Annotated in this window: 103 protein-coding genes, 1 pseudogene and 2 riboswitches (2 of these 106 running past the window's edge); of the genes and pseudogenes, 51 read left to right on the forward strand and 53 right to left on the reverse strand. The window is 70.3% G+C overall.

The window, feature by feature from the left end:
• Positions 1 to 673, reverse strand: partial view of a hypothetical protein gene (locus ACPCHZ_RS19400; protein WP_423486218.1) — the 5' portion only. It extends 35 nt beyond the left edge of the window; only the first 673 of its 708 coding nucleotides appear in the window; its start codon is at positions 671 to 673; its stop codon lies off the left edge, out of view.
• An 81-nt stretch (positions 674 to 754) separates the two neighbouring features.
• Between ACPCHZ_RS19400 and ACPCHZ_RS19405 the strand changes: the two genes are divergently transcribed.
• Positions 755 to 2,755: an FUSC family protein gene (locus ACPCHZ_RS19405; protein ID WP_423486219.1), complete on the forward strand. Its 2,001-nt coding sequence runs from the start codon at positions 755 to 757 to the stop codon at positions 2,753 to 2,755.
• Between the two features lie 3 nt (positions 2,756 to 2,758).
• On the opposite strand, the gene ACPCHZ_RS19410 is transcribed toward ACPCHZ_RS19405, so the two are convergent.
• The gene (locus ACPCHZ_RS19410) at positions 2,759 to 3,388 is read right to left on the reverse strand and encodes a PaaI family thioesterase (RefSeq protein ID WP_423486220.1); all 630 of its coding nucleotides are present in this window, start codon (positions 3,386 to 3,388) and stop codon (positions 2,759 to 2,761) included.
• Positions 3,389 to 3,521: 133 nt separating this feature from the next.
• Between ACPCHZ_RS19410 and ACPCHZ_RS19415 the strand changes: the two genes are divergently transcribed.
• A complete protein-coding gene (locus tag ACPCHZ_RS19415; protein ID WP_423486221.1) occupies positions 3,522 to 5,036 on the forward strand; it encodes an FAD-dependent oxidoreductase in 1,515 nt (504 codons plus the stop codon).
• A gap of 10 nt (positions 5,037 to 5,046) precedes the next feature.
• On the opposite strand, the gene ACPCHZ_RS19420 is transcribed toward ACPCHZ_RS19415, so the two are convergent.
• Entirely contained in the window at positions 5,047 to 5,688 is a 642-nt protein-coding gene (locus ACPCHZ_RS19420; RefSeq protein WP_423486222.1) for a DUF5701 family protein, read from the reverse strand.
• Between the two features lie 49 nt (positions 5,689 to 5,737).
• On the opposite strand from ACPCHZ_RS19420, the gene ACPCHZ_RS19425 reads away from it, so the two are divergent.
• Genes ACPCHZ_RS19425 through ACPCHZ_RS19440 form a run of 4 tightly spaced genes read left to right on the forward strand, consistent with a single transcriptional unit; the run spans position 5,738 to position 10,175 of the window.
• On the forward strand, positions 5,738 to 6,418 hold the full coding sequence (locus ACPCHZ_RS19425; protein ID WP_423486223.1) for a GntR family transcriptional regulator: 681 nt from the start codon (positions 5,738 to 5,740) through the stop codon (positions 6,416 to 6,418).
• Positions 6,419 to 6,475: 57 nt separating this feature from the next.
• On the forward strand, positions 6,476 to 7,882 hold the full coding sequence (locus ACPCHZ_RS19430) for an allophanate hydrolase (protein WP_423486224.1): 1,407 nt from the start codon (positions 6,476 to 6,478) through the stop codon (positions 7,880 to 7,882).
• Positions 7,879 to 8,586 (forward strand): cysteine hydrolase family protein, encoded by a 708-nt coding sequence (locus ACPCHZ_RS19435; RefSeq protein WP_423486225.1) that lies wholly within the window; start codon positions 7,879 to 7,881, stop codon positions 8,584 to 8,586. Before ACPCHZ_RS19430 ends, ACPCHZ_RS19435 begins: the two co-directional genes overlap by 4 nt.
• A complete protein-coding gene (locus ACPCHZ_RS19440) occupies positions 8,583 to 10,175 on the forward strand; it encodes a regulator (RefSeq protein ID WP_423486226.1) in 1,593 nt (530 codons plus the stop codon). The genes ACPCHZ_RS19435 and ACPCHZ_RS19440 overlap by 4 nt, the downstream gene beginning before the upstream one ends.
• Before the next feature lie 10 nt (positions 10,176 to 10,185).
• Here ACPCHZ_RS19440 and ACPCHZ_RS19445 read toward each other — a convergent pair whose 3' ends face one another.
• Positions 10,186 to 10,569, reverse strand: coding sequence for a cupin domain-containing protein (locus ACPCHZ_RS19445; protein ID WP_423486227.1), 384 nt, complete (start codon positions 10,567 to 10,569; stop codon positions 10,186 to 10,188).
• Between the two features lie 85 nt (positions 10,570 to 10,654).
• Between ACPCHZ_RS19445 and ACPCHZ_RS19450 the strand changes: the two genes are divergently transcribed.
• Together ACPCHZ_RS19450 and ACPCHZ_RS19455 are read left to right on the forward strand one after the other, a co-directional pair.
• The gene (locus tag ACPCHZ_RS19450; protein WP_423486228.1) at positions 10,655 to 11,149 is read left to right on the forward strand and encodes a nucleoside deaminase; all 495 of its coding nucleotides are present in this window, start codon (positions 10,655 to 10,657) and stop codon (positions 11,147 to 11,149) included.
• The gene (locus tag ACPCHZ_RS19455) at positions 11,146 to 12,459 is read left to right on the forward strand and encodes an alpha-amylase family protein (RefSeq protein WP_423486229.1); all 1,314 of its coding nucleotides are present in this window, start codon (positions 11,146 to 11,148) and stop codon (positions 12,457 to 12,459) included. The genes ACPCHZ_RS19450 and ACPCHZ_RS19455 overlap by 4 nt, the downstream gene beginning before the upstream one ends.
• A gap of 17 nt (positions 12,460 to 12,476) precedes the next feature.
• On the opposite strand, the gene ACPCHZ_RS19460 is transcribed toward ACPCHZ_RS19455, so the two are convergent.
• Positions 12,477 to 12,905, reverse strand: coding sequence for a DUF1810 domain-containing protein (locus ACPCHZ_RS19460; RefSeq protein ID WP_423486230.1), 429 nt, complete (start codon positions 12,903 to 12,905; stop codon positions 12,477 to 12,479).
• A 95-nt stretch (positions 12,906 to 13,000) separates the two neighbouring features.
• On the opposite strand from ACPCHZ_RS19460, the gene ACPCHZ_RS19465 reads away from it, so the two are divergent.
• From ACPCHZ_RS19465 to ACPCHZ_RS19520, 12 genes are all read left to right on the forward strand, one after another.
• Complete coding sequence (locus ACPCHZ_RS19465) at positions 13,001 to 15,175, forward strand: adenylate/guanylate cyclase domain-containing protein (protein ID WP_423486231.1); 2,175 nt, start codon at positions 13,001 to 13,003, stop codon at positions 15,173 to 15,175.
• A complete protein-coding gene (locus ACPCHZ_RS19470; RefSeq protein ID WP_423486232.1) occupies positions 15,172 to 16,572 on the forward strand; it encodes a mechanosensitive ion channel domain-containing protein in 1,401 nt (466 codons plus the stop codon). Before ACPCHZ_RS19465 ends, ACPCHZ_RS19470 begins: the two co-directional genes overlap by 4 nt.
• A 7-nt stretch (positions 16,573 to 16,579) precedes the next feature.
• Complete coding sequence (locus tag ACPCHZ_RS19475) at positions 16,580 to 17,839, forward strand: alpha-hydroxy acid oxidase (protein WP_423486233.1); 1,260 nt, start codon at positions 16,580 to 16,582, stop codon at positions 17,837 to 17,839.
• A 132-nt stretch (positions 17,840 to 17,971) separates the two neighbouring features.
• On the forward strand, positions 17,972 to 18,973 hold the full coding sequence (locus tag ACPCHZ_RS19480; protein WP_423486234.1) for an esterase family protein: 1,002 nt from the start codon (positions 17,972 to 17,974) through the stop codon (positions 18,971 to 18,973).
• A 176-nt stretch (positions 18,974 to 19,149) separates the two neighbouring features.
• On the forward strand, positions 19,150 to 21,480 hold the full coding sequence (gene lon, locus ACPCHZ_RS19485) for an endopeptidase La (protein WP_423486235.1): 2,331 nt from the start codon (positions 19,150 to 19,152) through the stop codon (positions 21,478 to 21,480).
• Between the two features lie 93 nt (positions 21,481 to 21,573).
• Positions 21,574 to 22,614: an LLM class flavin-dependent oxidoreductase gene (locus ACPCHZ_RS19490; protein WP_423486236.1), complete on the forward strand. Its 1,041-nt coding sequence runs from the start codon at positions 21,574 to 21,576 to the stop codon at positions 22,612 to 22,614.
• Positions 22,615 to 22,636: 22 nt separating this feature from the next.
• Positions 22,637 to 22,969, forward strand: a complete 333-nt coding sequence (locus ACPCHZ_RS19495) for a TfoX/Sxy family protein (protein WP_364983735.1) — start codon at positions 22,637 to 22,639, stop codon at positions 22,967 to 22,969.
• 39 nt (positions 22,970 to 23,008) lie between these two features.
• Positions 23,009 to 23,641 (forward strand): endonuclease, encoded by a 633-nt coding sequence (locus ACPCHZ_RS19500; protein WP_423486237.1) that lies wholly within the window; start codon positions 23,009 to 23,011, stop codon positions 23,639 to 23,641.
• Complete coding sequence (locus ACPCHZ_RS19505) at positions 23,642 to 24,406, forward strand: DUF72 domain-containing protein (RefSeq protein WP_423486238.1); 765 nt, start codon at positions 23,642 to 23,644, stop codon at positions 24,404 to 24,406.
• A 9-nt stretch (positions 24,407 to 24,415) separates the two neighbouring features.
• Positions 24,416 to 25,009, forward strand: coding sequence for a hypothetical protein (locus ACPCHZ_RS19510; protein WP_423486239.1), 594 nt, complete (start codon positions 24,416 to 24,418; stop codon positions 25,007 to 25,009).
• A 135-nt stretch (positions 25,010 to 25,144) separates the two neighbouring features.
• The gene (locus tag ACPCHZ_RS19515; protein ID WP_423486240.1) at positions 25,145 to 25,759 is read left to right on the forward strand and encodes a hypothetical protein; all 615 of its coding nucleotides are present in this window, start codon (positions 25,145 to 25,147) and stop codon (positions 25,757 to 25,759) included.
• Positions 25,759 to 28,911 carry a helicase HerA domain-containing protein gene (locus tag ACPCHZ_RS19520; RefSeq protein WP_423486241.1) on the forward strand — a complete coding sequence of 1,051 codons (3,153 nt, stop codon included), beginning with the start codon at positions 25,759 to 25,761 and terminating at the stop codon, positions 28,909 to 28,911. The genes ACPCHZ_RS19515 and ACPCHZ_RS19520 overlap by 1 nt, the downstream gene beginning before the upstream one ends.
• On the opposite strand, the gene dctA is transcribed toward ACPCHZ_RS19520, so the two are convergent.
• The 4 genes from dctA to ACPCHZ_RS19540 all read right to left on the reverse strand — a co-directional run bounded on the left by dctA (position 28,898) and on the right by ACPCHZ_RS19540 (position 34,056).
• On the reverse strand, positions 28,898 to 30,259 hold the full coding sequence (dctA, locus tag ACPCHZ_RS19525) for a C4-dicarboxylate transporter DctA (protein ID WP_423486242.1): 1,362 nt from the start codon (positions 30,257 to 30,259) through the stop codon (positions 28,898 to 28,900). The genes ACPCHZ_RS19520 and dctA overlap by 14 nt on opposite strands.
• A 109-nt stretch (positions 30,260 to 30,368) precedes the next feature.
• Positions 30,369 to 31,418, reverse strand: a complete 1,050-nt coding sequence (locus ACPCHZ_RS19530) for a substrate-binding domain-containing protein (protein ID WP_423486243.1) — start codon at positions 31,416 to 31,418, stop codon at positions 30,369 to 30,371.
• A gap of 59 nt (positions 31,419 to 31,477) precedes the next feature.
• Positions 31,478 to 32,515: an ABC transporter permease gene (locus ACPCHZ_RS19535; protein ID WP_423486244.1), complete on the reverse strand. Its 1,038-nt coding sequence runs from the start codon at positions 32,513 to 32,515 to the stop codon at positions 31,478 to 31,480.
• Complete coding sequence (locus tag ACPCHZ_RS19540) at positions 32,512 to 34,056, reverse strand: sugar ABC transporter ATP-binding protein (protein WP_423486245.1); 1,545 nt, start codon at positions 34,054 to 34,056, stop codon at positions 32,512 to 32,514. Before ACPCHZ_RS19540 ends, ACPCHZ_RS19535 begins: the two co-directional genes overlap by 4 nt.
• 234 nt (positions 34,057 to 34,290) lie before the next feature.
• On the opposite strand from ACPCHZ_RS19540, the gene ACPCHZ_RS19545 reads away from it, so the two are divergent.
• Positions 34,291 to 35,211, forward strand: coding sequence for a sugar-binding transcriptional regulator (locus ACPCHZ_RS19545; protein ID WP_423486246.1), 921 nt, complete (start codon positions 34,291 to 34,293; stop codon positions 35,209 to 35,211).
• A 28-nt stretch (positions 35,212 to 35,239) separates the two neighbouring features.
• Positions 35,240 to 36,004, forward strand: coding sequence for an SDR family oxidoreductase (locus ACPCHZ_RS19550; protein WP_423486247.1), 765 nt, complete (start codon positions 35,240 to 35,242; stop codon positions 36,002 to 36,004).
• Between the two features lie 3 nt (positions 36,005 to 36,007).
• Here the strand turns inward: ACPCHZ_RS19550 and ACPCHZ_RS19555 are convergent, their stop codons facing one another.
• Positions 36,008 to 37,480, reverse strand: a complete 1,473-nt coding sequence (locus tag ACPCHZ_RS19555; RefSeq protein WP_423486248.1) for an acetyl-CoA acetyltransferase — start codon at positions 37,478 to 37,480, stop codon at positions 36,008 to 36,010.
• A 36-nt stretch (positions 37,481 to 37,516) separates the two neighbouring features.
• The gene (locus ACPCHZ_RS19560; protein ID WP_423486249.1) at positions 37,517 to 39,826 is read right to left on the reverse strand and encodes a CoA transferase; all 2,310 of its coding nucleotides are present in this window, start codon (positions 39,824 to 39,826) and stop codon (positions 37,517 to 37,519) included.
• A gap of 110 nt (positions 39,827 to 39,936) precedes the next feature.
• On the opposite strand from ACPCHZ_RS19560, the gene ACPCHZ_RS19565 reads away from it, so the two are divergent.
• On the forward strand, positions 39,937 to 42,327 hold the full coding sequence (locus ACPCHZ_RS19565) for a phosphoketolase family protein (protein ID WP_423486409.1): 2,391 nt from the start codon (positions 39,937 to 39,939) through the stop codon (positions 42,325 to 42,327).
• Between the two features lie 33 nt (positions 42,328 to 42,360).
• Positions 42,361 to 43,110: a lysostaphin resistance A-like protein gene (locus ACPCHZ_RS19570; protein WP_423486250.1), complete on the forward strand. Its 750-nt coding sequence runs from the start codon at positions 42,361 to 42,363 to the stop codon at positions 43,108 to 43,110.
• 169 nt (positions 43,111 to 43,279) lie between these two features.
• Here the strand turns inward: ACPCHZ_RS19570 and ACPCHZ_RS19575 are convergent, their stop codons facing one another.
• On the reverse strand, positions 43,280 to 44,320 hold the full coding sequence (locus ACPCHZ_RS19575; RefSeq protein WP_423486251.1) for an APA family fibronectin-binding glycoprotein: 1,041 nt from the start codon (positions 44,318 to 44,320) through the stop codon (positions 43,280 to 43,282).
• Between the two features lie 339 nt (positions 44,321 to 44,659).
• Here ACPCHZ_RS19575 and ACPCHZ_RS19580 point away from each other — a divergent pair, with 339 nt between their 5' ends.
• The 3 genes from ACPCHZ_RS19580 to ACPCHZ_RS19590 all read left to right on the forward strand — a co-directional run bounded on the left by ACPCHZ_RS19580 (position 44,660) and on the right by ACPCHZ_RS19590 (position 47,764).
• Positions 44,660 to 45,331, forward strand: a complete 672-nt coding sequence (locus ACPCHZ_RS19580) for an SDR family oxidoreductase (RefSeq protein WP_423486252.1) — start codon at positions 44,660 to 44,662, stop codon at positions 45,329 to 45,331.
• An 18-nt stretch (positions 45,332 to 45,349) separates the two neighbouring features.
• Positions 45,350 to 46,279, forward strand: coding sequence for an LLM class F420-dependent oxidoreductase (locus ACPCHZ_RS19585; RefSeq protein WP_423486253.1), 930 nt, complete (start codon positions 45,350 to 45,352; stop codon positions 46,277 to 46,279).
• 99 nt (positions 46,280 to 46,378) lie between these two features.
• Positions 46,379 to 47,764 (forward strand): NAD(P)/FAD-dependent oxidoreductase, encoded by a 1,386-nt coding sequence (locus ACPCHZ_RS19590; protein WP_364984161.1) that lies wholly within the window; start codon positions 46,379 to 46,381, stop codon positions 47,762 to 47,764.
• On the opposite strand, the gene ACPCHZ_RS19595 is transcribed toward ACPCHZ_RS19590, so the two are convergent.
• The 8 genes from ACPCHZ_RS19595 to ACPCHZ_RS19630 form a co-directional block, all read right to left on the reverse strand.
• Positions 47,757 to 48,389: an urease accessory protein UreD gene (locus ACPCHZ_RS19595; RefSeq protein ID WP_423486254.1), complete on the reverse strand. Its 633-nt coding sequence runs from the start codon at positions 48,387 to 48,389 to the stop codon at positions 47,757 to 47,759. The genes ACPCHZ_RS19590 and ACPCHZ_RS19595 overlap by 8 nt on opposite strands.
• Positions 48,386 to 49,087, reverse strand: a complete 702-nt coding sequence (gene ureG, locus ACPCHZ_RS19600; RefSeq protein ID WP_423486255.1) for an urease accessory protein UreG — start codon at positions 49,085 to 49,087, stop codon at positions 48,386 to 48,388. The genes ACPCHZ_RS19595 and ureG overlap by 4 nt, the downstream gene beginning before the upstream one ends.
• A 22-nt stretch (positions 49,088 to 49,109) precedes the next feature.
• On the reverse strand, positions 49,110 to 49,745 hold the full coding sequence (locus ACPCHZ_RS19605) for an urease accessory protein UreF (RefSeq protein ID WP_423486256.1): 636 nt from the start codon (positions 49,743 to 49,745) through the stop codon (positions 49,110 to 49,112).
• Positions 49,746 to 49,748: 3 nt separating this feature from the next.
• A complete protein-coding gene (locus ACPCHZ_RS19610) occupies positions 49,749 to 51,470 on the reverse strand; it encodes an urease subunit alpha (protein WP_423486257.1) in 1,722 nt (573 codons plus the stop codon).
• Complete coding sequence (locus tag ACPCHZ_RS19615; RefSeq protein WP_364984157.1) at positions 51,467 to 51,781, reverse strand: urease subunit beta; 315 nt, start codon at positions 51,779 to 51,781, stop codon at positions 51,467 to 51,469. The genes ACPCHZ_RS19610 and ACPCHZ_RS19615 overlap by 4 nt, the downstream gene beginning before the upstream one ends.
• A 2-nt stretch (positions 51,782 to 51,783) precedes the next feature.
• Positions 51,784 to 52,086, reverse strand: coding sequence for an urease subunit gamma (locus ACPCHZ_RS19620; protein ID WP_264011829.1), 303 nt, complete (start codon positions 52,084 to 52,086; stop codon positions 51,784 to 51,786).
• Between the two features lie 54 nt (positions 52,087 to 52,140).
• Positions 52,141 to 52,545 (reverse strand): PaaI family thioesterase, encoded by a 405-nt coding sequence (locus tag ACPCHZ_RS19625; protein WP_423486258.1) that lies wholly within the window; start codon positions 52,543 to 52,545, stop codon positions 52,141 to 52,143.
• 154 nt (positions 52,546 to 52,699) lie between these two features.
• Positions 52,700 to 53,476, reverse strand: coding sequence for an iron reductase (locus tag ACPCHZ_RS19630; protein ID WP_423486259.1), 777 nt, complete (start codon positions 53,474 to 53,476; stop codon positions 52,700 to 52,702).
• A 225-nt stretch (positions 53,477 to 53,701) separates the two neighbouring features.
• Here ACPCHZ_RS19630 and ACPCHZ_RS19635 point away from each other — a divergent pair, with 225 nt between their 5' ends.
• The 4 genes from ACPCHZ_RS19635 to ACPCHZ_RS19650 all read left to right on the forward strand — a co-directional run bounded on the left by ACPCHZ_RS19635 (position 53,702) and on the right by ACPCHZ_RS19650 (position 58,066).
• The gene (locus ACPCHZ_RS19635; RefSeq protein WP_364983662.1) at positions 53,702 to 54,118 is read left to right on the forward strand and encodes a BlaI/MecI/CopY family transcriptional regulator; all 417 of its coding nucleotides are present in this window, start codon (positions 53,702 to 53,704) and stop codon (positions 54,116 to 54,118) included.
• 14 nt (positions 54,119 to 54,132) lie between these two features.
• The gene (locus ACPCHZ_RS19640; protein WP_423486260.1) at positions 54,133 to 55,080 is read left to right on the forward strand and encodes a M56 family metallopeptidase; all 948 of its coding nucleotides are present in this window, start codon (positions 54,133 to 54,135) and stop codon (positions 55,078 to 55,080) included.
• Between the two features lie 70 nt (positions 55,081 to 55,150).
• On the forward strand, positions 55,151 to 56,605 hold the full coding sequence (gene gndA / locus ACPCHZ_RS19645) for an NADP-dependent phosphogluconate dehydrogenase (protein ID WP_423486261.1): 1,455 nt from the start codon (positions 55,151 to 55,153) through the stop codon (positions 56,603 to 56,605).
• A gap of 24 nt (positions 56,606 to 56,629) precedes the next feature.
• On the forward strand, positions 56,630 to 58,066 hold the full coding sequence (locus tag ACPCHZ_RS19650) for a GuaB1 family IMP dehydrogenase-related protein (RefSeq protein ID WP_423486262.1): 1,437 nt from the start codon (positions 56,630 to 56,632) through the stop codon (positions 58,064 to 58,066).
• Here the strand turns inward: ACPCHZ_RS19650 and ACPCHZ_RS19655 are convergent.
• Genes ACPCHZ_RS19655 through ACPCHZ_RS19665 form a run of 3 tightly spaced genes read right to left on the reverse strand, consistent with a single transcriptional unit; the run spans position 58,019 to position 61,640 of the window.
• Positions 58,019 to 59,113, reverse strand: coding sequence for an ABC transporter ATP-binding protein (locus tag ACPCHZ_RS19655; RefSeq protein ID WP_423486263.1), 1,095 nt, complete (start codon positions 59,111 to 59,113; stop codon positions 58,019 to 58,021). The two genes, ACPCHZ_RS19650 and ACPCHZ_RS19655, sit on opposite strands and share 48 nt — an antisense overlap.
• Complete coding sequence (locus ACPCHZ_RS19660) at positions 59,110 to 60,642, reverse strand: ABC transporter permease (RefSeq protein ID WP_423486264.1); 1,533 nt, start codon at positions 60,640 to 60,642, stop codon at positions 59,110 to 59,112. The genes ACPCHZ_RS19655 and ACPCHZ_RS19660 overlap by 4 nt, the downstream gene beginning before the upstream one ends.
• 17 nt (positions 60,643 to 60,659) lie before the next feature.
• Entirely contained in the window at positions 60,660 to 61,640 is a 981-nt protein-coding gene (locus ACPCHZ_RS19665; RefSeq protein ID WP_423486265.1) for an iron ABC transporter substrate-binding protein, read from the reverse strand.
• A gap of 376 nt (positions 61,641 to 62,016) precedes the next feature.
• On the opposite strand from ACPCHZ_RS19665, the gene ACPCHZ_RS19670 reads away from it, so the two are divergent.
• From ACPCHZ_RS19670 to ACPCHZ_RS19695, 6 genes are all read left to right on the forward strand, one after another.
• A complete protein-coding gene (locus ACPCHZ_RS19670) occupies positions 62,017 to 63,387 on the forward strand; it encodes a hemolysin family protein (RefSeq protein WP_423486266.1) in 1,371 nt (456 codons plus the stop codon).
• On the forward strand, positions 63,387 to 64,439 hold the full coding sequence (locus tag ACPCHZ_RS19675) for a hemolysin family protein (RefSeq protein ID WP_423486267.1): 1,053 nt from the start codon (positions 63,387 to 63,389) through the stop codon (positions 64,437 to 64,439). Before ACPCHZ_RS19670 ends, ACPCHZ_RS19675 begins: the two co-directional genes overlap by 1 nt.
• A complete protein-coding gene (locus ACPCHZ_RS19680; RefSeq protein ID WP_423486268.1) occupies positions 64,432 to 65,376 on the forward strand; it encodes a 3-methyladenine DNA glycosylase in 945 nt (314 codons plus the stop codon). Before ACPCHZ_RS19675 ends, ACPCHZ_RS19680 begins: the two co-directional genes overlap by 8 nt.
• A gap of 54 nt (positions 65,377 to 65,430) precedes the next feature.
• A complete protein-coding gene (locus ACPCHZ_RS19685; RefSeq protein ID WP_423486269.1) occupies positions 65,431 to 67,629 on the forward strand; it encodes a malate synthase G in 2,199 nt (732 codons plus the stop codon).
• A 101-nt stretch (positions 67,630 to 67,730) separates the two neighbouring features.
• Positions 67,731 to 69,890 carry a substrate-binding domain-containing protein gene (locus tag ACPCHZ_RS19690; protein ID WP_423486270.1) on the forward strand — a complete coding sequence of 720 codons (2,160 nt, stop codon included), beginning with the start codon at positions 67,731 to 67,733 and terminating at the stop codon, positions 69,888 to 69,890.
• 89 nt (positions 69,891 to 69,979) lie between these two features.
• Complete coding sequence (locus ACPCHZ_RS19695; protein WP_423486271.1) at positions 69,980 to 70,633, forward strand: LysM peptidoglycan-binding domain-containing protein; 654 nt, start codon at positions 69,980 to 69,982, stop codon at positions 70,631 to 70,633.
• Between the two features lies 1 nt (position 70,634).
• Here the strand turns inward: ACPCHZ_RS19695 and gcvP are convergent, their stop codons facing one another.
• From gcvP to ACPCHZ_RS19755, 12 genes are all read right to left on the reverse strand, one after another.
• Positions 70,635 to 73,481 (reverse strand): aminomethyl-transferring glycine dehydrogenase, encoded by a 2,847-nt coding sequence (gcvP, locus tag ACPCHZ_RS19700; protein ID WP_423486272.1) that lies wholly within the window; start codon positions 73,479 to 73,481, stop codon positions 70,635 to 70,637.
• Between the two features lie 52 nt (positions 73,482 to 73,533).
• Positions 73,534 to 73,642: riboswitch (glycine riboswitch) on the reverse strand.
• A riboswitch (glycine riboswitch) is annotated at positions 73,643 to 73,742 on the reverse strand.
• 27 nt (positions 73,743 to 73,769) lie between these two features.
• Positions 73,770 to 74,393 (reverse strand): MerR family transcriptional regulator, encoded by a 624-nt coding sequence (locus tag ACPCHZ_RS19705; protein ID WP_364983622.1) that lies wholly within the window; start codon positions 74,391 to 74,393, stop codon positions 73,770 to 73,772.
• A gap of 238 nt (positions 74,394 to 74,631) precedes the next feature.
• A complete protein-coding gene (locus ACPCHZ_RS19710) occupies positions 74,632 to 75,126 on the reverse strand; it encodes a bifunctional nuclease family protein (protein ID WP_423486273.1) in 495 nt (164 codons plus the stop codon).
• Positions 75,127 to 75,220: 94 nt separating this feature from the next.
• On the reverse strand, positions 75,221 to 75,955 hold the full coding sequence (locus ACPCHZ_RS19715; RefSeq protein ID WP_423486274.1) for a MerR family transcriptional regulator: 735 nt from the start codon (positions 75,953 to 75,955) through the stop codon (positions 75,221 to 75,223).
• 2 nt (positions 75,956 to 75,957) lie between these two features.
• Positions 75,958 to 76,440 (reverse strand): glycogen accumulation regulator GarA, encoded by a 483-nt coding sequence (gene garA / locus ACPCHZ_RS19720; RefSeq protein ID WP_264010837.1) that lies wholly within the window; start codon positions 76,438 to 76,440, stop codon positions 75,958 to 75,960.
• A 176-nt stretch (positions 76,441 to 76,616) separates the two neighbouring features.
• Entirely contained in the window at positions 76,617 to 77,012 is a 396-nt protein-coding gene (gene gcvH, locus ACPCHZ_RS19725; protein WP_423486275.1) for a glycine cleavage system protein GcvH, read from the reverse strand.
• 31 nt (positions 77,013 to 77,043) lie between these two features.
• Complete coding sequence (locus ACPCHZ_RS19730) at positions 77,044 to 77,892, reverse strand: DUF881 domain-containing protein (protein WP_423486276.1); 849 nt, start codon at positions 77,890 to 77,892, stop codon at positions 77,044 to 77,046.
• A gap of 2 nt (positions 77,893 to 77,894) precedes the next feature.
• The gene (locus ACPCHZ_RS19735; RefSeq protein ID WP_364983605.1) at positions 77,895 to 78,227 is read right to left on the reverse strand and encodes a small basic family protein; all 333 of its coding nucleotides are present in this window, start codon (positions 78,225 to 78,227) and stop codon (positions 77,895 to 77,897) included.
• Positions 78,228 to 78,251: 24 nt separating this feature from the next.
• Complete coding sequence (locus tag ACPCHZ_RS19740; RefSeq protein WP_423486277.1) at positions 78,252 to 79,187, reverse strand: DUF881 domain-containing protein; 936 nt, start codon at positions 79,185 to 79,187, stop codon at positions 78,252 to 78,254.
• Complete coding sequence (locus ACPCHZ_RS19745; RefSeq protein WP_423486278.1) at positions 79,180 to 79,812, reverse strand: CDP-alcohol phosphatidyltransferase family protein; 633 nt, start codon at positions 79,810 to 79,812, stop codon at positions 79,180 to 79,182. The genes ACPCHZ_RS19740 and ACPCHZ_RS19745 overlap by 8 nt, the downstream gene beginning before the upstream one ends.
• A gap of 9 nt (positions 79,813 to 79,821) precedes the next feature.
• Positions 79,822 to 82,158, reverse strand: coding sequence for an accessory Sec system translocase SecA2 (secA2, locus tag ACPCHZ_RS19750; RefSeq protein ID WP_423486279.1), 2,337 nt, complete (start codon positions 82,156 to 82,158; stop codon positions 79,822 to 79,824).
• Between the two features lie 97 nt (positions 82,159 to 82,255).
• Positions 82,256 to 83,899 carry an acetolactate synthase gene (locus tag ACPCHZ_RS19755; RefSeq protein WP_423486280.1) on the reverse strand — a complete coding sequence of 548 codons (1,644 nt, stop codon included), beginning with the start codon at positions 83,897 to 83,899 and terminating at the stop codon, positions 82,256 to 82,258.
• A gap of 42 nt (positions 83,900 to 83,941) precedes the next feature.
• Between ACPCHZ_RS19755 and ACPCHZ_RS19760 the strand changes: the two genes are divergently transcribed.
• The 3 genes from ACPCHZ_RS19760 (at position 83,942) to ACPCHZ_RS19770 (ending at position 89,493) form a co-directional block, all read left to right on the forward strand.
• A complete protein-coding gene (locus ACPCHZ_RS19760; RefSeq protein ID WP_423486410.1) occupies positions 83,942 to 85,552 on the forward strand; it encodes an FAD-dependent monooxygenase in 1,611 nt (536 codons plus the stop codon).
• An 82-nt stretch (positions 85,553 to 85,634) separates the two neighbouring features.
• Entirely contained in the window at positions 85,635 to 87,524 is a 1,890-nt protein-coding gene (locus ACPCHZ_RS19765) for an ABC transporter ATP-binding protein/permease (protein ID WP_423486281.1), read from the forward strand.
• 55 nt (positions 87,525 to 87,579) lie between these two features.
• The gene (locus tag ACPCHZ_RS19770; RefSeq protein WP_423486411.1) at positions 87,580 to 89,493 is read left to right on the forward strand and encodes an ABC transporter ATP-binding protein/permease; all 1,914 of its coding nucleotides are present in this window, start codon (positions 87,580 to 87,582) and stop codon (positions 89,491 to 89,493) included.
• Here ACPCHZ_RS19770 and ACPCHZ_RS19775 read toward each other — a convergent pair.
• Genes ACPCHZ_RS19775 through ACPCHZ_RS19785 form a run of 3 tightly spaced genes read right to left on the reverse strand, consistent with a single transcriptional unit; the run spans position 89,490 to position 92,208 of the window.
• A complete protein-coding gene (locus ACPCHZ_RS19775) occupies positions 89,490 to 90,968 on the reverse strand; it encodes an FAD-binding protein (RefSeq protein ID WP_423486282.1) in 1,479 nt (492 codons plus the stop codon). The two genes, ACPCHZ_RS19770 and ACPCHZ_RS19775, sit on opposite strands and share 4 nt — an antisense overlap.
• 13 nt (positions 90,969 to 90,981) lie before the next feature.
• Positions 90,982 to 91,476 carry a VOC family protein gene (locus ACPCHZ_RS19780; protein ID WP_423486283.1) on the reverse strand — a complete coding sequence of 165 codons (495 nt, stop codon included), beginning with the start codon at positions 91,474 to 91,476 and terminating at the stop codon, positions 90,982 to 90,984.
• A 45-nt stretch (positions 91,477 to 91,521) separates the two neighbouring features.
• A complete protein-coding gene (locus ACPCHZ_RS19785) occupies positions 91,522 to 92,208 on the reverse strand; it encodes a TetR/AcrR family transcriptional regulator (RefSeq protein WP_423486284.1) in 687 nt (228 codons plus the stop codon).
• Positions 92,209 to 92,320: 112 nt separating this feature from the next.
• On the opposite strand from ACPCHZ_RS19785, the gene ACPCHZ_RS19790 reads away from it, so the two are divergent.
• The gene (locus tag ACPCHZ_RS19790) at positions 92,321 to 92,749 is read left to right on the forward strand and encodes a nitroreductase/quinone reductase family protein (RefSeq protein WP_423486285.1); all 429 of its coding nucleotides are present in this window, start codon (positions 92,321 to 92,323) and stop codon (positions 92,747 to 92,749) included.
• On the opposite strand, the gene ACPCHZ_RS19795 is transcribed toward ACPCHZ_RS19790, so the two are convergent.
• The 5 genes from ACPCHZ_RS19795 to ACPCHZ_RS19815 all read right to left on the reverse strand — a co-directional run bounded on the left by ACPCHZ_RS19795 (position 92,746) and on the right by ACPCHZ_RS19815 (position 98,235).
• A complete protein-coding gene (locus ACPCHZ_RS19795) occupies positions 92,746 to 93,426 on the reverse strand; it encodes a hypothetical protein (protein ID WP_423486286.1) in 681 nt (226 codons plus the stop codon). The two genes, ACPCHZ_RS19790 and ACPCHZ_RS19795, sit on opposite strands and share 4 nt — an antisense overlap.
• Before the next feature lie 125 nt (positions 93,427 to 93,551).
• Positions 93,552 to 94,196, reverse strand: coding sequence for a LysM peptidoglycan-binding domain-containing protein (locus tag ACPCHZ_RS19800; protein WP_423486287.1), 645 nt, complete (start codon positions 94,194 to 94,196; stop codon positions 93,552 to 93,554).
• 69 nt (positions 94,197 to 94,265) lie between these two features.
• Positions 94,266 to 95,672, reverse strand: a complete 1,407-nt coding sequence (locus ACPCHZ_RS19805; protein ID WP_423486288.1) for an NAD(P)/FAD-dependent oxidoreductase — start codon at positions 95,670 to 95,672, stop codon at positions 94,266 to 94,268.
• 29 nt (positions 95,673 to 95,701) lie between these two features.
• Positions 95,702 to 96,640, reverse strand: coding sequence for a sterol desaturase family protein (locus ACPCHZ_RS19810; protein ID WP_423486289.1), 939 nt, complete (start codon positions 96,638 to 96,640; stop codon positions 95,702 to 95,704).
• Positions 96,641 to 96,666: 26 nt separating this feature from the next.
• A complete protein-coding gene (locus ACPCHZ_RS19815) occupies positions 96,667 to 98,235 on the reverse strand; it encodes a carboxylesterase/lipase family protein (protein ID WP_423486290.1) in 1,569 nt (522 codons plus the stop codon).
• Positions 98,236 to 98,327: 92 nt separating this feature from the next.
• On the opposite strand from ACPCHZ_RS19815, the gene ACPCHZ_RS19820 reads away from it, so the two are divergent.
• On the forward strand, positions 98,328 to 98,669 hold the full coding sequence (locus tag ACPCHZ_RS19820; RefSeq protein WP_423486291.1) for a DMT family transporter: 342 nt from the start codon (positions 98,328 to 98,330) through the stop codon (positions 98,667 to 98,669).
• Entirely contained in the window at positions 98,669 to 98,992 is a 324-nt protein-coding gene (locus tag ACPCHZ_RS19825; protein WP_423486412.1) for a DMT family transporter, read from the forward strand. Before ACPCHZ_RS19820 ends, ACPCHZ_RS19825 begins: the two co-directional genes overlap by 1 nt.
• On the opposite strand, the gene ACPCHZ_RS19830 is transcribed toward ACPCHZ_RS19825, so the two are convergent.
• From ACPCHZ_RS19830 to ACPCHZ_RS19840, 3 genes are read right to left on the reverse strand one after another with little or no spacing between them, the layout of a single operon-like run.
• Positions 98,961 to 100,160: an MFS transporter gene (locus tag ACPCHZ_RS19830; protein ID WP_423486292.1), complete on the reverse strand. Its 1,200-nt coding sequence runs from the start codon at positions 100,158 to 100,160 to the stop codon at positions 98,961 to 98,963. The two genes, ACPCHZ_RS19825 and ACPCHZ_RS19830, sit on opposite strands and share 32 nt — an antisense overlap.
• Positions 100,161 to 100,181: 21 nt before the next feature.
• Positions 100,182 to 101,093, reverse strand: coding sequence for an SDR family NAD(P)-dependent oxidoreductase (locus ACPCHZ_RS19835; RefSeq protein WP_423486293.1), 912 nt, complete (start codon positions 101,091 to 101,093; stop codon positions 100,182 to 100,184).
• Positions 101,090 to 101,710: a TetR/AcrR family transcriptional regulator gene (locus ACPCHZ_RS19840; RefSeq protein ID WP_423486294.1), complete on the reverse strand. Its 621-nt coding sequence runs from the start codon at positions 101,708 to 101,710 to the stop codon at positions 101,090 to 101,092. Before ACPCHZ_RS19840 ends, ACPCHZ_RS19835 begins: the two co-directional genes overlap by 4 nt.
• Positions 101,711 to 101,875: 165 nt before the next feature.
• Here ACPCHZ_RS19840 and malQ point away from each other — a divergent pair, with 165 nt between their 5' ends.
• Together malQ and ACPCHZ_RS19850 are read left to right on the forward strand one after the other, a co-directional pair.
• Positions 101,876 to 104,023, forward strand: coding sequence for a 4-alpha-glucanotransferase (gene malQ, locus ACPCHZ_RS19845; protein ID WP_423486295.1), 2,148 nt, complete (start codon positions 101,876 to 101,878; stop codon positions 104,021 to 104,023).
• Positions 104,024 to 104,102: 79 nt separating this feature from the next.
• Positions 104,103 to 104,522, forward strand: coding sequence for a hypothetical protein (locus tag ACPCHZ_RS19850; protein ID WP_364983543.1), 420 nt, complete (start codon positions 104,103 to 104,105; stop codon positions 104,520 to 104,522).
• A 21-nt stretch (positions 104,523 to 104,543) separates the two neighbouring features.
• On the opposite strand, the gene ACPCHZ_RS19855 is transcribed toward ACPCHZ_RS19850, so the two are convergent.
• Both ACPCHZ_RS19855 and ACPCHZ_RS19860 read right to left on the reverse strand, forming a co-directional pair.
• The gene (locus tag ACPCHZ_RS19855; protein ID WP_423486296.1) at positions 104,544 to 104,978 is read right to left on the reverse strand and encodes an SRPBCC family protein; all 435 of its coding nucleotides are present in this window, start codon (positions 104,976 to 104,978) and stop codon (positions 104,544 to 104,546) included.
• Between the two features lie 63 nt (positions 104,979 to 105,041).
• Entirely contained in the window at positions 105,042 to 105,887 is an 846-nt protein-coding gene (locus tag ACPCHZ_RS19860) for a lysophospholipid acyltransferase family protein (protein ID WP_423486297.1), read from the reverse strand.
• A 99-nt stretch (positions 105,888 to 105,986) separates the two neighbouring features.
• Here ACPCHZ_RS19860 and ACPCHZ_RS19865 point away from each other — a divergent pair, with 99 nt between their 5' ends.
• Together ACPCHZ_RS19865 and ACPCHZ_RS19870 are read left to right on the forward strand one after the other, a co-directional pair.
• Entirely contained in the window at positions 105,987 to 106,895 is a 909-nt protein-coding gene (locus ACPCHZ_RS19865) for a metal-dependent hydrolase (RefSeq protein ID WP_423486298.1), read from the forward strand.
• Positions 106,895 to 108,001 carry a PDR/VanB family oxidoreductase gene (locus ACPCHZ_RS19870; RefSeq protein WP_423486299.1) on the forward strand — a complete coding sequence of 369 codons (1,107 nt, stop codon included), beginning with the start codon at positions 106,895 to 106,897 and terminating at the stop codon, positions 107,999 to 108,001. Before ACPCHZ_RS19865 ends, ACPCHZ_RS19870 begins: the two co-directional genes overlap by 1 nt.
• A 4-nt stretch (positions 108,002 to 108,005) precedes the next feature.
• Here the strand turns inward: ACPCHZ_RS19870 and ACPCHZ_RS19875 are convergent, their stop codons facing one another.
• Positions 108,006 to 108,293, reverse strand: a complete 288-nt coding sequence (locus tag ACPCHZ_RS19875; RefSeq protein WP_423486300.1) for a hypothetical protein — start codon at positions 108,291 to 108,293, stop codon at positions 108,006 to 108,008.
• Between the two features lie 141 nt (positions 108,294 to 108,434).
• On the opposite strand from ACPCHZ_RS19875, the gene ACPCHZ_RS19880 reads away from it, so the two are divergent.
• The 3 genes and pseudogenes from ACPCHZ_RS19880 to ACPCHZ_RS19890 all read left to right on the forward strand — a co-directional run.
• A complete protein-coding gene (locus ACPCHZ_RS19880; RefSeq protein WP_423486301.1) occupies positions 108,435 to 109,865 on the forward strand; it encodes a serine/threonine-protein kinase in 1,431 nt (476 codons plus the stop codon).
• Positions 109,862 to 110,737 (forward strand): LLM class F420-dependent oxidoreductase, encoded by an 876-nt coding sequence (locus ACPCHZ_RS19885; protein ID WP_423486302.1) that lies wholly within the window; start codon positions 109,862 to 109,864, stop codon positions 110,735 to 110,737. Before ACPCHZ_RS19880 ends, ACPCHZ_RS19885 begins: the two co-directional genes overlap by 4 nt.
• Before the next feature lie 8 nt (positions 110,738 to 110,745).
• Positions 110,746 to 111,126: pseudogene (locus tag ACPCHZ_RS19890) on the forward strand (nuclear transport factor 2 family protein); the annotation flags it as partial.
• 22 nt (positions 111,127 to 111,148) lie between these two features.
• On the opposite strand, the gene ACPCHZ_RS19895 reads toward ACPCHZ_RS19890, so the two are convergent.
• From ACPCHZ_RS19895 to ACPCHZ_RS19905, 3 genes are read right to left on the reverse strand one after another with little or no spacing between them, the layout of a single operon-like run.
• A complete protein-coding gene (locus ACPCHZ_RS19895; RefSeq protein WP_423486303.1) occupies positions 111,149 to 111,670 on the reverse strand; it encodes an NUDIX domain-containing protein in 522 nt (173 codons plus the stop codon).
• A 33-nt stretch (positions 111,671 to 111,703) separates the two neighbouring features.
• Positions 111,704 to 111,895, reverse strand: coding sequence for a hypothetical protein (locus ACPCHZ_RS19900; protein WP_264014502.1), 192 nt, complete (start codon positions 111,893 to 111,895; stop codon positions 111,704 to 111,706).
• 32 nt (positions 111,896 to 111,927) lie between these two features.
• A complete protein-coding gene (locus ACPCHZ_RS19905) occupies positions 111,928 to 113,262 on the reverse strand; it encodes an NAD(P)/FAD-dependent oxidoreductase (RefSeq protein WP_423486304.1) in 1,335 nt (444 codons plus the stop codon).
• 51 nt (positions 113,263 to 113,313) lie between these two features.
• On the opposite strand from ACPCHZ_RS19905, the gene ACPCHZ_RS19910 reads away from it, so the two are divergent.
• Complete coding sequence (locus ACPCHZ_RS19910; RefSeq protein ID WP_423486305.1) at positions 113,314 to 114,117, forward strand: hypothetical protein; 804 nt, start codon at positions 113,314 to 113,316, stop codon at positions 114,115 to 114,117.
• Positions 114,118 to 114,121: 4 nt separating this feature from the next.
• Here ACPCHZ_RS19910 and ACPCHZ_RS19915 read toward each other — a convergent pair whose 3' ends face one another.
• A protein-coding gene (locus ACPCHZ_RS19915) for a type 1 glutamine amidotransferase domain-containing protein (protein WP_423486306.1) crosses the window boundary here: on the reverse strand, positions 114,122 to 114,489 show its 3' portion. It continues 190 nt past the right edge of the window; 368 of the gene's 558 nt are visible here — the last part of the coding sequence; its start codon lies beyond the right edge, outside the window; the stop codon is at positions 114,122 to 114,124.

The following is a 114,489-nucleotide window of genomic DNA, read 5'->3' on the forward strand; positions in this document are numbered from 1 at the left end:
AGCGACTGGTGGGCACGGTGTCGACCGCGCGATCGGCGCCGAATCTCCCGGTGCTGGTGAGCATCCGCCGCATCCGGTCACCGAGATCGGCGTCGTCCGCGGCGCCGAAGAAGGCGTGCAGGTCGGACACCGCCTCCAGCGGGAAGGTCTCCTCGACCAGCGCGGCGATCTCCGGCGCGTCCGGCGTCAGGGCCCGCACCACCGTGTTCTGCACGTAACCGGACGTGGCCTGGGTGGCCAGCGCGACGGGCGTGTGGTCGACGTGCCAGCGGGTCAGCCAGGTCGCCTGGTCGAGATCGGCCGGACGGCGCAGCAGTGCCACGTTGACCAGTCCGGCCGCCCGCTCACCCGGCGCGGGCGTCGGCGGCGCCAGCGGCACGGACTCGGTGACCAGATACGCCGCCGCCTCGGCGCACTCGTGCGACAGGCGCTCGAGGACCGCGCCCAGCTGGCCGCCGTAATACTGCTGCGTCCAGACACTGACCACGGCCATCACCGGAGGATCCATGGTGGTCAACGTCATCAGCGAATCCCGGACCACCGCGTCGCGCACCTGCACCGCCAGCCCGGGCACGCCCGTGTCCAGGAGCTCCGCTGAGACCTCGCCGCGCAGCCGCTCACACCACGTCTCGTCGACCTGATCGGACCGCAGCGTGATCATGACCTTCTCCACGAGGGTGAAACCTACATTTCGTTGCCGAACCGAGGTCGCGCCCTGCCGCGCGACGCGCCGCCCACGGGTGAGAATGGGCGGGTGCATCTTCGGTCGCTGACGCTCGAGCGGGCGGCGCCCACTTGGCCGCTCGACCTCGGTGCGGTGCTGCGAAGCCTGGCCGGTGTGCTGCTGGTGGCCGCTGTCGCGCTGCGGTTCGGCGCGCTCGGGGCGGCCACCGCGGCGGCCGGAGCGGCCGCGATCGCCGGCGGCACCGCACTTCAGGACGAGCCGCGCGGTCCCGGAGCGCGGGTCGTACTCGTCTCGCTCGCGATGGGCGTCGCGGTCGGCCTCGGCGGCCTGACGTCCGGGATACCGGTCGTGTTCGTCGCCCTCGTCGCCGTGTGGTGCTGGCTCGCCGGGCTGATGTGGACGTTCAGCGCGAACACCGGCCTGCTCGCCACGGCGACGGCGGTGCTGCTGGTCGTCGCGCCGCCCAGCCTCCCGGTGGACGCGGCGGTGGCGGCCGGCCTGGCCGTGGCGGGCGGCCTGGTGCAGGCGGTGTTGATCGCCGTCCGGCCGCGACGGCGGTGGCGGACGCAGCGGGCGGCGTCGCAGCGGGCGTACCGCTCTCTCGGTGAGAACTGCCGCGCGCTGTCCGAGGACGCAGGCGCACGCGTCGACCCGGCGCCGTTGCGGCATCTGCGCGACGCCTTCACGCTGTCGGACTATCAGGCGCGGCGCCGCCCGCTGGCGTATCGGCAGTGGTACGGGTTGCCCGAGCGCATCGCGGCGGCGGTCACGGCGGCGGCGAAGGCCGCCGACCCCGCCGTCCGGAGCCGCCTGCTGGCTGCGGCCGCCGACACCCTGCAGGCGATCGCCGTGCGCGACCGTGACGACGCCGTGCACGCCGTGGCGGCCGTTCTCGCCGCCGCCGACATGGCCGTCGGACCCGAACGGGCGGTGGCGCAACGCCTCGTGTCGTCACTGCGCGAGGCCGTCGCCGTGCAGTTCAGCGAGATCGCCTCCACGCCGTCGGACCTGCGCCGGCTGACCCGCGCCGACGTCGAGGCGGCGGCGCGCACCCGGATCAGGGCGGTGCGCGGCCAGCTCGACCGGACCTCGTCGATCCTGCGGCACGCGATCCGGCTGGGCGCCGCCGCGGCGGCCGGGACGGCATTCGCGCGCTGGGCCGAGTTCCCGCACGGGCACTGGGTCGCACTCACGGTGCTGCTGGTGCTGCGTCCGGAGACGGCGCACACGTACACGCGGTGCGGGGGCCGCATCGCCGGGGTCCTCGCCGGCGTCGGCGTCGCGTCGGTGGTCACGGTGATGTGGCACCCGACGGGTCTGGTGGCGGCGGCGCTGGCCGTGCTCTGCCTCGGTCTCACCTACGTGATGTCGACGTACGGATACATCGCCGTGAGCGCGGGGCTGGCGGCCTCGATCGTGTTCCTGGTGGACGTCTCGGCCGTCGCGGGCGCCGCAGCGCTCACCGACCGGTTGGCCGCGGTACTGGTCGGCGGCGCGTTCGCCGTGCTGGGTCACGTGCTGCTGCCCGACGACGGCCTGGTCCGGCTGCGGCAACGGGCCGGCGAGCTGTTGCGGGCCGAGGTCGACTACGCGGCCGCGGTGATCCGGGCCTTCGTGCACGACGTCGACCGGCCCGCGGATGCGGTGTCGGCCGCGTGGCAGCGGGCCTTCCGGTCGCGCGCGGCGTTCGAGGCGGCATGTGGGACCACCCGTGTCGCGGCACGCGAACTGCGGTTGTGGCTGCGCACGTACCGGTCGGCGCTCAACGCCGTCACCGCGTCGTGTACCGCGCTGGAGAACAACCTTCCCGGTCAGCTGCCCGCTGCGATGACCATCGAATTCGTCACCGTCGTCGACGATTACGTCGACGTGCTGCGCGGCGGGTTCCCGGATCCGACGGCGGCGTGGACGGTCGACGGCGAGGCGCTCGCCGCTGCCTACGCGAAGGTCCGCGAGGTGGCCGCGACGTTGCCGTCCGATCTCGCGGCGGCCCGGGTCCTGGTCGCCGAGATCGGCGTGATCACCGCGCAACTCGCCCGGTTGTCCGAGGGCGACAAGGCGCTGCCCTGAGGCTCAGCCGCGCGCCCACCGCGGCAGGATGAACACGCCTTCGGCCTCCGCGGTGACACCGTCCGCGTCGGCGATGTGGCCGACGGCGTAGGCCTTGATGCCGTCGATCCGTGACACCCTGCCCTCGGCGCGCAGCGGCCCGAGCGGGGTGGCGCGCCGGTACCGGACGCTGATGGTGCCGGTGAAGCGCGGGCTCTCCGGATCGTTGGCGGCAACCTCGCCGAGCACGTGGTCGAGCACCATCGCCACGACGCCGCCGTGCACGTGTCCGGGCGGCCCTTCGTAGGCCGCGCCCAGGTGGAAGTCGGTCCGGACCGCACCGGTGTCGTCCCTGTCGATCACCAACGGCGGTGCGACGGGGTTGCGGACGCCGATCACCGGGTTTCCCCACGGCATCCGGTCACCGTGCGAGGTGATCCGGACGCCGAACGCGCCGTCGACCTGGTTCGATCGCAGCAGCGCGGTGGCGGCGTCGATCTGGGCGCGCGCCGTGGCCACCGCATCCGCGTCCACCTCGGTGCGGATGGTGGCGTCGACGAGTTCGCGCACCGAGTCGGCGAGCGCGCCGTAGGTGGCCCGCATCTGCGCCACGTCGTCGGGGGTGAGGTGCTCGACGTGGGTGAAGCGCGGCATCCCAGCACTAGAACACGTTCTCGTCGTCGGTGTCGAGTCGCGGGCCGAGCGGGCAAGTCATCGACTGTTGACTTGATCACCCACTGCGGCCTACGGTTGAAGTCATCGCCTGTTGACATGAGGAGTGGTGGACATGAACGATCCGACAGTGCTGATCGTCGGCGCCGGCCCGACCGGGCTCGCCGCCGCCATGGAATTGTCCCGGCTCGGGGTCGACGTGCGGATCGTCGACAGGGCCGTCGTGCCGTCGGCCACGTCGCGGGCACTGGGCATCCAGGCCAGAACCGTCGAACTGCTGCGCTCCCGCGGGGTGGGCGACGAACTGCTGCGACTCGGGAACCGGGCGAGGGCCACCGCGCTGTACGCGAGAGGCGGCAAGCTCGCGGAGATCGAATTGCACCGGATGGCAAGCGATTTCAACTACGTCCTGCTGCTCGACCAGTCCGAGACCGAACGCGTGATGACCGAACAGCTCGGCCGGCAGGGCTGCAAGGTCGAGCGAGGCGTCGAGGTGACGGCGCTGCACCAGCACGACGACTCCGTCGCCGTGCACCTGCGGACAGGCGAGGGGCGGGCCGAGATCGTGCGGCCCGGCTACGTCATCGCCGCGGACGGCGCCCACAGCGTCATCCGCAAGGCGACCGGAGTGGCCTTCGAGGGCAGGCAGCTGTCCCACTCCTACGTGCTCGGGGACCTGTCGCTCACCGGCGAGGTGCCCGAGGACCAACTGTCGATCTTCCTGGGTCGACGCGGATTCCTCGCCGTGTTCCCGATGGGCGCCGGCCGCTTCCGGTTCATGGCCACCGACCCCGACGGGCTCACCGGCGACGCCGCGGATCCGACCCTGGCCGGCATCCAGCAGCTCTACGACCGCACGGCGGCCATCCCGGCGCGGCTGGTGGGGCTGCGGTGGAGTTCCCGCTTCCGGATCAACAGCAGGCACGCCGCCCATCTGCGCGCGGGGCGGGTGTTCCTCGGCGGCGACGCCGCCCACGTGCACAGCCCGGCGGGCGGCCAGGGGATGAACGCAGGCATCCAGGACATGGTCAACCTGTCCTGGAAACTGGCACTCGTGCTGGCCGGCCGGGCGCGGCCCGAACTCCTCGACACCTACGAGTCCGACCGGTTACCCGTCATCCGTGACCTCGTCACCATGACCGAACGCGCCACTGCCGCGTTCAACTCCACCAGTCCGCTGGCACACGCGGCGCTCACCCGGTTGGCGCCGCTGGTGCTCGGACGAACTCAGGTGCAGCGCAAGGCTGCCGACCGGCTCGGCCAGCTGAGCGCCGGCTACCGAGGGGCGCCGCTCAGTGCCGACGGCGGCCGCATCGGCGACCTGCGCGCCGGCGACCGGATCCCCGACGCCGCCGTGGTGACCGCCGGCGGTGAGCACCGGCGCCTGCACGACCTGATCGACCTGGCGGGCCCGACGCTGTTCGTCTTCGCCGACGACGAACACCTGCACGCCGGCCGGTCGGCCGCCGTGACCTTGCGGCGGCTCGCCTCGGCCCCCACCATCACCGGCGATCCCGCCGCCTGGCTACTGGTCCGCCCGGACGGCTACCTCGCCGCGGCGGGCACAGCGACCGATGCCGACCGGCTGCACCGCTGGGTGAAACGCTGGTTGACTCCCGGCCCGCACTGACCGAACCCGATCAGAGCGCCGATCGCCCTGTCGCAGAAGCGAATCCGAGCCAGGTGTGCCGGTTGCCCGCCCAGCACCAGCCGACCTTGGGGGCTTCGCGACGCCCCGGTCCGTCACGTCCGGTGCCATTGCTGATCCACAGCGCCGGGGTGCGCGCGTCGAGCTTTCCGTCCGGCTTGCGCCGCCGGGAGCCGACGGTCATGAAGCAGCGGCCACGCTGCAGAGCGTCGGGCTGCTGGATCAGCCAGTGCAGTCCCTCGGCCAGGGTCAGCGGTGTGCGGCCGGCCGCCTCGATCGCCGGGAGCGCCTCGTCCGGACTCCAGTTCGCCATCTCGTCACCGCGGTCGACATCACGCACCACGTACAGCGGTCCGTCGGGCGGAGTCGCCGTGGGCAGCGGCACGAACTCGTCGACGTCGGCCATGTCGGTGACCACGAAACCGGCCTTGTCGTGCCTGCGGAGCAGCGGGGCCAGCGCCGAGGGCGGCAGTCTCACCGGGTCGACCGCGAGCAGGACGCCGTCGCCGCCTGCGCGTTCGGCCGCCTCGCGCAGTGCGTCCGCGGGCAGGCCGGCCAGCTCGTGCACCCCGACGGCAATGAGTCGTTCGGCCTGGACGCGGGGATGCGGAAGGGTCGCGGTGAGAGTCGGCATGGGCGCACAACGAAGCGGACCCGGCGGCGAGTTCCTACCATTGACCGCCATGGCCGCACCCCGGGTCGACGCGTCGCGCCACGCGCTGCCGCCGACACTCGTCGACGTCGCGGGTGAGCGGCTGCGCGACGCCATCCTCAGCGGCGCGCTGCGGCCGGGAGAGAAGCTCGTCGAGGAGCGGCTCTGCACGGAGTTCGGGATCAGCCGGGCGCCGCTGCGCGAGGCGCTGCGCCTGCTCGCCCAGCAGGGTCTCGTCGAGCAGATGCCGCGGCGCGGATCCCGGGTCGTCGACTGCTCCGCCGCCGACATCAGGGCCCTGTTCGCGCTGCGTCATGTGCTGGAATGCCACGCGATCGACACCGCACTGCCCCGGCCGGACCTCGAGTCGGCCCTGGCTCCCGTCCGGGCGGCACTCGACGACATGCAGTCGGCCGCCGACGAGTTGACCCGTGACGACGCCCATCGCCGGTTCCACGCCACCGTGACGGGGCTGGCCGGGAACCGTCAGCTGGACCTGACGATGGCGCCGATCCTGCTCAAGCTGCAGCTGCCGATGGCGCGGAACCTGCGCACCGAGGCGCGGCACACCGCCGGCGACGGCATCGCGCGCCACCGGGCGATCCTGACCGCGCTGCAGACCAACGATCCGGCGGTCGTCGTCGCCGCCCTGGCCGACCACGGACATCTCAGGTTCATCGACCTTCCCGACGACCTCCCCGACGAGCGCTAACACGATCGACACACCAGCGACCCGTATCCGCCATCATTCTGTCGACAATCGACGGTTATGCCAGTGGAAATGCGCGGCCCGACTGCCGGTCCGTCGGTGGCCGAGATCCTGTCCTCGCACGCCGGCGGGACCGGTTCCCCCAGCAGGACCGCCGCGCGGGTGGCCGACGCCATCGCAGCACAGGGCGACGACGGGACGTGGTTGTCGACGGTGCCGCGCGAGGAGTTGCTCGCCGCCGCCGCCGAGATCGAGACCCGCACGGGGGCACGGACGTTGCCGCTCTACGGCGTGCCGTTCGGGGTCAAGGACAGCATCGACGTCGCAGGCGTGCCGACCACGCTGTCGTGCCCGGACTACGCCTACGTCCCGGACCGGACCGCACCCGCCGTGCAGCGGCTGCTCGACGCAGGCGCCCTGTACGTCGGCAAGACCAACCTGGACCAGTTCGCCACCGGCCTGAACGGCACCCGCACCCCGTACACCGTGCCGCGCAGCGTCTACGGAGACGAGATGATCTGCGGCGGATCGAGCTCGGGGTCCGCACGGGCGGTGGCGCTGGGCCAGGTCCCGTTCGCGGTCGCCACCGACACCGCGGGCTCCGGGCGGGTGCCCGCCGCGCTCAACGGCGTCGTGGGCTTCAAGCCGTCGCGCGGGCTGATCAGCACCGTGGGTCTGGTGCCCGCCTGCAGGTCGCTCGACTGCCTGAGCGTCATGGCGGGCTGCGTCGACGACGTCGACCGCGTCATCGCGGTGATGGCCGCGCGCGACGACGACGACCCGTGGTCGCGCGACCCCGGCCCGCGGTACGCCGGCGCCGAGATCCGCGTCGGACTGCCCGGCGCGGACGAACTCGAGTTCTTCGGCGACACCGCCATGGCCGACGCGCACATGGCGTTCCGTGATCAGCTGTCCCGCCGTCACCACGTGGTGGACGTCCCGCTCGCGCCGTTCCTGGCCGCAGGCGCCCTGCTCTACCAGGGCCCGTGGGTGGCGGAGCGGCTGGTCGAGTTCGGCGAATTCCTCGCCACCGCAGCCGAATCGATCCACCCGGTGGTGCGGGACATCCTGCGCGGCGGACAAGCCTACACCGCCGTCGACGCGTTCTCCGCACTGCAGCGGCTGCAGGAACTCAAGGCGACGGCAGGCCGCGTCTGGGAGCGGATCGACGTGCTGGTGGTGCCCACGGTCGGAACGACGTTCACCGTGGCGCAGGTGCTCGACCGCCCGATCGACACCAACACGATGCTCGGCCACTACACGCACTTCGGCAACCTGCTCGACCTGCTCGGCGTGGCGGTACCGCTCGGCGTCACCGCCGACGGCAGGCCGCACAGCGCGATGCTGCTCGGCGGCACTCTCACCGACGACACCGTCCTGCAGTTCGCCGCGCAGATCCTCGACGAGCCGCGCGCCGCCGTCACCGCCCACGCCAGAGCCGTTGTGACCACCGAGGAGCACGTGTGATTCAGTCAGCCGAGATCGCCGCCGCGCCAGGCCCGTTCACCGCGGTGGCCGGGAAGATCGCGCTGATCGTCATCGACATGCAGCGGGACTTCCTGTTGCCGGGCGGATTCGGGGAGAGCCTCGGAAACGATGTCGGCCGTCTGCAGCGGGTGGTCGCTCCGCTGGCCGCCCTCATCGCTGCGGCACGCTCGGCCGGGGTCATGGTGATCCACACCCGCGAAGGGCACCGGCCCGACCTGTCGGACTGCCCGCCGGCCAAACTCAATCGCGGCGCCCCGTCCCAGCGGATCGGCGACCCGGGCCGCTACGGCCGCATCCTCATCCGCGGCGAATACGGCCACGACATCGTCGACGAGCTGGCGCCACTGCCCGGCGAGACGGTGATCGACAAACCGGGCAAGGGCGCGTTCTACGCCACCGCACTGCAGGAGGTGCTGACGTCGGCCGGTATCAGCCAGCTGCTGATCACCGGCGTCACCACCGAGGTGTGCGTGCACACCACCACCAGGGAGGCCAACGACCGCGGATACGAGTGTGTCGTCGTATCCGACTGCGTCGGTTCGTATTTCCCGGAATTCCAGCGGGTCGGACTGGAGATGGTCGCCGCGCAGGGCGGCATCTTCGGCTGGGTCGCCGACACCGCCGCCGTGATCCCCGCCCTCGACGCTCTGTCCACCCCCGCAGCCCAGGAGATCGCCACGTGAGCACCGACCTCGAGCACACCCCTGCCGATCCGCCCGCCGAGGCGGCGCCGCCCAACCCGTGGTGGACGCGCGGCGATCTGAACGCCTTCTTCGGGCTGGGCTTCAACATCCTGGTCAATGTGCTCACCCTGACCGGCCTGATGATCGGCGTCATCGCCGTACCCGCCGGCGACGTGCTCGGCACCGTGCTGCCCGCGCTCGGCGTCGCGCTGATCCTCGGCAACCTGTACTACACCTTCCTGGCGCGGCGCCTCGCCCGCCGGGAGAACCGTTCCGACGTCACGGCGCTGCCGTACGGACCGAGCGTGCCGCACATGTTCATCGTCGTCTTCGTGGTGATGCTGCCCGTCTACCTCAACACCGACGACCCGGTGCAGGCGTGGCAGGCAGGACTGGCCTGGGCGTTCCTGATCGGCGTCATCGTGATGATCGGCGCCTTCGTCGGGCCCTACATCCGCAGGCTGACACCGCGGGCCGCGATGCTCGGCACCCTGGCCGGCATCTCCATCACGTTCATCTCCATGCGGCCGGCCGCCCAGATGTGGGAGGCCGCGTGGATCGGCCTGCCCGTCCTGGCGATCATCCTGATCGGCTTCTTCACCGATGTCCGCCTGCCGGGCAACATCCCGGTCGGGCTGGTCGCACTCCTGATCGGCACCGCCATCGGGTGGGCGGGCGGCTACATGTCGGCCCCCGACGTCGGGCAGGCGGTCTCCGACATCGCGCTCGGCGTTCCCGACCTCCGGCTCGACCTGTTGGTCAACGGCCTCACCGACCTGGCGCCGCTGCTCGGCACGGCGATCCCGCTCGGTGTCTACAACTTCACCGAGGCGATGAGCAACGTGGAGAGCGCCGCGGCGGCGGGCGACAACTACAACCTGCGCAGCGTGCTGCTCGCCGACGGCGCGGGCGCGGTCGTCGGCTCGGCGTTCGGATCGCCCTTCCCGCCCGCGGTCTACATCGGGCACCCGGGCTGGAAGGACGCCGGGGGCCGCGCGGGCTACTCGCTGGCCAGCGGTGTGGTGATCGGGGTGTTCTGCTTCATCGGCCTGTTCGGCGTGCTCGACGCGCTGCTGCCGGTGCCCGCGATCGTGCCGATCCTGCTGTACATCGGCCTTCTCATCGGGGCGCAGGCGTTCCAGGCGGTGCCCCGGTTGCACGCCGTGGCCGTGGTGGCCGCGCTGTTGCCCAACCTCGCGCAGTGGGCGCACGGCCTGATCGACAACGCCCTCAACGCCGCGGGCACCAGTGCGAACGCGGTCGGGATGGAGGCGCTCAACGGGGCAGGGGTGGTCTACGAAGGACTCAAGACGCTCGGCGAGGGGGCGGTGCTGGTCGGCCTGATCCTGGGCACCATGGTGACGTTCATCCTGGAGAAGAAGTTCCTCTACGCGGCGGCAGCCTCGGCGGTCGGCGCCGTGTTGTCCTTCGTCGGGCTCATCCACGCCCCCCAGGTGGCATGGGCGGCCAGCCCCCAGGTGGCACTCGGGTACCTGTTCTTCGGCGCCATCTGCGCGGCGTGCACGCTGCTGCCCGGCGCGAGAGATCCGGTGACCGTGGACGAATCGGACGTCGTCGCGGGGCACTGAGGCCGGCAGGTCAGTCCGCGACGAACGCGACCTCGGTGGTGTCGGCGAGCACGACGTACAGCCTGCGCCACGGCTCGGAACCCTCGAGCCGCCACTTGTGCCCGGATCCGGCGGTGTCCTCGGCGAGCAGCACGTCGCCCGCGCCGAGGGTGAAGTCCTCGCCGTCACGGGTGGAGAACACCAGGCTGCCCGCGAGCGTCACCACCAGTTGACGGACCGGCGCGGTGTGCCAGGCCAGCGCGCCGCCGGCCGCGGTCTCCTCGACCGTCACGTGGGTGGACGGCATCACCGCGGACACCAGGTCGTCGTTGCGGCCCGGGCGCATCTCCAGCCGCCCGATCTGGAACCGAGACGTGTCGTCGTCGCCCGTCCACAACCGCACGCACCGGATCATCTGGTCACCGTAATGGTGTTCGCGCAGCTCCGCGCGTCCAATCGGCCATCCGTCATCGGGGCGGCGCACGCTGCGTAAACTGCGCGTGGTGATCAGTGACGACGACCTCGGCAGGCTGCACCGCTGCGTCGAACTCGCCCGCACCGCGCTCGACGCCGGCGACGAACCCTTCGGCTCACTGCTCGTCGACGAGGCAGGCGAGATCCGCTTCGAGGACCACAACCGCGTCAAGGACGGCGACGCCACCGCCCATCCCGAATTCGCCATCGCCCGCTGGGCCGTCGACCACCTGAGCCCCGCCGAGCGGGCGCGCGCGACGGTGTACACCTCCGGCGAGCACTGCCCGATGTGCGCGGCCGGTCACGCCTGGGTCGGACTGGGCCGCATCGTCTATGCGACGTCGTCGGCCCAGCTGGCCGGCTGGCTCGCCGAATGGGGTGCCCCGCCACCCCCGGTGGCCACGCTGCCGATCACCACCGTCGCGCCCGCCGTCGCCGTCGACGGGCCCGCACCCCAACTGGCCGACACCATGAGGGCGCTCTACGAGGCGAAGTTCCGTCCGGCGGGAACCCCGGCGTGACCGGGCCGGACTGGGTGCGGCACGCGATCTGGTGGCAGGTCTACCCATTGGGGTTCGTCGGCGCGCACCCGGCCGACCCCGCGCCAGGACCCGACGAGCACCGGCTGCGGCGCATCGTGGACTGGCTGGATCATGCGATCGCACTCGGCGGCTCCGGCCTGGCGCTGGGCCCGGTGTTCGCCTCGCGCACCCACGGCTACGACACCACCGACCATTACCGCATCGATCCGCGCCTCGGTGACGACGCCGACTTCGACCACCTCGTCACCGAAGCGCACCAGCGCGGGCTGCGGGTACTGCTGGACGGCGTGTTCAACCACGTCGGCACCGACTTCGATCGCTACCAGCGGGCTGTCGACGGCGATGCCGGCGCCCGGGCGTTCTTCCGCACGCGCGGCGGCGAGTTCGGCACCTTCGAGGGGCACGGCGAACTCATCGCGCTGGACCACCGCAACCCCGAGGTGGTCGGTTACACCGTCGACGTGATGCGGCACTGGCTGGCGCGCGGCGCCGACGGCTGGCGGCTGGACGCCGCGTACGCGATGCCCGATGACTTCTGGGCGCAGGTGCTGCCCGCGGTGCGGGAGTCGTTCCCCGACGCGTGGTTCGTCGGTGAGGTGATCCACGGCGACTACGCCGCCCAGGTGGCGGGGGCCGGGTTCGACTCGGTGACGCAGTACGAGCTCTGGAAGGCGGTCTGGAGCAGCCTCAACGACGGGAACTTCCACGAGCTGGACTGGGCGATGCAACGCCACAACGACTTCCTCGCGTCGTTCGTCCCGCTGACCTTCGTCGGCAACCACGACGTCACGCGCATCGCCAGCAAGCTGGAGAACCCGCGCCACGTCGAGCACGCGCTGGTGTTGCTGTTCACCATCGGCGGCACCCCCAGCGTCTACGCCGGCGACGAACTGGCCTATCGGGGCGTCAAGGAGGAGCGGTTCGGCGGTGACGACGCGATCCGTCCCGAATTCGGTTCTCCGCCTTCGCTTTCAGATGATGCCGCGGGCGACTCCTACCGGCTGCACCAGCATCTCATCGGGCTGCGCCGGCGCCACCCGTGGTTGCACGAGGCGACGACCTCCGCGCTGGCGCTGACCAACACGCACTACGTCTATCAGACCGCGCGCGATGGAGAGCGGCTGCTGGTGGCGCTCAACGTCGACCCGGCCGAGCCGCTGCGAGTGTCGTTGTCCGAGCTCGGATTCGGCCACGGCCGGGTGATCGCCGGTTCCGGGGCCCCGCCGACGGAGGAGATCGAGCACACCGAGGTCGCCCCGCACGGCTGGGTGGTCATCGCACCGGGCTGATCGGTGCCCGGGTGCGCTCAGCCCAACCGCTCGACGGTCGCCGGGTCCTGCTCGCCGCCGTAGAACGTCTCCAGCACGGCGGCGAAGTCGGCGTCGTCGTCGGCCGCGCGGGCGAACAGCGTCATCGACGAGCGCACCTTGAGCACGTCGGGGAAGCCGAAGACGTCCTCGGCCGACCGTCCCTCGAGCTGCTGGACCAGGTGCGTGCATTCCCGCAGCCGCGGTCCCAGCACCGGGTGCTCGAGGTAGCCCCGTGCCTCGGCGAGCGATGCGATGCCAAACCGGTCGGCGGTGGCACTGCGGCCCAGTCCGCGCAGCTGCGGGAACACGAACCAGATCCAATGCGAGCGCTTGCGGCCCGCCCGCAGTTCGGCCAGCACCGTGTCGTAGACGGGCTCCTGCGCGGTCACGAAGCGCTGCAGATCGAAGGCGTCGTCGGTGGTCATGTCCGCCACGGTGACACATGTCGGCCGCTGTGTCGGCGACAATTTGCCCACAGCCCCCGCATCGGGCCGTCGGGCCAGCTAGCCTTCTAGTCTCGATGACGACTTCCGAGGAGCCGGACTCCTCTCACCCCACCGTGCCGGCTCCCGCCCGCCGAAGCCTGCGGCGCCGCGTGTTGTCGCGCATCAGCATCCAGTCGAAACTCCTGGTGATGCTGCTGCTGACCAGTGTGCTGTCGGTGGCGGTGGTCGGGTTCATCGGCTACCAGTCGGGACGTTCGTCGCTGCGGGAGTCGGTGTTCGACCGGCTCACCGAGATCCGCGGCTCCCAGTCCCGCCAACTCGAGTCGAAGTACACCGACCTGAAGAACTCGCTGGTGATCTACACCCGCGGCGCCACCGCGACCCAGGCCGTCGAGGCGTTCACTGCCGGATTCGACCAACTCAGGGACGCGACGATCAGTCCGCCGCAGTCGCAGTCGGTGATCGACTACTACAACAACCGCTTCGCCGTCGCGAAGCGCGAGCAGACCGGCGACGAACTCGACGCGCGAGCGATCCTGCCGACGTCGGCCGCCCAGCGATACCTACAGGCCTATTACACCGCCCCGTTCGACGACTTCGACAAGGCGATCCAGTTCGAGGACGCCGGCGACGGCAGCGCGTGGTCGGCCGCCAACGCCCGCTACAACGACTTCTTCCGGGAGATCGTCACCCGTTTCGGGTTCGAGGACGCGCTGCTGCTCGACACCCGCGGCAACGTGGTCTACACCGCGTACAAGGGCGTCGATCTCGGCACCAACATCCTGACCGGGCCCTACCGGGAGGGTCAACTGCGCGACGCCTACCAGAAGGCGATGGCATCCAACGCCCTCGACTACGTCGGCGTCACCGACTTCAGCAACTACCTCCCCGCCGACGAGCCCACGGCGTGGATGCTCTCCCCGGTCAACTCCGGCGGCCAGGTGGCGGGCGTGATGGCCCTCCAGTTCCCGATCTCGAAGATCAACCGGCTGATGACCGCCGACCGGGAGTGGGAGGCCGCAGGCATGGGCACCACGGGCGAGACCTTCCTGGTCGGGCCCGACGACCTGATGCGGTCGAACTCCCGCACGTTCATCGAGAATCCGGAGCAGTTCCGAGCCGACGTCATCGACGCGGGAACGCCGCCGGAAATCGCCGAGGATTCGCTGCGCCAGCACGGCACCACGCTGGTGCAACCTGTCGCCAGCGACGCGACCCGTGAGGCCCAGCGCGGTCAGACCGGCACGGTCATCGAGGACGACTACCTCGGTCACAAGTCGCTACAGGCCTACGCGCCGGTGGACCTGGAGGGGCTGAACTGGTCCATCATCGCCAAGATCGACACCTCCGAGGCGTTCGCGCCGGTGTCGGCGTTCACCCGCACGCTCGTGCTGAGCACCGCCGTGATCATCTTCGTGGTGTGCCTGGCGGCGATGTTGCTGGCCCGGTTGTTCGTGCGGCCCATCCGCCGCCTCGAATCCGGTGCGCAACAGATCAGTTCGGGTGACTACCACGTCACGCTGCCCGTCCGCACCCGCGACGAGTTCGGCGACCTGACAGTGGCCTTCAACGACATGAGCCGCAATCTGGCGATCAAGGAGGAACTGCTGGCCGAGCAGCGCCGGGAGAACGACCGGCTGCTGTTGTCGCTGATGCCCGAACCCGTCGTCCAGCGCTACCGCGAGGGCGAGGAGACCATCGCCCAGGACCACCAGGACGTGACGGTGATCTTCGCCGACATCGTGGGCCTGGAGGAACTGTCGTCGGACCTGAACTCCGACGAGCTGCTGATGATCGTCAACAAGCTGACCCGTCAGTTCGACGCCGCTGCGGAGAATCTCGGGGTCGAGCAGGTGCGCACGCTGCACAACGGCTACCTGGCCAGCTGCGGTCTCTCGGTGCCCCGGCTCGACAACGTCCGGCGCACCGTCGATTTCGCCGTCGAGATGCAGCGCACGATCGACCGGTTCAACGCCGAGACCGGTCACGAACTGGAACTGCGCGCCGGCATCGACACCGGCACCGTCAGCAGCGGGCTGGTCGGACGGGCCACGCTGGCCTACGACATGTGGGGGTCGGCGGTCGACCTGGCCTACCGGGTGCAGAGCGGGTCACCGCAGGCCGGCATCTACGTCACCTCCGCGGTGTACGACGCGATGCGCGACAGCCGGACCTTCAGCTCCGCGGGCGTGGTCGCGGTCGACGGCGAGGAACAGCCGATCTGGCGGCTGACGGAGCGGCAGCCGTGACCAGCATCCTGGCCGAGACGTGGTTCTACTGGGCGCTCGGCATCGCGATCGGATTCCCGGTCGCCCTGGTGCTGCTCACCGAGATCCACAACGCCCTGCGCCGCCGCAACAGTTTCCTGGCCGGCCCGGTGCACGTGCTGCGCAACTACATCCTGCCGCTGGGCGCCCTGCTGGTCCTGATGGTGGGAGCGATGCAGATCTCCGGCGAGACGACGCCGGTGCGCATCGTCGCCACGGTGTTCGGCGTCGTGGTGCTGGTGCTGCTGCTGTCCGGGCTGAGCGCCACCGTGTTCCAGGGCGCGCCGGAAGGCACGTGGCGCAAACGCATTCCGTCGATCTTCCTCGACGTGGCGCGCTTCGCGCTGATCGCCATCGGCGCCGGCCTCATCCTGGCCTACATCTGGGGCGCCAACGTCGGGGGTCTGTTCACCGCGCTGGGCGTGTCGTCCATCGTGCTCGGGCTGGCGCTGCAGAACTCGGTGGGCCAGATCATCTCGGGGCTGCTGGTGCTGTTCGAGCAGCCCTTCCAGCTCGGCGACTGGATCCAGACGCCGTCGGCCAAGGGCCGGGTGATCGAGGTGAACTGGCGCGCCACCCACATCGACACCGGCGGCGGCACCCAGGTCATCCCGAACTCGGTGCTCGCCGCGGCGTCGTTCACCAACTTCAGCAGGCCGCCGGGGGCCCACTCGCTGGCGGTCACCACCATCTTCTCCGTCGACGACCCGCCCGACGACGTGTGCGCCATGCTCAACCGGGTGGCGGCGGCGCTGCCACAGCTGCGGCCGGGCGCCACGCCGAACAGCGTGCGATCGGGCAGCCTGGAGTACACCACCGGGATCCCGCTGCGCTCACCGGCCGACGACTTCGCCGCCAGATCGCGTTTCCTGCGCTGGGTCTGGTACGCGGCCCGGCGCGAGGGGCTGCACCTCGACGAGGCCGAGGACGAGTTCGAGACGCCGGACCGGATGCAGCGTTCGGTGCGGATCATCGCGCCGACCCTGCGGCTCAACCAGTCCGACCAGGAGGACCTGCTCGCCCACGCCCGGCTGACCCGATTCGGCACCGACGAACACCTCCAGGTCGCCGGCCAGGTCCCCAAGCGGATGATGTTCATCGTCAACGGCAAGGTCCAGCTGGTGGCCACGGACGACGACGGCGGCGCGATTCCCATCCGTACCCTGGAGGCCGGTGAGTTCCTCGGGCAGACCACGCTCACCCGTGAGCCCGTGACCGCCGCCGCGTACGCACTCGAGGAGGTGACCGTGCTTCAGGTCGACCGCGAACACATCGAAGACCTGGTGGCTCGAAAGCCGATGCTGCTGCAGGAGATCGGCCGGGCGATCGAGGAGCGGCGGGCGAGCCTGCGGCGCGCGCTGGCCGCCTCGGAGAAGTAGGCCCGCGGTGAAACGGCACCTGCCCCGGCCGGCCGAACTCGCCCCGCTGATCGGCTTCCGCAAGCCGCAGCTCGACGCGACGAAGCGACGCCTCGACCGGGCGCTCACGATCGACGACCTGCGGCGGATCGCGAAACGCCGCACACCGCGGGCGGCCTTCGACTACACCGACGGTGCGGCCGAGGAGGAACTGTCGCTGGCCCGCGCCCGGCAGGCCTTCCTCGACGTGGAGTTCCACCCGACGATCCTGCGCGATGTCGAGACCATCGACACCTCCGTCGACATCCTCGGTGCGTCGTCCGCGCTGCCGTTCGGCATCGCGCCGACCGGTTTCACCCGGCTGATGCACACCGAGGGCGAGGTCGCCGGGGCCCACGTCGCCGCCCGCGCCGGCATTCCGTTCTCGCTGTCGACGTTGGGCACCAGCTCGATAGAGGACGTGAAGGCGGCGAATCCGAACGGCCGCAACTGGTTCCAGCTGTACATGTGGAAGGACCGGGAGCGGTCGATGGCCCTGGTGGAGCGGGCCGCCGCGGCCGGCTTCGACACCCTGCTGGTGACGGTGGACGTGCCGGTGGCCGGCGCGCGGCTGCGCGACACCCGCAACGGCATGTCCATTCCGCCGACGCTCACCCTGCGCACGGTCCTCGATGCGATCCCTCGGCCCCGGTGGTGGTTCGACCTGCTGACCACCGAGCCGCTGTCGTTCGCGTCGCTGGACCGCTGGCCGGGCACGGTCGCGGAGTACCTGGACTCGATGTTCGACCCGACCGTCACCTTCGACGACCTCGCCTGGATCAAGCAGCAGTGGCCGAACAAGTTGGTGGTCAAGGGGATTCAGACGCTCGAGGACGCCAGAGCAGTCGTCGACCTCGGGGTGGACGGTGTGCTGCTGTCCAACCACGGTGGCCGCCAGCTGGACCGGGCGCCGGTGCCGTTCCACCTGCTGCCGGTGGTGGCGCGTGAACTCGGCGCCGATGCGGAGATCCTGGTCGACACGGGCATCATGTCCGGGGCCGACATCGTCGCGGCGTTCGCGCTCGGCGCCCGGTTCACCCTCGTCGGCCGGGCCTACCTGTACGGCCTGATGGCCGGTGGCGAGGCCGGGGTGCAGCGAGCCGTCGACATCCTGGCCGGCCAGATCGGGCGGACCATGCGCCTGCTCGGGGTCACGTCGCTGCAGGAACTGACACCGCGCCACGTCACCCAGCTGCGCCGGATGCGTCCTGTTCCGATCGGCGGCGAAGGTCTCGAGCCCGACGCGTAATCGTTAGCCAACCGCGACAACGCATCCGGGTGTTGGTACCAGTGTGACTGGTGAGGCCCGTGTTTCACTTTTCGAGCACAGCAACGGCAATTGCTTGTGGCATGCAAAACGAAAGGTGGGTTGGTTGCCGTTATGAAGTTCGTCAGAAGGTTTCGCGGTACAGCAATGTGGATGCGCAGGCTGGCGGTGGTTGCCGCATCAGCGGCCATGCTGCCCGGCCTCATCGGCTTCGCAGGTGGCTCGGCGACCGCAGGCGCGTTCTCCCGGCCGGGTCTCCCGGTCGAGTACCTGGACGTGTTCTCCCCGTCGATGAATCGCAACATCAAGGTCCAGTTCCAGGGCGGCGGCCCGCACGCGGTGTACCTGCTCGACGGCCTGCGTGCGCAGGACGATTTCAACGGCTGGGACATCAACACCCCGGCGTTCGAGTGGTACTACCAGTCCGGGCTGTCGGTGGTGATGCCCGTGGGCGGCCAGTCCAGCTTCTACACCGACTGGTACCAGCCGTCGCGGGGCAACGGGCAGGACTACACCTACAAGTGGGAGACGTTCCTGACCCAGGAACTGCCGGCCTACCTGCAGGCCAACAAGGGTGTCGATCCCAACGGCAACGCCGTTGTGGGTCTGTCGATGGCGGGCAGCACCGCGCTGACCTACTCCATCTACCACCCGCAGAAGTTCATCTATGCCGGCGCGTTGTCAGGCTTCCTCAACCCGTCCGAGGGCTGGTGGCCGATGCTGATCGGGATGGCGATGAACGACGCGGGCGGCTACAACGCCGAGAGCATGTGGGGGCCGTCCAGCGATCCGGCGTGGCGGCGCAACGACCCGATGATCAACATCAATCAACTGGTCGCCAACAACACCCGAATCTGGATCTACTGCGGCACCGGCACCCCGTCGGACCTGGACTCCGGGGCCAACGGCGGGAACCTGATGGCCGCGCAGTTCCTCGAAGGGTTCACGCTGCGCACCAACGTCACGTTCCGTGACAACTACATCGCAGCAGGCGGGCAGAACGGCGTGTTCAACTTCCCGTCGAACGGCACGCACAGCTGGGGTTACTGGGGTCAGCAGCTCCAGCAGATGAAGCCCGACATCCAGCGGGTGCTCGGCGCCCAGGGTGCCGTCTAGATCCACTCACACACCAGGGAGCCTGCCGTCACCCCCACGGCAGGCTCCCTGTCTGTGTGCCGCACGGCGTCGTGGCGAAATCGCGGCGCCGTACGCGCAGAGTGAACGGGATCGGTGCGGGGAACAAAGCGACCGCCGACAGGGTTGAGCGCATCAGGTTCAACTTTGGAGGATGGATGTCTGAAGCAATCGCAGTGCCCGTGTTGTTCGTCAGCGAACCGGTCGTGCTGCCCGGAATGGTGGTGCCCGTCGAGCTCGACGACGCGGCGCGCGCGGCCGTCGACGCGGCACAGGCCAGCGAGAGCGGCAAGCTGCTTATCGCACCGCGCCTGGAGGACCGCTACCCCACCTACGGGGTGATCGCCTCGATCGTGCAGGTCGGGCGCGTCCCCGGGGGCGGCGCCGCGGCGGTGGTGCGCGGTGAGCGGCGCGCCCACATCGGTTCCGGCACCACCGGGCCGGGCGCCGCATTGTGGGTCACCGTGCAGGAGGCGCCGGAGCCCGAGAGCTCCGAGGAGACCAGGGCGCTGGCCGCGGAGTACAAGAAGCTGCTGCTGGCCATGCTGCAGCGCCGGGAGGCGTGGCAGATCGTCGACGTGGTCAACAAGATCACCGACCCGTCGGCGCTCGCCGACACTGCCGGGTACGCGTCGTACCTGTCCGACGTCCAGCGCCGCGAATTGCTGGAGACCGAGGACGTGGCGCGTCGCCTCCGGCTGCTGATCGACTGGACCGGCGAGCACCTGGCCGAGGTCGAAGTCAACGACAAGATCGCCGAGGACGTCCGGTCCGGGATGGACAAGCAGCAGAAGGAGTTCCTGCTGCGCCAGCAGCTCAACGCGATCCGCAAGGAACTCGGTGAGGGCGAGCCGGAGGGTTCCGACGACTACCGGGCCCGCGTCGAGGCCGCAGACCTGCCCGAGAAGGTGCGGGAGGCGGCGCTGCGCGAGGTCGGCAAGCTGGAGCGCTCCAGCGACCAGAGCCCCGAGGGCGGCTGGATCCGGACCTGGCTGGACACCGTGCTGGAGCTGCCCTGGAACGTCAGCACCGAGGACTCGACCGACCTGAAGTCGGCGCGGGAGATACTCGACGCCGACCACCACGGGCTGGACGACGTCAAGGACCGCATCGTCGAGTACCTCGCGGTGCGTGCCCGTCGGGCGCAGCGTGGTCTGCAGGTCGTCGGCGGTCGCGGCTCGGGTGCGGTGATGGTGCTGGCGGGCCCTCCCGGTGTCGGCAAGACGTCGCTGGGTGAGTCCGTCGCGCGGGCGCTGGGTCGCAAGTTCGTCCGCGTCGCCCTGGGCGGTGTGCGCGACGAGGCCGAGATCCGCGGTCATCGGCGCACCTACGTCGGCGCGCTGCCGGGCCGCATCGTGCGGGCCATCGGCGAGGCGGGGTCGATGAATCCCGTCGTGCTGCTCGACGAGATCGACAAGGTGGGCTCGGACTACCGGGGCGACCCGAGTGCGGCGTTGCTCGAGGTGCTGGATCCCGCGCAGAACCACACGTTCCGCGACCACTACCTGGACCTCGATCTCGACCTGTCCGACGTGGTGTTCCTGGCGACGGCCAACGTCATCGAGAACATCCCGCAGGCACTGCTGGACCGCATGGAACTGGTGCAGATCGACGGCTACACCGAGGACGACAAGGTCGCCATCGCTCGCGACTACCTGCTGCCCCGGCAGCGGGACCGGGCGGCGCTGACCGATGCCGAGGTGACGGTCACCGACGCCGCGCTGCGCAAGATCGCCGCCGACTACACCCGCGAGCCCGGGGTGCGGCAGTTCGAGCGGCTGCTGGCCAAGGCGCTGCGCAAGGTGACGACCAAGCTCGACGCCGACCCGGCGCCGATCGTGGTCGACGAGCCGGGCCTGGTCGAGTACCTGGGCCGTCCGCGGTTCACGCCGGAGTCGGCCGAACGCACGGCGGTGCCCGGTGTGGCGACCGGGCTGGCCGTCACGGGGCTCGGCGGCGACGTGCTCTTCATCGAGGCCGGCGCCACGGAGAACGGCGCCGGTGAGTCCAGCTTGGTCCTGACCGGTCAGCTCGGCGACGTGATGAAGGAGTCCGCGCAGATCGCCTTGTCCTACGTGCGGGCGCACGCCGAGCAGTTGGGTGTCGACCCGAAGGCGCTGGACCGCAAGATCCACGTGCACGTCCCGGCCGGCGCCGTTCCCAAGGACGGACCGTCAGCGGGTGTGACGATGGTGACCGCACTGGTGTCGATGGCCACCGGCCGTCAGGTGCGCGCCGACGTCGGCATGACCGGTGAGGTCACGCTGAACGGCCGGGTGCTGCCGATCGGCGGTGTCAAGCAGAAGCTGCTGGCCGCCCAGCGCGCCGGGCTGTCGACGGTGTTCATCCCGCAGCGCAACGAGCCCGACCTGGACGACGTCCCTTCTGAAGTCCTGGCGGTGCTCGAGGTGAAGCCGATGACCGACGTGGCCGACATCGTCGCGCAGGCGCTGGAGCCGGCGGCCGAGACGGCGACCGTCGCGGCCTGACAACCGAATACCGCGAGCAGACGCAAATGCTCCCCAATGACCGGCGTGTCGGGGACATTTGCGTCTGCTCGCGCAGAGAGGGGTGAGGCGCACATGCCACGACGCGGAGAGCCGCTGCGCAAGCTCGGCTTCCTGACCATCGGCCGGTTCGACGCCGCCGACCCGCGCCCCGGCATCGAGGAGACCCTCGAGGTGATCGAGCGGGCCGAGGCGCTCGGGTTCGACAGTGTGTGGCTGCGCTGCAGGCACCTGCAGCCCGGGATCTCGTCACCCGTGGCGATCATGGCGGCCGCGAGCCAGCGCACCCGCCGCATCGAATTGGGTACGGCGGTGATCCCGCTGGGGCTGGAGAACCCGTTCCGGCTCGCCGAGGACCTCGCCACCGTCGACCTGCTGTCGGGTGGCCGCATCAACCCGGGTGTGTCGATCGGCACACCGATGCAGTACGACCACTACAAAGCCGCGCTGTACCCGGAATCGCACGACCTGCAGGACTTCTCGAAGGAGCGGGTGCTTCGGCTGCTGCGGGCGCTGCGCGGTGAACCGGTCAGCGACTTCGCCGGCACCGTCGGCATCGAACAGTTCACCGACCACGTGCAGCCGCACTCCCCCGGCCTGGCCGACCGGCTCTGGTACGGCGGCGGGCTGACATCGGCGATCTGGGCGGCCGAGCAGGGGCTCAACTACCTCACGAGCTCCGTGGTGAGCACGCAGGACATCTCCGGGGGCACGTCCTGCGTTGACTTCGCCACCATCCAGGGCCAGCAGATCGACGCCTACCGGGCACACCACCCCCGTCCCGAACGGGCCCGTGTCTCACAGGGTCTGGTCGTCATCCCGACCGACTCCGCCACCGACGGGCAGGTGCGGAGTTACCGGGAGTACGCCGCAAGCCGCCTCGAACGGACCAGGACACCGCAGGGACCGCGAGGCATGCTGTTCTCCCCCGACCTCGTCGGCCCCTCCGACGAACTCGCCGACCGGCTGTACGCGCACGCCGGCTTCCAGCGCGCCGACGAGGTGGCGTTCGCGCTGCCCTTCACCTTCCGGCCCGAGGACTACGCCCAGATCATCGGCGACCTCGCCGAGCACCTCGGACCCCGACTGGAGTGGTCGCCCGCCGACTCACGCTGACGAACCGCGTTACCGTCATGGCGTGGCCTACGACACCGAACTGGCCGACCGCATCCGGGAGCTGCTCGCCGCCGAGCCGGGCGTCGACGAGAAGCGGATGTTCGGCGGCCTGGCATTCCTGATCAACGGCAACATGGCCGTAGCGGCCAGCGGCAGAGGCGGCCTGATGGTCCGCGTCCCGCCGGAGGAGACCGAGCGGCTGCTGCGGCGCGACCACGTCTCGCCGATGGTGATGGCCGGCCGCGAGACCAGGGGCTGGCTGCGGGTCGCCGACGACGGCGTGAAGACCATGCGCCAGCTCCAGTCGTGGGTGCGTCGCGGCGCGGGCTACGCCGCGAGCCTGCCAGCCAAGTGAGGACGTTTCCCGGCACGGCCCACGGGTAAGCCGGACGTGATGGGAGCGAAGGCCGATCAGCTGGTCCGGCGACTGCTGGACTGCGCGGGCACCACGTACGCCGAAGAGGCCGGTGTCCACCTGAAGAACACCCCGATGCCGCTGTTCCAGCTGCTGACGCTGTGCATGCTGGCCAGCAAGCCGATCGACGCCACCATCGCCATGCGGGCCGGACACGAACTGTTCACCGCGGGCATCCGCACGCCGGACGCGGTGCTGGAGGCCAAGCGGCAGAAGATGATCGACGCGTTCGGCAGGGCGGGTTACGCGCGCTACGACGAGAGCTCGGCCACCCGGCTCACCGACATGGCGACCGCGGTGCGCGACGGCTACTCGGGTGACCTCCGCGCCCTCGCCGAATCGGCCGGCCACGACGTGGCGGCGGCGAAGAAGCTGCTCAAGGAGTTCAAGGGCATCGGCGACACCGGCGCCGACATCTTCCTGCGCGAGGTGCAGGACACCTGGACCTGGGTGCGGCCCCACTTCGACGACCGGGCTCGCCGCGCCGCGAAGGCACTCGGCCTGCCCACCGAGCGCCTCGGGGAACTCGCGCCCGGCCGCAACGCCGCGCTGGCCGCCGCACTGGTGCGGGTGTCCCTCGACGACACGCTGCGCGACGAGATCGCCGGGTAGATGATCCGCATCGGCACCTCCGGCTGGTCCTACGACCACTGGACCGACGTGCTCTACCCACCGAAGCTGCCGGTCGCCAAGCGGCTCGCGCACTACGTCGCCGAGTTCGACACCGTCGAACTGAACGCCAGCTTCTACCGGTGGCCGCGCGACGCCACGTTCGAGGGCTGGCGGCAACGCCTCCCCGACGGCTTCACCATGACCGTCAAGGCCCACCGCGGGCTGACCCACTACCGCAGGCTGGCGTCCCCGGAACCGTGGATCGAGCGGTTCGAGCGCTGCTGGACCGCGCTCGGCGACAAGAGCGAGGCACTCCTGGTCCAGCTGCACCCCGCCCTCGCGCGCGACGACGACCGGCTCGACCACTTCCTGACGCTGATGCCCGACCGCATCCCGGTCGCGATGGAGCTTCGTCACCCGTCCTGGAACGATGACGCGGTGTTCGCGCTACTGGAACGCCACCGGACCGCCTACGTCGTGATGAGCGGGCCCGGCATGCCGTGCGTGGCACGGGCGACGAGCGACCGGGTGTACGTGCGGCTGCACGGCCCTGACGACGGTCCGCTCTACGCGGCGGCCTACTCCGACGACGCGCTGCGGCAGTGGGCCGACCTGATCGCCGGCTGGGCGGACGAGGGCAGGCGCGTGGTCGTCTATTTCAACAACGACCTGGGCGGCCACGCCGTCCGCAACGCGCGCACGCTGCGGGAGCTGCTGTCCAACCGCACCCCGGCGTACCGCCGGAATGAGGTTCCGGCACGCTGAAGCACTGACATGCGTGCCACAACTCTGATCGCGACGGCCTCCGCGGCGCTCGCCCTCGCGGGCTGCACTGCCGACACCGTCGTCAACACCGAAGAATCCGCCGCGCCGTCAGCCGCCGCGGCACCGCCACCGCCGGCCGGCCCGCCGCCCAGCAACGCGCACCTGGTCAACGCCTTCTACTACGGCGCGCCGGTGGACGGCCGGACCCGCTACTTCTTCACCACCCCGTCGGGACGCTGGCAGTGCGCCGTCGTGGCCCGGGAGCGGGCCGGCTGCCAGGCCGCCACGGGGACGCTGAGCATCACCGGCGCCCCCGAGACGGTGCCCGACTCCACCGGCGAGCCGACCGCACCCACGGCCGTCATGGTCGAGCGCGAGGGCGACGCCCGGTTCGTCGCGCAGGAGCAGCCCGAGTTCGGGCTGGACCCGGGTCCGGCGAACGTGCTGCCCTTCAACCGGATACTCGCCGTCGGAGGTTTCCGGTGCAACGTGCAGGAGGCCACCGGGATCTCGTGTCTGAGCGAACGCAGCGGCCGCGGATTCAGCTTCTCCGACGAGGGATTCGCGCCGCAGTACACCGACGTGCCCGCGGGGGCGCCGTAGTCTCCACTTCGCCATCGCGCCACGGGTGTGACAAGAATGAAGGCGACACCGTGGAGGGGTATCCGGGTGGGGCGTGGACCGTTTCGCGCTGTCGCCGGTACCCGCGCGAGACCGACGGCAGAAAGGCGAGCGGACGTGACCGTGGCCCCCGACGAGCTGACCGGAACCGAACAGGCGGTGCTCCTGGTGCTGATGGCCGAATGCCGGCCGGTGCCCAACCCGGAGCTCAAGAACCTCGGCCCGGCGCTCGACCAGTCGAGTAGGAACCGGCTGCAGCGGCGTGGCCTGATCGAGGTGACCTCCGGGCGGCCGATGGTGCTCGAGCTCACCGACGACGGCTGGGCGACATGCCGATCGCTGTTCGGAGCCACCGCCCCGGCCCGGCCCTCCGGACAGGGCCGGGCGCTGTACACGCTGATGAAGGCGCTCGACCGGCACCTCGACCGGACCGGGCTCTCGCTGGCCGAGGCGTTCGGGCCGGCCCTGGACGAGGACGTCGACACCCGCGTCCGCCGGAGCTATCGGCAGCTGTCGCGCCGTCCCGGCGGCTGGGTGGGACTCGCGGCGCTGCGCGAACACCTGACCGAGGTGCCGCGCGACGAGCTCGACGCCGCACTGCTGCGGCTGGAACGGCAGCCCGGAGTGAGCCTCATACCCGAGGAGAACCGCAAGGCGCTGACCGAGGATGACCGGGCCGCGGCGCTGCGCATCGGCAACGCGGACAACCATCTGATCGCGATCGAGTCCTGATGCAGACACAGCACCGGGAGGCGCTCGGCGCGCTGCGGCTCAACTCCGTGATGAGCCTGGACGACATCTGGCATTCGCAGAGCACCCACATCGGCGGTCTGCACGAGGACGCACTGGCGGACGTGATGACCGCCTTCCATGAGGTCAGGCGATACCCCGACGCCGCGCCGCTGGGTGTCGTCATCCGGGGACGCGCCGGATCGGGCAAGACCCACCTGCTGGGTCAGGTCCGCGAGCGGGTGCAGGCCGAAGGCGGCTTCTTCTTCATGGTGGAACTGCTCGACGCCACCACCTTCTGGCAATCCGCGCGCGGCGGCATCCTTGAGAGCCTGGGCAGGCCGGGAGCCGTCGAGGAGACCCAGCTCAAGGACCTGCTGTGGCACCTGTCCACGCCCGCGAAGATCGGTCGTGCCACCCGGCGGGACGTCGTGCGCGGTGAGGATCTCGATCCGGAGATGCTCGACGAATTCGTCGTCGCGTGCACGAAGGCCCACGGCGACACCGTGCGGCAGTGCCGTCATGCGCTGCGGGCGCTGATCCTGCTGGGCGCCACCGATCCGTCGCTGCAGGACATGGGTGAGGCGTATCTGACGTCGACCGACGACTCCGGCGGAGATGACCGGGCGGCCTGGGGTCTGCGCCGGCCGGGCAAGACACCGCAGGAGACGGTGCGCGACATCGCGCGTCTCGTCGCGCTCGCGGGACCGGCCGTCATCGGCATCGACCAGATCGACACGCTGCTCGCCCAGTCGGCGGGCAGCACCGATGCGCCGGGCAGCGTCTCCGACAACCGGAATCTCGAACACGTCGCGCACGGCTTGATGTCCATCAAGGAGGCGATGCGGCGCACGGTCCCGGTGGTGGCATGCCTGCCGAGCGTGTGGGAGCTGATCCGCGAACGGGCCACCGCCTCGGTGCCCGACCGCTTCCGCGAAACCCATGTGCTGGAACGCGTGCCGAGCGCGGCGATCGGCCGCTCGATCCTCGAGCGCCGCTTCGCGGCCGGATACGCCGTGTCACGCTTCGACCCGCCCTATCCGAGTTGGCCGATCCTGCCGTCCGCCTTCGACGACGCTCCGCAGTACACGCCGCGCCGGCTGCTGCAGCGGGCCGACGCGCACGTGCGCGCCTGCCTGCAAAGCGGCTCGCTGACCGAACTCGCCCACCTCAACGACGAGACACCCGAGCCCGCGTCCGCGGCCACGGGCGCCGAACGGCACGCCGCGAACACCCACGAGCTGGACCGCCGATTCGCCGAATACCGCGGCGGGGCGGTGGTGGAGGCGGCGCTGGACCCCGACGGCGAGGACACGACGATGCCGAGCCTGCTCGCGGCCGGCCTCGAGGCCTGGATCACCGAGCGCGGCGACGCCGGTCAGGCCTTCCGGCTCGACCCGCCGCCGGGACGGCATGTCGTGCTGCACGGTCGGTTGCGGCAGAGCCTGGACGACGCGACCGACGACGAGCGGCACTGGGCGTTCCGCGCCATCGCCCACGGCAACGCCGTCGCCGTGCAGAACCGGATCCGCAAAGCATGGGACGCAACGGGAATCAGCTCGGACCCGGACCGGCGGAAACTCCTGCTGCTGCGCAATCCGCGGTGGCCCGGCGGCGCCAAGACGGCTGCCCTGATCGCCGAGGTGGAGGCGGCGGGGGCGCGCACCGTCCCGATCGGCCGAGAGGACCTGCGTACCCTCGCCGCACTGCGCGACCTGTTCGACGACAACGATCCCGATCTGCCGGAATGGCTGCGCCTGCGACGGCCCGCGCACGGGATCACGGTCTTCCGCGAGGCGTTCGGAGACCTCACCGGCGATCCGCCACCGCCGGTGCCCGAACCCGTTGCGGCGCAACATCCTACGCCGAGCACCGAGCCCGCAGTGCCGACCTACGCCGCGGTCGAGGAATCGGTCGGCGACGTGCCGCTCGGAGTGGACGCCGCAGGCGCGCCGCTGACGGTGAATCTGCTGGCGCTGCGCAAACACACCGCCATCTTCGCCGGGTCGGGGTCCGGCAAGACGGTGATGATCCGGCGGCTGATCGAGGAGTGCGCGCTGCGCGGGGTCTCGTCGATCGTCCTGGACGTCAACAACGACCTGTCCCGCCTCGGCGAGGCATGGCCGACGCCGCCTCCGGGCTGGAACGCCGCTGACGACGCCCGCGCGGCGCAGTACCTCGACGGCACCGAGGTGGTGATCTGGACGCCACGCAAGAACTCCGGCAGACCGCTGTCCTTCCAGCCGTTTCCGGACTTCGCGGGCGTCCTCGACGACGACGAGGAGTTCGACGACGCGGTGGAATCCGCCGTGGCCGCGCTCGAGGTGCGGGCACTCACCGCGGGCAGGACCGCCAAGGCCAACCTGTCCCGCGCGGTGCTCAAGGAAGCGTTGCGGCACTACGCCCGTCGCGAACCCGACGCGACACTGCCGGGGTTCATCGCCATGCTCGGTGACCTGCCCCATGGCGTCACCGAACTGGCCAAGGGACCCAGACTGGCCGCCGAGCTGGCCGAGAACCTGCACGCCGCGATGGTCAACGACCCGCTGTTCGGTGGGCGGGGCACGCCCGTCGATCCCGGCCGGCTGCTCACCCCGTCTGCGGGACACCGGGCGCGGGTGTCGGTGATCAGCATGATCGGTCTGACCAGCGAGCAGCAGCGCGAAGGCTTCGTCAATCAGCTGCAGATGGCGTTGTTCTCCTGGATCAAGCGCCATCCCGCCGCCGACCGGCCGCTGGGCGGACTGCTGGTGATGGACGAGGCCCAGAATTTCGCGCCGTCGGACCGGCACACCGCCTGTACCCGCAGCACGCTGGCGCTGGTGTCGCAGGCCCGCAAGTACGGGCTGGGACTGGTGTTCGCCACCCAGGCGCCGAAGGGACTGCACCTCAACATCCCCGGCAACTCCGCGACGCAGTTCTACGGCCTGCTGAACGCGCCTGCGCAGATCGCGGTGGCCCGGGAGATGGCCCGCGCCAAGGGCGGTGAGGTGCCCGACATCAGCAAGCTGCGGGCGGGCAACTTCTATGTCGCGCTGGAGGGCAACGCGTTCCACAAGATCCGCGCCCCGTGGTGCCTGTCGCACCATCCGCAGAGTCCGCCCACCACCGACGAGGTGCTCGACATCGCCCGGCGCGGGGTCACCGGGAGCTGATCACCGGCTCCGGCTGTGCCGCCACCGCGTCGACGTCCTCGCCGCGCAGGACGCTGCGCATCCGCTCGCTGTCGAGCTGTCCCTCCCAGCGCGCCACCACCAGCGTGGCGACACAGTTGCCGAGCAGGTTGACCGACACCCGCATCGAGTCCATGATCCGGTCGGCGCCGAGCAGCAGCGCCACGGCGGCCACCGGGATGGCGCCGTGGCCGATCGCGGCGACGGTGGCCGACAGCGCCAGGAACGACGAACCCGGTACACCCGCCATGCCCTTGGACGTCAGCATCAACACCAGCACCGCCATCACCTGTTCGCCGATGCTGAGGTCGACCCCGAGCGCCTGCGCCAGGAACAGCACGCAGATGGACAGATACAGCGTGGCGCCGTCGAGATTGAACGAGTATCCCGTCGGGACCACGAGACCCGTTGTGGTACGCGAACATCCGGCGAAGATCAGCTTGTCCATGATGCGGGGCAGCACCACCTCGGTGGACGCGGTGCCCAGCGCGAGGAACAGCTCGTCCTTGATGTAGGTGACGAAGCGCCACAGGTTGACCCCGGCGAGGAACCACGAGATCGTCGCGAGGATGCCGATGAACAGCGCGGCGCCGAGATAGCACGCGGCGATCAGCTTGGCGTAGCTGCCCAGTGACGAGATGCCGTACTGGCCGATGATGTAGGCCATCGCGCCGAATGCGGCGACCGGCGCGAGCCGCATGATCCAGCCGATGATCGTGAAGAAGATGGTCGACAGGTGCTCGATCATCTCGAACACGACAGGCGGGCCGTGCTCGCCGAACTTGGCCAGCGCCAGCCCGAACAGCACCGCGAAGAACAGCACCTGCAGCAGGTGGTTCTCGGCGAACGCCGACACCACCGAGGCCGGGATGATGTCGAGCAGGAATTCCACGGTGTGCGGCAGTTCGCCGTCATTGGTCTTGGCCGCGACCGCGTCGGCGCCGGTGGCCAGGGTGTCGGCGTCGATGTCGAAGCCGGCACCGGGTTTGACGAGGTTGCCTATCACCAGACCGAACAGCAGCGCGAAGGTGGTGACGACCTCGAAGTAGACGAGCGCCTTGACGCCGATGCGTCCCACCGACTTCAGGTCGCCGACGTGGGCGATGCCGATCACCACGGTGCAGAAGATGATCGGGGCGATCAGCATCTTGATCAGCTTGATGAACGCGTCGGCGACCGGTTTGAGGTCGGCGCCGAACGCCGGCCACAGCCAGCCGACCAGGATTCCCGCCACGATCGCGATCATCAGCTGGATGAACAGCGAGGAGTACCAGGGCTTGCGCGGCGCTGCGGCGCCGGCGTCGTCGTTCTGCAGAGCGCTGTCCGTCATCGACCTTTCATAGCGACGGCGGGTTTCGGCGCGGTGAGTGTCGCGTAACGGCGGCGATAAGCGATGGCGGGACCGGCCACCGTGGTGACCGGTCCCGAGTTCGTGCCCGCTAGGGCTGCTTCTGGCCCGGGATGCCCTCGTAGGCGATGTCACCGGTCTTGAGATTCTGGTTGATCAGATCCGGCAGACCGTCGAGGAACTTCTGCCGCTCGGTCACCACGTGCTGGATCGCGACGTCCACGTTGTCCTTCGTGATCGCCGGCATGATGTACACGGGATTGGTGTTGACCTGCTCCCCCTTGACCAGCTTGTCGGCGACCGCGAGACCCGCCGCCAGTTCGACGGTGCCGTTCTGCAGTGACGTGCCGATGAATTCGCCGCTCTTCACGGCGTTCAGGCCGTCCTCGATGCCGTCGATCCCGACGATGGGCACGTCGCTGCGACCCACCTCCTTGAGGGCCTGAAGGGCGCCCAGACCCATGTCGTCGTTCTGCGCGACCACACCGGTGATCTGGTTGCCGAAGCCCGAGATCCAGTTCTTCATCTTGTTGACGGCCTCGTCGCGCTTCCAGTTCGCGGTGTCGCGGGCCAGCACCTTGATGTCGGGGTACTTCTTCAGCGTCTGCTCGATGCCCTCACTGCGGTCGAGTTCGCCGGACTGCCCGAGCGGTCCCTGCAGGATGACGATGTTGCCGCGGCCGCCGAGGCGGTCGGCCATCATCTGCATCTCCTGCGCCCCGGCCGCCACGTCGTCGGGTTGGACGTTGCCCGCGATGTCCTTGCTCTCCAGCGCGGCGTTGACCGGCACCAGCGGGATGCCCCTCGCCTTGGCCGAGGCCACCTGGGGTCCCAGCGAGTCCGCCTGCACCGGCACCACGATGATGGCGTCGACGCCCTGGTTGATGTACGAGTCGATCTGACTGGCCTGGGTGGAGACGTCCAGATTGGCCGAGTTCCAGACCAACTCGATGTTGTTGGCCTCGGCGTAGGTGTCCATGCCCTCCTTGCCCGCGGTGATGAAGGAGCTCATGTCGTAGACCGACACGCCGATCCTCGTGCTGTCGCTGTTGGCCTCGGTGTCGCCGGCCCCGCAGGCGGTCAGCCCCAACCCCAGCACACCGGCGGCGCCGACGGCGGCCCACTTCGTTCCCAGTCCCATGACGTCTCTCACTCTCGTTGATCGAAGGAAAACTGCCTGTGTCGGGCGTGCGAATCCGGTCATGTCCGTCTTCGGGTGGACCAGACGTCGACGGCCACCGCCGCCACGATGAGCACGCCCTTGATCACGTCCTGCCAGTACGCGGGCACCACGAGGATGTCGAGCCCGTTGTTGAGCGTCTGGATGATGAACAGCCCCAGCACCGTTCCCCACACCGTGCCGCGTCCGCCCATCAGGCTCGCGCCGCCGATCACCACCGCGGCGATCGCGTCGAGTTCGTATCCCTGCCCGAGGTTCGGTGGCCCCGAGATGACCCGCGAGGCCAGCATCACCCCGGAGATGCCGGCCAGCAGACCCGACAGCGCGTAGACGCTGAAGAGGACGTTCTTGGCGTTGATGCCGGCGATCTCGGCCGCCGACCTGTTGCCGCCGACCGCATACACCCGCATGCCGTAGGTGGTGCGCTTCATCACCACCGCCAGCACCACGATGCCGACGATCATGACCAGCACCGGGATCTGCAGGCCGAGGATCTTGGTGTTGGCGATCGACCCGAATTCCGCGGGCAGTCCGTTGATCGGCGCGCCACCACCGATCACGTAGGCCATGCCGGAGCCCGCCGTCAGCGTCCCGAGGGTGGCGATGAACGGGGGGACGTTGAGGCGGGACACCAGGATTCCGTTCAACGAGCCGACCGCGAGACCGACGATCATGGCCACCAGAACCGTCATCCACACCTGGCCGGGGTTGGCCTTCGCCGTCGCCGCTCCCGCCATCGCCGACACCGCGATGACACTGCCCACCGAGAGGTCGATCCCTCCGGTCAGCACCACCAGCGTCTGCCCGAGCGCGATGAGGGCGAACGGCGCCGCCGCGACGAGGATGGTCACCAGGTTGTCGACGGTGCCGAATCGCGCACTGCGGTAACTGAAGTAGGCGATCACCAGCAGCATGATGATGACCATCGAGTACCGCAGTGCCAGGCCGCTCAGCCACGCCCGGGAGAACAGTTTGACCGGTTCGCCGGTGATCGGCGAGGTCACCGTAGCCGATCCTGCCTGGCCCGCGTCCTCCTCGGTGCCGGTGGGGGTGCTCACGTGTCCTCCTCCGTTGATCCAGCGGGAATCCGGTCGCCCGGTCCATCCAGCGCGGTCGCCATCCGGAACACCGACTCCTGTACCGACGGGTGGTCCAGCGCCTCCCGGTCGAGCTCTCCGACCAGCGCGCCGCCGCGCATGACGAAGGCCCGGTGGGACAACCCGATGATCTCGGGCATGTCCGACGACGCCATCACCACCGCCATCCCGGCGGCGGCGAATTCGGTGATGATGCGGTAGATCTCACTGCGGGCGCCGACGTCGACGCCGCGGGTGGGCTCGTCGAGCAGCAGCACGTTGACGTCGCCGGTCAGCCAGCGGGCCAGCACCACCTTCTGCTGGTTGCCGCCCGACAGCGTCCCGACCTGTTGGTTCAGTCCCCGGCTGCGCAGGCGGACCGAGGACATCACGTCGGACACCGCCTTGGTGCGGGCCTTTCCGCGCAGCCATCCCGCGACGCTGAACGACGACAACCGGGGCAGTGACCCGTTGTCCAGCACGCTCATCGACAGCACCACGCCGGAGATCTTGCGGTCCTCGGGGACCATCGCCATCCCGGCGGCGATCGCCGCGGCGGGAGCGTTGCGCTTCACCGGCCTGCCGCGCACCACGATGTCGCCGGCAGTGGTGTGCCGGGCGCCGAACACGGCCTCGAGGAGTTCGGTGCGCCCCGCGCCCACCAGGCCCGCGAGTCCGAGGATCTCGCCGGCGGCCACGGAGAACGACACCGCTTCGGCCGCGCCGTCGACGTGCAGGTCCCGAATCTCGAGCACCTTCTCGGTACCGGGTTCGGTGCGGTCGGGGAAGAGTGCGTCGAGCTCGCGGCCGATCATGGCGGTGACGATGTCGTCGTCGGTCACGTCGGCGATCGGGGCGTCGAGGATCAGGCCGCCGTCGCGCAGCACCACGGCGCGGTCGGCGATGGCGCGGATCTCGGCCATCTTGTGCGTCGTGTAGACCATCGCCACGCCGTGTTCGCGCAGCCTGCGCACGATGGAGTAGAGACCCTCCACCTCACGCTCGGAGATCGCCGAGGTGGGCTCGTCGAGCATCACCACCTGTGCGCCGGTGCGGGCGGCCTTGACGATCTCCACGATCTGGCGCAATCCGACCGGCAGGCTGCCCATCCGGGCCGTCGGGGAGATGCCGACGTCGAAGACGGCGAGCGTCTCGCGCGCCTCGGCGATCATCGCCCGCCGGTTCAGGAACGGGCCGCGGCGGATCTCCCGGCCGACGAAGAGGTTCTCGTAGACCGTCATGTCCTCGATCGAGGCCAGTTCCTGCGGCACGATGGCCACACCGTGGCGCACGGCGTCCCTCGGATTGCCAGGAGCAAGGTGGGCGCCGCGCACCGACACCGTCCCGGCATCGGCGTGGTACTGGCCGCTGATGATCTTCATCAGCGTCGACTTGCCGGCGCCGTTTTCGCCGGCGAGTGCGGTCACCGTGCCTGGTTCGAGGGTCAGCGTCACCCCGCGCAGGACCGGTACGCCACCGAAACTCTTGGTGACTCCGGCACATTCGAGCACCGCGCTGCTCACGATGGCATCTCCGTCGACGTCGGGCCGGACCGCGGAAGCGGCGACTCGCAGACCGCCGATCCCGTCATGCCAGTCAGCCCTTTCCGGACGAACCGCACCGGGTTCCTCCGCCGTGTGGGCGGGAACACTCTCCCGCTCGCTTGTGAGGTGGATCATGCTCTGGACTATGCTCATATGTCAACGGCTCTGCACATATGTGCACGGGACGTCCGCGGCGGACGTGGGAGGGGCGGCATGGGGCCCGACGAACTGTTCGAGCGTGCGCTGGTGGCGCGCCGGTACTACCTGGAGGGCCGCACCAGGATCCAGATCGCCGAAGAACTCGGGGTGTCCCGCTTCAAGGTGACCCGCATGCTGGACGAGGCCCTCGAATCGGGCATGGTCGAGATCAAGATCCACAACCCGGGATCGGTCGACGTCGACCTGTCCACCGCGGTGCAGCGCCGGTTCGGCCTCCAGCACGTGTACGCGGTGGCGACCGACTCCCGCAACACGGCCGACCGGGTCCAGGCGGTCGCCAAGGCGATGGCCGAACTGCTGCAGTCGATCCTGCGCGACGGCGACGTGGTGGGGGTCGACTGCGGTCGCACGCTCGCCCACATCGCGCCCCATCTGACGACGCTGCCGCGATGCGACGTCGTCCAGCTGAGCGGCATGGCCGGCGCCATCACCGGCAACGGCCTCGATCTGGTGCGGCGGATCAGCGAGGTCAGCGGCGGGCAGTCCTGGCCGCTGTACGCCCCCCTCGTCGTCCAGGACGGCCGCACCGCCGAGGCGCTGCGGGGCAACCAGCAGATCCGGGCCACGGTGGGCCGGTATCCGGATGTCACATGCGCTCTGGTGTCGGTCGGGGCGTGGAAGCCCGGAGCGTCGCAGACCCACCTGTCGCTGACGGCAGCCGAGGTCGCGCGGTTCAGCAAGGCGCGGGTGTGCGCCGAGACGTGTGCGCTGCTACTCGACGAGGACGGCCAGCGTGTGCCGGGCCTGGACGACCGCAGGATGGGCATCGGGGAAGCAGCGCTGCGGGCGATCCCGACCCGGATCGCGATCGTCACCGGTGCCGAGAAGATCGCCGCCACCAGGGCGGTGCTCTGCTCCGGGCTGGTCACGGCGATCGTCACCGACAGCGACATCGCGGCAGCGCTACTCGACTGATCGAACGAATGAAAGGGTGTGACACCACATGACCTCTCCTGCAGTGGATCTCGACTTCCGGCTCGACGAAAAGGTCGCGCTGGTCACCGGTGGGGCGTCCGGCATCGGCGCGGCGATCGTCGCGGCCCTCGCCGCGAAGGGCGCCCGGATCGCGGTGGTGGACCTCGACGCGTCGGGCGCGCAGACAGCGGCGCAGGCACTCGGAGCGGACAGCAGGGGTTTCGGCTGTGACGTCTCCGACGCCGGGTCGGTCCTTGCCGTCGTCGAGGAGGTGATGGCGAGCTTCGGGCGCATCGACGTGCTGGTCAACAGCGCGGGCATCGTGATGCTCGCGCCCGCCGAGGAACTGACGCCCGACGCGTGGGACGCCACGATCGACGTGAACCTCAAGGGCACCTTCCTGATGTGCCAGGCGGTCGGCAACCGGATGCTGGCGGCCGGTCGTGGGGTCATCGTGAACATGGCGTCCCAGGCCGCCAGCGTCGCCCTCGACCAGCACGTCGCCTACTGTGCGTCCAAGTTCGGGGTGGTCGGCGTCTCGAAGGTGCTGGCGTCCGAGTGGGCGGGCCGCGGCGTCCGGGTGAACACGATCTCACCGACGGTCGTCCTCACCGAACTGGGGCGCAAGGCCTGGGACGGACCGCGGGGCGAGGCGATGAAGAAGCTCATCCCCACCGGGCGCTTCGCCTACCCCGACGAGATCGCCGCGGCGGCGGTCTTTCTGGCGTCCGACGCGGCGGCGATGATCAACGGCGCCGACCTGGTGATCGACGGCGGCTACACGATCCGCTAGCCGCTACAGCAGCGCCGCGGTGCCGTCCTCGCGCACCGTGACCTTGACACCGGCGATGTCACCCTCCACCGTGGCGGCCGCGTCGCCGGCGTCGGTGATCACCGCGAGGGTGCGGGCGTCGTCGGGCGTCCGTACGGCGAGGTAGGCCTTCTCGGGTGCGCCGTCGCGGTCGAACGGGGTGGTCCACGCCTCGACGGTGCCGGTGCCGGACCACTCCACCAGCGAGGTCCGGGTGGGCTCCAGGTCGACCTCGGATTGTACGTCCTGCCAACGGAATTCGTGTGCGGGCGGCTCGGTGCCGTAGACACCGAAGCTGTGTTTGGTGAGGTAGCCGCCGTTGGCGGTGATCAGGCCGCGTCTGCCGCGTCCGGCGGTCAGTTGCTCGGCCATGGTGGCGATGGAGTGCGTGACGTAGTTGTTCCACGGCCCGCCGGCGAACGTCAGCCCGCCGGTCACCGTCAGCGGCCGCGCGGGGTCCGCCACCGGCAGTCCGAGTTCGGCGGCGGCCACCTGCACGGCGGACGGGAAGCACGAGTAGACGTCGACGAGGTCGATCCGGTCGAGATCGGTGCCCGCAAGCACCAGCACCCGACGACCCGCGATCCGGATCGCCGGTGACCTGTGGAACTCCGAGCGCTCCGAGATCGCATACGTGTCATGGGAGTCGGTGCCGGCGTACGGGAAGACCCAGCGTTCTTCGGGCACCTGCAGCCGCCGCGCCTGCTCGACCGAGGTCAGGATCAGTGCCGCGCCCTGATCGACCATGTTGTTCGAGTTCATCAGCTTGGTGTAGGGCCAGCTGATCATCCGGTTCGTCGGACCGGGCCGCCAGATATCCTCTGCGACAACGGGTTCACGGCTCCACGCGTGCGGGTTTCCCGCGGCCACCGCGCTGAACTGCGCCCACAGTTCACCGATGCGGCGCCGGTGTGACTCCGGGTCCTCCCCCGTCGCGATCCGCACCGCCTGCTCGAACATCGGGTAGACGTGGGCGGGCCGTCCCAGCTCGATGCGCATCTCGGCGTCGCCGGCCATCGGCACGTCTTCGGCTCCCGGCGGTGTCGGCAGCGATTCGTCCTGTCGCGTCCAGTCAGCCTTCTCACCGCGGCGCTTCAACCTGCCACGGGTGCGCCAGGTCTCGGCGCCCGCGATCAGCACCACACCGGCCTTGCCGTCCTGGATGTCCAGGCAGGCCTGGTTGACCAGGGTCTGCGGCACGTTGCCGCCGATGCCCGAGTAGCGGGTGGCGGCGCCGCCTGCGCCGATCCGTTCGGCGAGCAGCAGCCCGGGATCGATGTACCGCCAGGACAGCAGGTTCACCACGCGCACGGAATCGACCGCCTCGAGCACCCGGGCGTCCGCGGCGGAGCGCGCCGCGGCGGCCATCAGATCGACGGGTTCCACTGCGGGATTCTCGTCGTGCTGGTTGACCTGGCCGTATCCGATGAGTACCGGCGTGGCGGGGGCGACAGGCATGGGGACAGCATGCCGGATCGCCGGGTCGATCCGGCGTCAGGGTCGCCCGGCTGTGGTGAACAGCACGCCCTCGGCGATGAGCCGGTCCACCTCGGCGACGTCGAGTGCCAGCACCTTCTGGCAGATCTCCCTGGTGTGCTCGCCCGGCATGGGCGCCGGCCGCAACTCGGCGGGCGGGATGTGCCGGTACCGGGTCGGGCCGGTCTCGGTCGGCATCGGCATCGCGAACAGCGGGTGGGTCATCTCGGAGTACAGCTCGCGGTGCCGGACCTGCGGGTCGGCCAGCACGTCGGCCGGCCGATGCATCGGTGCGGCAGGCACTCCCGACGCCTGCAACGTCTCGGCCACCTCGACCTTGTCGCGGACGGCGGTCCACGCCGAGATCGCCGACGGCTCGGCCGAACCCACGAGGCCGGCCACCGCCCGGCGGTCGGCGGCGGTGCGCAGCGAGACGACACACCATTCGTCGTCGCCCGCACACGGGTGGACGCCGTGCACGCCGCCGTCGTCGTCGACCGGCAGCCCGGCGGCGTGCGCGGCCTGCGCGACGTAGGTGACGGCCAGCTGATTCACCGCGGCCTCCGCCTGCGAGATGTGCACGTGCGCACCGGTTCCGGAGTGGTCGCGGTCGATGAGCGCAGCGAGCGCGGCGATGGCGGTGATCCTGGCCGCGACGTGGTCGGGGAAGATGGTGGTCGCGTCGAAAGGGGTTGCGGTGCCGTCGCTCCAGAGCCGGGTGATGCCCGTGCTCGCACGCACCAGCGGTCCGTAGCCCATGCGTGCACTCCACGGGCCGGTGGCGCCGAACGCGCTGCTCTCGGCAAGCACGATGCGGGGGTTCAGTGCGCGCAGCCGGTCGTAGGAGAACCCCAGCGCGTCGAGGGTTCCCGGCTTGAAGTTCGCGAACACGGCGTCGGCCCCGGCCACCAGGCCCGCGAACACCTCGGCGCCCGCGGGGTGCCGCAGATCGACACCGAGGCTGTACTCATTGCGGTGGGTCAGCGCCCATGACCGGCTCATCGGCTGCCCCGGCGCGGTCTGCCGCAGCCCGTCGGGGTACGCCGCGCTCTCCACCTTGATCACCTCGGCGCCGAGATCCGCGAAGAGCCGGCCCAGCTCGCCGCCGGCGACGATCACCCCGAGGTCGAGGATGCGCAGTCCGTCGAACGGGCGCAGCGGTCGATCGGCCGTCGGCGGGGCCGGTGACGGCGTTGTGCGCCAACCGGATCCGGGGTGATCGAGGGTGGATGCTGCGCGCCGGTGACCGACGTGCTCCCCGTCGACGACGAACGGTCCTGCGGGCACATCGAGCCGCCTGCCGGGTACCGGCTCGATGACCGACAGCGCGCCGACCGCGCGGAAATGCTCACACCGCAGCGCCTCGGCGGGGGTGAGCACCGCCGCGATCGGCACGCCGCGGGCCTGGCCCTGCTCGACCAGTTCCGCGACGGACCGCGACGCGAAGAGTTCGGCGATCGCCGCGTTGAGTGCCTCCGACGCGGCGTAGCGGGCAGCAATGGTCTCGAACGACGGGTCGGCGAACCGTTCGGGTTCGCCCAGCCACCGCCACATCCCGCGCCACTGCCGCGCCGAGAGCAGGCAGATCCGCACGTGGCCGTCGGCGCATCCGAAGATCGGGTAGATCTGCTGGTTGCGGGGCCGGCCCCGCCACAGTTCGGCGGAACGCTTGCGGCCCACCGCGGCCTGGCCTTCCGACCCGAAGGGTGGGTCCAGTGCCTGCACCACCGCCTCGAATCGGGAGAAGTCGATGTGCTCTGCGTGCCCGCCTCGCAACCGGTGGAAGTGGGCGACAAGAGCCGCCCAGGCCGCCTGCACGGCAGCCGTCCCCGATGCCAGGCCCGCGGGGGGCAGCACCGGCGCACCGGCTGTCGGGCCGGACCGCGACAAAGCCGTGGACAGCGCGTAGAGCACCGGATCGGTGGCCCGCCACGATGCCCGCGGGCCCGTCGCGCCGAAGTCGCTGACCGACAGCACGACCAGATGCGGCCAGCGGGCCGCGACCGTCCCCGCAGGCAGCCCGAACGCCTCGAGCCGGCTGCGTCGGCCGCTGTCCACCACGATGTCGGCGCCGGTGAGAAGGTGCGCGAACCGGGTGCGGTCCGCCGCTGACCGCGGGTCCAGCACGACGCCGCGCTTGCCGGCGTTGTGCACGGCGTACGCGATGCTCGACCCCGCGATCGCCGGCCGCGCGTCCCGGTCGGCAGCACCGCCGGGGGTTTCGATTTTCAGCACGTCGGCCCCGAGATCGGCGTACATGCGGCCGATCCCGTCGGAATCGGCGTCGCCGGCGTCGAGCACCCGCAGCGAGGCCAGCAGTGTCCGCACCGCCACAGGCTAGTGCGTGCGCGGATCCGCTTGAAGATCACGTGTTCGGGTAGACGGTCGGCACCCGAAGTTCACCCGCCGTGACCAGAATGAGCCAGATGACCAGCCAGATGACCGACGAGTCGCTGTCCCCCACCCTCACCGACGACGAACTGGACCTGATCAACGCCTACTGGAGGGCCGCCAACTACCTGTCCGTCGGCCAGATCTACCTGCTGGACAACCCGCTGCTGCGCGAGGACCTCGCCGCCGAACACATCAAGCCCCGGCTACTCGGCCACTGGGGCACCACGCCGGGGCTCAACCTCGTCTACGCCCATCTGAACCGCATCATCCGGGAGCGGGACGCCGACGTCATCTACATCACCGGCCCCGGTCACGGTGGACCCGGACTGGTGGCCAACGCCTACCTCGAGGGCACCTACACCGAGGTCTACTCCGGCATCGCCGAAGGCGTCGACGGGATGCGAAAGCTGTTCCGGCAGTTCTCCTTTCCCGGCGGGATCCCCAGCCATGTGGCCGCCGAGACGCCGGGCTCGATCCACGAGGGCGGCGAGCTCGGCTACGCGCTCGTGCACGCCTACGGCGCCGCCTTCGACAACCCGGACCTGGTGGTGGCCTGCGTGATCGGCGACGGCGAAGCCGAAACCGGCCCGCTGGCCGCCAGCTGGCACTCCAACAAGTTCCTCGATCCGGTGACCGACGGCGCGGTGCTGCCCATCCTGCACCTCAACGGCTACAAGATCGCGAACCCGACCGTGCTGTCCCGCATTCCGCAGGAGGAACTCGAAGCGCTGTTCTACGGCTACGGCTACCGGCCGATCACCGTCGCGGGCGACGACCCCGCGAACGTGCACCAGCAGTTGGCCACCGCGCTGGACGAGGCGTTCGATCAGATCGCCGCGATCCAGCGGGCCGCCCGGCTCGACGGCGAGGCGGGCCGGCCGTTGTGGCCGATGATCGTGCTGCGCACACCGAAGGGTTGGACCGGCCCGGAGAAGGTGGACGGCAAGAAGGTGGAAGGCACCTGGCGGGCGCATCAGGTGCCGCTGTCGGAGACGCACTCCAACCCTGAGCACATGGCCCAGCTCGAGGAGTGGCTGCGCAGCTACCGGCCCGAGGAGTTGTTCGACGAGGACGGCCACCTGCGACCCGAACTGCGGGCGCTGGCGCCGGCCGGTGACCGGCGGATGAGCGCGAACCCGCATGCCAACGGCGGGGTGCTGCGGCGTGACCTCGACCTGCCCGACTTCACCGACTACGCGGTGGACGTGCCCGCGCCGGCGGCGGAGTCCGCTGAAGCGACGAAGGTGCTCGGCACCTTCCTGCGCGACATCATCGTCCGCAACCCGGACCGGTTCCGGCTGATGGGACCCGACGAGACCGCGTCGAACCGGTTGTCGCCGGTGTTCGAGTCGACCGACAAGGCGTGGATGGCGGAGCTCGATCCGGACGACGAGAACCTGGCGCCGTCCGGCCGGGTGATGGAGGTGCTCTCCGAGCACCTCTGCCAGGGCTGGCTGGAGGGGTATCTGCTGACCGGTCGGCACGGACTGTTCAACTGCTACGAGGCGTTCGTCCACATCGTCGACTCGATGCTGAATCAGCACGCGAAGTGGCTGTCGAGCAGCGCCCAGCTCGAGTGGCGGAGGCCGATCTCGTCGCTGAACTACCTGCTGACGTCCCACGTGTGGCGCCAGGACCACAACGGCGCGTCACACCAGGACCCGGGATTCATCGACCACGTCGCGAACAAGCGGCCCGAGGCGGTGCGGGTGTACCTGCCGCCGGACGCCAACACGCTGCTCTCGGTGGCCGACCACTGCCTGCGCAGCAAGCACTACATCAATGTGATCGTCGCGGGTAAGCAGCCGGCGTTGAACTACCTGACGATGGACGAGGCGATCGCGCACTGCACCCGAGGCGCCGGGATCTGGGAGTGGGCGGGCAGCCACGGCGGCGGGGAGGAACCCGATGTCGTGCTCGCCTGTGCCGGTGACATCCCCACGCTGGAGACCGTCGCCGCAGCGGACATCCTGCGTAAACGGTTGCCGGAACTGAAGGTTCGCGTGGTCAACGTCGTCGACATCATGCGGCTGCAGTCCGAGTCGGAGCACCCGCACGGCCTGTCGAACCGCGAGTTCAACTCGCTGTTCACCGAGGACAAGCCGATCATCTTCGCCTATCACGGCTATCCGTGGCTCATCCATCGGTTGACCTACCGGCACGCCAATCACGCGCAGTTACACGTGCGCGGATTCAAGGAGCGCGGCACCACCACGACGCCGTTCGACATGGTGATGCTCAACGACCTCGACCGGTTCCATTTGGTGATGGACGTGATCGACCGGGTCGAGGGGCTGGGCACCCGGGCGGCGGAACTGCGCCAGGAGATGGCCGACACCCGGCTGGCGGCGCGGCGCTACACCCGCGAGCACGGCGAGGACGATCCGGCCATCTCCGGGTGGACCTGGGAACCGGACGACGGTTCGGCCGACTAGGGCACCCGGCCGGCGCCGGTAGAATCACCGCAAATGACTGACCTTGCCGCGGCGCCGGCCGACGCCGACCTCACCGCGCCGCGGCGGCTCCACGTGTACGTGGACATCGCCGTGGTGGTGGCGGTCCTGGTGGCGACCAATCTCGTCGCGCACTTCACCACGCCGTGGGCCGGTATCGCGACGGTTCCCGCCGCGGCGATCGGGCTCATGCTCCTGGTGCGCGCGCGCGGCCTCGGCTGGACCGAACTGGGCCTGGGCCGGGAGCACTGGCGTACCGGCGCCGGCTACGCCGCCGCCGCGGTGGGCCTCGTGTTCACGGTGGTCGCCATCGGTGCGTTGCTGCCGTGGACGCGGCCGATGTTCATGAACAACAACTACGCGACGATCTCCGGCGCGTTGATCGCCTCGATGGTGGTGATCCCGCTGCAGACGGTCATCCCCGAGGAGCTCGCATTCCGGGGCGTGCTGCACGGTGCGCTGACCCGGGCGTGGGGGTTCCGGGGCGTCGCCGCCGCCGGGTCGCTGCTGTTCGGGCTGTGGCACATCGCCACGTCGTTTGGTCTGACCAGCGAGAACGTCGGCTTCACCCGGTTGTTCGGCGCAGGGGTGTGGGGCACGGTCGCCGGGGTGGTGCTGGCCGTCGTGGCCACCGGGGTGGCCGGATTCGTCTTCACCTGGCTGCGCCGTCGCAGCGGCAGCCTGCTCGCCCCCATCGCGCTGCACTGGTCGCTGAACGGGCTCGGCGCGCTCGCCGCGGCCCTGGTGTGGCACCTGTCGATGTAATCGTCGCGCAGGCAGGCGGACGCATGTCGAGTCTGCGTCCTGTGCGCTCGCCACTCGCATTTTCGCGCCCCGCGCGCCAGAGTCGACGCGGTGGGAGGCCCACTCATGCCGAACGGGCGCCGCGGTCGATTGCTCGACGTTCGCAGCGCCCGTTCGGGTCAGCTCGTGATCAGGACGGCGGACGCATCTCCGGTGCCGTATTCGGATCGACCGGCACGGCGACGCCCACGCCCGGCCGCGGCGGCGGCGCGTTCGGGTCCGGCGGAGGCGCGTTGGGGTCGGGCGGAGGCGGCGGTGCGTCGGCCGGCGGGGGCGGCGGCGGTGACCACGGCCGGATCGAGTTGGCCAGCGCCACCGCGGCGCCCTTGTCGACGGGATTGTTCGCCGAGCCGAGCCACACCACGAACCAGCGCTCCGGGGTGCGCTGCCCGCGCGGCGTGCCCGCAGGCGTGGGCTGGCCGACCACCCCGGCCCAGATCTGGCCGGTCGGCTTGGCGGCGTCGGTGAACTTCACCTCGTAGTACGACGCGACACCGGGCATGCCCGCGGCATCGAGGGGAACGGTCTCCTGGCCGAGCCGGGTGCCCGGGAACGGCATGAAGAACTCGCCCATGTCGGACGCCAGACGCTGCGCGGCCTTGGTGTTGTCGGCCTCGGCGCCGGCGAACAGCTTGAGGTCCAACCGGCCGAGCAGCACGCTGGTGTCACTCGGCGGCTCCGCGCCCTCGGGCGCGATCCGGTTGAGCAGCGCCTGGCCGTAGGACAGCTGCGTCGCGTCCGAGACCTTCCAGCCGGCGGGAACCACGTAGCTGAAACCGCCCGCGGCGTTGTCTACCCGGCCGGCCTCGGGAGCTGGCGGGGCGTTGGGGTCCGCCGGAGCAGGCGGCGGCGCATTCGGGTCCGCGGGCGGAGGTGGCGGCGCGTTCGGATCGGCCGCCGGGGGTGGCGGCGCATTCGGATCGGCGGGCGGCGGAGGCGGCGCGTTCGGGTCCGCGGGCGGCGGAGGCGGCGCGTTCGGCGGAGGCGGCGGTTGCCCCAGGAACGTGTTCCCCTGCGCCGGTGGGGGTGGCGGCGGCGAGGGCTCGGGCTGCGCGTTGGCGATCGTCGGCAGGGTGAGTGCCGCCACGGCGACACTCGTCGATGCCGCGAGCGCCAGCGCCGTCGAGAGACTCTTACGTCGTCGTGCGGAAGTCACGTCCGGCTGCTCCATGGAGAAGAAACTACCGTGTTACCGCCGTGACGCAAGTGTGAGTTGATTAAAAAGTGTTCTAATGGACGATTGCTGTGTCTGAATCGGGGCAGTTCAGGGCATTCCAGCGAGATTGCTGACAAGCCGACTCCCCGGGGCGCCGCGCCGGTCCCGGTGGCTGCCCGGACTGGTCGGTCGACGGGCGGTCTGTTCAGTGAATCGCGCCGCGGATCATCGTCGTTACCGAGGCGTGTCCCGTTGCTCGCGCGTCGGATTTCCCGCGCTAGCTACCGTCCAGTAACATCGGCGCTTGATCGGCGCGCCACCGCGCGCGGGTCACCGCGACGAGGAGGTCAACCGATGGACGTGCTGGTCACCGGAGGCGACACCGATCTGGGACGCGCGATCGCGGCCGGCTTCCGCACCGAAGGCCACACCGTGGTCATCGCCGGGGCGCGCCGCGACGAGCTCGAGGTCGCCGCCAAGGAACTCGACGTCGACTCGATCCTGTTCGACAACACCGACCCGGCCAGCCTCGAGGACGCGCGCGGGCTGTTCCCGCATCACCTCGATGCCCTGGTCAACGTCCCGGCGCCCGGCTGGCAGCCCGGCGACCCCCGGACGTTCTCGCTCGCCGACATGGCGGCGGCGTGGCGCGCAGCGCTCGACGCCACGGTGCTGTCGGCCGTGCTGACCACCCAGATCGTCGGCGACCACCTGCGCTCCGGTGGCTCGATCGTCAACGTCGTGCCGGAGAGCCCGCGCCCCGGAAGTGCCGATGCCGCGGTCAAGGCCGCCCTCGGCGAGTGGACCGCCGGTCAGGCCACCTATTTCGGCACCCGAGGGATCACCGTCAACGCCGTGGCCTCAGGTCGCAGCGCCGAAGCCGGTTACGACGGCCTCAGCACCACCCCGCCGTCGGTCGCCGACGAGTTCGCCCGGCTCGCGCTGTTCCTGAGCACGCCCGCGGCGCGGCACATCACCGGACAGACGCTGCACGTCAGCCGGGGTGCGCTGGCGAACTTCGGCTAGCGCGTTAGGGTCGACGGAGTGACGATTCGACTCGGACTCCAGATCCCCAACTTCTCCTACGGCACCGGCGTTGCCGAAATCTTCCCCACCGTCATCGCGCAGGCCCAGGAAGCCGAGGCCGCGGGCTTCGACTCGGTCTTCGTGATGGACCACTTCTATCAACTGCCCGGCCTGGGCAGCCCCGACCAGCCGATGCTCGAGGCCTACACCGCCCTCGGCGGTCTGGCCACGGCGACCGAGCGTGTCCAGCTCGGCACACTGGTCACCGGAAACACCTACCGGAACCCCACCCTGCTGGCCAAGGCCATCACCACGCTCGACGTGATCAGCCAGGGCCGGGCGATACTGGGCATCGGTACCGGCTGGTTCGAGCTCGAGCACGACCAGCTCGGCTACGAGTTCGGCACCTTCACCGACCGGTTCAACAAGCTCGGCGAGGCGCTGCAGATCATCCTGCCGATGCTCGCCGGCGAGCGGCCGACCTTCTCCGGCAAGTACTACCGCACGCAGGAGGCGATGGCCGAGCCGCGCCTGCGTGACCACATCCCGCTGATGATCGGCGGCAGTGGCGAGAAGAAGACGATTCCGTTGGCGGCCAAGCACTTCGACCACCTCAACATCATCGCGGGCTTCGACGAGCTGCCCCGCAAGGTGCAGGTGGTCAAGGAGGCCTGCGAAAAGATCGACCGTGACCCGGCGACGTTGGAGACCAGCATGCTGGTGATGGCGCTGATCGACGACAACGTCACGGCCGACATGGTTCCCGACGACTTCAAGGACCGCGTGGCGTTCGGCGGCGCCGAGCAGATCGCCGAACAGGTCAAGACCAAGGTGCTCGACGCGGGGGTCGACGGTGTCATCCTCAGCCCGGTCACGAACATCGACGGGTATCACCCCGGGCGCATAACGGATGTCGCCGCCGCGTTGAAGCCGATGCTGGCTGGGTAAACAGTCGGTGCGGTGCGCTATCTCACCGCGCCTGCGGGATGCCCGCCCACTAGCCTAGTGGTTGTACTGAACGAGAAGACGTTCGTCGAGGAGTTGCAGATGAGCCACCCCGGAGCCACCGTGTCCGACCGGCACAAGGTCGTCATCGTCGGGTCGGGGTTCGGCGGATTGACCGCCGCCAAGACCCTGAAGCGTGCCGACGTCGACATCAAACTGATCGCACGCACCACGCACCACCTGTTCCAGCCGTTGCTGTACCAGGTGGCGACCGGGATCATCTCCGAGGGCGAGATCGCGCCCGCGACCCGGGTGGTGCTGCGCAAGCAGCAGAACGCACAGGTGCTGCTCGGCGACGTCACCCACGTCGACCTCGAGAACAAGCTCGTGCACTCGGAACTGCTGGGCCACGACTACGCGACGCCGTACGACAGCCTGATCATCGCCGCGGGCGCCGGCCAGTCCTATTTCGGCAACGACCACTTCGCCGAGTGGGCGCCCGGCATGAAGTCGATCGACGACGCGCTCGAGTTGCGTGGGCGCATCCTCGGCGCGTTCGAACAGGCGGAGCGGTCCAGCGACCCGGAGCGGCGCGCGAAGTTGCTGACGTTCGTGGTGGTGGGCGCAGGGCCCACCGGTGTCGAGATGGCCGGTCAGATCGCCGAACTGGCCGACCACACCCTCAAGGGCACGTTCCGCCACATCGACTCCACCCGGGCGCGGGTGATCCTGCTCGACGCCGCGCCCGCGGTGTTGCCGCCGATGGGCGAGAAGCTGGGCAACAAGGCCAAGGCCCGGCTGGAGAAGATGGGCGTGGAGATCCAGCTCAACGCGATGGTGACGGACGTCGACCGCAACGGGATCACCGTCAAGGATCCCGACGGCAGCGTCCGGCGCATCGAATCGGCGTGCAAGGTGTGGTCTGCCGGTGTCTCGGCGAGCCCGCTCGGTAAGGACCTCGCTGCGCAGTCGGGTGTCGAACTCGACAGGGCGGGCCGGGTCAAGGTGCAGCCCGACCTGTCGCTGCCCGGCCACCCGAACGTGTTCGTGGTGGGCGACATGGCGGCTGTGGACGGTGTGCCCGGCATGGCCCAGGGCGCGATCCAGGGCGGCAAGTACGCTGCGCGGCTGATCAAGAACGAGATCAAGGGCGCCAATCCGGCGTTCCGCGAGCCGTTCGAGTACTTCGACAAGGGCTCGATGGCCACCGTCTCGCGGTTCAACGCCGTGGCGAAGGTCGGCCCGCTGGAATTCGGCGGCTTCATCGCCTGGTTGGCGTGGCTGGTGCTGCACCTGGTCTACCTGGTCGGCTTCAAGACCAAGATCGTCACGCTGCTGTCGTGGACGGTGACCTTCCTCGGCCGCAACCGCGGCCAGCTGACGATCACCGAACAGCAGGCCTACGCCCGTACCCGCATCGAGGAACTCGAGGAGATCGCGGCGGCGGTGACGGAGACCGAACGGGAGAGGGAGCAGGCGGCTAGCTAGTCAGCCGCTCCCCCTGCCAGGTCGACAGCCAGCCGCCGGAGGCGAGCGCCAGCTCGGTGCCCTTCGCGCTCTCCGCACGGTCTGGGTAGGTCAGTTCGCTCACGCACGCGCGTGGCGCGCCCAGGACGTCGTCGGCGACGGTGTCGTCACCCAGTTCGATGCGGTGCCGCAGCATCGGCGTGCCGTCCAGGTCGGCGTGCAGGGACCCCGACCAGAAGCCGTGTCGCTCACCGGTTCTGCCGATCTGTATCCGTTCGCGCACCCGGACCCGCCCGGCTCCGGTCAACCGCAGCCGCGTCAGCGTGACGTGCCGCGACGTGCCGGCCACCACGGTCGGCTGCGGGTCGACGTCCAGCTCGCCCGCCGACTCGATGTCCCAGTGGGCCACCGATTCCGGCGTTCCGGGTCCGGGCAGCACCAGCGTCGCCGCGGCGGTGCGCACCCGCAGTCGCGCGCCGGGTTCGACGACGACGCGCACGCAGATCAGGTCGCCGCCCAGCGGTGTGGCGGCCGCCGACACCAGGTGCACGGTGTCGGGACCGGTGCGGCGGGCGGCAAGTCCCCCGCTGCACTCGAGTCGCGGCGGACGGCCCGGGCAGGCGATGATGGCGACGTCGGACCTCATGGTGTGGGCGAGGGCACCGGAGCACGCAGTTGTTCGGTCACCCAGGCGAGCACCGGACCCGCCGTGGGGTCCTCGGTCAGCGAGATCAGCGCCGTGGGACGGTCGCCGCGCACCTTGGCCGCATCCCGGCGCATCACGTCGAGATCGGCGCCGACCATCGGCGCGAGATCGGTCTTGTTGACCACCAGCAGATCGGAGAAGGTGACGCCGGGTCCGCCCTTGCGCGGCACCTTGTCCCCGCCGGCCACGTCGATGACGAAGATCTGCGCGTCGACCAGTCCGGAGGAGAAGGTGGCGGTCAGGTTGTCGCCGCCGGACTCCACCAGGATGAGGTCGAGGCGGGCGTCGGGCCGATGATGCGCGGCGATCAGGTCGTCGATCGCGTCGAGGTTGGCGGTGATGTCGTCGCGGATCGCGGTGTGCGGGCAGCCGCCGGTCTGCACCGCGGCGATCCGCTCGTCGGGGAGCACGGCGTTGCGGCGCAGGAAGTCGGCGTCCTCGGTGGTGTAGATGTCGTTGGTGAGCACGGCCAGCGACAGCTGGTCGCGTAGCTGGCGGCACAGCGCGGCCACCAGTGCGGTCTTGCCGGAGCCGACGGGTCCGCCGACGCCGATCCGGAGCGGCTCCCCGGGCGTTCGTTCGCGGCGGGGGCGGTCGCGGTGCTCGTGCGGTTGGCCGTCCAGGAAATGCGGTGGCATACAGGGCCTATCGGTAGTCGAGTCACGAGGAGAACAACGGTCGTTCGCGCTGGGCGTGCCGTTCGGCGAGCACGTCGAGCATCGGGTCGGACAGATCGGCGAGTTCTTTGGCGGCCGTCGCGGCGGTCTGGTCGCACAGTGCCGACAGCGCGAAGGTCAGGGCGGCGACGTCGCCGGGGTCCAGCGCCAGCAGTCGCTGCGCAGCGGTCGCCGATCCCGTCATGGTCGTGTACACCACCGATACCGCGGTGTGCTCGGCGCTCAGGCCGCTCGCCGCGCCCACCGCTCCCGCGGCCACAGCGAGGTGCGGCTTGATCCCGAGCGCCTGCCAGTCGGCGCCCGGCCAGACCCGGCGCGCCAGCCGCACCAGCCCGCGGCCCTGCGCCCGCGATGCCGCGCGGGCCGCCGGAGCCGGTGTGCGGGCGTCGGTTTCATGGTCCGCCTCGGTCACCGTGCAGGTGCCGGTGTGCACCGCCGCCGCCAGCGACGCGGTCACCAGGCCGTGGGTCCGGATGCGGCGCACCAGGTATGCGCGCAGCGTGGCCAGGTCGAACACCAGCCCGCCGGTGACGGCCTCCTCGACGCCGCCGGAGTGCACGTGCCCTCCTGTGGGCAGCCGCGAGTCGGCCAGCGTCAGCAGGGTGGTGAGTGCGGTCATGGGCTAGAAGAGGAAGTAGCGCTGGGCCATCGGCAGTTCGGCGGCGGGCTGTTCCTGCCAGACGTCACCGTCGATGCGCACCGTGAAGGTGTCCGGGTCGACCTCGATACGGGGCATCGCGTCGTTGTGCGGCATGTCCGTCTTGCCGACACCGCGCACATCCCCCACCGCGACGAGGCGCCTGCTGACCGCCAGCCGGTCGGCCAGCCTGTCCTCGATCGCCTGGGGCGCCACGAAGTGCACCGAGGTGGCGGCTGCGGCACGCGCGTCGGCGCCGAACATCGGGCGCGGCAGCACGGGCTGTGGCGTGGGGATCGACGCGTTCGCGTCACCCATCGCCGCCCACGCGATCATCCCGCCCTTGATCACCGCGTGCGGCCGGACACCGAAGAAGGCGGGCTCCCACAGCACCAAGTCGGCGAGCTTGCCGACCTCGACGGAGCCGATCTCGTGATCCAGCCCGTGCGCCACGGCCGGGCAGATCGTGTACTTCGCCACGTAGCGGCGCACCCGGTTGTTGTCCGCCGCACCGTCTCCGGCCAGGGCGCCGCGGCGGCGCTTCATCACGTGGGCGGTCTGCCACGTGCGCAGCACCACCTCACCGATGCGGCCCATCGCCTGGGCGTCGCTGCCGATCATCGAGATCGCACCGAGGTCGTGCAGCAGGTCCTCGGCGGCGATCGTCGACGGCCGGATCCGGCTCTCGGCGAACGCGAGATCCTCCGGGACGCTGGGGTTGAGGTGATGGCACACCATCAGCATGTCCAGGTGCTCGTCGAGTGTGTTGACGGTGTGTGGCCGGGTCGGATTGGTCGAACTCGGCAGCACGTACGGTTCGGCCGCCACGGTGATGATGTCCGGTGCGTGCCCACCGCCCGCGCCCTCGGTGTGGTACGCGTGGATGGACCGGCCGGCGATCGCGCCGACGGTGTCCTCGACGAAGCCGGCCTCGTTCAGGGTGTCGGAGTGCAGCGCCACCTGCACTCCGGACGCGTCGGCCACCCGCAGGCAGGCGTCGATGGCGGCCGGTGTCGAGCCCCAATCCTCGTGCAGCTTGAATCCCGATGCGCCGCCCCGCAACTGCTCCCACATCGATTCTGCGCTGACGGTGTTGCCCTTGCCGAGCAGCGCGATGTTCATCGGCCAGGAGTCCAGTGACTCGAGCATCCGGGCCAGGTGCCACGCGCCGGGGGTGACCGTGGTGGCCTTGCTGCCCTCGGCCGGGCCGGTGCCGCCGCCGATCAGCGTGGTGATGCCGCCCGCCAGCGCCTCGCCCATGATCTGCGGGCAGATGAAGTGCACGTGACAGTCGATCCCGCCGGCGGTGAGGATACGGCCGTTGCCTGCGATGATCTCGGTCGACGGCCCGACCACCAGGTCGCGATGTACGCCGTCCATGATGTCGGGGTTGCCGGCCTTGCCGATCGCGACGATGCGGCCGTCGCGAATGCCGATGTCGGCCTTGATGATTCCCCAGTGATCGACGATCACCGCGCCGGTGATGACGGTGTCGGGGGCGCCGTCCGCGCGGGTGGCGCGACCCTGGCCCATCGACTCGCGCAGCACCTTGCCGCCGCCGAACACGGCCTCGTCACCGGCCAGTCCCGGTCCGCCGCTGCGGTCCTCGGTGATCTCGACGAACAGGTCGGTGTCCGCCAACCGGATCCGGTCGCCGGTGGTGGGTCCGAACAGTGCGGCGTACCGGGACCGCGACAGGCCGCTCACGATTCGTCCAGCCGGCCGGGCGGGGTCAGGCTGAGCCCGTGCACCTCGCGGGTCCCCCGCAGCGGCACCGCCGACACCGTCTGCGCCACCCCGGGTTCGAACCGCACCGCGGTGCCCGCGGGGATGTCGAGCCGATGGCCGTGGGCGGCCTGCCGGTCGAAGTCGAGTGCGGCGTTGGCCTGCGGCAGGTGCACGTGACTGCCCACCTGCACGGGTCGGTCGCCGGTGTTCACGACGTCGAGGGACACCCGCTCGGCGCCCTCGTTGATCTCGATGTCGCCGTCGCCGTGCAGGATCTCCCCCGGGATCATGGTCACGGGATCGGGTGGTGGACGGTGACCAGCTTGGTCCCGTCCGGGAAAGTGGCCTCCACCTGGACGTCCTCGAGCATTTCCGGCACTCCCTCCATCACGTCCTCCCGCGACAGCACGTCGCGTCCACTGACCATCAGTTCCGCGACGGTGCGGCCGTCCCGCGCACCCTCGAGCAGGTGATCGGTGAGCACGGCGACGGCCTCGGGGTGGTTGAGCCGCAGCCCGCGGGCCTGCCGGCGCCGCGCCAGTTCGGCGGCATAGGAGATGAGCAGCCGCTCCTGCTCATGCGGGGTCAGTCGCATAGTGCGCGATCCTGCCACGACGCGGCACGCTCAGCAGCGCTCGACGGCGGAGGGTCAGGCGTCGGGGAGATTCTGCAGGCGGACCTGGCCGCGGGCGATCGTCCGGTCGGTCTCGTCGGTGATGGTGATCAGCCACAGCTGCTGGCGGCGGCCGCGGTGGATCGGCGTGGAGACCGCGGTGACCGTGCCTGATCGGAGTGCGCGCAGGAAGTCGGTGTTGTTGTTGACGCCCACCACCGTGCCGCCGCCGTTCTCGGACAGCCACACGTGGGCGGAGACACTGGCCAGGCTCTCGATCACCGCGCAGTAGACGCCCCCGTGCACGATTCCCCACGGCTGCAACAACTTTTCGGTGATGGTCAGCTGCGCGCGGCCGCCGTCGGGTGTCATCTCCAGGTAGGTCAGACCCAGTTCGGTGTCGAATCCTTCGCCGAGACCGGCGGGCAGTTCTGTGCTCACCCATGGATGTCTACACGTCCGGCGCACCAAAAGATTCGGGCGGGTCCCGCACTGTTGCGCGGGACCCGCCCTCGAGGGGACCGGGGGTCTCTGCAGCCCTCAGGACTCCGGCGCGGTCCGTTTGCCTCGTGACTGAAGAATAGGCAAGGCTGCCCTAATTAAGCAAGCCCTTCCCCCGCCCGGTCCGCACGGCGCCGCGCACCGGCAGGCCGAACCCGACGAGAGCGTCCAGCACGGCCTGGCCGCGGCGCATGCTCGTCAGCTCGCTCGAGCCCGCCAGCATGGGTACCTGGGTGGCGGCGCTGACCACGGCGGCGCCGACCATGTGCCACATCGCCGCCTCGGTCATGGCCCCGCCGCTGATCTGCACCAACCGGGAGAACAGCGGTTCGAGGGTGCGATGGCTGCGGTGCGCGATCCAGGTGGTCAGCGCAGCCTCGTTCGGCAGGGCGACGATGCCCTGCCTGGCTTGCCGGCCCAGTCGGCCGCGGCGGGGGCCGAAGTAGGGGTCGTCGGGCAGCGCCCGCAGCGTCGGGTCGACGACGCCCACCCAGTCGATCGCGCCCTCGGAGTCCACGTGTACCCAGAGGTTCTCCAGGCCGGTGTCCCACGCCCGTCCCTCGAGCACCACCAGCGGGATCACCCGGCCGATGACCACATGCGCCAGCGTCGCCGCCAACTGCTGGGCGACCGCGGACCGGTTCCCGGTCTCGGTGGCCGCGATGTCGAACATCACCTGAAGCCGCTCGCTGGTGAGCGCCTCGGCCAGCGGCCACCACCGGCGACGCGAGAGGTCGCCCATCACGGCGACGCCGTAGACGCGGGGGCACTCGGGATAGAGCTCGCGCAGCCGGCGGGACGACTCGTGTAACGGCATCGTCCGCCTGATGGTCATGCCTGCGATCAGCGGATCGTCGATCAGTACCGTCACTGCACCTCCCGGGTGTCGTCCTCACGGGTTAGGTTAGCCTTACTATAGTGGCCAGGCAACATGGGCTGCCGCCTGTGAGCTGTTTCACAGGACGGTGGAACGAGGCCGTTGACCTCAGCCGGAATGCAACGCGCAAAAGAAGAAGTTGGTCTTCGGCGATGGATACGACGCACGGTAGTACGTCCGTAGTACCCTTGATCTACTGCTCAGGAGAGTGAACGGAACATGGCCAAGTTGACGCGTCTAGGGGAGCTCGAGCGTGAGGTGATGGATCACCTCTGGTCCGCTCCCGAACCCCAAACCGTCCGGCAGGTGCACGAGGCACTGTCGGCGCGGCGTGATCTGGCCTACACCACGATCATGACCGTCCTGCAACGGCTCGCGAAGAAGAACCTCGTGGTGCAGCATCGCGACGACCGTGCGCACCGCTACGCCCCCACGCACGGCCGTGACGAGCTGGTCGCGGGCCTGATGGTCGACGCCCTCGACCAGGTCACCGACTCCGGCAGCCGCGAGGCCGCACTGGTGCACTTCGTCGAGCGGGTCGGCGCAGGCGAGGCCGCCGCGCTGCGGCGTGCGCTCGCCGAACTGGAGACCAAGCATCGAATGACGTCGCCGGCTGGCGATTCCGGTACCGGCTGAGGGAGACTGACAGCGTGTCCGCGCTGGCCTTCACCATCGTCGCGCTGGTCCTGATCGGACCGGTGCCGGCAATGCTCGCGCGGGCGTCCTGGCCGATGCGCGCGCCGCGGGCCGCGATCGTGCTCTGGCAGTCGATCGTGCTGGCCGCGGTGCTCTCGGCGTTCAGTGCCGGGATCGCAATAGCCAGCCGGTTGTTCGTCCCCGGCCCCGACGGCCGCCCGACGGCCACCATCACCAGTGAGATCGCCATCCTCGGCTGGCCGATGTGGCTGTTGCTCGTCTTCGTGTTCGCACTCACCCTGCTCATCGGGGCCCGCCTGATCGTGTCGGTGCTGCAGGTGGCGATCGCGACCCGCCGCCGGCGCGCCCATCACCGGATGATGGTCGACCTGCTGGACATGCCGCGCACCTCGGTGCTGGACGACGTCTGCAGCACGGCCGACCTGCGCGTCCTCGACGTCGCCCAGCCGATGGCGTACTGCCTGCCCGGGATGCGGAGCCGGGTCGTGGTCAGCGACGGCACCCTGACCAGCCTCGCCGGTGACGAGATCGCGGCGATCCTCACCCACGAACGGGCTCACCTGCGCGCCAGGCACGACCTGGTGCTCGAGATGTTCACCGCCGTGCACGCCGCGTTCCCCCGTTTCGTCCGCAGCGGCAGCGCCCTCGACGCCGTGCGGTTGCTGATCGAACTGCTCGCCGACGACGCCGCAGTCCGCACGGCAGGACCCACTCCCCTGGCCCGCGCCCTGGTCGCGTGCGCGTCGGGGCGCACGCCGTCAGGTGCGCTGGCGGCCGGCGGCCCCACGACGGTGATCCGGGTGCGCCGGCTCGCGGGCAGGCCGAACAGCCCGCTGCTGGCCGCCGTCGCCTACCTCGCCGCGGTGGCCGTGCTGGTGGTGCCCACCGTGGCTGTGGCGGTGCCGTGGCTGACCGAACTCCACCGGCTGTTCACCACCTAGATTCAGCGCTGAGGGATGCACCGCGCTCGAAGAAGCGTTCTCAGTCCACAAACCAACGAAAGGCTGCCGCATGACCAACTCGGGCACCACCGGTACGGCACAGATCGGCGTCACCGGGCTGGCGGTGATGGGATCGAACATCGCCCGCAACTTCGCCCGACACGGCTACACGGTCGCGCTGCACAACCGCTCGGTCGCCAAGACCGACGCGCTGCTCGCCGAGCACGGCTCGGACGGGAACTTCGTCCGCAGTGAGACGATCCGCGAATTCCTCGACGCGCTGGAGAAGCCGCGACGCGTGCTGATCATGGTCAAGGCCGGCGACCCGACCGATGCCGTGATCAACGAGCTCGCCGACGCGATGGAGGAAGGCGACATCATCATCGACGGCGGCAACGCGCTCTACACCGACACCATCCGTCGGGAGAAGGCGATCCGCGAGCGCGGGCTGCACTTCGTCGGCGCGGGCATCTCCGGTGGTGAGGAAGGTGCGCTGAACGGACCGTCGATCATGCCGGGCGGCCCCGAAGAGTCCTACGAATCACTGGGTCCGCTGCTCGAGGAGATCTCCGCACACGTCGACGGCGTGCCGTGCTGTACCCACATCGGACCCGACGGCGCAGGCCATTTCGTGAAGATGGTGCACAACGGCATCGAGTACTCCGACATGCAGCTCATCGGCGAGGCCTACCAGCTGCTGCGCGACGGCCTCGGCAAGAGCGCGGGCGAGATCGCCGACGTGTTCGACGAGTGGAACAAGGGCGACCTGGACAGCTTCCTGGTCGAGATCACGGCGAAGGTGTTGCGCCAGAACGACGCCGAGACGGGCAAGCCGCTGGTGGACGTCATCCTCGACGAGGCCGAGCAGAAGGGCACCGGCCGCTGGACGGTGAAGTCCGCGCTCGATCTCGGTGTGCCCGTCACCGGTATCGCCGAGGCGGTGTTCGCCCGCGCGCTGTCGGGTTCGGTCACCCAGCGCAAGGCCACCACCGGCCTGGCCTCCGGCGATCTCGGCGGAAAGCCCTCCGACGCAGAGCAGTTCACCGAGGACATCCGGCAGGCGCTCTACGCCTCCAAGATCATCGCCTACGCCCAGGGCTTCAACCAGATCCAGGCAGGCAGCGCCGAGTACGACTGGGGCATCACCCCCGGTGACATGGCGACCATCTGGCGCGGCGGGTGCATCATCCGGGCGAAGTTCCTCAACCGGATCAAGGACGCCTTCGACAACGACGCCGACCTGCCCACCCTGATCGTCGACCCGTACTTCCGGGACGCGATCGAAGCCGCGATCGACGGCTGGCGGCGTGTGGTGGTGACCGCGACGCAGCTCGGCATCCCCATCCCCGGCTTCAGCTCGGCGCTGTCGTACTACGACGCACTGCGCACCGAGCGGCTGCCCGCCGCGCTCACCCAGGGGCTGCGCGACTTCTTCGGCGCGCACACCTACGGACGCATCGACGCCGACCGCGACAAGCGGTTCCACACGCTGTGGAGCGGCGACCACAGCGAGGTCGAGGCCTGACCCGCCCCCATTAGACTCGGGGGCGTGAAGTTCCTCCACGACCACCGGCCGCCGTACGACCTGACGTACAACGACGTGTTCGTCGTGCCCGGCCGCTCGGAAGTGGCGTCGCGGTTCGACGTCGACCTGTCGACCGTCGACGGGTCGGGCACCACCATCCCGGTGGTCGTCGCCAACATGACCGCGGTGGCCGGACGCCGGATGGCCGAGACCGTGGCCCGCCGCGGCGGCATCGTCGTGCTGCCCCAGGACCTGCCGATCTCGGCGGTGCGGGAGACGGTCGACTTCGTCAAGAGCCGCGACCTGGTGGTCGACACCCCGGTGACCCTCGCGCCGGACGACTCGGTGTCCGATGCCGTCGCGCTGATCCACAAGCGGGCCCATGGCGCCGCGGTGGTGGTGAACGACGGCCGGCCGGTCGGCCTGGTCATCGAGGCCGACTGCGTCGGGGTGGACCGGTTCGCCAGGGTGAGCGACATCGCGGTCACCGACTTCGTCACCGCACCGGTGGGCACCGAACCCCGCAAGGTGTTCGACCTGCTCGAGAACGCCGCCGTCGGCGTGGCGGTGCTGACCGGGCCCGACGGCACCCTGGCCGGCGTGCTGACCCGCACCGGGGCCATCCGCGCCGGCATCTACACCCCTGCGGTCGACGCCAAGGGCCGGCTGCGCATCGCCGCCGCCGTCGGGATCAACGGCGACGTCGGCGCGAAGGCACGCGCACTGGTCGAGGCCGGCGCCGACGTGCTGGTGGTCGACACCGCCCACGGCCACCAGGTCAAGATGCTCGACGCGATCCGTGCGGTGTCGGCACTGGATCTCGGCGTGCCGCTGGCAGCGGGCAACGTGGTGTCCGCCGAGGGCACCCGCGACCTGATCGCCGCCGGTGCCTCGATCGTGAAGGTCGGCGTCGGCCCCGGTGCCATGTGCACCACCAGGATGATGACCGGCGTCGGCCGCCCGCAGTTCTCGGCGGTGGTCGAATGTGCCGCTGCAGCAAGGGAACTCGGTGGCCACGTGTGGGCCGACGGCGGGGTGAGGCACCCGCGTGACGTGGCGCTGGCGCTGGCCGCAGGCGCCGCCAACGTGATGATCGGATCCTGGTTCGCCGGCACCTACGAGTCGCCGGGCGACCTGATGCGCGACCGGGACGACCGGCCGTACAAGGAGAGCTACGGCATGGCTTCCAAGCGTGCGGTTGCGGCGCGCACCTCCGCCGACAGTGCGTTCGACCGCGCTCGCAAGGGTCTGTTCGAAGAGGGCATCTCGACCTCGCGGATGGGTTTGGACCCGTCCCGCGGCGGCGTGGAGGATCTCCTGGACCACATCACCTCCGGAGTCCGCAGCACCTGCACCTACGTCGGCGCCGCCACGCTGCCCGAACTGCACGAGAAGGTGGTGCTGGGCGTGCAGTCAGCCGCCGGCTTCGCCGAGGGGCATCCGCTGCCGACCGGTTGGTGACGGGTACGCCAGCACGGCGCCCGTCACCCTCACGCTGACCGGCTGACCCGTCTCGATGTCGACGTCGCCGATGCGGCGGGCCACCAGCGGCGTACCGTCCGCGAGCGTCACGTGCACCGAACTGTCCGGGCCGTAGAACCGGTGTGCCGTCACCACCGCGGGCGCCCCGTCGTCGGACAGCCGCAGTTGTTCTGGCCGCACCACGACGACCACGTCGCCGTCGTCGACCGGTATCCGCACCGGATGGGCACCGAGCGCGGTGCGCACCACCCCGCCGCGGCACACCCCGCCGATCTCGACGGCCGCACCGACGAACCGGGCGGCCGCCAGAGTCCGCGGCCGGTCGTACACGTCGGCCGGGGTGCCGGACTGCACCATCTGCCCGTCCATCAGCAGCGCCACCGAGTCGGCGAGCGACAGTCCCTCGGCCTGATCGTGGGTGACCAGTACGGCGGTGGTGCCGGTGTCGCGCAGGATCGCGGCGATGTCCTCGCGCACCCGCGTCCGCAGCCCGGCGTCGAGCGCCGCGAACGGCTCGTCGAGCAACACCACCCTCGGCCGCGCCGCCAGCGCGCGGGCGAGTGCCACCCGCTGTTGCTGCCCGCCCGACAGCTCGTGCGGCCGGGCGTCACCGCTGCCGTCGAGCCCCACCACGTCGAGCCAGTGCCGCACGGTGTCGGCTGCCGCACCGCGTCGCCGCTTCGGCAGCCCGAACGCGATGTTCTCCGCGGCGCTGAGGTGCGGGAACAGCGCACCTTCCTGCGGCATCAGGCCGATCCGGCGCCGGTGGGCGGGCACGGCAGCGCCGTCGCCGCACACCACGCCGTCGCCGACGGTCACCGTCCCGGCGTCGGGTACCTCGAAGCCGGCGACGATGCGCAGCAGCGTCGTCTTGCCGCAGCCCGACGGGCCGAGCACCGCGCTGATCGTGCCCGCAGCCACGTCGAGGTCGAGACCGGACAGCACCCGCCGCCCGTCGAACGACTTGCCGAGGCCGCGGATGCGGACACCTGCGGCGGTGGTCGACGTCTGGTCCTCCGCACTCATGTGTCGCGCACCTCCACCACCTGCGCACTCCACAGGCCGAGCGCGGCCGTCGGGAGCGCGGCGAGAATCACCAGGGCGGCCGCATACGGCGCGGCGGACGCATAATCGCTGACCGAGCTGTAGGTCCACAGCCGGGTGGCCATCGTGTCGGTCCCGGTCGGGCGAAGCAGCAGCGTGATCGGCAATTCCTTCATGCACGTCAGGAGCACCAGTGCGGCGCCCGCGGCGATCCCGGGCGCGGCGCCCCTGGCGGTGATCGCGGCGAACGCGGCGAACGGGCCGCGGCCCAGCGACCGGGCCACCTCCTCGTGCCGGACCGGCGTCGCCTCGATCGCGGCCCGCACCGACCCGACGGCGACCGGCACCAGGAGCACGGCATAGGCCAGGATCAGCAGCGGCTCCCGCTGGTAGAGCGGGCGCAGCGCCGCCACGCCGACCGACACCATGGCGATCGCGATGACGATGCCGGGCAGCCCGTGCGCGACGTAACTGGCCCCCTCGAGCGTCCGCGTCACGGGACTGCGATACCGCGCGACGAGCACACCGAGCGGTACGGCGGCGATGGTGCACACCACCGCCGCCACCGCCGACAGCCACAGCGTGGCGCCCACCGCGGCCGACCATTCCCCGGCATCCCAGCGCGCGCCCGCGTCGAGCAGCCAGTCGGCCAGCGCGATCACCGGGACCACCAGAGCCGCGGCGATCACGATCAGCGCGGCCGCCGTCGCCGCCGGCCGCCACGGTCCCAGCGCGGCCACCGGAGCCGGCCGTGCCGAGCCGCCGCCGACCCGGTAGGCCGCCGCCCGGCCGCGCGCCCGGCCTTCGAGGACCACCAGCGCCAGTGCGAAGACCAGCAACACCAGCGACAGCACAGCGGCCCGCGACGGGTTGAACCCGGAGCGGTAGGCGCCGTAGATGACCCAGGTGAACACCTCGTAGCGCATGGCGGCGACGGCGCCGAAATCGCTGATCACGTACAACGCCACCAACAGCGCGCCTGCCGCGACGGCCGCCCGGACGCGGCGCAGCGTCACCCGGAACAGCACGGCCACGCCGGACAATCCCAGCGAGCGGGCCACCTCCTCGTGCGCGGGGTCCGTCCGGTTCAGGGCCGCCGTGGTGGTCAGCAACACGTACGGGTAGCAGCCGAGGGTGAGCACCAGGCACGCGCCCCAGAAGCCGGCCACCGCCGGCTGCACCGACAGCCACAGAAATGCCAGCAGGTAACTCGGGATCGCCAACGGCAGCGCGAGCACCACGCCGAAGAGCCGCCGGAACGGCAGATCGGTGCGGCTGAGCAGCACCGCGAAGCCCACGCCGAGCACCACGCAGCCGGCGGTCACCACGACCACCAGCAGCAGCGACCGACCCACCAGGGCGATCGTGCGCTGCTGCAGGAGTTCGTCGGCGACGAACGCCCAGCCACGGGCGAGCGCCCGGTCACCGAGGTAGTACAGCGGCAGCAGCGTGGCCGCAGAGACAGCCGCGGCGGCACCGAGCAGCGGCGCGGGCGGCCGACGGCGAATCACGTTCCGCCGCAACAGGATCAGTTCGTCAGCAACCCGGTTGCGACCAGCATCTCCTGGGTCGCCTCGAGGTCGTCGAGTTGGGACAGGTCAACCGCGGGTGGCTGCAGGTCCGCCAGTGGCGGCATGCCCTCGGCCGTCGCGACGCCGGCGACCAGCGGGTACTCCTTGGTCTCGCCGGCGAAGTACTCCTGGGCGGCCTGGCTCACCAGGTAGGCCGCGAACCGTTGCGCGCCCGCGGGATTCGGTGCCGACTTGAGGATGCCGACGCCGGCGACGTTGACAAGCCCACCGGGATCGCCCGGCGCCATGAACTTGTTCTGCGCGGTCACCGCGTCCCTGCCCTTGGCGTCGATCAGTTCGTACAGGTAGTAGTGGTTGACCAGACCGATGGCGACCTCGCCCTTGTCGACCGCATCGCGGACCGCGACGTTGTTCTCGTAGGCCTTCGGATTCTGCGCCTTGAACGCACGCAGCCACTGTTCGGCCCCTGCGTCGCCCCGCACCACCCGCAGGCCCGTCACGAACGACTGCCACGACGCGTTGCTCGGCGCGAACCCGATCTTGTCCTTCCACTCCGGCGCCAGCACGCCGTCGACGGTGTCGGGCGGATTCGGCGCCAGCTTCGGGTTGAACACCACCACCCTCGCGCGACCCGACACGCCGACCCAGGTGCCGTCGGCCGCCGAGTAGTTGGCCGGCACCGCCTCCAGTGTCGTGGTGTCGATCTGGGCGAACAGTCCGGCCTTGGCGACCGCGCCGAGCGCCCCGGCGTCCTGGGACAGGAACACGTCGGCCGGCGACTTGTCGCCCTCGGTGATCAGCTGGGCGGCCATCTCCCCGGAGCTCGCGTAGCGCGCCTCGACGTTGAGCCCCGTCTCGGCCTTGAACTTCTCCAGTAGCGGCCCGACGAGTTCCTCGCTGCGACCGGAGTACACCACCAGCGACTCACTGGCGTCGACGGAATCCGAGCCGCCGCACGCGCTGAGCGACAGTGCCATCGCAGCAGCACACACCGTAGCCGTGAGGCGTGAGAAGGCGAACGGCATGAATCGACCCGCTTTCGTCGTGCGCTGTGAGACCGCTGTGAGCCGGCCCGGCTCTGGCAACTTATCACCGAGCGACTGAGGACAGGCTCAGCTGACGCGACGGGTCACCGGGCTGGTCACCACGAGCGCGCGGGCCGCACACCGCACCGGTTACCATTGGCTTCTCATTCGCCGAACGAGGAAGGGACTACGTGCCGCAGGCACCCGCCGATGGCCCCGGTACCGAACGGGCCTGCCGGGCCGAGCAGCCGTCCCCGGAGCAGTCCGACGCGGAACCCTCCCCTAGTCGGCCGGGCCTCGTGCCCGGCGCCCCTGCGGGGAGAACGACGTGAGCGTCACCCTGTCCATCCTGTCGGTGCTGGCCATCATCGTGCTGACCGCGGGCACCGCCGTGTTCGTGGCGGCGGAGTTCTCGCTCACCGCGCTCGAGCGCAGCACCGTCGAGGCCAACGCCCGCGACGGCGACCGCCGCGACCACATGGTCCGCCGGGCCCACCGCACACTGTCGTTCCAGCTGTCCGGAGCGCAGGTCGGCATCTCCATCACCACGCTGGCCACCGGCTACCTCGCCGAACCCGTCGTCGCGCGGCTGCTGCATCCCGGACTGGACGCGCTCGGCCTACCCGCCGATGTCGCGAGCGGGCTGGCGCTGGTGCTGGCCATCCTGATCGCCACCTCGGTGTCGATGATCTTCGGCGAACTGGTGCCCAAGAACCTGGCCGTGGCTCGGCCGGTGCCGACCGCGCGGGCGTCGGCGCCGCCGCAACTGCTGTTCTCGATGCTGGCCACCCCGCTCATCCGGATGACCAACGGCACCGCCAACTGGATCCTGCGCCGTCTCGGCATCGAGCCCGCCGAGGAGCTCCGCTCGGCCCGCTCGGCGCAGGAACTGATCTCGCTGGTGCGCAACTCCGCGCGCAGCGGATCACTGGACCCGGTCACCGCGGTCCTGATGGACCGGTCGCTGCAGTTCGGCGAGCGAACCGCCGAAGAGCTGATGACGCCGCGCACCGAGATCGAGGCGATGCAGGCCGACGACACCGTGGCCGATCTGATCGAGGCGGCGATCAGCACCGGCTACTCGCGCTTCCCCATCGTCGAAGGTGACCTCGACTCGACGATCGGCGTGGTGCACGTCAAGCAGGTGTTCGCGATTCCGCACGACGAGCGGGCCGCCACCCGGCTCGCGACGCTCGCGCTGCCCGTCGCCACCGTGCCGTCGACGCTCGACGGCGACGCGGTGATGACCCAGATCCGCGCCAACGGCCTGCAGACCGCCCTGGTGGTCGACGAATACGGCGGCACCGCGGGCATGGTCACCGTCGAGGACCTCATCGAGGAGATCGTCGGCGACGTCCGCGACGAGCACGACGACGCCACCCCCGACGTGCAGCCCGCCGGCGGCGGCTGGAAGGTCTCGGGGCTGCTGCGCATCGACGAGGTGGCCAGCGAGACCGGATTCCGGGCGCCCGAGGGCGAATACGAGACGATCGGCGGACTGGTGCTGGAGGAACTCGGCCACATCCCCGAACCCGGGGAGACCGTCGAACTCACCGCCTTCGACCCGGACACCGTCCTCGAGGACCCGGTGCTCTGGCTGGCGACGGTCGTGCAGATGGACGGGCGCCGCATCGACCAACTCGAGCTGACCGAGCTGGGCCGCCGCGGCGAGACCGACGACGAGGAGCTGAACGACTGATGGGCGGCGACCTCTTCGGCGTGCTGCTGACCGTGCTGCTGCTGGCGGCGAACGCGTTCTTCGTCGGCTCGGAGTTCGCGCTGATCTCCGCCCGCCGCGACCGGCTCGAGGCGCTGGTCGAGCAGGGCAAGCGCAGCGCCGTCACCGTCATCCGGGCCGGCGAGAACCTGTCACTGATGCTGGCCGGCTCCCAGTTGGGCATCACCGTGTGCTCGATCCTGCTCGGCCGGGTGGGCGAGCCCGCGGTGGCGCACCTCCTGGAGAAGCCCTTCGGGCTGGTCGGCATCCCCGACGCGGTGCTGCACACCGTGTCCTTCGTGGTGGCCCTCGGCGTCGTGGTCACGCTGCACGTGCTGCTCGGCGAGATGGTGCCGAAGAACATCGCGATCGCCGGTCCGGAGTCGACGGCGATGCTCCTGATCCCGGTGTACCTGGTCTACATCCGGGCGGCGCGGCCGTTCATCGCGTTCTACAACTGGTGCGCCAACAGCACACTGCGCGCGTTCGGGGTGGAGCCGAAGGACGAGCTGGCCGTGGCGGTGTCCACGGTGGAGCTCTCGGAGATGATCGCCGAGTCGGTGTCCGAGGGGCTGCTCGACACCGAGGAGCACACCCGCCTCACCCGCGCGCTCCAGATCCGCAACCGCGTGGTCCGCGACGTGGCGATGCCGCTCAGCGACATCCACACCGTGCCCGCCGCCGCCGCCGACAGCGGCCCGACGGTCGGCGCGGTCGAGCGGGCGCTCGCCGAGACCGGCTACTCGCGTTTCCCCGTAGCCGGCCCGTCCGGCGAGTACGTCGGCTACCTGCACATCAAGGACGTGCTACCGCTGGTGCACGACCCCGACGCGGTGCTGGACCGCTCGCTGGTGCGCCCGCTGCTCACGCTGCCCGCATCGCTGCCGCTGCCCGATGCGCTGACCCGGTTGCGGCGCGACAACAGCCACCTGGCCCTGGTCACCACCGACGGCATGGTGACAGCCATGGTGGCGCTCGAGGATCTGGTCGAAGACCTCGTGGGGACGGTGCGGGACGGCACCCATCGTGTCTGATCTCGCACTCCGTGCGAAGGCGGCTGACGTCGCAGTCGGCGCCGATCTCGATGTCCTCGCCGAATCTGACTGGCAGGCACGCGAATCCGCACATCGCGATCGCGTCGACGCGTTCTGTGCGCCGCATCTGGCCCGCCGCCGCGCCGGCGCGGCACATCCGGTGTGGGACTTCCTGTTCACCTACTACAACCTGCGGCCCCGCCTGCTCCGCCGCTGGCACCCGGGCTTCGGAGTGGTGCTGGCGGGCGACTCGGCGGGGCGCCACCTGGACATCGCCGGTTATCACCGCACGCCGCACGGTGTCACGGTCAGCCAGGAGTACCGGGCCGGCCGGGCCGACACCGTCGGCTTCATCGGCGACCTGCTCACGGCGACGGCAGCCAGAGCGCCGCGGATGAACTGCTTCGGGCTGCACGAGTGGGCGATGGTGTACCGCTCCCCCGAAGTCCGCCACGCGCAGGTGCCGCTGCGCCTCGGCGCCGCGGGCACCGACGCGGTGGTGGAGTCGATGCCGTTGCGCTGCAGCCATTTCGACGCTTTCCGGTTCTTCACCGATGCTGCCGCGGGCCGCAACGCCGAACGGCTCACCCGCGACCGCCAGATCGCCACCGAGCAGCCGGGTTGTGTCCATGCCGCCATGGATTGCTACAAATGGGCCTACAAGCTGGGACCGCTGGTGTCCTCCGAGCTGGTGATGGACTGTCTGGAGCTGGCCGCCGACGCGCGGGCGCTGGACATGCGCGCCAGCCCGTACGACCTCAGCGGGCACGGGTTCGACCCGATCGCCGTCGAGACACCGGCGGGTCGGGCGGAGTACGTGCGCGCCCAGCAGGAGATCGCGGAGCGGGCCGCTCCGCTGCGAGCCACCCTCGCCGGCAGGTGCGACCTGCTGCGTGCGGCGGCGCGCGGCGCAAAGGCCGACGTTACCGGTGGGTAAGGTGGATCAACGCGCGTCGCGTCAGCAGACGTGCCGGTGAGCTAGGAGGAAACGATGACCGATCGCGTCGAGGTGGGAAATCTGCGCGTGGCCCGGGTGCTGTACGACTTCGTCAACGACGAGGCGCTGCCCGGCACCGACATCGACCCGGACAGCTTCTGGTCAGGAGTCGACAAGGTGGTCGCCGACCTCACTCCGCGCAACACCGAACTCCTGGCCCGCCGCGACGACCTGCAGGCACAGATCGACAAGTGGCACCGCCAGCGCGCGATCGGCCCGCTCGATCCCGACGAGTACCAGCAGTTCCTCACCGACATCGGCTACCTCGCCGGCGATCCCGGTGACTTCTCCATCAGCACCGAGAACGTGGACGCGGAGATCACCTCGACCGCGGGTCCGCAGCTCGTCGTGCCGGTGACCAACGCCCGGTTCGCCCTCAACGCCGCCAACGCCCGCTGGGGTTCGCTGTACGACGCGCTCTACGGCACCGACGTCATCTCCGAGGAGGACGGCGCCGAACAGGGCAGCGGCTACAACCGCGTCCGCGGTGACAAGGTCATCGCCTACGCCCGCCGGTTCCTCGACGAGAGCGTGCCCCTGGCGACCGGGTCGTGGTCCGACCCGACCGGCTTCAAGATCGACGACGGGCAGCTGCTCGCCGAGATCGGCGACGGCCAGTCCAGCGCTCTGGCCGACCCCGAACAGTTCGTCGGCTACACCGGCGACTTCGGGTCGCCGCAGTGGTCGTTCCTGCTGCGCCACCACGGCCTGCACATCGAGGTCCTGATCGATCCCGACTCCCCGATCGGTTCCACCGACACCGCGGGCATCAAGGACGTCGTGCTGGAGTCCGCGGTCACCACGATCATCGACTTCGAGGACGCCGTCGCCGCGGTCGACGCCGATGACAAGACGGCGGCATACCGCAACTGGCTGGGATTGATGAGGGGCGACCTCTCGGCTCCGGTCAGCAAGGACGGCAAGAGCTTCACCCGGGTGCTCAACGAGGACCGCACCTACACCACCCCGGACGGCGAGGGCGAACTCACCGTGCCCGGCCGCAGCCTGTTGTTCGTGCGCAACGTCGGCCACCTGATGACGAACGACGCGATCGTGGACGCTCAGGGCAACGAAGTCTACGAAGGCGTCCAGGACGCCCTGTTCACCAGCCTCGCCGCCGTCCACGGACTGCGCGCCGGCGGCGCCAACGGCCCGCTGGCCAACAGCCGCACCGGATCGGTCTACATCGTCAAGCCGAAGATGCACGGACCCGACGAGGTGGCCTACACCGTCGAGCTGTTCAGCCGGGTCGAGGACGTGCTCGGCCTGCCGCAGAACACGCTCAAGGTCGGGATCATGGACGAGGAGCGCCGCACCACGGTCAACCTCAAGGCCTGCATCAAGGCCGCCGCCGACCGCGTGGTGTTCATCAACACCGGCTTCCTCGACCGCACCGGCGACGAGATCCACACCTCGATGGAGGCCGGCCCGATGATCCGCAAGGCGTCGATGAAGAGCCAGCCGTGGATCAAGGCCTACGAGGACAACAACGTCGACATCGGGCTGGCCACGGGCTTCGTGGGCCGCGCCCAGATCGGCAAGGGCATGTGGGCGATGACCGATCTGATGGGCGACATGGTCGAGCAGAAGATCGGGCAGCCCAAGGCGGGCGCGACCACCGCCTGGGTGCCGTCGCCCACTGCGGCGACGCTGCACGCGATGCACTACCACCAGGTCGACGTCGCCGCCGTGCAGAAGGACCTGGCGGGCAAGCAGCGCGCCAGCCTGGCCGACCTGTTGACCATCCCGCTGGCCAAGGAGCTGGCGTGGGCGCCCGAGGAGATCCGCGAGGAGGTCGACAACAACTGTCAGTCGATCCTGGGCTACGTGGTGCGCTGGATCGACCAGGGGGTGGGTTCGTCGAAGGTGCCCGACATCCACAACGTGGCGCTGATGGAGGACCGTGCCACGCTGCGGATCTCCAGCCAGCTGCTGTCGAACTGGCTGCGGCACGGCGTGATCACCGAGGACGACGTGAAGACCAGCCTGCGGCGGATGGCAGCGGTGGTGGACGAGCAGAACACGGGCGACGAGAAGTACCTGCCGATGGCGACCGACCCGGAGGGCAGTGTGGCGTTCCAGGCGGCCCAGGAGCTCATCCTGTCCGGCACCGCGCAGCCCAACGGCTACACCGAGCCGATCCTGCACCGCCGCCGGCGGGAGTTCAAGGCCGGTTCGGGCGCCCGTAGCTGACCTCACCCGGCACCCCGCTTCATCGGCGTTGACTAGACTTCGGCGTTGCATTGACGGCCGGTCGGAATCGACCGGTCGACGACACGAACACGGGAGCAGGAATGGGCAGGCATAGCATTCCGGATCCCGACGACTCCGCGGACGAACCGGAAATCCCGCCGCAGGACGGAACTTCCGCGGAGTACCCGCAGCCGGAGTACGGCGACCGCCGCGGGCAGGATCCGGGCTACCGGGACCACGGCGCCGACGACTACCCCGCCGACGACTTCCCGACGACCGCGCACCGCCGCACGGAGTACGCGGACTCCGGCTACCGGGATGCCGAGCACGATCAACCCGATCTGCACGACCACGGCTTCGGCGCGTCCCGTGACCACCGCCCCGACGACTACGGCGGTTACCGCGGCGACGACCATCCCGATGATGACGACGAGTACGGGCCCGCTTTCGGCGCGGGCGCCGACGACGGCCCGCCGCCGGCCGGTCCGGCAGGACCCCAGCACAGCGGCGACTGGGACGGCGGCGAGTGGACCGGCAGCCACCGTGCCGTCGCGTCCGGGCGCCGTGGTGTCAGCGTCGGCGTGATCGCCGCCCTGGTGACCGTCGTCGTCGTGGTGGCCGCAGTCATCCTGTGGCGCTTCTTCGGTGACGCGCTGTCCGACCGCAGTGACGTCGCCGCCGCGCGCTGCGTCGACGGTGAACTCACCGTGGCGGTGCTGGCCGATCCGTCGATCGCACCGCAGATCGAGACGCTGGCCAACGGGTACAACGAGACCGCCAGCCCCGTCGGCGACCGCTGTGTGAAGATCGGCGTCAAGCCCGCGGGATCCGATCAGGTGGTCAACGGGTTCACCGGGGACTGGCCGGCCGATCTCGGTGAACGGCCCGCGCTGTGGATCCCCGCCAGCAGTATCTCCGCGGCACGCCTCGAGGCGGGCTCCGGGCCGCAGACCATCGACGACAGCCGGTCACTGGTCACCTCGCCGGTTCTGCTCGCGGTCCGGCCGCAGATGAGAGCCGCGCTGGGACAGCAGAACTGGTCGACCCTGCCCAGGCTGCAGACCAATCCGACCGGTCTCGACGGGCTCAACCTGCCCGGATGGGGCCCGCTGAAACTGGCGCTGCCGCGCAGCGGCGACAGCGACGCGTCCTACCTCGCCGCCGAGGCGGTGGCGGCCGCATCGGCCCCGCCGGGCGCGCCGGCGAGCGACGGGATGTCGGCGGTCAGCACACTGCTGGCCGGCCAACCCGATCTGGCCGACGACACCGCGGGCACGGCGATGGACGCGCTGGTCAAGGCATCCGACCCGGCGACGGCTCCGGTGCACGCGGTCGCTGTCACCGAGCAGCAGCTGTTCCAGCGCGGCGCGGCGCTGCCCGAGGCGAAGAACACGCTGGCGTCCTGGCTGCCGCCCGGCCCGACGGCCACCGCCGACTACCCCACCGTCCTGCTGTCCGGCGACTGGCTCACCAAGGAGCAGGTCGCGGCGGCCAGTGAGTTCGCCCGCTTCATGCGCAAGCCCGAGGGGCTCGCCGAACTGGCCAAGGCCGGCTTCCGCGCCGACGGCGCCACCCCGCCGGCCAGCGACGTCACCGCCTTCGCCCCGGTGTCGGCTCCGCTGTCCATCGGCGACAACGCGATGCGCGCCAAGATGGCCGACGCGTTGACGGCGCCGGCGAAGGGTTCGGCGGTGACGATCATGCTCGACCAGTCGATGCCTGCGTCAGAGGGCACCAACTCGCGGATGGGCAACGTGGTCAACGCACTGATCCCCCGGATCGACGCGCTGCCACCGACCTCGGCCGTCGGACTGTGGACCTTCGACGGCGCGGCCGGGTCCTCCCGGGTGCCGATGGGACCGCTGTCGGAACCCGTCGGCGGCACACCCCGGTCGCAGAGCCTGACGACGACACTGGACTCGTTGGCGTCCACATCGGGTGGCGCCGTGTCGTTCACCACGCTGCGTCTGGTGTACAACGAGGCACTCGCGAACTACCGCCCCGGGCAAGCCAATTCGGTGCTGGTCATCACCGAGGGGCCGCACAGCGACCAGTCGCTGGACGGGGCGGGCCTGCAGGCGTTCGTCCGGGACGCCTTCGACCCGGCACGCCCGGTGGCGGTGAACGTGATCGACTTCGGCGCGGACTCCGACCAGGCCACCTGGGAGGCCGTCGCCCAGGCCACCGGCGGCGCCTACCAGAACCTCGGCACGTCCAGCTCTCCCGACCTGACGGGCGCGATCACCCGCTTCGTCGGCTGATCCCGGGCGACGTGCGCCCAGCGCGTCGCCGGGGACTCGGGTAGTGCACTACGCGTGCCACAGCGTCCCGGCACACCGACGCTGAACGCATGAGTGACAAATATTCCGTCAAGGCAGGCGACACCCTGTGGGGCATCGCCGAACAGTTCTACGGTGACGGCCGCCGGCACAGGGTGATCGCGGTGGCCAACGACCTGGCCGACCCCGACGACATCGTCGTCGGCCAGGAGTTGTCGATTCCCTACGTCACGTACCGCTACCAGGTCCGCGCCGGTGACAGGAAAGCCGATCTCGCGCGGCGCTTCTACCACGACGTCGCGATGACCGGCGTGTACGAGATCGCCAGCGGCGCCGCGCAGCGTCCGCTGGAGGTCGGCGAGTGGCTGGTGGTGCCCGACCTCGCCGACGTCGGCCATCACACGGTGGTCGAGGGCGAAACCCTGGAGACACTCGCGGACGGCTGGTACGGCGTGCCGTCCTTCTGGACGATCATCGCCTTCGCCAACCGGCTGGACGGACCCGTCCACCCCCCGGGCACCCTGCTCACCCGACCACGGATGAACCGGCGCCGCACCGTGGTCCGCGGTGACACGCTCTGGCGGCTGGCCACCGACGAGTACGGAGACTACAGCGAGGACCGCACGCTGACCGCCGTGAAACTGACCGCCGCGGCGAACCTCATCACCGATCCCGACCACATCGAGGTCGGCCAGGTGGTGCACTTCCCGTCGATGTGGCCCTGACTCAGGCGAACGCCTCCACCGGAGGGCACGAGCACACCAGGTTGCGGTCACCGTATGCGCCGTCGATGCGGCGCACCGGCGGCCACACCTTCGGCCGGTGCCCCTTGCCGAGCGGGTAGGCCGCCTCCTCGCGGGTGTACGGATGGTCCCAGTCGGCCACCAGCAGGCACTCCGCGGTGTGCGGCGCGCCGCGCAGCGGGTTGTCCTCGACGGACCACTCCCCCGACCCGACGCGGTCGATCTCGGCGCGGATGGCGATCATCGCCGCGATGAAGGCGTCCACCTCGGCCAGACTCTCGCTCTCGGTGGGCTCCACCATCAGTGTGCCCGCCACCGGGAAGCTCATCGTCGGAGCGTGGAAGCCGTAGTCCGCCAACCGTTTCGCGACGTCGTCGACGGTGACCCCGGTCTGCTTGGTGATGGGCCGCAGATCCAGGATGCACTCGTGGGCGACCATGCCGTTCTCGCCGGTGTACAGCACCGGGTAGTACTCGTCGAGCCGGCGGGCGATGTAATTGGCCGAGGCGATCGCCGTCAGCGACGCCGCTCGCAGGCCCGCCGCTCCCATCATCCGGATGTAGGCCCAGGTGATCGGCAGGATCGACGCCGACCCGTACGGCGCGGCCGACACGGTGTAGTCGTCGCCGAGTTCGTCGGCGAGCGGGTGGCCGGGCAGGTAGGGCGCCAGATGCGAGCGCACCGCCACCGGACCGACGCCGGGGCCGCCGCCGCCGTGCGGGATGCAGAACGTCTTGTGCAGGTTCAGGTGGCTGACGTCACCACCGAACCGGCCCGGACGCGCCAGGCCCACCAGCGCGTTGAGGTTGGCGCCGTCGACGTACACCTGACCGCCCGCGTCGTGCACGGCCGCACAGATGTCGGCGACGTCGTGCTCGTACACGCCGTGGGTGGACGGGTAGGTGATCATGAGCGCCGCAAGGCGTTCGGCGTGCTCGGCCACCTTGGCCCGCAGGTCGTCGAGGTCGACGTCACCGTTGGGGCGGCAGGCCACCACCGCGACCTTCATCCCCGCCAGCGCCGCCGACGCGGCGTTGGTGCCGTGCGCACTCGACGGGATCAGGCAGATGTTGCGTTCGGCCTCGCCGCGGCTCAGGTGGTAGGCCTGGATCGCAAGCAGTCCGGCGTACTCGCCCTGCGAGCCTGCATTGGGCTGCAGCGAGATCTCGTCGTATCCGGTGATACCGGTCAGCCACTCCTGCAGGTCGGCGATCAGCCTGCGCAGGCCGGGGGTGTCGGAGGCGGGGGCGAACGGATGCTGACGGGAGAACTCCGGCCAGGTGATGGGTTCCATCTCCGCCGCCGCGTTGAGCTTCATGGTGCACGAACCGAGCGGGATCATGCTGCGGTCCAGTGCGATGTCCTTGTCGGCCAGCGACCGCAGATACCGCATCATCTCCGTTTCGGTGCGGTACCGAGAGAAGGCCGGATGAGTCATGAACTCCGATGTGCGCGTGGCGATCTCGGGTCCGGTGAGTGGCGCGCCGCCACGGTCGGCCCCGAAGGCCGCCAGCACCGTCGCGACGTGCTCGGCGGTGGTCGCCTCGTCGCAGGAGATCGAGACGTGGTCGGCGTCGACCTGCCAGATGTTGACACCGCGCGCCTTGGCCTCGTCACGGACCTGCGCACCACGACCCGGCACGCGGGCCAGCACGGTGTCGAAGAAGGCGTCGTGCACCACGTCCACTCCGGCGTCGGCCAGTCCGGTGGCGACGGCGCGGGCGTGTCCGTGCACCCGTCGCGCGATGGAGGTCAGCCCCTCCGCGCCGTGGTAGCTCGCGTACATCGCGGCCATCACCGCCAGCAGCACCTGCGCGGTGCAGATGTTGCTGGTGGCCTTGTCGCGGCGGATGTGCTGTTCACGGGTCTGCAGCGCCAGCCGGTAGGCCGGCGACCCGTCCGCGTCCACCGACACCCCGACCAGCCGGCCGGGAAGCTGCCGGGCGTGCTTGGTGTGCACCGCGAGGTAACCGGCGTGCGGCCCGCCGAAGCCCATCGGCACCCCGAACCGCTGGGTGGTGCCGAACGCCACGTCGGCGCCGAACTCGCCGGGCGGCGTGATCAGCGTCAGCGCGAGCAGATCCGCGCCGAACGCCACCAGCGCCCCGCGGTCGTGCGCCTCGGTGACCAGCGCCGACCAGTCCACCACCGCGCCGCTCGCGCCGGGCAGTTGCGCGACGACGCCGAAGAAGTCGCCGTCGGGCAGGCCCGAGCGCAGGTCGGCGGTGACGATTTCGATGCCCAGCGGGGCGGCCCTGGTAGCGAGCACCGCCGCGGTCTGCGGGTAGACGTCGACGTCGACGGCCAGCCGGTGCGACTTGCTCCGGCCCGCCCGCTGCATCAGGGTCATCGCCTCGGCGGCGGCCGTGCCTTCGTCGAGCATCGACGCGTTGGACACTTCGAGGCCGGTCAGGTCGCAGACCATGGTCTGGAAGTTGAGCAGGGCCTCGAGCCGGCCCTGGCTGATCTCCGGCTGGTAGGGGGTGTACGCCGTGTACCACGCCGGGTTCTCGAGGATGTTGCGGCGCAACACCGGCGGTGTCAGCGTGTCGAAATAGCCCTGCCCGATCATCGACACGGCGACGGTGTTCGAGTCAGCGAGTGCGCGCAGTTCGGCGAGGGCATCGTGCTCGGAGGCGGGCGGGGGCAGCTGCTCCAGCCCGGGCGCGACACCGTCGGCGGACAGCGCGTCCAGGATGCGCACGGGCAGCGCCTTGGCGGCGAGCTCCTCGAGGGACGCCACACCGATGGTGTCGAGCATCGTGGCGATGGCGTCGGCATCCGGGCCGATGTGCCGGTCGGCGAAACGGGTTGGGTGGGTGTCGACCACTGGTCAGTGCTCCTGACGCGTGAGGGCGGAATCCGCTGCGTACCGCTCGGGTTCCTCTCCCTCTGTCGTCGGTGCCTGAGAGATTCGGCGCGAACGCCTTTCCCCATGGGCGGGTGGACTGCCGCCACGCTCGACGGCTCCACCTCTTTCCAGAGGCATCGGGGTCACTCGCGGTCCTGGGTGCCTGAGAGGTTGACGGAGAGGTGTTGCTCCTTCGGCGCCCGTGGCGTTGCGGCCACGGAACTCTCCCGCGTGTGGGCGATGCGTCGACCAGTCTAGCGCGAGGCGTCAGCCGATCTTGCGGTCGCGATGCTTGCGCCGCGACGCGAGCTCGTCCTCGGGAGCGGCGATCGACTCGCCGCCGTCGGCCCGTTCGCCGGGGAAGTCGGCGATCGCCCCGGTCAGTTCCCGCATCGCGCCGGACACGGCGATGCCGAACACGCCCTGGCCGCCCTGTAGCAGGTCGACGACCTCCTCGGCGGAGGTGCACTCGTAGACGGTGGTGCCGTCGGAGAACAGGGTGATGTTGGCCAGGTCGCTGACCCCGCGCTGACGCAGATGCTCGACGGCGACGCGGATGTTGTGCAGTGAGATGCCGGTGTCCAGCAGGCGTTTGACGATCTTGAGGACCAGAATGTCCTTGAACGAGTACAGCCGCTGACTGCCGGATCCGGCGGCGCCGCGGATGGAGGGCACCACCAGAGACGTGCGGGCCCAGTAGTCCAGCTGCCGGTAGGTGATGCCGGCGATCTGGCAGGCGCTCGGCCCGCGGTAGCCGACGAGTTCGTCGGGCACCGAGTCGTCAGGGAAGAGGCCCCCCTGGACGGGCTCGCCCACCGGTGCGGCGGCCGGATCGGCCGCCTTCTCGCCGGAGGACAGATCCAGCTGCTCCTGACGTGGCGTCTCGCCCACTATGGAATCCTCTCGCCGATCGATCCCGCCAGCGGTGAAACTGCGTTGACCTGCACTGCAGTCCACCTGCCACGAGTTCGAATGTGTCCGAGCATACGCTTTCCGACGGCATGTGACTGCTCGTCGCCCCCAAAGTATGGCGGCCTGCCGCGCCGCAGCCTGGCAGCTTCGCCGCGTGTCGACGCCGGAGTGGCCAGTTGAGACGCATCCGTGACCATCCGCAGTGCGACGGCCGAAATCAGGTGGCCTTGAAGTCGTCGGGCGACACGCTGTCCAGGAATTCCTTGAACTTCTCCACCTCGTCCTCACGGACGGCGCCAGCGGCCTCCTCGTCGTTCTCGTCGGGGATCAGCAGGCCGGCCTCGGCCAGCACCGCCTCCTCGACGTAGATCGGCACGCCGACGCGCAAGGCGATCGCCACCGAATCCGACGGCCGGGCCGACACCTTGATGTCGCGGTCGAAGATCAGGTCCGCGTAGAAGGTGCCCTCCTGCAGATCGACGATGCGGACCTCGCGCAGCGAATGGCCCAGCGCGGCGATCAGGTCGCGGATCAGATCGTGGGTGAGCGGCCGGGCCGGTTCGACCCCCTGCTGCTCGAGTGCGATCGCGGCGGCCTCCGACTGGCCGATCCAGATCGGCAGGTACCGGTCACCGTTGGACTCGCGCAGCAGCAACACCGGCTGGTTCTGAGGCTGCTCCACGCGAATGCCGACCACCCGTACCTCAGCCATCAGTGTCTGCCCTCCGCACCCGGTGTGCCGCTATACGTCCGGGGCCCCGCGGGCCCCGGACGCGACGAACAAGCCGTCACGACGAGTCTAATCCTCACCGATCCAGAACGTCGCGTACGGCCGACTTGATCAACGACGTGTGCAAGGTGATCGCCAGGGCCGCCACCTCACGGGCGAGATCGTCGGCCCGGTCACGGGCGCCGGCCTGACTTCCCTTGCCGACCGGACCCGCGATCTGCGCGATCAGGTCGGACTGGCGGTCCGCCGCCGACCGGAACGCGCGCAGGTGCCGCGGCTCGACGCCGTAGTCGGCGAGCGCCCGGGCACACTGCGCGATCACCACGGAATGCTCGTCGAAGAATCCGCCGGGCCCGGTGGTGATGACGCCGCTCTTGACCAGCGCGGTCAGCAGCTCCTCGGGCACACCGGACCGGGTGAGCAGATCCTCGCGGCTGAGCCGGACCTGTGTGAGTGCCACACCTGAGGCCGCCGCGCCGTCGACGTCACCGTCCGCCGGCACCAGCCGCGGCACGCCGTAGGGCGACTTGGCTTGTGGGAGCTCGCCGTCCGGCTGCGCGTCCAGCTGAGCCTTGATCACCTTCAGCGGCAGGTACTGGTCCCGCTGGGCGGTCAGCACGAACCGCAGCCGTGCGCAGTCGTATGCCGTGAACCGCCGGTAGCCCGACGCGGTGCGCTCCGGAGTGACCAGGCCCTCGGCCTCGAGGAACCGGATCTTGGAGATGGTCACGTCCGGGAAGTCCGGTCGCAGCAGATCGAGGACCGCTCCGATCGACATCCCGGAGAACGCGGGGGTGTCGGGGGCGGTCACGGTCAGCTGCCCGGGCCGCTGTCGTCGTCGGTCTTGGGGCCGGTCAGGAAGACCAGGCGGAATTTGCCGATCTGCACCTCGTCGCCGTTGGCCAGCACCGCCGAGTCGACGGGCTCACGGTTGACGTAGGTGCCGTTGAGGCTGCCGACGTCGACGACCTGGAACTCGCCGGACTCGAGCCGGAACTCGGCGTGGCGGCGGCTCACCGTGACGTCGTCGAGGAAGATGTCGCTGTCGGGGTGACGGCCGGCCGAGGTGGTCGGCTGGTCGAGCAGGAAGCGCGATCCGGCGTTGGGGCCGCGCTTGACGACCAGCAACGCCGAGCCGACGGGCAGCCCCTCGACCCCGGAGACGGATCCTTCGGCACTCGCGCTGGCGGGTGCATCGAGTTCGTTGAGGAAGTCGGCGCGGAACACCGAAGTCGTCTCGACAGTGACTTCGTCAGACGTCTGATCTGCTCCGGAACTGCTGTCCTTCTCCGTCACCCGCTGCTCCTTACTGGCTGCTGTGGCGTCACCCGGCCGGTGCTCCGGCCGTCGTCCGTGCTTGGTCGACCGTACCGCGCAGTGCGCCTCGTTGTACCCACCACCGCCGGATCGGCCAGTCGTGGGCCGTCACCGCGTCAGGTCGGTCGAACTTGTCCGCACGACCCTAACAACTGCTACTCGGTCACGGCGGCGCGGTAGCCGTCCGCGTCGAGCAGGCCGTCCAGGCCGCCGTCGTCGGGTCCGCCCTGCACCTGCAGGTCGACCAGCCAGCCCTCGCCGTACGGGTCGGAGTTGACCAGCTGCGGCGTGCCCTCCAGATCACCGTTGACGGCAACCACTTTCGCCGTGACCGGGGCGTACAGGTCGGAGACGGACTTGGTCGACTCCACCTCGCCGAAGGACTCCCCCGCGGCCACCTCGGTGCCGACGTCGGGCAGCTGCACGAACACCACGTCGCCGAGCGCGGCCTGCGCGTAGTCGGTGATGCCCACCCGCACGGTGTCGTCACCGGTGCGCTGGACCCACTCGTGTTCCTCGGTGTACAGCAGGTCGGACGGGATCTCGCTCACGGTGCTCCTCGAGGGCTCGTGCTCGGCTGGCTCACTTGACCGGCTGAGCGTATTGGCGGGGTTTCGGTTGCCGCAAGGCGGTGACGTCGACCCGCTCGGCCTGTTGTACCACCATCGTGCCGCCGACCCGTTCGACGCTGTCCATCGCGCCGCCCGGAATGTTCATCGCCGCGGCGAGAGTCGGTGGATCGCCAATGGCCAGAACAGAATACGGCGGATTGAGGGTGACGCCGTCGACGTCGATGGCGCCGGGTGTGCCCACCATCCAGGTGTCGACTCCCACCCGCACCGGGACCGGTTGGCCGTCGCGGGTGCCCCGGATCTCCATGGCCTCCGCGCCGGCATTGCGCAGCTCGTTGATGACGTCGAGCAGTGTCTCCGCGGGCACGCCCGGTGTGGTGTCGGTGATGGTGAGCACCACGCCCGGGCCCGTCGCGGCCACCGTGCCGATCAGGATCGACAGCGCGGCGAGCCGCGCCTGGGCGTTCTCGATGGCGGCCGCATCGCTGCTGCCCGACGCCTGGAGTTGCTCCAGCGTCCGCCGCAGATCGTTCACCTCGGTGTTGAGGGCCGCCTCGCGCTGTTGCAGGGAGTCCAGCAGCACCAACAGGTCGGCGGGCCGCGCGGTCTCCAGCGAGTCGCCGGACTCGTTCTGCCGGACCTGGGTCACGATCGCCGCACCGAGCACCACGCACAGCAGCATCGCGAGAGCGCCGAACACGATCTGGCTGCGGCCGCGGCGCAGCACGCCCGCCGGGCCGCCGGGCTGCAGATCGCCGATCGGCTGGGGCGCCGCCCCGCGGGGCAGCTCGTGGCGGCCGTGGTGCTCCGCCGGTTCCTCGTGGCGACCGGGCGTGTCGTCCGTGGACTCGGTGCTCATGCTCAGGCGCCGAACAGCCTGCGCCGCAAGGCGGCGGCGTTGCCGAAGATGCGGATGCCGAGCACCACGATGATGGCCGTCGACAGCTGGGTGCCGACGCCCAGCTGGTCGCCGACGTAGACGATGAGCGCGGCGACGAGCACGTTGAACACGAACGACACCACGAACACCTTCGCGTCGAAGATCCGCTCGAGGTAGGCCCGCAGCCCCCCGAACACCGCGTCGAGCGCGGCCACCACGGCGATCGGCAGATACGGCTCGACGAACTCCGGCACGTCCGGCCGGAACACCAGGCCCAGCACGATGCCGATGACGAGTGCCGCGATCCCGATCATGTGTGTCCGATCATCGGAGTGTGCTCACTGCTGGCCGATCTGCTTGGCGAAGCGGACATCTCGCACCGCGCCGGCAGGCAGCGACAGGTCCTCGCCCGTGCCGACCCCGACGCCGACGCCGTAGGCGGCCTCGAGCAGCCGCAGCCGCTGCAGCCCCGGGGTGCGGTCGAAGATCTCCGCCATGCTCGGCGGCCCGACCGCCAGGATCGCGTACGGGCCGGCGATCGGCTGGTTGTCCACCAGGATGCCGCCGCCGGCCTGGCGCACCGTGACGTTGGGCCCGATGCGCACCCCACCCACCGAGACCGCCTCGGCGCCGCTCACCCACAGCGAGTTGACGACCAGTTGCAGGTCGCGGTCGAGGATCACCTGCCTGCTGCCCGCCACGCGTTGCTTCGACACGTCGCTGAGGTCCTCGCCGGCGCCGGGATCGGTGATGGTCACCGTCAGTCCCGGACCGGTGACGGCGGTGGCGGCGGCGGCGAAGGTGGCCTCGTCCAGACTGCCCAGCAGCCGCCGGCCCAGTTCGTCGCCTTCGAGTCGGCTCCGCCGGTCGGCGTCCACCTGCTCGGCGAGAGCGTCGCGTTCGGCCGCCAGGCCGTCGTCGGTGGCCTGGGCCGACCGGACGCTGCCCGCCAGTACCTGCTGGGTCTCCCGGGCCGCCGGCGCCGCGGTCTGGGCCTGCGCCGCGGCGATGGCGAACACCGTGGCGACGGCGGTGGCCGCGAGGACCTGCCACGTCCACTCCGGCAGTCGGCCGCGCGGTCCCGAGTCGGCCCGGCGCGCGGCGGCCGCGGCGTACCCGGGGTCGAGGTGGTCCGACAGCAGGGACCGCAGCAGCGAGGGCACCGGGATCAGGGTCGGCCGCGCGTTGTCCGGGCCGGCCTCGTGCACGTTGCGGCCGGCCTCGGGGTCGTACCCGCCCAGGGCGCGGCTGCGGTCGGCCGGCGGGTCAGTCACCGGAGTGCACCTTCGGCATCTGTCGCAGCACCATCGTGAACTGGATCAGGTAGAGCACGGCCGACCACAGGTACAGGGCGAGACCCCAGATCAGGAAGGCCCAGCCGATCGCCAGGATCACCCTGCTCCACAGTGCATCCCACTGCCCCAGCAGCACGAGCGGGAAGCCCGACATCAACGCGAACGTCGCCGCCTTGCCGAGGTAGGTCACCGGCAGCGCCGTGAGCCCGCGTGGCCGCAGCAGCGGCAGCGTCGCCGCGAGCACGACGTCGCGTCCGATCAGGGTCAACACCACCCACCACGGCACACAGCCGTCCACCGCCAGTGCGATCGGGACGATGATCATGTAGATGCGGTCGACCAGCGGATCGAGCAGTTCGCCCAGCCGCGACGACTGGTTCGCGACCAGTCGGGCGATCTTGCCGTCGGCCCAGTCGGAGAAACCGCTGAACATCAGCACGCCGACCGCCCACGCGTAGGCATGCACCACCAGCAGCAGCCACAGGAACACCGGAACGAGCAGCAACCGCAACGCCGACAGTGCGTTGGGGATCGTCAGCACCCGGTCACGCGGCGCCGGCTTCGCTGCGCCTCTGCCCGTGTCACCCCCCGATGCCTGGGACATGGGCTAAACCTAGCGGAAAACCCCCGGCAGACTCAGCGCTGCCATCGTGTCGTCGTTCAGCGGGTTGTCATGCACCATGTACGTCCACGTCGACGTCGGCCGCGCCAGCTTGGACAGGTCCACCCCCGGCTCGTCCTCGATGGACGGGGCGGTCTCGAAGGTCTGCTGAGCGGCCTCGATCGCGTCGGCGGCCAATGAGGCGAAGGCGTCCACCGCCATCCGGTGGAACTCGTCGAGCGGATTCTGCCTGCCGAGCGCGCGCAGGTGGATGCTCTCCCGGATGTCGGCCAGGTAGGCCAGGTGCTCACACCAGCCGCGGTCCAGGTGGTACAGCATGATGAGCCGGCAGATCTCCTCGAGGCGCTCCTCGGAGAGTTGCTCGAGCAGATCCTCATAGCGTTTCGGCGCCAGCTCGGCGAGCTCTTCGCGGGCGGCGGCGGTGCGCAGCAACGTGTCCCGGCGGTCGACGATGATCGCCCGCTGCTGGGCGATCAACTGGTTGTAGCGCCACGTGTTGGCGTGCACGTCGAGCAGCCTGCCCTCGGCGACGCGCTGGGCGTGGTCGAGTAGACCGGCCGCCCGTGGCGACACGATGCGGCCGTCGTCGTCGGTCTCGGTCGGCAGCTTGCTCTTTTCCAGGTGCGAGAGCACCAGGTCGTCCTCCCAGCTGGAGAAGAACACCGACGTGCCGGGATCGCCCTGGCGGCCTGCGCGGCCGCGGAGCTGATTGTCCAGCCGCTCGGTGTGGTGGCGCCCGGTGCCGACGACGTGCAGGCCACCGAGTTCGGCCACCTCATCGTGTCCGGCTTCGTCTGAGCCGCCCAGCCGGATGTCGGTGCCGCGACCGGCCATCTGCGTGGACACCGTCACCGCGCGCAGCCGGCCCGCCTCGGCGATGACGCGGGCCTCCTCCTCGTCGTTCTTGGCGTTCAGCACCACCGCGGGCACACCGTGCTTGACGAGCTTCTCGTGCAACTCCTCGGACTCGGCGACGTCGTGGGTGCCGACGAGCACCGGCTGCCCCGTGGCGTGCACCTCGGCGATGTGCTCGACGATCGCGTCGGTTTTGGCCGCCGCGGTGATGTACACCCGGTCGGTCTCGTCCTCGCGGACGTTCGGGGTGTTCGGCGGGATCGGCGAGACGCCCAGCTTGTAGAACTGGCGCAGCTGCTCACCGGCGGCGAGCGCCGTGCCGGTCATCCCGCACACCGTGGGATAGCGGTTGACCAGCGCCTGCACCGTGATGGTGTCGAGCACCTCACCGGTCTCGGTGGTCTCGATGCCCTCCTTGGCCTCCACTGCGGCCTGCAGGCCGTCCGGCCAGCGCTGCAGCGAGGCGATGCGACCGCGCGACGCGTTGATCAGGTGCACCGCGTCGTCGCGGACGATGTAGTGCACGTCGCGCTGCAGCAGCACGTGCGCGTGCAGCGCCACGTTCACCTCGGTCAAGGTGGTGCCGACGTGCTCCTCGGAGTACAGGTCGATGCCGCCGAGGCGGGCCTCCAGCCGGCGGGCGCCCTCGTCGGTGAGGTGCACGTTGCGGCTGTCGTCGTCGGTGGAGAAGTACCGCTCGGCGTTGCGGTCGGAGATCAGCTCGCCGACCAGGCGGATGACCTCCACGCGGGGTGTCTCGCGGTGGCTGGTGCCTGCCAGCACCAGCGGCACCAGCGCCTCGTCGACGAGCACCGAGTCGGCCTCGTCGATCAGCGCGACGTCGGGGCGCGGCGAGACGAGGTCGTCGACGGTGGTCACCAGCTGGTCGCGCAGCACGTCGAAGCCGACCTCGTTGATCGAGGCGTAGGTGACGTCGCATTCGTAGGCTGCGCGCCGTTCGGCGGCGGTGGAATCGGCGGTGATCCAGCCGACGGTCAGGCCGAGCGCCTCCAGCAGCGGGCCCATCCACTCGGCGTCACGGCGGGCCAGGTAGTCGTTGATGGTGATGACGTGCACGTTGCGCCCGCCGATGGCGTAGCCGGCCGCCGCGATCGCGCCCGAGAGCGTCTTGCCCTCACCGGTGGCCATCTCGACGACGTCGCCCGCCAGCATCCGCAGCGCACCGAGGAGCTGGACGTCGAAGGGCCGCAGCCCGGTCGCGCGTTCGGCGGCCTCACGGGCGACGGCGAGGAACTGCGGGATGTCGGCGGACTCGGACAGGTTCTCGAGTTCGAGCAGTTGTGCGGCCTTGCGCAGCTGGTCGTCGTCGAGTTCTGCGGCCTTCTCGTCGAAGTCCGCCGACGTCTTGACCTGGGTCAGGGACCGGCTCTGATCCTTCTCGGTGGTGGCGCCGAGCAGCTTCCAGAACCTGCCGCTCAGGCGGCCTTGACTGCGGGTGGTCGTCTTGGGCACGTGTTCACGGTACGCGTTCGCTTCCCCCGCGAGTGTGCGTGTCCGCACGTCGACACGCCGCCCGCAGTGGCACTTCACGCACGCTCGCGGCGGGGACTCAGCCCAGGTTGGAGCGGCGGGGATAGGCGACGGCCGGATCGGTGAGCGCATTGACCACCGCGGGCAGGCCGGCCGAGAACGCCCGCTCCAACGCCGGGCGCAGTTGTTCGGGCGCGCTCACCAGTTCCCCGTGCCCACCGAGTACCCGCACCACCTCGTCGTAGCGGGTGCCCGGCCGCAGTTCGGCGACCACCGAGTAGCCGTAGAGCGCCTCCATCGGATGCTTCTCGAGCGCCCATACGCCGTTGTTGCCGATCACCGACACCACGTTCACCCCGTGGCGCACCAGGGTGTCCCATTCCATCCCGGAGAAGCCGAACGCACCGTCGCCCTGCAGCAGCACCACCTGCCGGTCGGGCCGGGCCAGCTTGGCGGCGAGCGCATATCCGGGCCCGGAGCCCAGGCAGCCGAACGGCCCGCTGTCCAGCCACGCCCCCGGCACGTAGCTCTCGATCATCCGGCCCGCGTAGGAGCCGAAGTCGCCCGCGTCGATCACCACGATCGCGTCGCGGTCGAGCAGCGGCGCCAGCTCGGCGTACACCCGCATCGGATGCAGCGGCGTGCGCATGTCGTCGAGGTCGGCCTGTTCCTGCGCCCGGACCGAGGTCTCGACCTCGCGCAGATCCGCCACCCACGCCTCGTGCTCGCCGCCGCCCGCGCCGGCCAGCGCGGTCAACGTGGCGGCGAGGTCGCCGTAGAGCGCCGCGGCCACGGCACGCGGGTGCGGACTCTTCGGTGCCGCGCGGTCGGCCACGATCACCGCGGTGTCCTCACCGAACACCGCTCCGAAGCCGAGCCGGAAGTCCATCGGCACCCCGATCACCAGCGCGACGTCGGCCTCCCGCAACGCCTTCGACCGCGCCCGGGAGAAGGCGAGCGGGTGATCGGCGGGCACCACCCCGCGTGCCATCCCGTTCATCAGCACCGGGATCCGCAGCGCCTCGGCGAGATGCAGCAGTGCCTGTTCGCCGTGTCCCCACCACACGTTGGTGCCCGCCATGACGACCGGCCGCGCCGCCCCGGCGAGCAGCGCCACCGCCGTGTCGAGCGCGGCACCGTCGGGCGGGACCGGCGCCGGGGCCTGCGTCAGCGCGCCGGCCGCAGCGGTGTCCTGGGCCGTGCCGAAGACGTGGTCCATCGGGAAGTCGACGAACGACACCCCCGACGGGGCGCCGACCGCCGCCCGCAGCGCATCGTCGACCAGACCGGCTGCCGCGCCCGCCGACTGCGCGGTCGCCGCGAAACGGCACAGCGGTGCGACGAACGGGACATGGTCGATCTCCTGCAGCGAACCCTGACCCCATCGCATCGCAGGCGCCCGCCCGCCGAGGATCACCAACGGCGACTGGTTCTGCTGTGCGGCGGCCATCGCGCTCATGCCGTTGGTGATTCCGGGCCCCGCCGTCAGCGCCGCGACGCCCGGCACCCGGGTCACCTTCGACCAGCCCTCGGCCGCGAACGCCGCGGTCTGCTCGTGCCGGGTGTCGATCAGCCGGATTCCTTCGGCGCGGCAGCCGTCGTAGATCGGGAACAGGTGTCCGCCCGACAGCGTGAACATCGTGTCGATGCCGCTGGCGCGCAGCCGCCGTGCGATCAGATGCCCGGCGTTCACGCCCTGTTCGGTCGGAGCTTCATTGCCCATGGCCGCAGCATATCGGCGGCATAGTCTCTGCCTGTGCACACAGTGAAAGACACCGAGGTACTGATCGCAGGCGCCGGACCGGTCGGGCTCACCGCGGCCATCGAACTCGCCCGCCGCGGCGTGGCCTGCCGCGTCGTCGACCCGCTTCCCGAGCCACCGCAGTACGCGAAAGCCGTTGGCGTGCAACCTCGAACACTCGAGATCTTCGAGACGATGGGGATCCTGCGCGAAGTCCTGAACGCGGGCACCGAGATGCGCGGCCAGATCGTCCACGTCAACGGCGAGAAGGTGACGCAGCTCGATCTGACACTTCCCGGCGACATCCCGTTCGCCTTCCTGTGCATCCCGCAGTACGCCACCGAGCGCATCCTGGCCGAGGAGGCGCGCAGGCGCGGTGTGGAGGTGCGTCGCGGCGTGCGCCTGACCGCCTTCACCCAGGACGCCGACGGCGTGAGCGCCACACTCGCGGGGCCGGACGGCGAGATCACGCTTCGCGGCGCCTATCTCGTCGGCGCCGACGGCGCGCACAGCGTGGTGCGCAAAGGACTGGGGCTGACCTTCGAGGGCGCCGCGTTCGACGAGCAGTACATGCTCGGCGACGTCGAGGTCGACTGGTCGCAGCCGCCCGGTTACGCGATCCGGGCGATGCACCAGACCGACGGCACGACCGACGACCTACTGGTGTGCATCCCGTTGCCGGGCCGCAACCGCTACCGCATCTCGATGCTGGTGCCCGACGAGCTGGCCGCAGCGCCCGCCGACGGAGTGGCACACGGCTTCGAAGGTGGCCGCAGGCCTGAGCTCGGGCACCTGCAGGCGGTCCTCGACCGGTTGGCGCCCGAGCCGACCACGGCCCGCAATCTGCGGTGGTCGTCGGTGTTCCGGATCAGTCACCGCATCGTCGACGCCTACGGCCGCGGGCGGGTGTTCGTCGCGGGCGACGCCGCCCACATCCATCCGCCGACCGGCGCCCAGGGAATGAACACCGGCATCCAGGACGCCCACAATCTGGCGTGGAAGCTGGCGCTGGCCGTCGGCGGGCACGCCGCCGCCGGACTGCTGGACAGTTACGACGCCGAACGCAGGCCCGTCGGCGAGGAGGTCGTCGGCCGCACGGTGCGCAGCGCCCGCGAGGGCATCGGCGCCGACGCGCACGACCCGAACCACATGGTGCTGCGCGAGGCCCAGTTGCTCATCGACTACGCCGACAGCCCGCTCGTCGCCGCCGCGGGCGGGGTGACGTCCTCGGCCGTCGGCGCGGGCCGCCGGGCACCGGACGCGGCCCGCCTGCGCCGCGCGGTGGTGGCGGGCCCGGTGCGGCTGTTCAGCCTCTTCGGCGCCGACCACACCCTGCTCTGCTACGCCGACGGCAACGCGGGCGGCGCCGAGGTGGCGGCGTTCGAGGCGGCCGCCGACGCCGCGGTGCGGGCCGCGCACGGCCGGCTGGACGCGTACCTCGTGGCGGCGCCGACCGCCGACGTCGAGACCACCGTGCTGCCGCTGCTCCGCGACGAGGACGGCGATTTCGCGCGCAGCTACTCCACGGCGGGCACCTCGATGTTCGTGGTGCGACCGGACGGCTACCTGGGCTACGCGTGCCACGGCATCGACACCGCGGCACTCCTGTCACACCTGGGCAACACCTTCGCCTGACGGTGCGTCACCTCCCCGGTACCGGTGCCGGTCTGCGGTAGCTTCGCGCTGACCGGCCTGCGGCCGAGGGAGGTACCGCCGGATGGACACCGCGACGTTCAGCCCGTCGATCGACTGGAGCGTCGAACCCGTCCATTCGGCCCTGTGGGTGCTGGCGGTCTTCGTCATCACCGCGGCGGTGCTGGTCGTGGTGGCCGCGGTGATCGGACGCGCCACCGTGTGGGGCCGCCAGTTCGTCCGCATCACCGGTGACTACTTCACCGGCAGGAAGAGCGTCCCGGCGTGGGCGATGCTGGCCGTGCTGCTCCTGCTGACCATCGTCTCCGTCCGCATCAGCATCCTGCTCACCTACTACGCGAGAGATCTGTTCACCGCACTGCAGGTGGCCTTCCAGACCGGTTCGGCCACGGGCGCGGGCGCCGCAGGGGTGCAGGGTTTCTGGTCGACCATGGTGGTGTTCGCGGTGCTCGCGGTCTGTTTCGTCATCCGATTGCTCGCGGACCTCTACGTGACGCAGCGGTTCATCATGCGGTGGCGAATCTGGTTGAGCCGTCGTTTCATTCATCGCTGGCTCGACGGATTCGCGTATTTCCGTATGCAGTTCGGGCGCCAGCCGGTCGACAACCCGGACCAGCGCATCCAGGCCGACATCGACATCTTCACCACCGGCACCGGCGCCGAACCGAACAATCCCGCCTACACGTCGAGTTACGTGCTGGTGTTCGGCGCGGTGGAGGCGGTGCTGTCGGCGGTGTTCTTCGGCATCATCCTGTGGGAGCTGTCCGGACCGCTGAGCTGGCTGGGCGTCACCGTACCGAGGGCGCTGTTCTGGATCGTGCTGGCGTACGTGCTGGCGGCGACGGTGATCGCGTTCGTCATCGGCAGGCCGATGATCCGGTACAGCTACGTCAACGAGTTGCGCAACGCCAGCTTCCGGTACGCGCTGGTGCGGTTGCGCGACGCCGGCGCGGCCGTCGGGATGTACCGCGGGGAGCACGTCGAGCGGCGACTGCTCGACGGCCGGCTGTCGGCGGTGATGGACAACTACCGGCACTGGCTCAACCGGATGATGCTGTTCATCGGGTGGAACACCTCGGCCAGCCAGGCGATCAACCCGCTGCCCTACATCGTGCAGGCGCAGCGGCTGTTCGCCCAGCAGATCACCTTCGGTGAGGTGATCCAGTCGGCGCAGGCGTTCGGCGCCATCCACGACTCGCTGTCGTTCTTCCGCAACGCCTATGACAACTTCGCCAGTTACCGCGCGGCCACCATCCGGCTCGACGGACTGGCCCGGGAGAACCGCAACGCCGCGGCGGGCGGGCGGGTGGAGGTGTCCGACGCCCGCGACGGCTCGTTGGCCGTCGACGACGTCGAGGTGCGCACCCCGGAGGGCGGGGCGCTGATCCGCGACCTGTCGCTGCAGCTCGAACCGGGTGACTCGCTGGTGGTCAGCGGCCCGTCGGGCATCGGCAAGACGGTGCTGCTGCAGAGCCTGGCAGGGATGTGGCCGTTCGCGTCCGGGACCGTCGACCTGCCGGGCGGCAGGGACGGGGCGATGTTCCTGCCCCAGCTGCCCTACCTGCCCCTCGGCGACCTGCGGGCGGTCGCGTCCTACCCGAACGACGCCGACGACCGCGACATCCAGTCGGTGCTCGCGCGGGTTGCGCTGTCCCACCTGGTCATCCGGCTCAACGAGGTCCGCGACTGGTCGAAGGTGCTGTCTCCGGGGGAACAGCAGCGCGTCGCGTTCGCCCGGGTGCTGCTGACCCGGCCCGGCGTCGTGTTCCTCGACGAGTCGACCGCGGCAATGGACGAGGGTCTGGAACTGATGCTCTACGAGTTGTTGCGCACAGAACTCCCCGACGCGATCCTGGTCAGCGTCAGTCACCGCAGCACGGTGGCGCGGCTGCACCGCCGGAGGCTGGAACTGGTCGGCGGCGGCCGCTGGCACCTCAGCGCCACGCCCGGTTGACGCGTCCAGGACCACTCCCCACAGCCGCTCGCGGTACCTTGCCCGGATGGACGGAATGTTCGTGCCCAGCCTCGACTGGAGCAACGAGTTGTGGGCCTCGCTGGAGTGGGTCGCCAAGGGGTGGCTGTACGCCGCGCTGAGCACCATGGTGATCCTGGTGCTGATCGCCAGACTCACCACGTGGGGCAGGCAGTTCTGGCGCGTCACCAGCGGCTATTTCACCGGTCCGGACAGCGTGGTCGTGTGGGCCTGGCTGGCGGGACTGTTGCTCCTGGTCATCGCCAGCGTGCGGCTGTCGGTGCTGTTCTCGTTCCAGGGCAACGACATGATGACGAGCTTCCAGGTGATCGCGGCCGGCGTCGGTGCGGGTGACGATGCGGTCAAGGAGTCCGGCGCGGACGGCTTCTGGATGTCGCTGACCATCTTCGCGATCCTCGCCGTGATGAACATCGCGTTCATCGTGCTCGACCTGTTCGCCGCGCAGCGGTTCATGCTGCGCTGGCGCACCTGGCTGACCGACCAGCTCACGGGCGACTGGCTGGAGGGCAAGGCGTACTACCGCTCCCGGTTCATCGACGACACCATCGACAACCCGGATCAGCGCATCCAGGCCGACATCGACATCTTCACCACGGGGGTGAACTCCCAGCCGAACACGCCGGGCAACACCTCGACCTCCACCCTGCTGTTCGGCGCCATCTCCGCGATCGCGTCGATGTTCGCGTTCACCAAGATCCTGTGGGACCTCTCGGGGCCCATCACCCTGCCGGTCATCCAGTACGAGCTGCCGCGGGCGATCTTCTGGATCGGCATCGTCTACATCGTGGTCGCCACCGTCGTCGCCTTCGCGATCGGCAGGCCGATCATCCGGCTGTCGTTCAACAACGAGAAGTTCAACGCCATTTTCCGTTATGCGCTGGTGCGCCTGCGTGATGCGTCGGAGGCCGTGGCGTTCTACCGCGGTGAGCTCGCGGAGCGCAGCGGACTGCGGCGGCGGTTCACGCCGATCGTGGAGAACTACAAGAAGTACGTGAACCGGATGGCCGGCTTCCTCGGTTTCAACTTCGCGATCACCCAGAGCCAGGAGGTCATCCCCTACCTGGTGCAGTTCTCCCGGTTCTACGACGGCGAGCTCACCCTGGGCCAGCTCACCCAGACGGCGGGCGCGTTCCGCGAACTGCTGACCGGGTTGTCCTTCTTCCGCAACGCCTATGACAACTTCGCCGGTTACCGCGCTGCCATCATCCGTCTGCACGGACTGGTGGTCGCGAACGAAGAAGGTCGCGCGCTGCCCGAACTCGACCGGGCGGACAGCGGCGACGGCACCGTGCAACTCGACGACGTGGAGGTCCGCACTCCGGACGGCCGGCAACTGGTCAACCCACTGGATCTGCATCTGGAGCCCGGCGACACGCTGGTGGTCACCGGCGAGTCCGGCAGCGGTAAGACCACACTGCTGCGCAGCCTCGCCCAGCTGTGGCCGTACGCCTCGGGATCGATCTCGTGCCCCGACGAGGCGAACGAGACGATGTTCCTCTCGCAGCTGCCCTACGTGCCGCTCGGTGACCTGCGGACCGTCGTCTCCTACCCCGGCGAGGCGGGATCGCTCGACGACGCGCGCCTGCAAGAGGTGCTGGCGCAGGTCGCGCTGCCGCACCTGGCCGAGCGCCTCGACGAGGTGCAGGACTGGGCCAAGGTGCTCTCGCCGGGTGAGCAGCAGCGCATCGCGTTCGCCCGGATCCTGCTGACCGCGCCGAAGGCGGTGTTCCTCGACGAGTCGACGTCAGCGCTCGACGAGGGGCTCGAGCTGATGCTCTACCAGTTGGTGCGCCGTGAGCTGCCGGACACGATCGTGGTGAGCGTCAGTCATCGCAGCACGGTCGAACAGCACCACGCGAAGCAACTGCAGCTGCTCGGCGAGGGTGAGTGGCGGCTCGGCGACACCGAGAAGGATCCCGCGCCGGTCTAGCGGCGGGCGGCGTGCGCCCCGGCACGCCGGCCGAAGAACGAGCCCTCGCCCAGCTGCGTGCCGCTGGAGTAGCCCTTACCGTCCTGGGCGATGTTCGACGCGCACGCCCCCGCGGCGTAGAGGCCCGCGACCGGCGAGCCGTCCTCGCGCAGCACTTCGCCGTCGAGGGACACCGCGAGCCCGCCCATGGTGAACCCGGAGTACATGGCCCGGCCCAGCGACAGGTCGAACGCCGCCCACGGTCCGCTGGTCTGCGGCGCGACATAGTCCGGGTGCTTGTGGAAGTCGGGATCCTCACCGCGCGCAGCGTTCTCGTTGTAGCGCTGCAGCGTCGCGGCGAGGTGGCCGGACGGGATCTCGAGCGCCTGCTCCATCTCCTCGATGGTCTCCCAGCCGTCGATGAACTTGATCAGCGGCATCGCGGGCATCTCCATGTGGGCCTCGTCGACGACGAGATAGGCGATCTGATCGGGCTGTTCGAGGACGTACGCCGACGTGCGGGAGTGATAGGAGTCCTCGGCGACGAACCGCTGGCCGTCCTGGTTGACGATGACGCCGGTGAGCAGGATTTCCGGCGGATAGGCCGCGGCGGTGATGAACAACTGGTCGAGGTTCTCGGCGACTCCCCCGGCCGACACCCCGAGCCGGATGCCGAGGCCGTCGTCGTTCGGGTTGCCCAGGATGTAGGGCTCGACCAGTCCGTGGTGCTTGGTCTTTCGCTTGTGGCCGAGGGCGGGGGTGTGCTCGGCGACCATCTCGGGATTCATCGCGAAGCCGCCCGCGGCGATCACCACTGACTTGGCCCTGCTCGCGCCGGTCTCGGTGAAGTGCTTCCACGTCGCGCCGACCACGGCGCCGTCGGCCATGACGAGGTTCGTCGCCCCGGTCTCGTAGCGGATCTCGACGCCGAGTTCGTCCGCCCGCTTGAGCAGCAGGTCGATCACCATCGCGGCGCCGCCGAGCTCACCGGGGACGGGCACCGAGTGGCCCCGCGGGGAGGGCACGGCCTGCTCGGTGAACGGCCACACCTTCTCGTTGCCGGTGTAGGACAGGCCCTCGGTCCCGGGCGGGACGACGACCTTGCCGGGGTAGAAGCTGCGCTCGAACTGGAAGCCGAGGTCCTCGAGCCAGGTGAAGTGCTCGACGCTGCCCTCGCAGTAGGCGCGGATCTTGTCGTGATCGGGCTCCCGCGACACCGCGACGAGGTACTTGTACATCTCCTCGGCGCTGTCGTCGTGGCCGGTCGCCTGCTGTACCGCGGTCCCGCCGCCGAGGTAGAAGTGACCGCCCGCCATCGACGTGGTGCCACCGGCGGCCGCGGCGCGCTCGAGCACCAGCACCCTGGCGCCGGCGGCGGCGGCGCTGACCGCCGCGCATCCGCCCGCGATGCCGAAGCCGATCACCAGGACGTCGACGTCGTCGGACCAGTCCGGCACGTCCGCGGCGTCGACGGTCTGGGGAATCTCGGTTGTCACTGCTGCTCCTGTTTCACTGCTGTTGTTGTCGGACGTAGTCGAAGAACTGGCGGATCTCGTCGGGGATGTGGGCGATCTCGACGTAGGGCACGCCGGACCGCTCGTCGGAGACGTAGGCGAAGCGCATGCCGCCGGGCATGACGCCCTGCGCGGCGACGGTCGCGCCGCCGTCGGCGGCAGCCACCACCGCGGCGTCGAATGCGGCCTCGTCGGCGACCTCGACGCAGACGTGGTGCAGGCCCGGTCCGCACCGGTCGAGGAATTCGGAGTACACGCTGTCGCCGGTACCGGGGGCGATCAGCTCGAGTTGCAGCTCGCCCGCGTAGCTCAGGGCGATGTCCGCGGTGTAGTCCGCGGGCCGTCCGCGGTGCGTGCAGGTGTCCGGACCGAAGTGCACGCCGGGCATCCGCACCCACTTCCGGGCGCCGAGCAACGCCGACAGGCTGCGCTCGGTCGCGTCGAGGTCGCCGGTGACCCACGCGAGCTGGACAGGTGTCTGATTGAGCATCGAGTCGAGAATATCGCCGGTGGCGCCCGGTGGCTAGAACGTGTTCTAGTTTTGGCCGGTCATCTCGTCGACCAGCAGTCCGAACTGCGCGTCGAACAGCAGGGCCGGCCGGGTGAAGGTGTCGGATCCGTACTGGCCGAACACCTCGAGGTTGATCGCCCCGACCAGTCCGGCCCACAGGGCGATGCACCGGACCACCAGCGCGTCGGTGCCCTCGAACCCGAACTCCGCGCGGAGTCCGTCGAAGTCGGACGACAGAGATTGTGGGACAACATCTTCCGGCATGCCGATCTCCCCCGCGGCGACACCTTCGGCGACGGTGTCGAACAGCGCCTGCACCACCCTCGAGCCGGGGAGGACGGTGCGTTCGGCCGGGGCGTGGTAGCCGGGCACCGGACTGCCGTAGAGCAGTGCCCACCGCGACGGCTGATCGACCGCCCACTGCCGCGCCGCGCCACCCATGCCGAGCAGGCGGTGGCGGGAGGACGCGACCAGGACGGTACGTGCCCGGTCGACGGCGTCGGCGAGTTCGGAGTAGGCGTCGACCAGGAGAAGGGTCAGCAACTCGTCGCGGCTCGCGACATAGCGGTAGACGGCGGACGACACCATGCCGAGGTCTCGGGCGATCGCGCGCAGCGACAGCCCACCCGGGCCGTGGGTCTCCAGATGCCTGCGCCCGAGCGCGACGATCTGCGCCTCGATGCGGTCGCGTGACTCCTGGCGTTTACCCACGGGGCCAGTGTGACACAACCGAGAACAGTGCTCTTGCTTTGCGGCGGTTTCGGTGGCACTGTGGGAACGAGAGCAATGCTCTCGAGAATTCGACACGGAGGAGTCCCCCGCCATGACCGCACGCTATGACCCACCGGATCGCGTCGCGAGAACGGTCAACCAGGTGTTCCGCTGGCTGGCCGAGGGCGGTGTCAGCATTGCCGGCACCCGTGCGCTGCGCGTGCGCGGGCGCAAGTCCGGGCAGCTGCGCACCGTGGTGATCAACCTGCTGACCGTCGGTGACCGCGACTACGTCGTGTCACCTCGCGGCAACACCCAGTGGGCCCGCAATGCCCGCGCCGCCGGCGAGGTGGAGACCGGCCCGCGCTGGCGGCGCCGCCGCCTGCGCGTCGTCGAGGTGGCCGACGCCGACAAGGCGCCCTTGCTCGAGCGGTGGTACTGGGAGGTGAAGGGTCACGTCGCGGGCCTGACGCCGGACTCGACCGCCGAGCAGGTGCGAGCGGCGGCTCCGTCGATCCCGGTGTTCGAACTCGTCGGTTAGGCCGGCGGGGGCAGCGGCGGCGGCGCGGTGCCGCCGGTGACCGTGAGCACGTCCTCGCGGGCTTGCTGGCTGGCGACCTGCCACGACACCGCGGCCGGGAACCGCCCCCAGGTGCTGTTGAACATCCCGATGATCACCGCCCGGCCGTCGGGGGTCACCGAGTACACCGGTCCGCCCGAGTCGCCCTTCTGGCTGACCACGCCGTTCGCCATGGTGAACCATCCGTTGTAGACCGCCTCGACGGTGCCGCAGCTCTCACCGGTGATCACCCCGAAGTGGCACACCGGCATTCCGGCCTGCGGCACCACGGCCGGATCGGTGACCAGTTGCCGCCCACCGGGCAGGACGTTGTTGACCGGGACGTTGACGGCCAGGCCGATCGCCTCCCAGTCGGAGATCTGGTGGTTGGTGTCGATGGTCGCGCCGTCAGGGGTGTTGTCCCGGTACAGGGCCTGGGTGCCGACGAAGTTGCCCGCGCGGTCGAACACCGGTCCGCTGCCTCGGCAGTGCCCCGCGGTGAACGCAACCCGCAGTTGGGGATCGACGAAGCCCAGGGTGCACACGTTGGCGTCCTGGCGGATCTCCATGCCGGGATAGACGAGCACACCGGGCTGGGCCAGGGCGGGCGGGACGGCCGTGGCGACGCCGGCGAGGCCGACGGCCACCGCGGCAACCACGCGAAACCAGCGTCGGCGCACGGGGCCTCCGATCGGTCGGGTGTGCTGGCGGTCAAGCGTAACCGGCACAGTGGCCGGTGCGCCGAGAGAGCGAGCAACCTCCCCCGAGGGCGCCCGTGAAGCGGTCAGGGAATGGTCAGCACCTGCCCGGGATGGATGAGATCCGGGTTGGCGATGCCGCTGGCATCGGCGATGCGCTGGTACTTGCTGCCGTCGCCGTAGAACCGCTCCGCGATCGCCCACAGCGTGTCGCCGGGCGCCACGGTGTGCGTCCGCGGCGCGGGCGGCGGCGGTGGAGGCGGAGGTGGCGGGGGTGGCGCCGCAGCGGCGGGCTCCGGTGCGGGCGGCGGCGGGGATCCGGGTTCGTCCACCGCGGCGGGCGCGGCTTCGGGCGTGACCGCGGGCTCCGCAGGTGGCGCCGGGACGGGCGGCGCCTCGTCGGTCTGGGTGTTCGACGCCCACGCCGGGCCGTCGAAGCCGTAGAGCACCAGGTTGCGGTCGTCCTGCAGCAGCAACCGGACGTCCTTGGCGCCCTTGGTGTCGGTGTGCCACACGGGTTTGTCCGGCGTGTACAGGACGAAGTTGCCGTCGGTCTGGACCTCCGCCCGCACGACGTCCTGCCCGTCGGTCGCGGTGGCCCACACCGCCTGCCCGCCCGCCTGCAGCACCAGGTTCCCGTCCTGCTGCAGTGTCAGGGTGTACGCCCCGTTACGGGATGTCAGCGATTGGCCGACTTCGAGTTTCTCGCCGTTGTGCAGTCTGTCTGACACGTGCCGGCCCCTTCCGCGGTGGACGGGCAGAGCTTATCGATCTTGACAGTCGCCGTGGCCGGTTCGGGCTCAGGAGTCGAATCCCAGTCCCACTCTGTCGAGTCCGCGCAGCAACAGATTGCGCCGGCCCGCCGCATGGTCGGCCCGGTCCAGTGACCAGCGGGTGGCATGAATTCCGATGGCGGCCAGCGGTTCCGGCGGAAAGGGAACGGGACGGCGCCGCACCATCTCGAGTTCCGTGCGCTCGGTGGGGCGACCGTCGAGCAGGTCCAGGCAGGTGTCGGCGGCGAACCGGGCCGCGCCGACACCCAGTCCGGTGAACCCGTTGACGTAGGCGACGCGGCCGTGTCGCGCCAGCCCCCAGTGCGCACAGAACCGGGTGTTGGTGTCGATGGCGCCGGCCCAGTGGTGACTGAACCGGACGTCGTCGAGTTGCGGAAAGGTGATGAAGAAGTGCGCCGCAAGGCGCCGGTAGCTGCCCGGCCGGTCTTCGTACGCGGAGTCGACCCGGCGGCCGAAGTGGTAGACCGCGTCGTAGCCGCCCCACACGATGCGGCGGTCTTCGGTCAGCCGGTAGTAGTGGAACTGGTTGGCGGAGTCGCCGATGGCCTGCCGGTTGCGCCAGCCGATCCGGCCCAGCTGCTCGTCGGTGAGCGGCTCGGTGGCCAGCACGTAGTCGTAGACCGGAACAGTGTGAAACCTGTTGCGCCGCAACAGGCTCGGAAACACATTGGTGGCGAGAACCGCCTGAGCGGAGGTGACCGTGCCTGCGCCGGCGGACACCCGAAGGCGAGAACCGCTCGAATCGACCGACGTGGCCGCGGAATCCTCGAAGATCTCGACACCGGCGTCCGTGCAGGCACGAGCCAGCTCGAACGCCAATTTCGCCGGGTGAACGATGGCGCAGTCATCGGCGCTGAACAGGCCGGCGCGGAACGTCGGCGAGTTCACCTCTGCCGTCACCTCGCGACGGCTCAGCAGCCGGCCCGCGCCCTCGGCCGACGCGCGCTCCAGCCAGGCGTCCTGATGCGGCTCGGTGGCCACCAGCAGCATCCCGGTCCGCTCCCACTCGACGTCGAGACCGAGCCGCTCGACGTCGGCCTGCATCCCGTCGAGGTTCTCCATCCCGAGCCGCTCGAGCCGGTCGAACTCCTGCGGCCACCGCGACTTCCCGTTCTGCGCACCGTGAGTGAGGCTGGCGTCGACGAATCCGCCGTTGCGCCCCGAGGCCGCCCAGCCGACCCGGTCGGACTCGACGACCACGACCCGCTGGCCGGGACTGCGTTCCGCGGCGTGCAGTGCCGCCCACAGCCCGGTGTAACCGGCGCCCACCACCAGCAGGTCGCAGTCCACCGTCCCGGTCAGCCGGGGGTAGCGGGGCCGGGGAATGTCGAGCCACATCGGCGCGAAGGCGCTCGACGCCAGCGCACGGTCGAGCAGTGCCGGGTCGACGTGGCCGTCGAACACTGTCCGCATCCCGCGCAGGCTACGGCTGCTCCGCCCGGTCAGATGGGTACTTCGGCGGATGGGCCGATCGGCACGCGTCGGTGGGCCGGCTGCCAGCCGGGCGGCCCGAAGACGTACCCGAGCCGGTCGCGCCACCGGGTCGCCGACCGCACGTCGGCGGCGATCGCCACGTACTCGCGGGTCTGCAGCTTCCAGATGTTGAAGGTGTCGACCGGCTTGGTGAGGCCGTAGTGCGGGCGGAACAGCTCGGCCTGGAACGTACCGAACATGCGGTCCCACAGGATGAAGATGCCGCCGTAGTTCTTGTCGAGGTACTCGGCGTCCATACCGTGGTGCACCCGGTGGTGCGACGGCGTGTTGAACACGAATTCGAAAGGCCGCCAGAGCTTTCCGATGCGTTCGGTGTGCACCCAGAACTGGTAGATCAGATTCAGCGAGAAGCTCGCGAACACCATCCACGGCGGAACGCCCAACAGCGGCAACGGAATCCAGATGAGGATCTCGCCGCTGTTGTTCCACTTCTGTCGCAGTGCGGTGGCGAAGTTGAAGTACTCGCTGGAGTGGTGGGCCTGGTGGGTGGCCCAGATCAGCCGCACCCGGTGTGCGATCCGGTGGTAGGCGTAGAACAGCACATCGACACCGACGATCGCGATGACCCACGTGTACCACTGGGTGGACGGTAGGTGCCATGGCGCGACGTAGGTGTACAGCGCCGCATATCCGAGCAGCGCGGCGAACTTCCACGCGCCGGTGGTGGCGATCGACACCAGGCCCATCGAGATGCTCGCCCAGGCGTCGCGGGAGTGGAACGCCCCGGCGGGGGCGCGCCCGTCGCGGGCATCCTCCAGCTTGCGGGCCGCCGTCCACTCGACGATCAGCAGCAGCAGGAAGAACGGGATGGCGAACAACACCGGGTCGCGCATCTGCGGCGGCAGCACGTCCAGCGCCGACCGCACCGCGTCCCAGCTGGCATTCATCGTCGCACCTCCCGGCCCAGTTTAAGTCACCGGAAGTTGAGCACCTGGTCACCCCAGGCGGACCTCAGGTGCTGGTCGAGGTCGGTGACCAGCTGGTCTTCCTTGTCGATGACGAGGGTGCTGTGATCACCCTGCCGGTACGGCCGCCACACCGGACCACCCGCCGACGGGTCGCCGTGCACCGCGAAATCCAGCCAGCGCCGCCGCATGCGCCGTGACACCTCGCGGCCGGCCTTGAGGCCGCCGAGCTTGAAGGTCGGGTCCTTCGAGCCGGCCACCAGATTGCCCCAGACGTAGGGCAATTCGGTGGCGTGCGCGGCGCCCAGCCGCAGCAGCCGCAGCATCGGGGTGGACCAGTCGAAGCGGTACACGAACACCGGCGCCACCGCGCTGTGCCCGTCGGCGAACCACAGCGACGGCATCCGGAACCCGATGTCACGCGCGACGCCCAGGCCGCGTGCCTTGCCGCGGGCGCGCGGGTACGCGCTGCCGATCTGGGCGTCCGACGGGATCTGCAGACCGGGCTGCTCGGACTCGATCTCGGCGAACATCGCCTTGATGGCCTGCGGGGTGATCGGCATCAGCGGTGAGCGCATCCAGCGGAACAGCGCCGCCTCGTCCCTGTTGGTACCGATGATCAGCGGCACCGGGTGTGCCCGCCCGTCGCGCGCCACGTCGATCGGATGCTCCGGCACCAGGTCGCCGTCGACGATCGGGGCGAACGCCAGCGTGCCGGGAGTGCTCACCGGCACTTCGTCGAACAAGCGTTTCGATGCGGCCAGGACGACGTCCAGCGGAAGGTCCGGCAACCGGCCGACCTCACCGGCCTGCAGGCCGAGGTGCCCGAGGAACCGCTCGGCGACGCGGCGGCCGCGGCCGGCGTCGTAGACGGAGGTCACCGGCGAACTCTGGGCGATGGCCCGGGCGAACAATCCCTCGGCGGCCGGACTCGTCATCAGGGTGGTGACGATCCCGCCACCGGCCGACTCGCCGAACAGGGTGACCCGGTCGGGGTCGCCGCCGAACGCGGCGATGTTGTCCTGCACCCAGTGCAGGGCGAACACCACGTCGCGCAGCCCGCAGTTCGACTCGAAACGGCTGTCCCCGAACGAAGACAGGTCGAGGAAGCCGAAAGCCCCGAGCCGGTAGTTGATCGTGACGACCACGACGTCGCCGTCGGCCGCCAGCGCCCGGGCGTGGTACAGCGGCTGGTTGGCAGAACCCAGCACGTACGCGCCTCCGTGCACCCACACCATCACCGGCTTGCCGTCTCCGGCAGCGGTGTCGGACGAGGCCCACACGTTGAGCCGCAGGCTGTCCTCGGCCTGCGGCCCACCGAGGTCGATCGGGATGCGGGCGTCGGTGGCCTGCGGACACACCGGCCCCACCCGGGTGGCGTCGGCGACCTCGCTCCAGCGCTCCGGCGGCCGCGGCGCCCGCCAGCGCAGTTCGCCGGTGGGGGCGGCGGCGTACCGGATTCCCTTCCACACCTTGACTGTTCCGTCGTCCGTGCCGCGCACCGGTCCGTAACCGGTTTCGACGACCGGTCCGGCTTCCGCCGCAGCCGCGACGGGGGTGCGCCGGGGGTTCGGCATGATGGCTCCTTCGACAGACAACTTCTCCAGGGTACTCAGCAACGCCGGCATGCCCGCTGATCCGGCGTTGCGACGGCCACTAGGTTGGGTGCGTGCGCCCGTTCCCACTGCTGGCCGCGGCCATCGTCAGCGAGGTGGCCGCCACGCTGGCTCTGCGCGCCTCGCAGGATCATTCGGCGTGGCTCGTCGTGGTGACCGCGGGCTATCTCGGCGCATTCGTGCTGCTCACGCTTGTGCTGCGAACCGGGATGGCGGTCGGCGTCGCCTACGGCATCTGGGGCGCCTGCGGCACGGCGGCGACGGCGGTGCTGGCGGCGGCGATCTTCGGCGACCCGCTGACATGGCCCATCGCCGCGGGCATCGGTCTCATCATCGCCGGCGTGCTGCTGGTCGAGTTCGGCTCTCATCCGCGCCCGGACAGGCCCGCATCGTGATGTGGCTGACACTGGCGGTCGCAATCGTCACCGAGGTGGTGGCGACCCTGTCGCTGCGCGCGTCGGACGGGTTCCGCAGGCGGGTCTGGATCGTGCCCGTCGTGCTGGGCTACGCGGTGTCGTTCACGCTCTTGTGGGTCACGCTGTCGCTGGGCATGCCCGTCGGTATCGCGTACGGGATCTGGACGGCGTGCGGGGTCGCCGCCGTCGCGGTGATCGCGCGGTTCTTGTTCGACGAGCCGCTGACCGCCACGATGGCGCTGGGCATCGCGCTGATCGTCGGGGGCGTCCTCATGATCGAGACGGTCGGACTCGCCCACTGAGGGCGCCGGCCAGCAGCAGGGTCACCACGCCCGCGAGAGGCACGACGAGCAGTCCTACCCGCAGCCCGGCCGCGTCGGCGAGCAGTCCCACCACCGGCGGCGAGGCCAGGAATCCGATCCGCAGCAGCCACGTGACCAGCGCAAGGCCGGTGCCCGGCCGCAGGCCCGGCAGCCGGTCGGCGGCATGCATGGCCGCCGGGATCAGGGTGGCGATCCCCAGCCCCGCGGCGGCGAAGCCCGCGATGGTCGACGGCACGCTGGGAAACGCCAGCGCAGCGCCCATCCCGGCGGCGACGACGGCTCCGCCGGCGCGCGCGACGGCCGCTTCGCCGAACCGGTCCACCAGCCGGTCGCCGAACAGCCGGCCGACGAACATGCAGGTCACCAGCGCGATGTAGCCGAACGGGGCGACGGCGGCCGCCGCGCCCAGGCTGTCGTGCAGATAGAGCGTCGCCCATGTGCTGCCCGCGTCCTCGACCGCGGCGCCGGCGATGGCAATCGTGGCGAGTGCGCCGATGACGGCGTACACCCGCAGTCCCGCGCGCTGCCCGCCGGCCCACGCCGCGGCCGGGTGGTCGTCGTGGTCGGAGCCGGTCAACATGAAGCGGTAGGCGATCAGCACGGTGGCGCCGAACACCACGGCCGAGCAACTCAGCTGCGCGGCGCGGGGCACCGCGAGGGCGATCGCCGCGGCGCCCAGGAGCCCGCCGGTGATGGCGCCGGACGCCCACACCGCGTGGAATGAGTTGATGATCGAGCGGCCGTAGTTGCGCTGCACTCGCAGCGCGTGCGCGTTCTGGGCCACGTCGGTCACCGCGTCCGAGGCGCCTGCGACGAACAGCGCTGCGGCGAACAGCACACCCGACGGCGCGAGTCCGGCGAGGAGCACGAACGCGGCGATACCCAGCGTTCCAGCGACGCCGACGCGGGCCGAGGTGAACCGGCGGATCAGCGCGCCTGCCGCGACGCCTGCGACGAACGCGCCGCCGGAGAACGCCGCCACCGCCACACCGAACATCGTGTTGGACAGCGCGAGGTCGGCCTTGATCTCCGGGAAGCGCGGTACCACCGAGGCGAACAGTGCGCCGTTGGTGAAGAAGAGGGCCGCCGTCGCGATCCTGGCCCGCCGGTCGCGCACCGCGGCCGTGTCGAGCCGTGCGGACACCATGGCCGCCCACCCTACCGTGCGCTAAATGGCAAGGGTCAGAAGGCGTTCGCTGGTCTCCCAGAGGTCGCGGGCGCGCTCGGTGTCGTAACTGTCGGCCGACGAACGGATCGGGCGCCGACCGGCGAAGTACCGGCCGGTGACGTCGTCGAAGCGGGGGTCGGCGGCGAGCGCCGCCAGGTGACGGCCGGAGGTTCGGGTGCTGTTCACTCCCGGAAGCACACGAAGGGCGGGAAACACGTAGCGCCACAGCAGTTGCTGCGCCGGCGAGTGGTCGCGCGCCAGTCCGGAGCCGGGCATCAGGCCGGGGTCGAAGGCGGCGACGGTGATGCCGCGGCGTCCGCGGTCGAGCCGCCGATCGAGTTCGTAGGCGTGCAGCACGTTGCACAACTTCGATGTGGTGTAGCGCCGCCGGCCGTCCGCGGCGCTCGACGCCTCGTGGGAGGGATGGGCGAGTTCTTCGGCCGAGGTGTACTGCGGGTCCGGCATGCCGGAGAACTTGGCCGGATCATGGGTTCCGCTGCTGACGATCACGATGCGAGCGGGTGGCGCGAATTGTTCGAGCAGTCCGTCGACCAGCGCGAAATGACCGAGGTGGTTGACGCCGAAGGTCAGCTCGACCCCGTCGACGGTGCGTTCCAGACCCGAGACCACCTGCAGCCCGGCGTTGCACACCAGCGCCCGCAACGGCGGTAGCTCGCGCGCTGCCAGCCGGGCTGGGAATTCCCGCACCGAGCGCAGCGAGGCGAGGTCGAGGGGCAGCACCGTGCACCGCGGCGCGCAGCCGAGCCGGTCCACGGCCTCGGCCCCGCGGCGGGTGTCGCGCACCGCCAGCACGATGTGCCAGGACGGGTCCGTGTCCAGCAGCGCCTGCGCGCATTCGAAGCCGAGCCCGCTGTTGGCGCCGGTGATCACGACGGTCCGGTCGGCGGTCATTGTTCCTCCAGAAGGACGGGGATGAGTGCGGTGATGGCCTGGTAGAGGCGGCGATACATGCGCTCGACGTCGATGCGGCCGGATTCGAGGTGGTCGGCGAGAAAGACGCCGTCGGACTGGGCGACCGCGAATGTGGTCAGCTCGTCGGCGACCCGGGCGGCCACGTCGGGCGCGGTGTCCGGCGGCAGCATCGCACCGATGGCCGTCCGGAAACCCGCGATCGCGGTGTCGCGCACCCGGCGTACCACCGCAGCCACCGCGGCATCGTCGTGGCGTTCCAGCGACAGCAGATAGAACAGCCGCAGGAAGTCCGGATGCTGGGCGAGCAACCGGGCGGTGGCGGCGAGTCGCTGCGGCGGGGTGGCGGCGCCCTCGTCGGGAATCGCGGCGAAGAAGCGCTCGGCGCCGCGTTCCATGACGGCGGCCAGCACTCCCTCCTTGGATCCGAAGTGCCAGTAGATCGAACTCGGCGGGAGCCCGCACGCCCGCTGGATGTCGCTGATCGACGTCGCTGCGTAGCCGCGGGTGGCCATCAGGCGCTCGGTGACGTCCAGGATGTGCGCCCGCGAGTTCTGTCCCTGCTGTTGCTTCTTCGTCAGCACCATCGGACCACCCATCTGTAGGGATCGCTACAGTCACACCGTACCAGGAGTTGCGCCCGCCGTCCCGGCCCGCGGATTAGGTTCGTGCAGAACGGGAATGCCCGGCCCGTCAGATGCAGCAGGTCCCGAGAGGAGTCTTCGATCCGCGATGCCGACCGACTACGGGCAAGATTGGCTGCCATGACCGAACTGCCCGCGTCGCTCGTCGAACTCGCCGGGCGCTACGGCGTCGCGACCCACTTCGAGGACTGGACCGGCAGGCGGGTGACGGTCGCCGAGTCCACCCTGACCGCCGTGCTCGCCGCGCTGGGGGTGGCCGCGGACACCGAGGACGAGCGCGCCGCCGCCGTGGCCGGCCACGAGCGCGAGTACTGGCAACGCCCCCTTCCGCCGATCGTGCTCGCCAGGTCCGGCGCGCCCTCGTCGTTCTGGGTGCACGTCACCCACGGCGACCCCGTCGAGGTGTCGCTGCGGTTGGAGGACGGCACCGAGCGCACAGGGCTGCGGCAGCTGGAGAACAACCGCGACCCCTACGACATCGACGGCCGCCGGATCGGCGAGGCCAGCTTCGAAGTGCCCGACGACCTGCCGCTGGGCTATCACCGGGTACTGATGCAGTCGGGCGCCACACACGCCGACGCTCCGCTGGTGGTCTCCCCCTCCACGCTGACCTTGCCCGCCCGGCTCGGCGCCCGGCGCAGCTGGGGGCTGGCCACCCAGCTCTACAGCGTCCGGTCGCGGAACTCCTGGGGCATCGGTGACCTCACCGATCTGACCGACCTCGCCGTCTGGGCGGCGGCGCGGCACCAGGCCGGGTTCATCCTGGTCAATCCGCTGCACGCGGCCGCCCCCGCGCCGCCGATGGAGGCGTCGCCGTACCTGCCCACTTCGCGCCGCTACGTCAACCCGGTCTACCTGCGGGTGGAGGCCATCCCCGAGTACGCCTACGTCCGCGGTCGCAACCGGATCCGCAAGGCCCGCGAAGGCGTGCAGGCCAAGGCCGACCGAGCCGACCTGGTCGACCGGGACGCGGTGTGGCGGGCCAAGCGAGCCGCGCTCGCGAAGGTCTATGAGGTGCCGTGGTCGTCCGGCCGCCAACTGGCCTACGCCGCCTACTGCGCCCGCGAAGGCGCCAGCCTCGACGCATTCGCCACCTGGTGCGCGCTGGCTGAGCGGCACGGCAACGACTGGCACGAGTGGCCGGCGGAGTTCCGGCATCCCGAGAGCGCCGCGGTCGCGCAGTTCGCCCGCGACAACGCCGCCACGGTCGACTTCCACCGCTGGCTGCAGTTCGCGCTCGACGAGCAGCTCACCCTGGCCCAGTCGACCGCCCTGCAGGCCGGCATGGACCTCGGCATCATGACCGACCTCGCCGTCGGGGTCGATCCCAACGGCGCCGATGCCTGGGCGCTGCAGGACGTCCTGGCGCTCGGGGTGACCGCGGGCGCACCGCCGGACGAGTTCAACCAGCTCGGCCAGGACTGGTCCCAACCGCCGTGGCGGCCCGACGAACTGGTCGCACAGGCCTACGAGCCGTTCCGGGCGCTGGTCAACGCCGTGCTGCGGCACGCCGGTGGCGTCCGGATCGACCACATCATCGGCCTGTTCCGGCTGTGGTGGATCCCCCGCGGCGCGTCGCCGACCGAGGGCACCTACGTCCGGTACGACCACGAGGCGATGATCGGCATCGTCGCGCTCGAGGCGCACCGCGCCGGAGCCGTCGTCGTCGGTGAGGACCTCGGCACGGTCGAGCCGTGGGTCCGCGACTACCTGCGCGAACGGGGCGTGTTCGGCACGTCGATCTTGTGGTTCGAGCTGGACCGGGAGGACACCGGCGGAGAACGGCCGGGACCGCTGCCTGCCGAACGGTGGCGGGAGTACTGCCTGTCGTCGGTGACCACGCACGACCTGCCGCCCACCGCCGGCTATCTGGCCGGCGAACACGTGCGGCTGCGGGAAGAGCTCGGGTTGCTGACCCGGCCCGCCGAGGAGGAACTGGCCGACGACCGGGCCCAGCAGGCGGCGTGGCGCGCCGAACTGCGCCGCGTCGGGCTCCTCGACGAGGACGCCGACGTCGAGGAGACGGTGCTCGCCCTGCACCGCTACCTCGGACGCACACCGTCGAAGCTGCTGGCGCTGTCACTGGTCGACGCCGTCGGCGACGTCCGCACCCAGAACCAGCCCGGGACCTCCGACGAATACCCGAACTGGCGGATCCCACTGAGCGGTCCGGACGGTCGCCCGGTTCTGCTCGAGGACGTGTTCACCGACTCGCGGGCCGCGCGGCTGGCCGAGGCGATGGCACAGCAGGTCAACCCGCCGCTGTAACGCCGGAGGACTCTGCTCCGGTTTCACAATCGTCACACCTGCGATATGTTCGCACCGCACTCGATCCGACGGAGGCCACGTGAACAAGCTCGTCCTGCTCGGCGCCGGAGTCGCCGCAACCGGCGCGGCCGCCCTGATCACGGCGGGCGCCGCCCTGTCGCAGCCCGCTGACGCCAGCTCGATCAACGTCGTCGGCGAGCCCTACCTGAAGGCGCAACAGATCCTGAAGAGCCAGGGCATCACGGCCACCTTCAGCGGTTCGGTCGGCAGCGCGCTGCCGCAGTCGCAGTGCCTCGTCGGCTCCCAGAAGGTCAACTCCGTGGGCAAGATGCTGCTCACGCTGGACTGCTCGGCCAAGGCCGAGGAGCAGCTCAAGGCAATGGGCCCCGCGGGTGGACCGAGGGTCGGCAAGAACGGCGTCACCACGGTGACCCCGACCCCGATGGTGCCGATCGCGGGTGCGCCCGGCGCCGGTGCCGGACCCATCCCGGCCCGCTGAGCTCATCTCAGCTCAGTACATTCAGGTCTCTGCCATCGCCCTGAGGTTGTCCAGCGTCTGATTCATGGTTCTGCCGACCTGCCGCGCGGCGACCCGGTCGGCGATCAGTCCGAGCAGGCCGCCGGGAGCCTCGTAGGCCAGCCGGAAGTTCACCTTCGTCTTGCCGTCGCCGCAGTCCCGCAGCCGGAACCGGCCACGCATCGTGATCCCGGTGATGCCGATCCAGGCCAGATCCCGCCTGTCGTCGAACTCGACCACCTCGATCACCCCGCCGATCGGCACCGACCCGATCTTCCAGTGCACCGTGTACCGCGAGCCCACCCCTGTCGAACCCTCGGTGACGGTCTCCCACCGCTCCAGGTTCGCCATGAACTCCGGATAGCAGTCCGAATCGCTCACGTGTTTCCACACCGCGTCGCGATCGGCGTCGACGATGATGCTCCGTTGCAGCCTCATCAGGTCCCTCGTTTCTTCGCGCAACCGCTCATCAGGTCCCTCGCTTCTTCGCGCAAGCGCTCATCAGCCGAGCACCGGGAACCGTCGCCGCGCCGCCAGTCGATCCACGCCGTCCTGAAGGCTGCTCAGCACTCTGTCGTTGATCGCATCGTCGTCGCCGGCCGCGATGTCGTCGGCGCTGATCGGGTCCTGCACCTCGATGGCGATCTTCGTCGGCAGCGGCAGCCGCGGCACCATGTCGGTGACCACCAGTCCCCACGGCGGGGCCAGGGCGATCGGCACGCTCTTCAGCCGCAGCGTCTTGTCGACCCGCAACAACCGGGCCAGCCACTGACCGCGATCGAGGAACAACGCCGCCTCCTGACCGCCGACGCTGGCCACCGGGACGATCGGCACACCGGCCTCACGGGCGAGTTTCACGTAACCCTTGCGGCCGCCGAAGTCGACGTCGTGGCGTTTCCAGGACGGCCGGAACACCTCGTAATCGCCGCCCGGGTAGACGAGCAGTGCCGCGCCGGACTCCAGGGCCAGCGTGGCGTTGTCGTGGTTGGCCGCGACGGTGCCGAATTTGCGCAGCGATCCCAGGCCGGGCATCGACACCACGAGGTTGTGCGCCAGCTGGTAGAACGGCCGCTCGACGCCGAAGTACGAGCAGAACGCCAGCGTGAAGACGAAGGTGTCGGGCGGGAGGTTGCCGCCGCTGTGGTTGCCGACCAGCAGCACCGGGCCGTCGGAAGGGATGCGGTCCAGCCCGCTGACGTCGGCGCGGAAGTACAGCGAGGCCAGCAGCCACAGGCCCGGCAACTGCTCGCGGATGTAGTCGGCGTCGCGCTGGTCGAGGTCGGCTTTCGGCACGCGATCCGTCACCTGATGTTTTGCCCACGCAAACGCGTCGCCGATTCCTGCCATGCCAGGTGTTATTGACCTCACACAACTACCTGAAACCTGCGTTCCCCCCTACCGGTCGTAGACTGCGGGTCATCGGCAGAGCGCCCCGGGAGGTCAGCCATGTTGCGTCCGCGCCGTTTCGAACGCGAGATCGACCCCGGGCCAGTGCAGATCCAGGCCCGCAAGGTGCACTTCGACGTCGCCGACGTCCCGCTGCACTGGATCCCGGGCCACCCCGTCGCGTCCCACATGGTCAGCCTGCTCAACATCGTCCTGCCCGCGGCCGAGCGGTGGTTCGTCGCCACCTACGACGAGGCGTTGCCACTGGTGACCGACGCGCGGCTGGCCGAGGACATGCGCGGCTTCATCGGCCAGGAGGCCACCCACGCCGACACCCACGACCGCGTGCTGCACGACTTCCTGATCGATCACGGCGTCGACCCGGCGCCGATCCTCGACCAGATCGAGTACGTCTTCGGAAAAGTGTTGGCGCCCAAGCAATTCAGCGGGCCCGACGCGGAGCGGCGGCGGCTCAATCACCTGTGCGACCGGCTGTGGCTGATCGCGGCCATCGAGCACTACACCGCGGTGCTCGGCGACTTCTCGCTGAACTGCTCGTGGGACGACCACGGTGCCGACCCCACCATGGTCGACCTGTTCCGCTGGCACGGCAGCGAGGAGGTCGAGCACCGCAGCGTCGCCCACGACGTCGCGGTGCACTTCCACGACAGCTACCCCGACCGGATCCGCGCGATGATGATCGCCGCCCCGATGATGCTGGCGTTCTTCCAGCGCGGCGTCCGTCACCTGACCACCGTTGATCCCCGCACCGAGTTCGGCTGGTGGCGGCTGCAGCGGCTGCGGATGCGCGACTCCAAGGCGGGTCTGCTGCCGAGGTACCGCACACTCTTCGGCTCCAACACGCTGATGTACTTCCGGCCCGGCTTCACCCCCGAACACATGGGGTCGACCGCGCAGGCGGTGGCCTACCTGGCCAGTTCGCCCGCAGCGCGCAGCGCCCATCCGTGATGGCGGTGTTCAGCAGGTTCCGCGCCGCCCCGCCGAGTGCCTCCGACCCTCAGCGCCCCGACCTGCTGATCGGCCTCGCGGACGCGGCGATCACCGGGCTGTTCGGGTTGTCCGGCGCCATCCGCAGGATCTCGGCCCCCACGGCGCGCGACCGCAGCATCGCGCTGGCCGTCGCGGCCCGCGACGTGGTGGCCCGCGACCAGGACGTGCTCGCCGTGACGTTGACCGCCGCGGACGGCGGCCCGCTGCCGCGTTGGTTCCCCGGCGCCCACCTGGACCTGCACCTGCCCAGCGGACGGGTCCGCCAGTACTCGCTGTGCGGCGACCCAGGCGCCGCCGACCACTACCGGATCGCGGTGCGGCGGATCCCCGGCGGTGGCGGCGGCTCCGTCGAGGTGCACGAGGCGCTGCGGGTCGGCGCCACCGTCCGCACGCTGGGGCCGCGCAACGCCTTCCCGCTGACCGTGCCGGGCTACGGGTCACCGGCACACCGCTTCCGGTTCATCGCCGGCGGCATCGGGATCACCCCGATCCTGCCGATGCTCGAGCAGGCACACCGCCTCGGAGTCGACTGGTCGATGGTCTACACCGGTCGCAGCCGCGACAGCCTGCCGTTCCTCGACGAACTGGTCCGCTTCGGCGACCGCATCGCGGTGCGCACCGACGACGTGGACGGACTGCCGAGCGCACGCGACCTGCTCGGCGACCGCCCTGCAGGCACGTCCGTCTACGCCTGCGGTCCCGCGCCGATGCTCGACGTGATCCGGACCGCCCTGGTGGGGCGCGGCGACGTCGAACTGCACTACGAGCGGTTCGCCGCGCCGCCGGTGGTCGACGGCGCCGAGTTCACCGCCACCGCGGCGGCGTCCGGCGTGACCGTCCGGGTGGCCGCCGACGAGAGCCTGCTCGCCGCGCTGACGCGGGCCGGCGTGCAGGCGCCCTACTCCTGCCGTCAGGGCTTCTGCGGCACCTGCCGCACCCGCGTGCTCGACGGCGCCGTCGACCATCGCGACACGCTGCTCACCGGTCCGGAGCGCGCCGCGGGCATGATGCTCACCTGCGTGTCGCGGGCGCCCGACGGGCAACCGCTCATCCTCGACCTGTAGCGGCTCAGAGGTGTTCGGCGAACGGCCACCAGACGCCGTCGCTGCCGCGCACCCCGTTCGGCTGGTCCATCGCTGCGGTGAGCGCGTCGATCTCCTTGCGGTCGAGCGCCACCGGCGCCACCTTGGCGCCGTCGTCGCCGCTGACGTCGTAGCCGAACGTCAGCGGGATGGCCGGGTGCAGCCAGTGACTGGTGGTGACCTCGGCGCCGCCCTCACCCTGTCCCGTCGTGGTCAGGAAGAAGCCCTTGCCGCTGGCGAACCGGGCAGCCACCGCGGCCTGCAGATGAGCCACGAAGTGGTTGGTGAACGTGCCGGGTATCGGCTGTCCGCCAGAATGAACCGTTGCCACTGAGGTCGTCCCTTCGATCGTCGACACTGAACTGTCACCGTCTACTTTCTCTGACTCCGGACGTCGCTGCCGTACTATTCGCCCATGCCGTTGGCCGACGGGGCGACGTTCGCGGGTTACACCATCGTCCGGTTGCTCGGGTGGGGCGGCATGGGTGAGGTGTATCTGGCCCAGCACCCGCGACTGCCGCGCCAGGATGCGCTCAAGGTGTTGCCCGCGACGGTGTCGGCCGACGAGGAGTACCGGGAGCGGTTCCACCGCGAGGCCGACATCGCCGCCACCCTGTGGCACCCCCACATCGTCGGAGTGCACGACCGCGGCGAGTACGACGGCCAGATCTGGATCTCGATGGACTACGTCGCGGGCACCGACGCCGGTCGGTTGATGCGCGACCAACATCCCGACGGCCTGCCCCAGCGCGAGGTGCTCGACATCGTCTCCGCGGTGGCCGACGCGCTCGATTACGCCCATGCGCGAAATCTGCTGCACCGCGACGTGAAACCGGCCAACATCCTGCTGGGCCATCCGGAGTCCGGCGAGCAGCGAATCCTGCTGGCCGACTTCGGCATCGCCAGGTGGACCGATGACATCAGCGGGCTGACGGCCACCAACATGACCGTCGGCACGGTGTCCTACGCCGCTCCCGAGCAGCTGATGGGCGAGCGACTCGACGGACGCGCCGACCAGTATGCGTTGGCCGCCACCGCTTTTCACCTGCTGACCGGCACACCGCCGTTCCAGCACAGCAACCCGGCGGTGGTGATCAGTCAGCACCTGACCTCGACACCGCCTGCGCTGAGCACCCAGCGACCCGAACTCGCGGCGCTGGATCCGGTGCTGGCCAAGGCATTGGCCAAGAAGCCGGCCGACCGCTACGAACGGTGCGCCGACTTCGCCCGTGCGCTGGCCCACCAGCTGGGGGTCGGCGCCACCGGCGAGACCCGGCTCTCGACGGCGGTGACACCCGCGCCGGCGCGCAGGCGGGCGCTGCGGCCGGCCGTGGTGGTGCCCGCGGTGCTGGCCGTACTGCTGATCGTCGCGATCGCCGTTGCCGCACTTGAATTCCGCAGGGCCGACGATCGCCCGTCGGATCCGGCGGCGGCGCCCACGTCGTCGAGCTCGGTGCCGTCCGTGAGCGCGGCACCCGCCGCCCCGCCTGTCGCGCCGCCGCCCAGTCCCCCGAACACCGTGACCGACACCGTGACCGAGTCGTCCACCCCATCGGCGGCACCCGCGGCTGCGGTGGTCGGCGCGGACTGCTCACCGGCGGGCAGCACCGCCACGACGGCCGACGGATCCACCGCGTACTGCGAGACGCTGCAGGGCACCGACTCGACGATCTGGTCGCTGACCCAGGGCGACATCCCGAGCCCGACCGTCACCACCGCACCGACCGACGAGCCGCTGCCCGCGGAAGAGGAGCCGCCGGTGCGCGTGTGCATGCAGCAGACCGACATGACCCGCCGGGAATGCCGCCGGTCCATCCGCGAGAGCAACGGTCTTCCGCCGCTGTGAAATTCGCCGTCGTCGCACCGGTAAACGCCGGGGTCACCGCCGACCCGCGGTGGATGGCGGCGTTCGCCCGCCACGTCGAGGACTGCGGGTTCGAGTCGATCGTCGTCGTCGAGCACACCGTGTTGATGACCGAGTACGACAGCGTCTACCCCTACGACGACTCGGGCCGCGTCGAACTCGCCCCGGACTGCCCGGTGCCCGACCCTCTGGACCTGCTGGCGTTCCTGGCCGGACAGACCGAACGGCTGGTGCTGGCCACCGGTGTGTTGGTGCTGCCCAACCACCACCCCGTCGTGCTGGCCAAACGCGCCGCGACGGTGGACGTCCTCTCCGGTGGGCGGCTGCGGCTCGCGGTGGGCACCGGGTGGCTGAAGGAGGAGGTGGAGGCCTGCGGTGCGCCGTTCCACACACGTGGCAGGCGCGCCGACGAACAACTCCAGGTGCTGCGCACACTGTGGGACGACCGCCCCGAAGGTGCGGACTTCGCCGGGGAGTTCTTCGCCTTCGCCAATGCGATGAGCTATCCGAAGCCGTTGTCGCGCATCCCCGTTCACATCGGCGGTCACAGCCGCGCCGCGGCTCGGCGGGCAGGCCGGTTCGGCGACGGCTTCCAGCCCCTCGGCGTGGCGGGCCCGGAGCTCACCGGACTGCTCACCGAGATGCGGGACAGCGCGCGCGCCGAGGGCCGCGATCCCGCTGCGCTGGAGGTGTCACTGGGGCATCTGGTCGACCGAGTCGACGCGGGCCGCGCGGAGAAGCTCGCGGCGCTCGGCGCGGACCGGCTGGTGCTGGCGATGCCCCCCGTGCGCGACATCGACCAGGCGCGCGAGCTGCTCTCCGACTGTGCCCGCAGACTGGGGTTGCGGCCGTGACGCTGGACGTGCCCGACCGGCTCGCCGTCGCCGATCTCGTGCACCTGTACGCCGCGGCCGTCGACGACCGCCGGTTCGACGACGTGGTCGCCCTGTTCACCGACGCCGCCGAGCTGTGGCTTCCCGATCCGCCGCGTGCGCTGGAGCCGGTACGGCGCCATCACGGCCATGACGGTGTGCGGGCCGCACTGGCGGCGGTGGCCGGGCTCGAACGCACCGAGCACGCGGTCGTCGGCGAGGTCTATGCCGAAGGGCCGCACCATGATTACGCCCTCGGCCGGATCGCCTGCGTGGCGCACCACTGGACCGTCGAGGACGGCCGCGTCACCGACGTCGTCTGGCATCTGCGCTACGACGACGAGTATCAGCGCACCGCATGCGGGTGGCGGATCCACGGCCGCGCACTGACCATCAACGCCATCGAGACCCGTCCGGCCCGGGTGGTGCGTCCGCACCCTCCGCGCAGCCGGCCAGATCGGGCTGGCGCATCAGGCGGTCCAGCAGCGGCAGCTGGCCCTTCAGCAGCTTCTCCCGGGCCGCCGCCACGGGAAACCAGGCCACCCGGTCGATCTCCGGGAACTCCCTGAGTGTGCCCGACCCCTTCGGCCACTCGATCGTGAACGTATTGCTCACGCAGCCGTCGAGGTCGAGGTCGCCACGCACCGCGAAGACGGTCACCACCTTGCCGCCGGGCTGCCTGACCGGGTCGAAGCGCGTCGGTTCCCCGGCGGGCGGCTCCTTGCCGAGCTCCTCGGCGAACTCCCGCCTGGCGGCGGTCCACGGATCCTCGCCGTCTACGTACTCACCCTTGGGCACCGACCAGGCGCCGTCGTCCCTGCGCGCCCAGAACGGTCCGCCGGGGTGACCGAGCAGCACCTCGACGACCCCACCGGTGACACGGTAGAGTAGCAGGCCCGCACTGAGTTTCGGCACCGCGCAACCCTACTCACGACACGCGCGCCGCGGTCAGTAGGAGCGGTCGCCCTCGCTGTCGTCGATGAAGTCCCACCGGCCGTCGTCCACCTGGACCTCCATCCGCCAGCCCAGCTCATTCCCCTCGACCTGGTCGACGAACCAGGCGTGCGCATCGTCGGCACTCTCGATGTCCTTGGTCTCGACGACATCGCCCTTGGGATTCAGCACACGGTAGGTAGCCATGGTGGTTCTGTTCCCCGTCGGCGGGTTTTGAATCAGTCCGCCTTCGGCATCGGGATGCCCTCGCTGGCCGAGAACTGCGCGTCATCGGCCGACGACAGCCCGATGGACACCACCGATCGGGCGAAGAACACGTCGGTGAGGTAGGCCAGTGACACCGCCCAGCGGTTCACCAACCGCGGGATCGCGTAGAGGTGATAGGCGCGGGTGACCACCTTCGCGGGGAAGCCGGACAGCCGCACGTTGAGCGGGTTGGCCACCGCGTAGCGGGGCCCGAGGTCGACGACGAGGCCCATGTTGCGGTGCTTGTACTGCTTGGCGCTGCCGACGCCGAGGCTGGCGGCGACGTTGCGGCCCAGCACCTTGCCCTGCCGGGTGGCGTGCTGCGCGGTGGGCGGGGTGATCTTGCCGGGCTGCGTCAGATCGGGTACCGCCGCGGCGTCGCCGCCGGCGAACACGTCGGGATGGCCCGGCACCTGCAGGTCGGCCTGCACCTTCAGCCTGCCCTTCTCGGTCGGCAGGCCGAGGTGCTCGATCAGCGGCGCCCCGGTGACACCGGTTACCCACGCGACAGTGTGCGTGTCGATACGCGAATCATCAGTCAGCACAACGTGATCGGCGTGCACCTCCTTGAGTGAGATGCCCAGCCGCACGTCGATGCCCCGGCCCCGCAGCACCCGCATCGCGGCGGCGCCGAGTTTCTCCCCCACCTCGGGCATCACCTGCTCGGCGAGGTCGAGCAGCACGAATCGGACCGACTGGGGATCGAAACCCATCGAGTCGGCGGCGGCGTCGGCGAGCGCCCGCAGCTGGACCGCGAGCTCGGTGCCCGAGTACGAGGCGCCGACCACGACGACGGTGCGTCGCGCTGCGGCCTTGGCCGCGTCGTCGTCGTTGCCTGCCAGCTCGAGTTGTTCGAGCACGTGGTCGCGCAGGTAGAGCGCCTCGGCGGTGGACTTGAGCCCGCGGGCGTGCTCGGCGAGGCCGGGCACGTCGAACAGCTTGGTCACCGAACCCGGAGTCAGCACCAGGCGGTCGTAGGACATACTTCGCGAACGCTGCTCGGGATCGGTGAAGGTGACCGTGCGGCCGTCGAAGTCCACGCTGTCGACGCGCCCGCGCACCGCCTTCACCCCGCGCAGGGCGTTGGCGAGGGGAATCGTGACGAAGCGGGCGTCGACCAGGCCGCCGGCGACATCCGGCAGCAGCGGGGTGTAGAGCATGTAGTCGACCGGGGAGATGATCGTGATGTCGACCGACGATGCGCCCGGTTCATCGCTCGAGGCGTGATGTTTGCGCAGGATCTTGGTCAGCTGGCGGGCGCATTCGAATCCGGTGAATCCGCTGCCCACGATTACGACGGACGTCATCGCGACCATTTTACGGTGCGGCCCCGTGCCGGGCGGTGCCATGCTGGAGCCGTGACGGGTCCACGGTCGGAACAGCACGCGAGAACGCTGGATCGGTTGGGCTGGCTGTTGTCGGCGGCCGCGGTCGCACCGGTCGCCGGCGGCGCGGCGGCGGCGTACCGGACGCTGTTCATGACGCTGCGACGAATGGTCGTCGGCAGGCGGATGGCGATGCGGCTGGATGCGGGTGACCTGACGCTGACCGTGACCGAGTTCGACTCCCGCCTCGACATGCGGGCGCTGTCGGTCGGCCAGATCGGCAAGGTGCGCCTGGCCGCCCGCGACATCACCTGGGAGGGAAGCCGATTCAGTGCCGCCGCCGCGGTGTTCCACAACGTCGCGCTGCGGCCGTCGGCGCCGCCGGTGCTGACGGCCGCGCCGGTCGAGCTCACGCTCGACGTGCCCGAGGCGGCACTCGACGACCTTCTCCGCTGGGCCGCGCCGAGGCTGTCGGGCACTGTCGGGGCCGACAGCGTGGCCCGGCTGCAGTTGGTCCGCAGACCAGGTCTGGGCTGTGTGGAGGTCGACGCCCAGCTCGAGGGCTCCACGCTGTGGCTGCGACCGCGCGGTGTGACCCTACGGCGCAGGCGGTGGGTGCTGCCCGGTCGGACGCCGGGGTACCGGGTGCAGCTTCCGGAGCTGCCCCACGGGCTGCAGCTCACGGGTGTCAGCTTCGCGCCGGGGGTGGTGCGGCTGTCGGGCACCGTGCCCGAATGGCGGATGGCGATGCCGCGCACCCGTCTGGAATACCTCCTCGGCCAGCTCAGCGCCGTCGGACGGCCGCTCAACCTGACGCGCATCGTCAAGCTGCGGTAGCGGCTCACGTGTGGGCGGGCGTGTTGGCGAACCGGTCGACGATGGCCTGACAGAAAGCGGGAAGATCGTCGGGTGAGCGGCTGGTGATGATGTTGCCGTCGATGCACACCTGCTGGTCGACGACGGTGGCGCCGGCGTTGCGCAGGTCGGTGCGGATGCTCGGATAGGACGTGAGCGTGCGTCCCGCGACGACGCCCGCCTCCACCAGCGTCCACGGCCCGTGGCAGATCGCGGCGACGGGTTTCCCCGAATTGACGAAATCGCGAACGAAGTTCACCGCGGCCTCGTCCTTGCGCAGCTTGTCCGGGTTGACGGTGCCGCCGGGCAGTACCAGGCCGTCGAAGTCCTCGACGCGCGCATCGGCGACCGCCC

Origin of the sequence: Mycobacterium sp. NPDC050041 (assembly GCF_049541695.1) — a bacterium.
Lineage (GTDB): Bacteria > Actinomycetota > Actinomycetes > Mycobacteriales > Mycobacteriaceae > Mycobacterium.

Excerpts from the sequence above, each read along its gene's own strand:
- ACPCHZ_RS19695 (WP_423486271.1), top strand. The coding sequence starts at position 69,980 with ATGAGTGACAAATATTCCGTCAAGGCAGGCGACACCCTGTGGGGCATC.
- ACPCHZ_RS19615 (WP_364984157.1), bottom strand. The coding sequence starts at position 51,781 with ATGATCCCGGGGGAGATCCTGCACGGCGACGGCGACATCGAGATCAAC.
- ACPCHZ_RS19830 (WP_423486292.1), bottom strand. The coding sequence starts at position 100,160 with ATGGTGTCCGCACGGCTCGACACGGCCGCGGTGCGCGACCGGCGGGCC.
- ACPCHZ_RS19835 (WP_423486293.1), bottom strand. The coding sequence starts at position 101,093 with ATGACCGCCGACCGGACCGTCGTGATCACCGGCGCCAACAGCGGGCTC.
- gndA (WP_423486261.1), top strand. The coding sequence starts at position 55,151 with ATGACCAACTCGGGCACCACCGGTACGGCACAGATCGGCGTCACCGGG.
- ACPCHZ_RS19805 (WP_423486288.1), bottom strand. The coding sequence starts at position 95,672 with ATGCGGACAGTGTTCGACGGCCACGTCGACCCGGCACTGCTCGACCGT.
- ACPCHZ_RS19880 (WP_423486301.1), top strand. The coding sequence starts at position 108,435 with ATGCCGTTGGCCGACGGGGCGACGTTCGCGGGTTACACCATCGTCCGG.
- ACPCHZ_RS19480 (WP_423486234.1), top strand. The coding sequence starts at position 17,972 with ATGAAGTTCGTCAGAAGGTTTCGCGGTACAGCAATGTGGATGCGCAGG.
- ACPCHZ_RS19635 (WP_364983662.1), top strand. The coding sequence starts at position 53,702 with ATGGCCAAGTTGACGCGTCTAGGGGAGCTCGAGCGTGAGGTGATGGAT.
- ACPCHZ_RS19530 (WP_423486243.1), bottom strand. The coding sequence starts at position 31,418 with ATGGGACTGGGAACGAAGTGGGCCGCCGTCGGCGCCGCCGGTGTGCTG.
- ACPCHZ_RS19735 (WP_364983605.1), bottom strand. The coding sequence starts at position 78,227 with ATGATCGGGATCGCGGCACTCGTCATCGGCATCGTGCTGGGCCTGGTG.
- malQ (WP_423486295.1), top strand. The coding sequence starts at position 101,876 with ATGACCGAACTGCCCGCGTCGCTCGTCGAACTCGCCGGGCGCTACGGC.
- ACPCHZ_RS19460 (WP_423486230.1), bottom strand. The coding sequence starts at position 12,905 with ATGACCACCGACGACGCCTTCGATCTGCAGCGCTTCGTGACCGCGCAG.
- ACPCHZ_RS19550 (WP_423486247.1), top strand. The coding sequence starts at position 35,240 with ATGACCTCTCCTGCAGTGGATCTCGACTTCCGGCTCGACGAAAAGGTC.
- ACPCHZ_RS19710 (WP_423486273.1), bottom strand. The coding sequence starts at position 75,126 with ATGGCTGAGGTACGGGTGGTCGGCATTCGCGTGGAGCAGCCTCAGAAC.
- ACPCHZ_RS19490 (WP_423486236.1), top strand. The coding sequence starts at position 21,574 with ATGCCACGACGCGGAGAGCCGCTGCGCAAGCTCGGCTTCCTGACCATC.
- ACPCHZ_RS19425 (WP_423486223.1), top strand. The coding sequence starts at position 5,738 with ATGGCCGCACCCCGGGTCGACGCGTCGCGCCACGCGCTGCCGCCGACA.
- ACPCHZ_RS19570 (WP_423486250.1), top strand. The coding sequence starts at position 42,361 with ATGACTGACCTTGCCGCGGCGCCGGCCGACGCCGACCTCACCGCGCCG.
- ACPCHZ_RS19545 (WP_423486246.1), top strand. The coding sequence starts at position 34,291 with ATGGGGCCCGACGAACTGTTCGAGCGTGCGCTGGTGGCGCGCCGGTAC.
- ACPCHZ_RS19815 (WP_423486290.1), bottom strand. The coding sequence starts at position 98,235 with ATGCCGAACCCCCGGCGCACCCCCGTCGCGGCTGCGGCGGAAGCCGGA.
- ACPCHZ_RS19520 (WP_423486241.1), top strand. The coding sequence starts at position 25,759 with ATGCAGACACAGCACCGGGAGGCGCTCGGCGCGCTGCGGCTCAACTCC.
- ACPCHZ_RS19655 (WP_423486263.1), bottom strand. The coding sequence starts at position 59,113 with ATGAGTGCGGAGGACCAGACGTCGACCACCGCCGCAGGTGTCCGCATC.
- ACPCHZ_RS19870 (WP_423486299.1), top strand. The coding sequence starts at position 106,895 with ATGGCGGTGTTCAGCAGGTTCCGCGCCGCCCCGCCGAGTGCCTCCGAC.
- ACPCHZ_RS19900 (WP_264014502.1), bottom strand. The coding sequence starts at position 111,895 with ATGGCTACCTACCGTGTGCTGAATCCCAAGGGCGATGTCGTCGAGACC.
- ACPCHZ_RS19575 (WP_423486251.1), bottom strand. The coding sequence starts at position 44,320 with ATGGAGCAGCCGGACGTGACTTCCGCACGACGACGTAAGAGTCTCTCG.
- ACPCHZ_RS19840 (WP_423486294.1), bottom strand. The coding sequence starts at position 101,710 with ATGGGTGGTCCGATGGTGCTGACGAAGAAGCAACAGCAGGGACAGAAC.
- ACPCHZ_RS19780 (WP_423486283.1), bottom strand. The coding sequence starts at position 91,476 with ATGCTCAATCAGACACCTGTCCAGCTCGCGTGGGTCACCGGCGACCTC.
- ACPCHZ_RS19590 (WP_364984161.1), top strand. The coding sequence starts at position 46,379 with ATGAGCCACCCCGGAGCCACCGTGTCCGACCGGCACAAGGTCGTCATC.
- ACPCHZ_RS19865 (WP_423486298.1), top strand. The coding sequence starts at position 105,987 with ATGTTGCGTCCGCGCCGTTTCGAACGCGAGATCGACCCCGGGCCAGTG.
- ACPCHZ_RS19765 (WP_423486281.1), top strand. The coding sequence starts at position 85,635 with ATGGACACCGCGACGTTCAGCCCGTCGATCGACTGGAGCGTCGAACCC.
- ACPCHZ_RS19430 (WP_423486224.1), top strand. The coding sequence starts at position 6,476 with ATGCCAGTGGAAATGCGCGGCCCGACTGCCGGTCCGTCGGTGGCCGAG.
- ACPCHZ_RS19730 (WP_423486276.1), bottom strand. The coding sequence starts at position 77,892 with ATGAGCACCGAGTCCACGGACGACACGCCCGGTCGCCACGAGGAACCG.
- ACPCHZ_RS19465 (WP_423486231.1), top strand. The coding sequence starts at position 13,001 with ATGACGACTTCCGAGGAGCCGGACTCCTCTCACCCCACCGTGCCGGCT.
- ACPCHZ_RS19825 (WP_423486412.1), top strand. The coding sequence starts at position 98,669 with ATGTGGCTGACACTGGCGGTCGCAATCGTCACCGAGGTGGTGGCGACC.
- ACPCHZ_RS19855 (WP_423486296.1), bottom strand. The coding sequence starts at position 104,978 with ATGAGGCTGCAACGGAGCATCATCGTCGACGCCGATCGCGACGCGGTG.
- ACPCHZ_RS19415 (WP_423486221.1), top strand. The coding sequence starts at position 3,522 with ATGAACGATCCGACAGTGCTGATCGTCGGCGCCGGCCCGACCGGGCTC.
- ACPCHZ_RS19595 (WP_423486254.1), bottom strand. The coding sequence starts at position 48,389 with ATGAGGTCCGACGTCGCCATCATCGCCTGCCCGGGCCGTCCGCCGCGA.
- ACPCHZ_RS19505 (WP_423486238.1), top strand. The coding sequence starts at position 23,642 with ATGATCCGCATCGGCACCTCCGGCTGGTCCTACGACCACTGGACCGAC.
- ACPCHZ_RS19770 (WP_423486411.1), top strand. The coding sequence starts at position 87,580 with ATGTTCGTGCCCAGCCTCGACTGGAGCAACGAGTTGTGGGCCTCGCTG.
- ACPCHZ_RS19620 (WP_264011829.1), bottom strand. The coding sequence starts at position 52,086 with ATGCGACTGACCCCGCATGAGCAGGAGCGGCTGCTCATCTCCTATGCC.
- ACPCHZ_RS19580 (WP_423486252.1), top strand. The coding sequence starts at position 44,660 with ATGGACGTGCTGGTCACCGGAGGCGACACCGATCTGGGACGCGCGATC.
- ACPCHZ_RS19905 (WP_423486304.1), bottom strand. The coding sequence starts at position 113,262 with ATGACGTCCGTCGTAATCGTGGGCAGCGGATTCACCGGATTCGAATGC.
- ACPCHZ_RS19790 (WP_423486285.1), top strand. The coding sequence starts at position 92,321 with ATGACCGCACGCTATGACCCACCGGATCGCGTCGCGAGAACGGTCAAC.
- ACPCHZ_RS19685 (WP_423486269.1), top strand. The coding sequence starts at position 65,431 with ATGACCGATCGCGTCGAGGTGGGAAATCTGCGCGTGGCCCGGGTGCTG.
- ACPCHZ_RS19445 (WP_423486227.1), bottom strand. The coding sequence starts at position 10,569 with ATGATCCGGTGCGTGCGGTTGTGGACGGGCGACGACGACACGTCTCGG.
- ACPCHZ_RS19665 (WP_423486265.1), bottom strand. The coding sequence starts at position 61,640 with ATGGCACTGTCGCTCAGCGCGTGCGGCGGCTCGGATTCCGTCGACGCC.
- ACPCHZ_RS19605 (WP_423486256.1), bottom strand. The coding sequence starts at position 49,745 with ATGACCGCACTCACCACCCTGCTGACGCTGGCCGACTCGCGGCTGCCC.
- ACPCHZ_RS19410 (WP_423486220.1), bottom strand. The coding sequence starts at position 3,388 with ATGCCGCGCTTCACCCACGTCGAGCACCTCACCCCCGACGACGTGGCG.
- lon (WP_423486235.1), top strand. The coding sequence starts at position 19,150 with ATGTCTGAAGCAATCGCAGTGCCCGTGTTGTTCGTCAGCGAACCGGTC.
- ACPCHZ_RS19860 (WP_423486297.1), bottom strand. The coding sequence starts at position 105,887 with ATGGCAGGAATCGGCGACGCGTTTGCGTGGGCAAAACATCAGGTGACG.
- ACPCHZ_RS19565 (WP_423486409.1), top strand. The coding sequence starts at position 39,937 with ATGACCGACGAGTCGCTGTCCCCCACCCTCACCGACGACGAACTGGAC.
- ureG (WP_423486255.1), bottom strand. The coding sequence starts at position 49,087 with ATGCCACCGCATTTCCTGGACGGCCAACCGCACGAGCACCGCGACCGC.
- ACPCHZ_RS19420 (WP_423486222.1), bottom strand. The coding sequence starts at position 5,688 with ATGCCGACTCTCACCGCGACCCTTCCGCATCCCCGCGTCCAGGCCGAA.
- ACPCHZ_RS19675 (WP_423486267.1), top strand. The coding sequence starts at position 63,387 with ATGGGCGGCGACCTCTTCGGCGTGCTGCTGACCGTGCTGCTGCTGGCG.
- ACPCHZ_RS19755 (WP_423486280.1), bottom strand. The coding sequence starts at position 83,899 with ATGGGCAATGAAGCTCCGACCGAACAGGGCGTGAACGCCGGGCATCTG.
- ACPCHZ_RS19500 (WP_423486237.1), top strand. The coding sequence starts at position 23,009 with ATGGGAGCGAAGGCCGATCAGCTGGTCCGGCGACTGCTGGACTGCGCG.
- dctA (WP_423486242.1), bottom strand. The coding sequence starts at position 30,259 with ATGACGGACAGCGCTCTGCAGAACGACGACGCCGGCGCCGCAGCGCCG.
- ACPCHZ_RS19745 (WP_423486278.1), bottom strand. The coding sequence starts at position 79,812 with ATGTCCCAGGCATCGGGGGGTGACACGGGCAGAGGCGCAGCGAAGCCG.
- ACPCHZ_RS19555 (WP_423486248.1), bottom strand. The coding sequence starts at position 37,480 with ATGCCTGTCGCCCCCGCCACGCCGGTACTCATCGGATACGGCCAGGTC.
- ACPCHZ_RS19510 (WP_423486239.1), top strand. The coding sequence starts at position 24,416 with ATGCGTGCCACAACTCTGATCGCGACGGCCTCCGCGGCGCTCGCCCTC.
- ACPCHZ_RS19690 (WP_423486270.1), top strand. The coding sequence starts at position 67,731 with ATGGGCAGGCATAGCATTCCGGATCCCGACGACTCCGCGGACGAACCG.
- ACPCHZ_RS19810 (WP_423486289.1), bottom strand. The coding sequence starts at position 96,640 with ATGAATGCCAGCTGGGACGCGGTGCGGTCGGCGCTGGACGTGCTGCCG.